Below are 114,818 nucleotides of genomic sequence, written 5' to 3'. Positions count from 1 at the left end.
CCGCGCCGAGTCGCAGGTGACCACGTGGCTGCACCGAATCGTCGTCAACGCGTGCCTCGACCGCATCCGGCGCAAGCAGGCGCGTCCCACCGTTCCCCTGCCCGAGGCCGGCTTCAACGAGCCGGCCTCACCGCGCGACTCGATGTCCGAGAAGGAGACGAGCCTGCTCGTGCGCGAGGCGCTGGAGCAGCTGCCCGAGGAGCAACGCGCGCCGATCCTGCTCGTCGACGTCGAGGGCTACTCCGTGGCCGAGACGGCGAAGATGCTCGGCATCGCGGAGGGCACGGTCAAGAGCCGCTGCGCGCGAGGAAGGGGCAAACTCGCGAAGGTTCTGGGGCACCTGCGGAACCCGGATGCGAATGCGAACGTCCCAACTCACGAAAGCAAACGCAGGAGCGCCACTTCGGACGGGTCCCGGAGTGCCGGGCGAGCCGACCGCTCGCCGGGGAACGGGGAGGCACGATGACGGACGAGAGTCGGGAGGTCGGCGGGACCGTCGGTCCGCCTTGGTCTGTCGACGTGCTGGCCGACCTCCACGCCGGCGTGCTGGACGAACACGAGGCGGCACGGCTTTGGCCGCGGGTGCAGGCGGACCCCGAAGCGCGCGCGATCGTCGAAGCCCTCGAGGCGACCACGGCCGACCTGGCGGCTCTGGCTCACGAGCCGGCGCCGCCGATGCCGGCCGAGTTCGCCGCGCGGATCGACCAGGCGCTCGCCGCGGAAGCCGCGTCCCGGCAGGCCGCCCCCTTTCCGTCATCCGGCTCCGCTCCGGCACCGGCATCGGTTGAGCCCGGCGTGGCGCCCGTGGTGGGCCTCGCGGCAGCACGGCGGCGGCGGAACAAGCGGCTCGGCTGGGGCGCGGGGATCCTGACGGCGGCCGCGGCGGCGATCGTCGCGATCGCCGTGACGGTGCCCGGCCCGGCCCAGGAAACCGGTACCGGCGTGGCCGCTCCCGCGCCGGTGGGACCGTCGGTGGGCAGCGACGGCAGCGGGGCCGAAGCGTTGCTGGGCGGAGCCATGGGCGTACGCGACTTCGGGCCGCTTCAGGACGAGCAGCGCCTCGACGCGTGTGTCAGCGCGGCCGGTCTGGACCCGGACGTGCGGCCGGAGGGCATCCGGCCGGTGACCGTCGACGGCAAGCCGGGCGTGCTCGTCATCTACACGACGGGTCAGCTCGCGCAGTTCCGCCTGGTGGCCTTCGGGGCCGACTGCGGGCCGGGTCACGCCGACAAGCTGTTCGACAAGGTCGTCGGCAAGAAATAACCGCTGGTCGGGACGGGCGAGTAGCGGCCGTCACCGTCGGGAACACCGCCACCTACGATCGTGTTGAGACCAGAGCACAGGTCACTACGAGCGGAGGTTCACGGGTGGCTGCCGAGGAAATCAGGAACCTGATCATCGTCGGGTCGGGTCCCGCCGGTTACACGGCCGCGGTCTACGCGGCTCGCGCGCAGCTCGAACCGTTGGTGTTCGAGGGCACGCAGTTCGGTGGTGCGCTGATGACGACCACGGAGGTCGAGAACTTCCCCGGCTTCCGCGACGGCATCCAGGGCCCGGACCTGATGGAAGAGATGCGCAAGCAGGCCGAGCGTTTCGGCGCCGAGCTGCGCGCGGAGGACGTCGAGTCGCTGGAGCTGACGGGCGACGTCAAGTACGTGGTCGCGAACGGCAAGCGGTATGGCGCGCGCGCGGTCGTCCTCGCGATGGGCGCTGCGGCGCGCTATCTGAACGTGCCCGGTGAGCAGGACCTGCTCGGCCGCGGTGTGTCGGCCTGTGCGACCTGTGACGGCTTCTTCTTCCGCGACCACGACATCGCAGTGGCCGGCGGTGGTGACTCCGCGATGGAGGAGGCGACCTTCCTGACGAAGTTCGCCAAGTCCGTCACGATCGTGCACCGCCGTGACGAGTTCCGCGCGTCCAAGATCATGCTCGAGCGCGCCCGCGCGAACGACAAGATCAAGTGGCAGCTGAACTCCCAGATCACCGGGGTGGAAGGCGACGGCACCGTCAAGGGTCTGAAGGTCACGGACACCAAGACCGGCGACGAGAAGACACTGGACGTCACCGGTTTCTTCGTCGCGATCGGCCACGACCCGCGCAGCGCTCTCGTGCGCGGCCAGGTCGACCTCGACGAGGACGGCTACGTGGTGACGCAGGGGCGCACGTCCTACACGAACGTGCCGGGCGTCTTCGCGGCCGGTGACCTCGTGGACCGCACCTACCGTCAGGCCATCACGGCGGCGGGTTCCGGGTGCAGCGCTGCCATCGACGCGGAACGATGGCTGGCGGAGCACGGCGACGAGAACGCCCACGAGGCGTCCGAGCTGGTCGGCGGCGGCTACGGCGCCGGCACCCACTGACTTTTCGATACCGACCACCCGAAGGAGAAACCATGGGCAACAACACCGTCAAGGTGACCGACAAGTCGTTCGTGGACGACGTCCTGACCAGCGAGAAGCCGGTCCTCGTCGACTTCTGGGCGACCTGGTGCGGGCCTTGTAAGATGGTCGCCCCGGTACTCGAGGAGATCGCGGCCGAGAACGGCGAGAAGCTGACCGTCGCGAAGCTCGACATCGACGAGAACCCGAACACGGCGCGTGACTACCAGGTGATGTCCATCCCGACCCTGATCCTGTTCCAGGGTGGCAAGCCGGTGAAGCAGATCGTCGGCGCGAAGCCGAAGGCGGCTCTGCTGTCCGACCTGAAGGACGTCCTCTGATCGAGGCCGCGCTGTCCAGCTGCTGAGAACCCGGGCCTGCGAGAATCGCCTCGCGGGCCCGGGTTCTCGCACGTTCGGGCGAAGTGTCCGTGGCCATGATCACGCAGGTGCACGGGCGTGTCCGTCCTGCGGCGGCTTGCGCTCTCGCGGGGCACACCAACCGGGCCTGCGCGCTCACCGAGAGTTCACAGGGCACAATAGGTGCCTGGGCTTACCACCCACACAGGTTTTCTGTTTTCGCATCGAGCCGGTTTCGGTGCCCTAGGAAGAGCGAGGAGTGCATGCGGGTACTCCGCCGCGGTGACGCCGGTCCGGACGTCGCCGAGATCAGGTCGATCCTTGCCGGGATGGACCTGCTCCCGCCGGTGGCGGGGACCGAGCAGTACGGCACCTTCGACGCCGCCGTCGAGCACGCCGTGCGGGCCTTCCAGCAGCGTCGTGGGCTGATCACCGATGGGGTGGTCGGCCCCGCCACGTTCCAGGCGATGAAAGGCGCGAGCTTCCACCTGGGGAGCCGTCCGCTGCAGTACATGCTGTCCTCGCCCGTCCAGGGCGACGACGTCTTCGCGCTGCAGGAGCGCCTCACCGAGCTCGGCTTCGACGCCGGCCGCCCCGACGGCTACTTCGGCCCCCAGACCGAACGCGCCCTGCGCACCTTCCAGCGCGACATGCGCCTCGAGCCCGACGGCATCTGCGGCCCGGCCACCATCCGCGAGCTGCACCGGCTTTCGTCGCCCCGCGCCCGCGGCGGCCGCCCCGTCTTCCTGCGCGAACAGGAACAGGTCCGCCAGGCCGGCCCCCGCCTGCGCGGCAAGCGCATCGTCATCGACCCCGGCCACGGCGGCGAAGACCTCGGCGTGGTCGCCGGCGGCCTGCGCGAAGCCGACATCGCCTGGGACCTCGCCCGGCGGCTGGAAGGCCGCATGCAGGCCACCGGCATGGAAGCCCTGATCTCGCGCGGCCCCAACCACAGCCCCACGGACTTCGAACGCGCCCGCTTCGCCAACGACGCCGGCGCGGACCTGTTCCTGTCGCTCCACAGCGACAGCAACCCCAGCCCCCGCGCCCAGGGCATCGCCAGCTTCCACTTCGGCACCGGCAACGGCACGACCTCGACGGTCGGCGAACTCCTCGCGGGCTTCATCCAGCGCGAGGTCGTGGCCCGCACGGGTCTGCGCGACTGCCGCACCCACTACAAGACGTGGGAAATCTTCACCCGCACGCGCTGCCCCGCCGTCCGCGTCGAGATCGGCTACCTCACCAACCCGGACGACAGCCGCAAACTCGCCGACCCCGCCTTCCGCGACATCGTCGCCGAGGGCATCCTCATCGCCGTCAAACGCCTGTACCTGCTGGGCGAAGGCGACCAACCCACGGGCACCTTCACCTTCGCCGACGTGCTGGCGCACGAGCTGGCCAAGGCTGAGTAGGTCCGTTTTCTGCTTCACAACCCCCGCATCTTCGCGACGTGAGCCGGGCCCTCCTTCCCGAGGCCCGGCTCACGTCTTTCCTTGCCACTCCGTCGGCAACGGCGGGATCTGGCGCTCGAACGCATCCGCCACCGACCCCCGCGCAGCCCGCTGTTACGAAGGCGGGCCGTCCGACCTCAACGCCGCCCGAACCGTGTTCCGCGCGATCCCCAACCGCCGCGCGATCCCCAACCGCCGGGCAACCTCCTTGATCGGCACGCCCTCAGCCCGAGGCGTATCTCCGCCCAGTCTGTTCGACACCCTCCTGCCCCAGAGAGGGTCAACTTTCGGAGGCCTCGCGGGCTCAGTCTTCACGAGTCGTCGGCACCCCTGGCCTCCCGTTCTCGATCCACAACCCATGACTCCCGTCGACTCGGTCGCTACTCGCCCTTTTCTCAACCACAACTCGTGATTCCCACTGGCTCGGTCGTCTCCCGTTGCCCTCGACCGCTGGCCGCTGGCCTCGCAAACGCCTTCCGACCTCGGGCCGTTGGCCCCGGGCCAGTCGCGTGGTCGCCGCTCGCCGCTCTGGTCACCGGTTCCAGCAGCCGGCACCGACGGCTTGCGTCGGCCGCGTGCCGCCGACCCGAGGCTGCCGGCCAGTTCTAGCCACCCGCCAGGACCCAGCCGCCGAGCCCCGATCTCCGGCTGAGTTCTGAACTACTACGACGGCGCCGTCACCGGTTGCGGCGAGTCGCGCCGGCGCGACGATGCTGATCGGCACGCCCGCGATGTGGTGGCTCGCGCTGCCGATTACCAACCACTGATCGCGGCTTTCCTCGGCTCGCCACGAATCACCGAGGTGTGGGCTACCAAGCCAAGTTCCGATCGCTGGTCGCCGATCGCTGCCCGGCCAGTGGACTCAGCTCTCCGGACTCAGCCCCGGTCACCACCACCGGCCACGACCTCGGACGACAGAAGCCCTATCGCTTTCCACCGTCCAGGCCGCCGAGCTCTTGCGGCCGACCACGGGCGTCGGCCGCGATCGCTGCGGGCTGGGCACCGGTTCGCCGGGCAATCCCACCGATTTCTGCAACCAAGCCACTGTCGGGCCGACGCTGGGCACGTACTCTGCAGCGCCGGGCGTCGCCACCAAGGACTACACCCACTCACTACTGCGCCCAGGCGCAAGCCCTGCCATCGGACTAGTTCCCGCTCAACAGCCGGTGCACTGGGTCCGGCTTCCGTTCACCAGCCCTGAACTCTCGCCAATCCTCGATGCTCAGCAGTGCACCAATCGCAGACCGTCCGCTGCCGGGCCGCACCACTCATCGCCGAGGCCGGTCGCCGCTGGACAGAGACCCGAGCCTGGTTCCGACCGCTGCCGGGCCGCTCCACTCGTCGCCGAGGCCGGTCGCCGCTGGGCAGAGACCCGGGCCTGGTTCCGACCGCTGCCCAGCGAGCTTCGATCAGCACTCGTTGGTCGATGGTCGCGCAGGCCGATCCGCTGATCGGCGCCCAGTGCATGCCGAGGCCTTGCCGAGAGACCGGCTCCCCAGGTTTGTAGGTACGTACCTTGATCGCTGGCCGTTGCGCGCGGGTTGCCAACTCACACCGTCGCAGTCGACGGCTCCACGGGCCGCGAGGAGTCAGCCGTCAGAATGGGTCAGCGCCGTTCGGCAGCCCCTGGCTTGGTGCCGCAGTTCCACAGCCCCTGCGTTGGTGCCGCCGTTGGGCCCCGGTCGGCGCCTTTCGCACTCGAAGTCGCCAAAGTCAGGTCATCCGGGAGCGGCCGAACGTCGCCGCCTCATGCCGCCGATCCGCTGCCGCTCCAGCCGAGGGCGCGCAGCCCACTTGAAGCTCATCGCCGATCCCGAGCTCTACCCACCACACCCAACCCGACCAACCCACCGCCACCGCAGCCTCGCGCCCCCGCGTCCGCCCAGCTCCGCTCCCGGCCGTAGCACCTTCGGTGGGCTTACCCACAACCACTCTGGGTAGTCACTCACATCCATCGCAACCAGCCGCACTCAAGGCGTGACCCACCGCCCACCGTTGGCGCCCTGTGCACAACTGCGGCCCGAACCTCACCCCAAGCGGTGCACGGACCAACCCGGCTGGAGTAGTCCACCGCCAACCCCGCAACCGGAGCCACGCAACCGCTTCGACCGCCCCAGCCGACCGCCACAACCCATTGCGCCCGCCCCACCGGGGACACACCACACCTTGGGGCAGCCCCCGCCCTCCTCGGGGGGCGTCCCCAGATCCAGTCTACTCATCCACAGGTTTTCCACGGCGTCTATCAGGGATCTGTGGATAACTCGGGGTTTCTTCCACAGTTGTGCACAGCTGGGAAAATCGGGTATTTCGGGCTGGGTAACACCGTGGTAAGCGGGCGTCGCGAAGATCTTTCGGGGGGTGTGTCGAAGGGGTGGGGTCGGTGGCGACGTTCGGGGTGACCGGACAAGGAGGGCTGCCATGGGTGGCACGAAGTTGACCTCGGACGATGCGGTGCGTACGGCAACCGGGCGAGGGTTCGGCGAGTGGGGTGAGGTGCTCGACGCGTGGGGAGCGCGTGGTCAGGGCCACGGGCAGATCGTCGGCCGGCTCGTCGAGGAGCACCGGTTGGGCAATTGGTGGGCACAGACAGTGACCGTCGAGTACGAGCGGTCCCGGGGATTGCGGCCGCGCAACGGGGGTCGGGACGGGCTGTTCACGGTGAATGCGAGCCGGACGATCAAGGCGAGTGTCGACGATGTCTACAAAACCGTGGCCGAGCCGGCCGCGAGGGAAGAGTGGCTCGACAGCGATCAGCTCACAATCAGAACGACGCAACGGAACAAGTCGGCGCGGTTCGACTGGGGCGACGGGACTACGCGGGTCAACGTCGGGTTTGTCGACAAAGGCACGAAGACTCAGATCGCCCTGGCGCACGAGCGCATTGTCGACGAAGAGACAGCCAACGACCTCAAGGCCTACTGGCGCGACAGCCTCACCAAGCTCAAGAAGCAGCTCGAGAGCAGCTGATCAGGCCCGCCCGAGACTCGGCTCCGCGGTCGTGATCGTCACCTGGCCGAGCAGCCGCTCCAACGCCGCCTCGACGTCTTCCTTCCAGGTGATCGCCGAACGCAGCTCCAGCCGCAGCCGCGGCCACTTCGAGTGCGGCCGCACCGTCTTGAAGCCGACGCTCTGCAGGAAAGCCGCCGGCAGCACGCACGTATGCTGGCCCATCGGGTCTACCTCGTCGGGCACGGCGTCGCCGAAAGCCTCGATGGCGCGGACGCCGCGTTTGGTCAGGTCCTTCGCCACGGCCTGCACGAGCATCCGGCCGAGGCCGCCGCCGCGGAACTCCGGCAGGACCTGGAACGCGGTGAGCAGCACGGCGTCGGCGCTGGGCGGCGACGTGGGGAAGGCCAAGGAGCGCGGCACGGCGTTCGGCGGCGCGTACAGCACGAAGCCGACCGGCAGCGTGTCGCTGTAGACGATGCGGCCGCAGGAGCCCCACTCCAGCAGCACGCTGGAGACCCAGGCTTCCTTCTCGACCTCGGTGGAGCCGAACTCCTCTGCCTGGGCCTTGAGGTGCGGCGCGAGCTCCCAGTAGACGCACCGACGGCAGCTCTTGGGCAGGTCTTCGAGGTTGTCGAGTGTGACGCCCACCACGCGACGTGACACCTGAACCTCCCCGAATCCCTCACGCCCGGCATCCGTTCCCCGCAAGAGCGCAGGAACGACCGGAAGAGCCACTCGAAGAATAGGACGATGTGATGAGCGCCGGAAGAGCGGGGACCAGGAAGAGGCCCTGGTTACACTCGATGGATCTACCCGCAGGTACCACCGAGCCCTCAGGTGTGTCGATGACCGAGAACCGCCCCGTCAAGCCGCAAGCCGGCCGCCACAATCTCGACCCTCACCTCGACCGGTACGCAGCGCGCACCGCCGGGATGACCGCTTCGGAGATCCGGGCCCTCTTCGCGGTGGCGAGCCGGCCCGAGGTCGTGTCGCTCGCCGGAGGCATGCCGAACCTCGCCGCGCTGCCGCTGGACACGCTGTCGGCGCAGGTGGCGGAGATCATCGCCGACGAAGGTCTCGTGGCACTGCAGTACGGGTCGGCCCACGGCATCCCCACGCTGCGCGACCAGATCTGCGAAATCATGGCTCTCGAGGGCATCAAGGCGCACCCGGACGACGTCGTCGTCACCGTCGGTTCGCAGATGGGCCTCGACATGGTCACTCGCCTGTTCTGCGATCCCGGTGACATCGTGATCGCCGAAGGCCCTTCGTACGTCGGCGCGCTCGGCTCGTTCGCGGCGTACCAGGCGAAGGTCGTGCACGTCGCGATGGACGACCAAGGGCTCGTGCCCGACGGGCTGCGCGAGGCGCTGCGACAGGCCGAGAAGACGGGCCGGCGCGTCAAGTTCCTTTACACCATCCCGAATTTCCACAACCCCGCCGGCGTCACGCTCGCTGTGGAACGCCGTGCGGAGATCGTGGAGATCTGCCGCGAGCACGGTGTGCTGATCGTCGAGGACAACCCGTACGGGCTGCTCGGCTTCGACGGCCAGACCTACCCGGCGCTGCGCTCGCTCGACCCCGACAACGTCGTGTACCTCGGCTCGTTCTCGAAGACGTTCGCCTCCGGCCTGCGCGTCGGCTGGGTGCTCGCGCCGCACGCCGTGCGCGAAAAGCTTGTGCTGGCGGCGGAATCCGCGACGCTGTGCCCGCCCACGTTCAACCAGATGATCGTCTCGCGCTACCTCGCGACGCACGATTGGAAGGGCCAGATCAAGAAGTTCCGCGAGAACTACCGCGAGCGCCGCGACGCGATGATCTCGGCGCTGAACCAGTACCTGCCGCCGGGCTGCTCGTGGACGATGCCCGAAGGCGGCTTCTACGTGTGGGTCACTGTGCCGGAAGGTGTTGATACCAAAGCGATGTTGCCGCGTGCGGTCACCGCGCGCGTGGCATACGCGTCGGGTACCGGTTTCTACGCCGACGGTTACGGCTCGCGCCAGATGCGCCTGTCGTACTGCTACCCGACGCCCGAACGGATCCGCGAAGGCGTGCGCCGGCTCGCGGCGGTGCTGGAGTCCGAAATGGATCTCAGCCGCACCTTCGGTAGCGTGAAGGCACGCACCATCTCGGGGCCCGAAACCCCGTCGCCGGACACGGTCTGACCGGTCCGCAGCAAAACCTAAGGAGTTCCCACGGTGGTCGACCGTACCGTTGCCGTGCTCGCAGGCGGGCTTTCCCACGAACGCGACGTCTCCCTCCGTTCGGGCCGCCGGCTTTCGGCCGCGCTGCGCTCCGAGGGGCTGACGGTGGAGGAGTGGGACACCGACGCCGGGCTGCTCGAGCGCCTGCGTACGCAGCGTCCTGACGCGGTCGTCGTTGCGCTGCACGGCGGTGAAGGTGAGAACGGCTCGGTGCAGACGGTGCTGGAAATGCTCGACGTGCCTTTCGTCGGCACGAGCTCGCAGGGCTGCCGTCGCGCGTGGGACAAGCCGACCGCGAAGGCATTCGTGCAGCAGGCCGGTTTCTCGACGCCGGACTGGATTGTGTTGCCCCACAGCACTTTCCGTGAACTCGGTGCGCAGTCGGTGCTCGACGCGATGGTGGAGCGCCTCGGCCTGCCGATGATCCTCAAGCCGGACCAGGGCGGCTCGGCGCTCGGCACGCAGGTCGTGCGCGAGGCGTCGGAACTGCCTGCGGCGATGGTCGGCTGCTTCGCGTACGGCGACACAGTGCTGGCGGAACGCTTCATCGACGGGGTCGAGGTGGCCGTGACCGTCATCGAAGGCGAGCACGGCGCCGAGGCGCTGCCGGCCGTCGAGATCGTGCCGGAGAGCGGCGTCTACGACTACACCGCCCGCTACACGGCCGGCCTCACCGACTTCTTCACGCCGGCGCGCATTTCCGAAGACGCGGCGAAGGCCGTCGGCGAGCTGGCCGTGGCGGCGCACCGCTGGCTCGGGCTGCGCGACATCTCGCGCACCGACGCGGTGATCACCGCCGACGGCACGGTGCACTTCCTCGAAGTGAACCTGTCGCCGGGTCTCACGGAGACGTCGACGGTGCCGATGGCCGTTGAGGCGGCAGGGAAGTCACTCGGGGCAGTGTTCGCCGATCTCGTGGCGCGGGCCGTCGCGCGCTGATCACCGCGCTCGATAGAGATCGCGCAGCAACGCGATTTCGGCGCCGTGGTGCAGCACTTCCTGGTTGACCCACCACACAATCTCGAGGAACGGCTCGTCGGGATCACTGCCGTGGGGATAGGTGCACAGGCCCACGGTGTCGAGTGCTGCGTCGTCGACGCTCAGCAAAGCTTTCCGCCACGCGGCCGCGCCGATCTGGAACGCGGCGGTCGCGGTTGCGGCGTCGCCGGTGTCCGCGTAGTCGTCGCGGGTCAGCCTGTGGCTGCCTGACGTGTGGTCGGCGCGCTGGATCAGCATTTCGCTCAGGTGGCTCAGCCGCCACGCGATCGTCGTGACGGGCGGCGGCGACGGGTGGGGGTGAGGTGCCGAGTCGCGGCCCCACTCGCCGCGGCCGGCGAGGAACGTCGCGCGCGGCCCCGGTCCATCGGAGCGCCGCCGAACCGACCAACAGCCCGGCGTCGGCTCCCATCGGAACTCGTCGTCGGTCATCGGTTCAAGGGAGACGGGAGTTCCGTCGCCGCTGTCGACCGCCGGCCCGTCGAGCCGATCGACGAGTCGCTTGCACGCGAAGTCGAACTGACTCAGTAGCGGAGCCAAGCGCGGAGGGATCACGGAACGCTCCTTCGGGAGAGCTGGTTCCGCCAACTCTCCCGGATTCCGCGCCGCACGACCGCCGATTTTCCCCGCGCCCGCAGCGGCCACCCAGAGTGCCGGTCACCGTCCCGGTGAGCAATCATCACCGTGACGAAACGACCCGGGGTGATCCCTAGTCGGTTTCCTCTGTCCGATTCGCCGTTTTTTCGTTCGAGTTCGCGTCGATGAGCGAGACGATGCGTTCAAGGTCGTCGACCGAGCCGAACTCGAGGACGATGCGGCCCTTGCGGCGACCGAGGTCGACTTTCACACGCGTGTCGAAACGATCGGAGAGGCGGTTGGCCAACTCCTGCAGACCCGGTGCCTGAATCGGCTTGCGGGGAGCGGCCTTCGGCTTCGCCGGCTTTTCGCTCTTCTTCAGCGTGACGGCTTCCTCGGTGGCGCGCACCGACATGCCCTCCGCGACGATCCGAGCCGCCAGCTCTTCCTGGCTCTCCGGATCTTCGAGCGACAGCAACGCCCGCGCGTGTCCGGCCGAAAGCACGCCCGCGGCCACGCGGCGCTGCACGGCCAGCGGCAGCTTGAGGAGGCGGATCGTGTTGGTGATGACCGGGCGGCTGCGGCCGATGCGGCTGGCGAGCTCTTCGTGCGTCACCGCGAACTCGTCGAGCAGCTGCTGGTACGCGGCCGCCTCTTCGAGCGGGTTCAGCTGGACGCGGTGGATGTTCTCCAGCAGCGCGTCGCGAAGCATGGACTCATCGGCGGTCTGCCGGACGATCGCGGGGATCGCCTCGAGCTCCGCCTGCTGCGACGCCCGCAAGCGCCGCTCGCCCATGACGAGCTCGTACTCGCCGTCGCCCAATTCGCGGACGACGATGGGCTGCATGAGCCCGAACTCGCGGATGGAGTGTTCGAGTTCGGCGAGCGCTTCTTCGTCGAAGACCTGGCGGGGCTGCTTCGGATTCGGCTTGACGGCGCTGACCGGGATCTCCCGGTAGACCGCGCCGGCGACCTCGCCGCTGACGGGAGTCGCCGCGCCGTTGGCCGCGAACCAGCCCTTCTCTTCACGCGCCACTTTGTCCGCGGGCGTGCCACCTTCGACGGCGGAGGGGACCGGGCCGGCCGTGGTGGCCGGCCCGGTCGGGATCAAGGCCGCGAGCCCTCGCCCCAGCCCTCCTCTGCGCTCAGTCATGCGGTACTGCTCCTTCCTTCGGTCGCGCCACGTTCCGCGATCTCCTTGGCGGCGTCGAGGTAGCTCATGGCGCCACGTGAACCCGGGTCGTAGGAGAGCACGGTCTGACCGTAGCCAGGCGCCTCCGAGACCTTCACACTGCGCGGGATGACGGTCTTCAGGACAGTGTCGCCGAAGTGGTTGCGGACCTCGTTCGTGACCTGGTCCGCGAGCTTGGTGCGACCGTCGTACATCGTCAGCAGGATCGTCGAGACGCGAAGCTCGCGGTTGAGGTGCTGCTGCACGAGCTCGATGTTGCTCAGCAGCTGCCCCAGACCTTCCAGCGCGTAGTACTCGCACTGGATCGGGATGAGCACCTCCTGCGCGGCCACCATCGCGTTGACGGTGAGGAGGCCGAGCGACGGCGGGCAGTCAATGAAGACGTAGTCGACGCCGATCTGGTCGAGGATCTCGGACGAGAGCGCCTCCTTGAGCCGCGTCTCGCGGCTGGCCATGGAGACGAGCTCGATCTCCGCGCCGGCGAGGTCGATCGTCGCGGGCACGCAGAACAGATTCGACGACTGCTCGCTGACAGCGGCCGCCTCGGCGAGTGACACCTCGCCGATGAGCACCTCATAGATCGACGGCGTGCCCGAGCGGTGGTCGATGTCGAGCGCGGTGCTGGCGTTGCCCTGGGGGTCGAGGTCGATCACCAGAGTCTTGAGCCCGTGCACGGCAAGTGCGGCGGCCAGGTTGACGGTGCTCGTTGTCTTGCCGACGCCGCCCTTCTGATTGGCGACCGTCAGCACCCGGCGACGGGTCGGGCGGGGGAGCATGCCCTCCTTCGGGTGCAGGACGCTCGCGGCGCGGACGGCTTCTTCGGCGATCGGCGTCCAGCCCAAGTCGTGGCCGGTGCTCGCAGGGTCGGACGGGCGGGGATTCACCGGTCTCGACACCTCCTCTTGATAGAAGACTCGTTGGCGTTCGGACCGCGGTGTTTCACGTGGAACGTCGCGGCCGCACTCGTACGCTTAGCTCCGCCTGCCGCGTGGCCGGGACGGCTTCGGTGGCAGGCGGCGGATCATTACGACCGTGCTGGGGACCTCGAGCACTGCCTTCCCACACTCGGCGAGTTCTGGATCGGCACCGCCGGCCTTCCGCACAGCCACGCGGTCCCGCTCGATTTCCTCTCCCGCACTGGCCCCCTTAAGCGCAACCAGACGACCTTCGGGGCGAACCAGTGGAAGACACCAGCCCGCTAGGCGAGCGAGAGGAGCAACAGCGCGAGCAGTGACGACGTCAGCGCCACCCAGCTGCTCACGCACAGACCGCTCCTCGGCGCGTCCACGCACGATGGTGATCGGGAGTTCCAGCTTCTCGGCGACCTCGGCCAGCCAGTCGACCCGGCGGGCCATGGGTTCGAGGAGAACGATAGCGAGGTCCGGTCGGGCGATCGCCAGCGGCACACCCGGAAGCCCAGCCCCCGACCCGACGTCCACCACGCGCGCCCCGTCGGGAATCTGCTCCCCGATCACAGCCGAGTTCAGCACGTGGCGCTCCCACAACCGCTCCACTTCACGCGGCCCGATCAGCCCCCGCTCGACCCCATGAGTAGCCAGCAACTCGACGTACCCAGCCGCCCGATCCACCCGCTCCCCGAACACCTCCGCCGCCGCGGTCCGCACCATCGCGGTGGCGCCCTCCAAGCTCACGAAACCCACTCCTCGGTCCGCGCGTTTCACGTGAAACGCGCTCGTTCGATTGTCCCCGATGCCGAGCCCAAATCGAGCCGACAGACCGCAACTGTGGACAACTCCACTCAGGGAGCCGAGTGTCCACAGCCGTGTTCCACGTGAAACCACGACGACGGGTGGCGCTCAGCGGGATGCGCCGTTTCACGTGAAACGCCACAGTTGTAATTCGTTCCAACAAGCCTCGGAGGTTCGGTCCACCCGAAGGATCAGGTCGAGGTGCACCAGACCGATCGGATCCGGCAACTCGTGCGGCACCGGAGCGGGGCGGCATCGGCGGGCGCCGAAAGGTGCCGCCGAGAAGCAGACATGGGAGCGATCGGGCAGGTGAACCGACAGGGGCCCGCCGGCCCACCAGCGGACCGACTGGCAGTCGAGCGAACACGCCGCCGCACGAGGCGACCGGCCGACCGATCCACGGACAGGGGAGTGGGCGAGCGCGGCAGCAGGTTCGGAATACAAGCGGGCAAGCATGGAGGAGCGGCCGGAAAGACGCCTGCGCGGACACGCTTGCGAGCTGACGGACGAGCCGGGGAGCACGAAGGCGAGCCCGGATTCGAAGATCATGGGCCACCCTTCTTGCGCCCTCAGCCCGCCGCTTTCGCTTCGGTGCGCAAGCCGAGCGCCGTGCTCGCCGCAAGGTTTGGCGAGCACGGCGCGGGAGGGCGGTCGTGACGCTGGTTCTGGAGCGGCGATCTGCTGGGTCGAGCGGCGGTTCGCGGATGAGCCAGGGCACTCGGGCGCAGGACCTTCGAGTAGTCCGAGCGCGCGGCGGTGGATGAGCGCAGAGCAGCGGGCGAGTGGGGCCGGTGGATGAGTGCCGGGTCGCGGTCGGGCATCCGCGGTAGCAGCCGCCTTGCGCGGGGCACGTCCGGGCAATCGCGCGGCCACGCCGGCGGACGACCACCGCCCGAGACAAGGCCGGGCGAGCAAAGCGGTCGTTGAGGTGCGGGTCGTTGCGAGTGCGAGACCGCGGATCCGAGCTGTCGAGCAGCAGGCGACCGGGCGCCTCGATGAGCCGCATTGCCTGGCGCGGACTCCGTCGCCTCAACGGCCGATGCCGAGCGACACCGGCGGGTTCGGACGAGCTGACTGCGTGAGGGCTTTTGTGAATACAGGTCTCGCGGTGACCGCCCGCCCGACCGGATTTGTCTGAACTGACCCGGCCGGCCTACGCAGGCGGACACACGGCACCCGCGCCACTTCGAGCACACCGGCCGGATGGAAGGCAGCGGCGCCGCGGGCAGCGGTCCGCTGGGGTCGGATCCGCGTGCAGCGGGAGCATCCGAGAGACCCGCTAGGCAGCGGGACGAGTGGCAGGTTCCAGCGAGTGCGGGCTGAGGCGAGTTCAGTCGGGACCAGAAAGTCATGGAGACGTGCGCCGGGCAGCGCGTGCGGTCGGCAAGGACAACGCCGGAACGAGCACGGGCAGCTTGGCCGGGCAGCTTGGGCGGGCGCAGTCTCGGTGGATGCGGAGTCGCCGTGGAGACCTGCGGGTGGCCGAGCGGACTTCTCCGCGTGTGCGTGGGGCGGTGAGGCAGCCCAGCGCCTCAGCGGGCGGGGCGCGCGACCGTGAGAGCGTGTCCTGGCATGTGGTGAAGCGGGCGTGCGCGGCAGCAGCGTGCGGAGCACGGCGACAAGTACGAAAGCCGAGCCGGGACACGGCCGCAGGGCGGCTCGTGTAAGGAGCCGCTCCGGACGCGGCGGTGAGGCCGCCAGGTGCGGGAGCCGGCGGGCTTGCGACCGTCGAGGACGGGCCCGGCACGTGATGATGCGATGAGCGCGGCAGCAGCGTGCGGCACGGCGGTAAGCGTGGAAGCCGAGCCGGCGCACGGCCGCAAGGGATGGTTTGGGAGCCGGTCCGGGGCACCGGCGGTGAGGCAGTCCAGCGCGGGAGCCGACGGGGGGAGCGACCGTGGAGAGCGCGTCCTGGCATGTGATGAAGCGATGCGCACTGCGGCTGCGTGCGGGGCACGACAGCAGGGCCGGGGCGCGGCAGCAAGCCGAGCCGAGGCACGGCGGCAAGGCGACCGGTGCGAGGAGCCCGCCCGGTGCAACGCGGTGAGGCCGCCCAACGCAAGAGCCGACGACGTGCACAGCACGGCGGAACGAGCAAGAGGAGACAAAGAAGCGGCCCACCGGAAGTCCGGCGGGCCGCTTCTGCTCAGTGCTTCGCAATACTCAGTGATGCGTCCAGATCACCGCATCAAGCCGTGACGGCCGCAAGGATGGGGTCCAGGAGGCTCAGCCCTCCGGGAAGATCACCACGCGGCGCTTCGGGTCTTCGCCCTCGCTTTCGCTCGTGACGCCGTCCACGGTGGCGACCGCGTCGTGCACGACTTTGCGTTCGAAGGGGCTCATGGGCTGCAAGCGGACGCGCTCGCCGCTGGACAGGACGGACTCGGCGGTGGAGCGGCCGAGTTCGCGGAGCTCTTCGCGGCGGTCGGCACGCCAGCCGGCGATGTCGAGCATGAGGCGGCTGCGGGAGCCCGTCTCCTGCTGGACGGCGAGGCGGGTGAGTTCCTGCAGGGCCTCGAGCACGGTGCCGCGGGGGCCGACGAGCTTTTCGAGGTCCTCGCCGCCGTCGATGCTGATGATGGCGCGGCCGGCTTCGACGTCGAGGTCGATGTCGCCGTCGTAGTCGAGCAGGTCGAGCAGGCGCTCGAGGTAGTCGCCGGCGATGTCGCCTTCCTGCACGAGCAGGTCGTCGCCGCCCTGCTTCTCGTCGGCGGCCTCAGCGGGGGCACCCGCGGCGGGTGCGGCCGAGGCCGTGGTCTCTTCGTCCTGATCGGCGTCGATCGTGTCGACCGTCTCCGACATCATTCGTCTCCTCTCCGAACCGGACGCGTCAGCGACGCTTCCGGCCCGACTTCCTGGTCGAGTCCTTGAGGAGCCCCGGAACCCCGGTTCCGTTCTCCTTGTTCGATCCGTTCTGGGCCGGCTGCTGCGCCGGCTTCGACGGGGTCGCGTTGGTGTCCGGCTCGGACGGCGTGGACTGCGCGGCAGCCTCGGACGAGGCGTTCTTCTTGCTCTCCACGCCACCCGAGGAAGACGGAGACTTCGTCTGCGCGAAACCGTGCGCCGAACCCGCCTTGGTCACCTTGCCCTGCTGGCCACCGTTGCCGGATGGGTTGTTCTTCTTCTGCTGCACAGGCTTCTGCCCGACCTTCGGAGCCGTCGGCTTCTGCCCGGGCTTCGGTCCGAGCGACGCTCGCTTCTCCGCGGCCTCCGCCTTGCGCGCGGCCTCTTCCTTGTCGATGCGCGTGTACACGAGCCGCTGCTGCATCAGCGTCCAGCCGTTGTTCGCCAGCCAGTAGAAGAGCAGGCCGAGCGGGAACAGGGCACCGAACACGAGCACGCCGAGCGGGAAGATGTACATCGTCAGCTTGTTCATGATCGCGGTCTGCGAGGTGGCCGACGCGGCGTTCTGCCGGGCTACGGAGTGCCGCGCGGTGAGGTGCGTGGCGATGGACGCGATGATCATCAAGGGCAGCGCGACCGGGAGCACGTTCCAGTGGAACCCAGGAGCCGCGACACTGCCGCTGACCACCCCGACGCCGTTGTAGACCGCTTCACCCAGGTTGACGCCGAAGAGCTTCGCGGTGACGTACGACTGGACATCGTGCTGGTTGAAGAAGTAGTTCTCCGTCTTCACGCCACCGCCGGGCGGCAGGATCGTGAACGCGCGCAGCACGTGGTTCAGACCGATGAACACCGGGATCTGAAGAATCATCGGCAGGCAGCTGCCCAGCGGGTTGACGCCGTGCTCGCGCTGGAGCTTCTGCATCTCCTGCGCCTGGCGCTGCTTGTCGTTCGCGTACTTCTTCTGGAGCTTCTTCATCTCCGGCGCGAAGTCTTGCATCTTCTTCATCGACCGGACCTGGTTCACGAACGGCTTGAACATGATGCCGCGGACCGTGAACGTCAGGAAGATGATCGCGAGGATCCAGGAAATCGCCGATGCTTCCCCGAACGCGAACCCGAATACCTTGTGCCAACACCACAAGATGAAGGACACGGGGTAGTAGATGAAATCGAGCACTGAGCTACTCCTCGATCGGTGTTTCAGGCAGGTGGTGGCGCCACGAGAACTTCTCGGGTACCGGATCGCGGCCCGGCGGTGTCCACGGGCCGCACCGCCCCAGCCGGCGCAGCGCGAGGTAGGAGCCGCGGCCGGCACCGTGCCGGGTCAGGGCTTCGACTGCGTACGCGCTGCAGCTCGGGTAGAAGCGGCAGGCCGGCGGCAGGAAAGGCGAGATCGCCTTGCGATAGAACTTGATGGGGAGGAGCAGCACCCACGCGACTGGCCCGGGGCGGCGCGGGGCCGTCTCCCCGGTGACTTCGGTGCCGCCGTGGGTGTGCTCGGGAGTGGCTTGCATAGCCGTTACACCGCTGATCCGTGGTCGGGGGCCGCGTCCTGCTGACGCGGTTGCCGGGGAGCACCTTCCCCGGCGGTGCGGCGGGACGAGGTGAGTCCGAGCCGGCGCAACGCCGCGTCGAGATCGGCGCCGAGCTCCGCGCTCGAAGCGGACGCCGCCGGAGGTAATGCCCGTACGACCAACGAGCTGCCCGGGGGCAGTGTTCCGAGCCGGGCCGAAACGAGATGACGCAGTTGCCGGGTCACTCGGTGGCGCACCACCGAGTTCCCGACGGCCTTGCTCACCACAAAACCCGCCCTGACCGCATCGGGTGCGGCCGCGGACGGGTCCGTGGTCAACGCGTGGACGACGAGGCGACGCCTGCCTGCCCGGGAGCCCCGGCGGAGAACGACCCGGAAGTCTTCACTCCGCCGTAGACGTGCGGCTGCGGGCAGCACGGCGCGCCTCGACGAGCCGGATCAGGCGGACAGCGCGGCGCGGCCCTTGCGACGACGAGCCCCCAAGATGGCCCGGCCGGCACGGGTCCGCATGCGGAGGCGGAAACCGTGGGTCCGCGCGCGTCGGCGGTTGTTCGGCTGGAAGGTGCGCTTACCCTTGCTCACTGCTACTCCTGTGTCTCGGCCGTCGGGCGACGGATTTTCGGCCGTCTACCGGCATGTCGTGCGGTCGCACGGCAGTCTCTGGTGTCTCCTACCAACGTGTGGCCTCGTCACGACGAGCGACGACATACGTGGGCACGCGAAACGCACCCGTCGCTTACGGGAGACCTTACGAGGGTACGCACCCCGGTCGGGAGCCGTGTAGGCACCCCCTCCGCCACGCTCGGCGACCGGGCCGTGACCTCGCCTTCGCCCACGCCGGGGCACCGAATGGCAACACGCCGTACACCGTGAAATGCTTGCGCGCAATGATGCCTTGTGGCAGCGGGCGAGGCTTGTTAGCGTGCCTCTTCCGGGTCGCCCGGTCTCGAGGCGCGCGGCGGTATCGCCACCGGGGTGTGGAGGCGCCCACGGCGAACGCCGAGCCCGCAGGTGGCGTGGCTGCGGGCAGCCGTACATTAGTGCACAGCTGTGGACAACTATGTGGATATTCGCTGTGCCCACGCGCAGGTCGGTCCAAGATGACGTCCAGGGGAGAGTTTCGCGGGCGTGCTTGGGGTGATTCCGCCGTTCACGCCGACGAGGGGAGGGGAGCCAGACAGGTGTCCGAGCACCAGCACAATCTGGGCGTCATCTGGGAGCAGGTGGTACGGGAGCTGTCCGACGGCACCCTCTCGCCGCAGCAACGAGCCTGGATGCGGGTGACGAGGCCCATCGGCCTGCTCGATGGCACCGCCCTGCTGGCTGCCCCCAGTGACTTCGCGAAGGAAGCGATCGAACGCGCGCTGCGGGGCGCGATCACCGACGCCCTCTCCCGCCGGCTCGGCCGCGCCGTGTCGCTCGCCGTGAAGGTCGACAGCGCCGAGGCCATCGCGCCCGCGCCGCGCTACGTGCCCTCACCACCTCGGGTGGAAAACGGGCACCCCGACAACGGCCGTGTCGACAACGGGCACCTGGAACCCGGTCACCTCGACCCCACGCACGTGGAGAACGGCCGGCCCGACAACGGGCGTCTTGAGAACGGCCGCCTCGACAACGGTTCCGTCGCGCAGCAGCGTCCGCCGATCGACGGCGCCTCCATGGCCGCCGCGCGCGCCGCCCGGCCCGAGCCGCCGCGCCAGCGCCCGGTGCCGCAGCCGGCCCCGCTCGAGGAGTCCGACGACCCGAACGAAGAAGTGGACGAGGAAGGCGAAGCGCTCGCCGCCGTCCACGAGATCTGGCCGACGTTCTCCGGCCAGCCGATCGCCGGGCAGCCCTACACCGCGCCCGCGCAGCCGCAGACGTCGAAGACGAAGCTCAACGAGAAGTACACCTTCGACACGTTCGTGATCGGCGCGTCCAACCGGTTCGCCCACGCGGCCGCGGTGGCCGTGGCCGAGGCGCCGGCCCGCGCGTACAACCCGCTGTTCATCTGGGGTGAGTCCGGGCTCGGCAAGACGCACCTGCTGCACGCCGTGGGCCACTACGCGCAACGGCTGTTCCCCGGCATGCGCGTGCGCTACGTCTCGACCGAAGAGTTCACCAACGACTTCATCAACTCGCTGCGAGACGACCGCAAGGTCGCCTTCCAGCGGCGCTACCGCGACATCGACATCCTGCTCGTCGACGACATCCAGTTCCTGGAAGGCAAAGAAGGTACGCAGGAAGAGTTCTTCCACACCTTCAACACCCTCCACAACGCGAACAAGCAGATCGTCGTCAGCTCCGACCGCCCGCCCAAGCGCCTCGAGACGCTGGAGGACCGGCTGCGGACGCGGTTCGAGTGGGGCCTGATCACCGACATCCAGCCGCCCGAGCTCGAAACCCGCATCGCCATCCTGCGCAAGAAGGCCGCGCAGGACCGGCTGGCGGTGCCGGGCGAAGTACTGGAGTTCATCGCCTCGCGAGTGGAGGCGAACATCCGCGAGCTCGAGGGCGCGCTGATCCGCGTGACCGCGTTCGCGTCGCTCAACCAGCAGGCCGTGGACGTCGGGCTCGCCGAGATCGTGCTGCGCGACCTGATCCCCGACTCACACGCACCGGAGATCACCGCGCCGACGATCATGGGCGTCACCGCGGAGTTCTTCGACGTCACGCTCGACGACCTCTGCGGGCCCGGCAAGACGAAGGCACTCGCCACGGCGCGCCAGATCGCGATGTACCTGTGCCGCGAGCTCACCGACATGTCGCTGCCGAAGATCGGGCAGACGTTCGGCGGCCGCGACCACACGACCGTGATGCACGCGGACAAGAAGATCCGCAAGGAGATGGCCGAGCGCCGGCGCATCTACGACCAGGTGCAGGAGCTCACGTCGCGGATCAAGCAGCGGGCTCGGCAGTAGCTTCGGAGCTTCAAGGAGGGCGTCGCCTACGGGCGGCGCCCTCCTTTTCCATGGGCGGCGTGAGGACGTAACTCACGACGGCGCTCAGCGAGGCCCGCGGTCCGGAACTGAGGCCCGCTGTCCGTCCACAGAGACTCGTCCACGCCGCACCCCGCACGCTCGCCCCAGACCCCCGCGAGCCCGGTTTCCCCTACCACACAACACCTTCCACAACGCCCCGGGTCCAACGTGGACGAAGCACCCGTGCACAGGCGAAGCAGCGAAGAAAGCGGCGTGTGCCGTCGCCCACGTACGCACGCGTACGCAACCATCCCCAAACCCATTGATACACAAGGAGTTTTCCCCACCCTGTGCGCAGTTTGTGCACAACTCCAGCAGATCCCCCAGCTGCGGCGACGCCGAATCGGTCCACATCCCGCCCACACGGAATCCACAGACTTTCCACAGGGCTGTCCACGGGGATTCCACAGGTTGCCCACACGTGATCCACAACGGGAGCCCGTCACTCTCCAGGGCGATTCGGGCCGGTTTCCACACCCACAGAACCTGGGTACAACTCCCCTCACACCTGGGGACAACCATGGGGACAACCGGCCCGAGATGTGGATGGATCGCGGCCGGGACGAAACCATCCACGGATCGCCCGAACCATCCACCGATCCACCACCAGGACTCTCCACACCCCGCCGCGCCCTCCGACCTGGGCGAACGAGCTCTGTCCACACAACCCACAGCCCCTATTACTGCTACTGCTCTTAGATCTTTTGAAAGAAAGAACAAAACAAAAACAGGCGATGGACGAAGTTGGGGACAAGCCGTCGAGCCTGTCTCCTTGTCGACAAAGTCAAGGGGAGGCCGAGGTGACGGGACCCCCGGCGACGGCCTAACGTGGATGCCTGCACCTGGTCCGTTCCTGTGCGCCGATCCCGGCACGCCGAAACGGGCCGGCCCGGTGGGGACTCGGTCGCGGCGTACTCGGCGCAGTACTCGTGAACCGCCAGCCGCCGACCCTTCACGAGCCGAGGGGCTCGGCTGTCGAAAGGATGCGCGCATGAAGATCCGTGTCGAGCGCGACGGGCTTGCCGACGCCGTCGCCTGGGTGGCCAGGAGCCTCCCGTCCCGGCCTCCGGTGCCGGTGCTGGGCGGTGTGCTGCTCGACGCGGGTGCGGACGGGGAGTCCGACGCGCTCACGGTGTCCGGGTTCGACTACGAGGTCTCCGCCACGGTGGGCGTCCCCGCGACGATCGCCGACGGTGGCCGCCTCCTGGTCTCCGGCCGCCTCCTCGCCGACATCACCAAGGCGCTGCCCGCGCAGCCGGTGGAGATCTCCGTCGACGGCGCCCGCGCCACCATCACGTGCGGCAGCGCGCGCTTCTCCCTGCCGACCATGCCCGTCGAGGACTACCCGCAGCTGCCGTCCCAGCCCGCCTTCGCGGGTGAGCTCACCGGCGACACGTTCGGCCAGGCCGTGACCCAGGTCGTCACCGCCGCCGGCAAGGACGACACGCTCCCGATGCTCACCGGCATGCGGCTGGAGATCTCGGGCGAGACCCTCACGCTCGTGGCCACCGACCGCTTCCGCCTCGCCATGCGCGAGTTCACGTGGAAGCCGGCCGAGGGCCTGGCCGACGCCGCGGTGCTCGTGCCCGCGCGCACGCTCGCCGAAGCCGCGAAGACGCTCGGCGGCGCCGGCAGCACCGTGCGCCTCGCGCTCGCCAGCGGCGAAGGTCTGCTCGGCCTCTCGGGCAACGGCCGCTACACCACCACCCGCCTGCTCGACGCGGAGTTCCCGCCCTACCGGCAGCTGCTGCCGGCGACCCACACGTCTCGTGCCGTGATCGAGGTGTCGGCGCTCGCCGAGTCGATCAAGCGCGTTTCCCTGGTCGCCGAGCGGGGTACGCAGGTGCGGTTGGAGTTCGCCGACGGGTCACTGCGGCTGTCCGCCGGCGGTGACGACGAGGGCAGCGCCGAGGAAGAGCTGCAGGTCGACTACGAGGGCGAACCGGTCACCATCGCCTTCAACCCCGGCTACCTCGTCGACGGGCTCGGCGCGCTGCACAGCGACCGCGCGGAACTCACCTTCACCACCCCCAACCGGCCGGCGCTCATCAAGCCCGCCGACGCCGAGGGCAACGTCGTCCCCGGTTATCTCTACCTGCTGATGCCGGTCCGGCTCCCGGGCTGACCGGCGCGTCACAACCGCGGATTTTCGTTCCTACCTAAGGGGATCTCATGGTTCAGCTCGGTCTCGTGGGCCTGGGCAAGATGGGCTTCAACATGCGCGAGCGGCTGCGCGCCGCCGGGCACGAGGTCGTGGGCTACGACCGCAACCCGGCCGTCACCGACTCCGAGTCGCTCGCCGATCTGGTGTCCAAACTGGACGCACCGCGCATCGTCTGGATCATGGTCCCCGCCGGCGAGCCGACGCGGCAGACCGTGGTGGAGCTCAGCCAGTCGCTGTCCGAGGGCGACCTCGTGATCGACGGCGGGAACTCGAAGTTCACCGACGACAAGCTGAACGCGGATCTGCTGGCGGCCAAGGGCATCGGCTACCTCGACTGCGGTGTCTCCGGTGGCGTGTGGGGCAAGGACAACGGCTACGGCCTCATGGTCGGCGGCGCCGGCTCCGACGTCGCCCGTGCGATGCCGATCTTCGACACGCTGCGTCCGGAAGGCCCGCGTGAAGAAGGCTTCTCGCACGCCGGCGAGGTCGGCGCCGGCCACTACGCGAAGATGATCCACAACGGCATCGAGTACGGCATCATGCAGGCCTACGCCGAGGGCTTCGAGCTGCTCGAGGCCGCGCACGTCGTGAAGAACGTGCCCGAGGTGATCAAGGGCTGGCAGCGCGGCACGGTCGTGCGCTCCTGGCTGCTCGACCTGCTGGTGCGCGCGCTGGAGGAGGACCCGGAGCTCGACGACCTCGAGGGTTACGTCGAAGACTCGGGCGAGGGCCGGTGGACGCTGGAGGAGGCCGTGAACAACGCGGTGCCGGCGCCGGTGCTCTCGGCCGCGCTGTTCGCCCGGTTCTCCTCGCGGCAGAAGGACTCCGCCGCGATGCGCGCCGTCGCCGCGCTGCGCAACCAGTTCGGTGGCCACGCTGTGAAGAAGGCCGGGAGCTAGCCTCCCTCCGCTCGTGTATCTGCGACATCTCCAGGTCACCGACTTCCGGTCCTGGCCGCAAGCCGACCTCGCCCTCGAACCGGGCCCGGCCGTGCTCGTCGGTCAGAACGGCCGGGGGAAGACGAACCTGCTCGAAGCGATCGGCTACGTCGCGACCCTGAGTTCCCACCGGGTCGCGACGGACGCCCCGCTGATCCGGCACGGGTGCGAGCGCGCGCTCGTGCGCGTCGCCGTGGTCAACGACGACCGCGAGCTCACCGTCGAGCTCGAGATCACGGCGGGACGAGCCAACCGCGCTCGTGTGAACCGAGGCGCGGTCGGCAAACCGCGTGACGTGCTCGGGATCCTGCGCACGGTGCTGTTCTCCCCGGAGGACCTGGCGCTCGTGCGCGGGGATCCGAGCGAGCGCCGCCGGTTCATGGACGAGCTGCTGGTGCTGCGCGCACCTCGGTACGCGGGCGTGCGCGCGGACTACGAGAAGGTGCTCAAGCAGCGCAACGCCCTGCTCAAGACCGCGGGCAAGCACCGCACCGGCAAGGAGGACCCGTACGCGCTCTCGACGCTCGACGTCTGGGACGACCACCTGTCGGTGGCCGGCGCCCAGCTGCTGGCGGCGCGGCTGAACCTCATCGCCGACCTCGGGCCGTACACGGCGGAGGCCTACCTGGGCGTTGCGCCGGACTCGCGGCCGGCGTCGATCGCGTACAAGTCGTCGCTCGGCGAAGCGCTGCCACCGGGCTACGGCGTGGCCGGTGGCGAGCGGGCGGACGCGGAAGTGCTGCGCGAGCTGCTGCTCAAGGCGCTGGCCGACGTCCGGCGCAACGAGCTGGAGCGCGGCATCAGCCTCGTCGGCCCGCACCGCGACGAGCTGGAGCTGATCCTGGGCGAGGCGCCGGCGAAGGGGTACGCAAGCCACGGCGAATCGTGGTCGTTCGCGCTGGCCCTGCGGCTCGGCAGCTACGAGCTCCTGCGTGGCGAAGCGGGCGAACCGGTGCTGCTGCTGGATGATGTGTTTGCCGAGCTCGACCGCAAACGGCGGGCGCGGCTCGCGGAGGTCGCCGCGGGTGCCGAGCAGGTGCTCATCACGGCGGCGGTGGACGAGGACGTGCCGTCGGAGCTGGCCGGGAGCCGGTTCGTGGTGGCGGATGGCGAGGTCAATCGTGCCTGAGTCCTCGGCCCCAAGATCAAGTCGGCCACGGCGGGTGACCGCGGTCACAGAAGTTACCCACCGATCTGGGGACAAACCTGTGGACAGTGTGGATAAACCCGTGAACCGGTTATCGCCGCGCGTGACGAAACGGCCTGATGAGGGCCTTGACACCCCCCAAACGGGCAATCACCCACGTGGGACGCGTGATTCCGGTACCGAGCGTGATGTGTCCGCTGGGCCGAACGGGAAGCCCTCCGGACGGGACTTGGCGCACGCCGCGCTCGAGGCCGCGAAGGCCAAGGCGAAGGAACGCGGTGCTCCGCCGAACCTGCGCCGCGGCCGGATCACTGGCGGCGGGGGCCAGAACCCGCGCCGTCGTCGCTGGTCAGGGCCCGGAGCCGACGCGCGCGACCCGCAGCCGCTCGGCCGGCTCGTCTCGCGGCTGGTCTCCGACAGCGGCTGGCAGGACACGATGACCAACGCGCGCGTGTTCGGGCAGTGGGCCCGGCTCGTGGGCGAGGACGTCGCCGAACACGCTCAGCCGGTGAGCCTCAAGGACGGCGAGCTGACCGTCCGCGCGAGCTCCACGGCGTGGGCCACGCAGCTGCGGCTGCTGCAGAGCAAGCTCATCGCGAAGATCGCCGCGGGGGTCGGCAACGGCGTCGTGAAGCGCATGCGGATCCAGGGTCCGACGGCGCCGAGCTGGCGGAAAGGACCACGGGTCGTGCCGGGTCGCGGGCCTCGTGACACGTACGGCTGACTCCGGTTGCGCGTCGGCGGGTGAGTTCCCCGAGAACCGCTTGACAACCCGCGAGCTACGACCTGACTCGCCTTCGAGCGATTTCGCGGCTCTGTGACGCAGTGAGGGGTGTCCTTGCCGCATGTCAGCACGCGCGGGCAAGTACACTGGAGGAGTAGCGAGCGTCCGCTCGGGCGAGACGAGGAGAAACAACGCCGGTGACCGAGAACAAGAGCGAGTACAACGCGTCGTCCATCACCGTGCTCGAAGGCCTCGAAGCGGTCCGCAAGCGCCCCGGTATGTACATCGGTTCCACCGGTGAGCGCGGTCTCCACCACCTGGTCCAGGAGGTCGTGGACAACTCCGTGGACGAGGCGATGGCCGGCTTCGCCACCAGGGTCGAGGTTACTCTCCTCGCCGACGGCGGGGTACGAGTCGTCGACGACGGACGCGGCATCCCCGTGGACATGCACCCCAAGGAGAAGAAGCCGACCCTCGAGGTCGTGCTCACCATCCTGCACGCGGGCGGCAAGTTCGACAGCGACTCCTACGCGGTGTCCGGCGGCCTGCACGGCGTCGGCGTCTCGGTGGTGAACGCGCTGTCGACGAAGCTGCTCGCGGAGATCAAGGTCGGCGGCCGCAGCTGGCGTCAGCTCTACACGGACCAGGTCGCCGGCCCGCTGGAGGACCTCGGCCCCGCCGAGGACACCGGCACCACGATCACCTTCTGGGCCGACTCGAACATCTTCGAGACCACCACGTACAACTTCGAGACGATCTCGCGTCGCCTGCAGGAGATGGCCTTCCTCAACAAGGGCCTCACCCTGTCGCTGCGCGACGAGCGCGTGGCCGACGAGGAGACCGAAGCGGACGCGGAGGGCAAGCAGGCCCGCGTCAAGGAGAAGGTCTACTGCTACCCCGGCGGGCTCGAGGACTTCGTCCGTCACATCAACGGCAGCAAGGACCCGATCCACGAGAGCGTGATCTCCTTCGACGCGAAGGGCGTCGGCCTCGAGGTCGAGGTCGCGATGCAGTGGAACAACGGGTTCACGCCGTCGGTGTACACGTTCGCGAACACGATCAACACCCACGAGGGCGGCACTCACGAAGAGGGCTTCCGCGCGGCGCTCACGCGCGTGGTCAACGCGTACGCGCGCGAGAAGAAGCTGCTCAAGGAGAAGGACGCGAACCTCACTGGCGATGACGTGCGCGAGGGTCTCGCCGCGATCGTCTCGATCAAGCTGTCCGAGCCGCAGTTCGAGGGTCAGACGAAGACGAAGCTGGGCAACAGCGAAGCGAAGACGTTCGTGCAGCAGCAGTCGAACGAGTGGCTGGGCGACTGGTTCGAGCGCAACCCCAACGAGGCGAAGACGATCATCAACAAGTCGATCTCCTCGGCGCAGGCGCGCATGGCCGCCCGCAAGGCGCGGGACCTGGTGCGCCGCAAGGGCGCGTTGGAGATCGGCGGCCTGCCGGGCAAGCTCAAGGACTGCCGCTCCAACGACCCGGGCGAGTGTGAGCTCTACATCGTGGAGGGTGACTCGGCCGGCGGCTCGGCCAAGGAAGGCCGCGACTCGATGTACCAGGCGATCTTGCCCATCCGGGGCAAGATCATCAATGTGGAGAAGGCGCGCATCGACCGCGTGCTCAAGAACACCGAGGTCCAGTCGCTGATCACGGCGCTGGGCACCGGCATCCACGACGACTTCGACCTCTCGAAGCTGCGCTACCACAAGATCGTGCTGATGGCCGACGCCGACGTCGACGGCCAGCACATCACCACGCTGCTGCTCACCCTGCTGTTCCGCTTCATGAGCCCGCTGATCGAGCACGGCCACGTGTTCCTTTCGCGGCCGCCGCTGTACAAGATCAAGTGGCCGCGGCAGGACCCGGAGTACGCGTACTCCGACAAGGAGCGCGACGCCGTGATCCAGGCGGGTGTCGAGGCCGGCCGCCGGCTGCCGAAGGACGACGCGATCCAGCGCTACAAGGGTCTCGGCGAGATGAACGCCGAAGAGCTGTGGGAGACCACGATGGACCCGGCCAACCGCCTGCTGGGCCAGGTCACCCTCGACGACGCCGCGCAGGCCGACGACCTGTTCTCCGTTCTCATGGGCGAGGATGTGGAGGCCCGGCGCTCGTTCATCACGCGTAACGCCAAGGACGTGCGCTTCCTGGACGTGTAGTCGTCCGCCTTCCCCCGACTGCCCTGACCTTTCCCCGAGAAGGAACCCATGACGGAAACCTTGCCGCCGGAACACGACCGCATCGAGCCGGTCGACATCCAGCAGGAGATGCAGCGTTCCTACATCGACTACGCCATGAGCGTGATCGTGGCGCGGGCGCTGCCGGATGTGCGCGACGGTCTCAAGCCGGTGCACCGGCGCGTGCTCTACTCGATGTTCGACTCCGGTTTCCGGCCGGACCGCGGGTACAACAAGTGCTCCCGCGTCGTCGGCGACGTCATGGGCAACTACCACCCGCACGGTGACTCGGCGATCTACGACGCCCTCGTGCGCCTGGCCCAGCCGTGGTCGATGCGCTATCCGCTCATCGACGGGCAGGGCAACTTCGGTTCGCCGGGCAACGACCCCGCCGCCGCCATGCGGTACACGGAGTCGCGCCTCGCGCCGCTGGCGATGCAGATGCTGGCGGACATCGAAGAGGACACCGTCGACTTCCGCGACAACTACGACGGCCGCACGCAAGAGCCCAACGTGCTGCCGGCGCGGTTCCCGAACCTGCTGGTCAACGGCAGTTCCGGCATCGCGGTCGGCATGGCGACCAACATCCCGCCGCACAACCTACGCGAGGTTGCGGACGGCGTCGTGTGGGCGCTGGAGAACTACGAGGCGTCCGACGACGAGCTGCTGGCCGCGCTGCTCACGCGCATCAAGGGCCCGGACTTCCCGACCAAGGCGATGATCCTCGGCACCTCCGGGATCGAGGACGCGTACCGTACGGGCCGCGGTTCCGTGCGCATGCGTGCGGTCGTCGAGGTGGAGGAGGACGCGAAGGGGCGCACCACGCTCGTCGTGTCCGAGCTGCCGTACCAGGTGAACCCGGACAACCTCGTCGAGAACATCGCGCACCTGGTGCGCGACGGCAAGCTCACGGGCATCGCCGACATCGCCGACGAGTCCAACAGCCGCTCCGGCATGCGGATCGTGGTCACGCTCAAGCGCGACGCCGTGGCGAAGGTGGTACTGAACAACCTGTTCAAGCACACCCAGCTGCAGCAGAACTTCGGCGTGAACATGCTGGCGATCGTCGACGACGTGCCGCGCACCCTGCGGCTCGACCAGATGATCCGGCACTACGTGAAGCACCAGGTCGAGGTCATCGTCCGACGGACCAAGTTCCGCCTGCAGAAGGCCGAGGAGCGCGCGCACATCTTGCGCGGTCTGGTCAAGGCGCTGGATCTGCTCGACGAGGTCATCGCTCTGATCCGCCGTTCGCCCTCGGCCGACGAGGCGCGGCCGGCGCTGATGGAACTGCTGGACGTCGACGAGATCCAGGCCACGGCCATCCTCGACATGCAGCTGCGCCGGCTGGCCGCTCTGGAGCGGCAGCGCATCATCGACACGTTGGCCGACATCGAGCTGGAGATCGCGGACCTCAAGGACATCCTCGAGAAGCCGGAGCGCCAGCGTTCGATCATCCGCGACGAGCTCATGGAGATCGTCGACAAGTACGGCGACGACCGGCGCACGAAGATCATCCCGTTCGACGGCGAGGTGTCGGTCGAGGACCTCATCGCGGTCGAAGACGTGGTGGTCACCATCACGCGCACCGGCTACGCGAAGCGCACGAAGACCGACCTGTACCGCTCGCAGAAGCGCGGCGGCAAGGGCGTGCAGGGCGCCACGCTGAAGCAGGACGACATCGTGCAGCACTTCTTCGTGTGCTCCACGCACGACTGGATCCTGTTCTTCACGAACAAGGGCCGCGTCTACCGAACCAAGGCGTACGACCTGCCCGAGGCCAACCGCAACGCGCGCGGCCAGCACGTGGCCAACCTGATGGCGTTCCAGCCCGACGAGCAGATCGCCCAGGTCATCGAGATCCCGAACTACGAGGTGGCGCCGTACCTGGTGCTGGCCACGCAGAAGGGGCTCGTGAAGAAGACCAAGCTCACCGACTTCGACTCCAACCGCGCGGGCGGCCTCATCGCCGTCAACCTGCGGGAAGGCGACGAGCTGGTGGGCGCCGTGCTGGCGGCGGCGGAGGACGACCTGCTGCTCGTGTCGGCCGGCGGCCAGTCGATCCGCTTCCACGCGACCGACGAGGCGCTGCGCCCGATGGGCCGCGCGACGTCCGGTGTGCTCGGCATGCGGTTCAACGACGGTGACGAACTGCTCGGCATCAGCGTGGTCAAGCCCGACAAGTTCCTGCTGGTCGCGACCGACGGCGCGTACGCCAAGCGCACGCCGATCGAGGACTACCCGGTGCAGGGCCGCGGCGGGAAGGGTGTGCTGACCATCCAGCACGACACGAAACGTGGGAGGCTGGTGGGAGCACTCATCGTCGACGAGGACGACGAGCTGTTCGCCATCACCTCGAGCGGCGGGGTCATCCGCACGCCGGCGCGCGACGTGCGCAAGGCCGGTCGCCAGACCAAGGGCGTGCGGCTGATGAATCTGGCGGACGGCACAACTCTTCTCGCGGTCGCACGCAACGCGGACGAGGGTTCGGACGTCGCCAATGGTGGCGAGGACTCCGCGGAGACCACGGACGCTTCGGATACTTCGGAAGCTTCGGTGGACGAGGCTGTGGAGACCCCCGCCGTCGACGGCGAGGTGACCACCGCGCCCGAGGAAAGCACGGAAGAAGACGGCACGGCGCCGGAGCAGTGAGCGGCGCCCCACGCACGGGTAAGGACTGACTCTTCGTGACACCATCCGAGAAGGCAGACGGCACGTCGTCGAGCCCACCCTGGCAGCGCACCGCCAAGGACGGCGGCGGCGATTCGGAGGCGACGGTCTCGACCGGGATCGCCACCGAAGATGTGGTCTACTCGGATCATGAGCAGGACGGACCGCGCGTGAGCGAGAGCGACTACCCCGCGGTGAGCGGCACGGCCGCGCCCCGGCTCTTCGGAGCCGAGGGCGCGCCCCCGGCCGCCGCCGACGTCCCCCCGGCCGGCCGCACCCGTCCCACCCCGAGCGCCCTGCGCCGCCCGGGCCGCGGCCCGCGCCGCGCGTCGCTGCAGATCAAGCGCTTCGACCCCTGGTCGGTGCTGAAGCTGTCGCTCGTCCTGGGCGTCGCGATGTTCTTCGTGTGGCTGGTCGCCGTCGGCGTGCTGTACACGGTCCTCGACGGCATGGGCGTCTGGGACAAACTGAACGGCACCTACTCGTCCCTGGTCGGCGGCGAGGGCGCCAACGCGTCCACCGAGCCCCTCATCAGCGCCGGCCGCGTGTTCGGCGTCGCCGCCATCCTGGGCGCGATCAACATCGTGCTGGTCTCCGCCCTGGCCACAGTGAGCGCCTTCATCTACAACGTGTCGGCCGACCTGGCAGGCGGCCTCGAAGTCACCCTGTCGGAAAGGGAGTAACCCGGTTGCAGGGCCCCTCCGGGGGTCCTGTAAAGTTCCCTTCGTTCGACGGGCCCATAGCTCAGGTGGTTAGAGCGCTTCGCTGATAACGAAGAGGTCCCAGGTTCAAGTCCTGGTGGGCCCACCCGGTTAGCCCGGTCATGTTTGCGGAATACGCAAACTGTGACCGGGCGGTGTTGTATCTGGGGGCCGAGCCCCCAGACCCCCACGGTGCGATCGGTGACCATTGGCTGCCTGGGTGAGTGTTCGCGCGGCTGACTCTCGGTGTTTGTTCGTTACCGAATTACGACGTGGTCGGGTTCGACATGCGCGGCGCGGGTTACCGCGACAAGGTCGACTGTGAGTGGCAGGACGGCCCGGCCGTGCGCCGAAGATCAGTTTCTACGGCGTCTCCTACGGCAACGTCATTGGCACCGTGTACCGGTCGATGCTCGACCGCCGCGTCGACCGGATGTGGCTGGATTCCGTGATGCCGCCGGTGATGGACCTGTCCGCCATGGACGGTTCGATCGACGCGGTCGCGGAGAAGGGGTTCGGCCGGTTCGTCACGTGGCCGGCCCAACACGATGCGGAATACCACTTCGGCACGACCGCGGATGCCGGTGCTTGACCGCCAGTGGGGCACCGGCCGGTGCGCGCCGGGTCTTCAGTTTCGACGTGAATCCCCGTGGGCTGAACAGCGTGCGGTACAACGCGAGGTTCTGCAGCGAGGGGACCGGTGGCCGCGATTTCGAGCAGGCGTGGGCGAAGTGCAGGCGCACCAGCGCGAGTACCCGGCGACGGGCGGCAAGTTCGAGATCGCCGCTTTCTGTGGTGGGTGGCCGTTTCCGACGCGGCCGACACGCAGAAGGCGGTCGGTGGCTCGCGGCTGACTGTCCTGGATGGACGGCACGCGTCGCTGGACAAGATTCCGTGTGCGGCCAAGGCGCGTTGACTTCTTCCACACTGGTGCTCGCGGCACCGCAAGCCGTGGCCGCGACCGTGGATTTCGCGGGCAGCCTCAACGTCGACGGGTGCTCGGGGCCGCTGGTGCGGATGCAGACGTCGGCGGACGACGACAAAGCCTTCGTGCTGACCAATGGCCATTGCTACGAAGGCTCGGGGCCGTGCACTGGCCGCCGTCGCGGTTGCTGGTGTCGTGGATGCCAATGACGTCGCCGGTCGCGGTGTCGACCACGGGCGAGCCCGACGACCCCGGCCCGGTCTGGCACGCCGACGTGTAGCGCGCGACCGAGGACCGGCAGGCGTGGGCCTGGCACCGGCTGAGGCCGCGGTTCGTGGTGACCCACGGGCGTCGCGACCGGGCAGCCAGGCCTGGTGGAGTCGGGCGCCGTCGGGGGCGCGAGGCTCGCCGGACGCAAGTCAGCCCTGCCGGGAAGAGAAGGCCGGCAGGGCTGACATGTCTGCGATCGGCGCGCGCACGGTCGCCTCTCGGCGAAAGGCACGACGCGGCTCCAGCCGAACGGTATTCCGCGAAGGCAAAGGTGTGAGCCCGGGGGACACGTTGGGCGCACCGACCAATGTGTTCAACGGCGCGCCGGCCGGAGGTATTCCGTTCGGCGTGTGACGCGGGCCGCCGGTGGTTCCACGTGGAACCAGGCCCTGGAACCGCCGGATCCGGCGCTCGGAGCGTGCAGTAGCATCGTGGGGTACGGAAGCAAGCTGGAAAAGGGGGCTTCAGATGAAGAAGCTGTTGGCACTCGCAGTCGTCGCGGGCGGCGTTCTGTTCGTCGTCAAGCGCAACAAGGCTGCCAAGGCCGAGGCCGACCTCTGGCGCCAGGCGACCGCCCCAACGGGCCCGGTCTCCGCGAACGGCAGCACCCCGGCCAAGGCCGCGGACGCTTCCCGCAACTGACTCACCGCGCGGGTGGCCCACGGGCGCCCGTGCCCGGGGCTGTAGCTCAATTGGTAGAGCACCGCCTTTGCAAGGCGGGGGTCAGGGGTTCGATTCCCCTCAGCTCCACTCGCTAAAACCTCCAATGGGGGCCAGGTCAGAGGGTGTTTACTCCGATCTGGCCCCCATTGCGTTAGGCGGTCGTTCCACCCGCCGTGTCCCCTGCGTGCCCCTCGCCTCGTCGACGGGCGAGTTTCGGCCTTCTTCCCCTGCGAACCTGCCGCGCCTGCTCGGTGTTGCGGCTCATCGCGTCGGCGATCGTGTGGTCACGTTCGCGCCGTGCGCGCTGGTACCGCATGGCAGCCCGGGTGGTCGAGTGGCCCATGCGGGCCATCAGCTCCCGCGTCGTTGCGCCGCCCTCGGCCGCGAGCTCGTTGCCGCTGTGGCGCAGGTCGTGGAAGTGCACGGCGTCGGGCATTCCCGCGTCGACTCGTGCCTCGACCTGCAGCCTCCGGAAGTTGTGGCGGCGCAGCCGGCCACCCTGCGGACCGACAAACATCAGGCCGTCCCAACCGGCATCTTCGGCGTCCTCGCGGGGCCGGCGGTCGTGAGCTTCGTGCTGCTGGTGCTCCTACTGCGGTTCTGTCCGACGAGGCGCTCGGCGTTGGCAGCGTTGCTGCGACCTTCCTCGATCACCGCGATTCTGCTCGTGCTCGCCGGGTTCCTGATCGACCGGGCCGGCCAGGAGCTCGTGGGCGCGATCGTCGAGCCGCTCGGCCTGCTGATCGCCTCGGCCACGTGCACGCGAACTCGCGCCAGGTCGGCGTCTCGGCGGCGCTGGATGGAACCGGAATTGATCTGGATCCTCGATGCGGTCACGAACCGTCGCGCGCTCGTGGCCAGGCATTCCAGCCGTCAGCACGCCGGAAGCACGGATCAGGCGGTCAGGTGTTCCTGTGCCTTGCCAAAACGACGGGAGCCGCCGGTGTCCGGTGGGACGACAGCGGTTCCCGTCGCTCTGGCATGGCGAGACTTACCGGTCGATCGCAGTTGCCTTGTGCCGGGTGGGGGTCGGAGTGGCTCGGGGTTCGCCGCAGTGGGCGCAGGTGATCGTGCGCCGGGCCTGGCGAGGTGCCACGACGCCCCGCGATGAGGCCGGCAACATCTGGATGGCCACGTGCACAAGGCAGGTGGCGGCGCCGCAGTGCACACAGACCCCGACGGCCGGTTCGTTCATGCCTTGTGTCGCGCAGTCAATGCAGATCATGGTTCTCCTTGAAAACGGCGGGAGAAGACACGATAAGCAGGTCTCCGTCGGATAACGATGTTCTCGTTCGGGACCGGTGCGACATCACATCGCCGGTGCCGTCGGCGAGGCCGAGCACGCGATGCGGTCGAGCGGGGTCATGCGGCCGCCGCCGCGTGCCCCTCTCGTGCCCGTTGGATGAGGGATCCACGGGGAACAGTGGCTGAAACAGCAGGTGGGAGTCTCTTCGAGGTGTCTGCTGGCGACGCCCATACTGCGAACGGACCTTTGCGAGGCGGGGGCCAGGGGTTCGATTCCCCTCAGCTCCACGTCACTCGGGGCGAGTTGTGTTGGCGGAACGCGCCAACCGGCTCGCTCCATCGTGTTTCCGGGGCTACGCCCCCCGGACCCCCACGGTGGTCACCTCGGTCAGTGACCCCCGAATCGGCGGAATTCGAGCAGACAGCGTTGCGAAGTCAGGTCCGTGACGGTGTCCAGCGTCAAGCCGTGGGCCGAGGCGAGGGCGCGGAACTCGTCGAGGTGGCGTTCGCGGCCGCCGAAGATGGTGAGCATGGCGAGGGCGCTTTCGGTGTTCGCTTGGTGGCCGGTGACGGGTTCGACGACGAGGATGCGGCCCGTCGAGCCGGCGGCTTCGGTGCAGCGGGCCAGAATCCGGTGGGCGTGGACGTCGTCCCAGTCGTGGAGGATGTCGACGAGCAGGTAGGCGTCGGCGCCGGGTGGGAGTGGGTCGAAGAAGCTGCCGGCGGTGACCTGGGCGGGCAGGGAATGGGCGGCGAAGGTGCGGCGGGCGTCGGCGGCGGTCGGGGCCAGGTCGAGCAGGTGGCCGCGTAGCGCGGGGTTCGCGGTGAGGATGGCGGCGAGGATGTCGCCCCGGCCGCCGCCGACGTCGACGATCGTCGAGAACCGCGACCAGTCGTAGCCGGCGACGATCTGCGGGATTTGCTCGCGGATGCGGAGAGTCATCTGGCGGTCGAAGGATTCCCGCAGGTGCTCGGCCTCGGCGAGATCGGCCCAGAAGTCCTGGCCGTAGCGACGCGGGTAGGCGGCTTCGCCCGTGGTGATGCTGTGGGCGAGCTCGACGAACGCCAACTCGGCGCGCCCACCGGCGGTATTCAGGTTCAAGAGGGTTTCGGTGAAGTCGTCGCGGAGGTTTTCGCCGTACGCGGTGGTGCGGTGGCCGGCGGGGGTGCGCTCGAGGACGCCGAGCGTCGTGAGGTGATCGAGCAGGAGACCGAGCGCGACGGGGTTCACTCCGAGCTCGGCGGCGAGTTCGGATGCCGGCGCGGGGATGCGCAGGCGCGCGGGCAGGCCGAGGGTCACGGCGACGCGCAGCCCCATCGGCGTCGCGAGTCCGGCCAGGCGGCGCAGGGAGTTCGTATCGTCGTGGGTCACGAAGATCTACTTTGCCCGGCTGGTCAACCGAAAAAGGAGAGCCGATTGCGTCCCCACGTGCTGCTGAGCGTCGCGACGAGTGTCGACGGGGCGATCGACGACACGACGCCCGACCGGCTGCTGCTGTCCAATGCCGAGGACTTCGACCGCGTCGACCAGGTGCGCGCGGAGTCCGACGCCATCCTGATCGGCGCGGGCACGATCCGCGCCGACAACCCGCGGCTGCTGGTCAACAGCGAGGAGCGCCGGGCCGAGCGGGTGCGCCGGCAAGCCCGAGTATCCGCTGAAGGTGACCGTGACGGCGTCGGGTGACGTTGACCCGGAGTGGAAGTTTTGGCACCACGGCGGGGAAAAGCTCGTCTTCACCACCGAATCCGGCGCCCCGACCGCGCGCGAACGGCTCGGTCAGCTCCCCGAAGTCGTCGCTCTCGGGCCGCAGGTGGACTTCGGCGCGCTGCTCGACGACCTCGGCAGCCGCGGCGTCCGGCGGCTCATGGTCGAGGGCGGCGGCCAGATCCACACCGCGTTCCTCTCGCAGAGCCTGGCCGACGAGATCCACCTCGCCATCGCGCCGCTCGTGGTCGGCGCCGCCGCCGCGCCGCGGTTCCTGCTGCCCGCGCGGTACCCGGGCGCGCGGATGAAACTGCTGGACACGCGCGCGATCGGCGACGTCGTGCTGATCCGCTACGCGCCCAAGGCCGGCTGAAAGGTCGCGCGCAGAGCGTCTTCGAGCGGGGTGTCGCCGCGCCAGGCGACGGCGGCGTCGGGGCGGAGCAGCACGGCCGGCAACGCGGTGTCTGCCTTGGCGCGCACCAGGTTCACGCGCTCGGCCCAGCCGGCCGGCAGCTCGATGTCGCCGGTGAAATCGAGCAAGAGGGCGCGTCCGCCGCGCAGGAGCTCGGCCACGCGGGTCGGTCCGTCGGCGGTCACGAGGTCCAGATCGGGCAGCCGCGCGGGATCGTCCAAACCGGACATCATTCCGGCGAGGTAGCGGTTGGTGTCGGGCAGGCGCATGAGGTCGGTGAAGATCTCGCTCAGCGCGAGCAGGTCGGGGTCCGGGTTCGGCACGGCGAGAACGCGTTGGGCCGACGTGTGGTGCAGCACGCGCGCGGCCTTCGGGTGGCGTTCGGTTTGGTAGGTGTCGAGGAGGCCGTCGGTGGCTCCTCGCAACGTCGCGGCGAGCTTCCAACCGAGGTTGAACGCGTCCTGCACACCGAGGTTGAGTCCCTGCCCGCCGAGCGGCCCGTGGATGTGGGCGGCGTCGCCGGCGAAGAGGACGCGACCGTGGCGGTAGTTTTCGAGCTGGCGGGTGGCGTCGCTGAAGCGGGAGATCGTGCGGACTTCGGCCAGTGTGGTGGGTTCGCCGTAGATCGCGGTGAGTGCCTGCTGCACGGCTTCCGCGGTCATCGGCGGCTCGGTCTCGTCGGGTTTGCCGTAGGTGAAGCGGTAGTGGTCGCCGCCGGTCGGCACGAGCATGCCCCAGTGGTCGGCGGTGGTCCTGGTCATCGTGCTCATGTGGCCGGCCTGCGCGGGCACCAGCTCGGAGACGGCCGACAGGCGCACGTCGGAGAGCACGGCTCGATACGTGCCGGGCCGGCCGGGGAACGGCAGGTCCAACAGCTTGCGCACGGTGCTGTGCGCGCCGTCGCAGGCGACGACGTACCGGGCGCGCAGGTCCCGGTCGGTGGTCACGGTGACGCCGGTGTCGTCGGCGTGGATCGCGGTGACGTCCTCTCCGCGCAGCACGCGCGCGCCGCGGGCGATCGCCGCTGCCTCCAGCACTTCCTCGACCTTCCACTGTGGAATGCCGATCGGGTGGGGCTGCCTGGTCTGCCAAGGCGTGCAGTCGAGCGGCACCGGTAGCCCGGCGAAGTGCCCGCCGACGGCGGCGCGTTCGAACTGCCGCTCGACGATCGCGTCGAGCAGGCCTCGCGCGTCGAGCAGCTCGGCGGTGCGCGGCTGGATCGTGCCGCCCTTCGTCTGCTCGATGCGTTCGGACAGCTTTTCCACCACCACGACCTCGGCGCCACCGAGGGCCAGCTCGTGCGCCAGCGTCAAACCAGTCGGGCCCGCTCCGACCACGATCACGTCCATGAAGTGCTCCTCAGTGCAGAAGTATACTGAGTGCAATATAGCCCCGAGTGCATCACCGCGGTAGCCTGTTTTCGTGGACGAGCAGACCGGCCTACGGGAGCGGAAGAAGCAACGCACGCGTGAGGCGATCTCGAACGCCGCCCTCGAGCTGTTCTTCGAGCACGGCTTCGACCAGGTGTCGATCTCGCAGGTCGCGGAGGCCGCGGAGGTGTCGCGGCGGACGTTGTTCGCCTACTTCCAGGGGAAGGACGACCTCGTCCTGCACCGCATCGCCGACCACGAGCACGAGAGCGCGCGCGTGGTCCGGGCGCATCGCGAAGCCCCGCTTCCCGCGCTGCGTGAGCATTTCCTCGACGGCCTGCGCCGCCACGACCCGATCACCGGGCTCTGCGACCTTCCGCAGGTGCTGGCGTTGTACCGGCTGATCATGGGCACGCCGACGCTGTTGCCGAGCATGTTGCGGTTCCGGGAAAGCGGGGAGCTGGCGCTGGCGGCCGAGCTCGGCGAGTCACCGGACCTGTCGCCGCTGACCGCGCGCCTGGCGGCCGCGCAGATCGCGTCCGTGCAGTGGCGGCTGTCGGTGGAGAACCACTACCGCATGGCGAACGGCGTCTCCGCGACCGAGGCGTACCCGGAGGCGGTCGCGGCGGCCGAACTGGGCTTCGACCTGCTGGCGAACGGCCTGGGGACGCTCGGTAAGCGCTAGCCCTGGCGGATCCACAGGTCGTGCGGAGTGGGGCCCGGCTGGAATCCGCACGACGTCGCCAACGCGGCGGCCTCGGCGAACGCGTGGCCGACGAGTTCGGGTGCGTGGGCGTCGCTGCCGAAGGACAGGATCCGGCTCCCTTCGGCGGCCCACCAGAGAAGCACGTCTCGCGGCAGGGGGACTTTCGTGTTCAGCTCCAGTGCTCGTCCGCTGCCGGCCAACGCGCGCAGGACGGTGCGGAACTCCTCCTCGAAGTCCGCGGCGACGAAGGGTTTCTCCGAAGGCCAGGTGCGCAGCGCGTAGTCGATGTGGGCCAGGATCTCGAAATCGGCCGTCGACTCGACCAGGCCCAGCACCTCGCCCAGGTAGGCGCGCAGCGTCGCGTCAGCCGGGCGGTCCGCGATCACGCTCAGCTCGTAGTGGTGCGACCCCTCCGGCAGCGAGTGCACCGACCCCAGCACCCGCTGGAAGCGGTGCGCCGTCAGCAACGCGTCTGCCTCCGGCCGGTGCCAATGCGGCTCACTCAGCTCCACGCCCAACAGGATCGGCAGATCCGGGAACCGCTCGCGGCACTCCTGCACGCACGCGAGGTAACCCTCGACGTCGAGGGCCGGCGGCTCCAGTACGCCGTCGGTCCGCAGCCGCACGCGGAAGTGATCAGGCAGGTACGGCCGGATCGGCTCCGGGATGAGCCACGGCGTGAGGTCGGCGTGCTCCGTGAACGCCACCGACGGCAGCCCGAGCGCGAGCGCGCGCCGGCACGACTGGACCATCGACCCGGTGACGGTGTCCCACGACCACTCGGTGTGGACGTGGCTGTCCTGCGGCAGCACGCCCCCACACTACGAGTTGGCCCGCAGCACCGAAATCGCGCGAACGGTGGCGTAGCCGCGCCATTCGAGCGACGCCGCGGGGGAGAAACTGCCGAAGTCAACCGTCCAGCCGCCGTCTTCGAGCTGCTGGGATTCGAGGCGCTCGAGCTCGGCGGCGACCGCGGCCGGGTCGAGCACCTTGCGCGACGGGCCGGGGATCGGCGAGAAGTCCAGCGGCCGCAGGACCTCGTCCTCGCCGCCGCCGGCGACGTGGAGGATGCCGTTGGCCGGCAGGAACTTGCCGAGGTGGTCGAGGAGCTCGTCGGCCTCAGGGCGGGTGGCGTGCGCGGCGTCGAGGAACCGGATGGCGAACGACAGCTCGATCGCGTGCGGCTGCTCTTCGACCCGGGCGATGGCGTCCAGGCAGGTCGACACGGCCGCGGTGAGCCACGGGTGTTCCGCCACGGCTTTGTCGTGCGCCGCGACGCGCAACGCCGTCGACGCGACGAAAGCCGTGCTCTGCAGCGAGAACTTCGCCGGGTCCGCGTCCGTCCAAAAAGGAGCGCTGCCGGTGCGGTCCGCGACGGGGAACGCGAACGGCAACCCGCCACCCGGCAGCGACACGGCCTCCAGCCAGTCGCACAGCTCCAGCGACAGCGGCGTGGTTTTCGGCGCGATGTCCTCGAACACCTCCAACGCGTGCAGCGCCCCGCCGGGCTGGCTCTCCGGCGCGCGCAGGTCGGGCTCCAGCCCCCAGCCGTAGCCGCCGTCGGCGTTGCGGTACCCCGCGACGGCCGAGAGCACGGCCTCCGCAGCACCTTCACCTTCGCCGAACAGCAGCTCGAACCGGCGGCGGTCGAGCACCCGCCCGTGCGTGGCGAGGAAGGATGCGGCAGCAGCGAGGTTCACAGTCATACGACCACCGTCGCACGCTCCCGCGCGCGCGTCTTGAACAGTTCGGACACGGCCAGCAGCTCGGCCGACTTGTCCACAATCGACCCCTCCGCGCCGAAGTTGTCCACAGATTTCGGCGACACCAATTTTTGGCCCCTCACCTCGATATAATGGGACTGGGGACGCCCCCCGTGGAGGGCGGGGGCGTGTCGTGCCGGGCCGAGGTGTGCGCGGGCTGTGCGGCGGTCGGGGTCGTGGGGGCGGCGGCGGGCTTGGAGAACGCCCGGTCAGGGCCAGAGGCGTTCGCGGGTCCAGGTGTCGTCGGCGGCGCGGAGGTAGCGGAGGCGGAGGTGGCGGCGGTCGTGGGAGGCTTGCCAGAACTCGACCGTCGTGGGGGTGACGAGGTAGCGCGTCCAGGTTTTGGGGGCGGTGTGGGGGTTTTCGGCGACCCAGTGGGTGGCGGCGTCGGCGGCTTCGGTGAGTTTGGCGGGGTCCGGGAGGGGCTCGGACTGGTGGCCGATGAAGGCCTCGACGCGGGAGGCCGGTGGGCGGGCCAGGAAGTCTTCCGCCGAGATCTCCGGGGCGGCCGGGGCGACGGTGCCGCGGACGCGGACCTGGCGGCCGCGGCCGGGCCAGAAGAAGGTGAGAGCCGCGTGGGGGTTGGCGCCCAACTGGTGGCCCTTGGGGCTTTCCGAGCTGGTGGCGATGGCCCAGGCGGACGGGGCGACGTCCTTGAGGATCACGACGCGGGCGTCGGGAACGCCCTCGGAGTCCACTGTGGACAGGGTGACGGCGTGGGGAGCGAGGACGTGTTCGGCGGCTTCCGTGAGCCACTCGAGGAACAGGTCTTCCGGGGTTTCCGGGGCCGCGTCCGGGTCGAAGGACGGGAGTTCTTCGGGGAAGGATTGCCAGCCGCGTAGGGAAACCATGTCACTGACCGTACGGTGGGCGGCCCGGTGGTGGGTAGTGCGGCGGCTGGGGACCGGGTGGGCCGGCGGCCGGGGGTGGCGGGATCTGGGGGCGCCAGCCCTGTGGGATCTGTTGGCCGGGGAAGCCGCCGGGGCCGGGGTCGCCGGTGGTGGGACCGGTCGTGCCGGCGGTGGGATCAATCGGGCCGGGGACCGAACCGGGATCGCTGGACGTGGGGCCAGGGGCGCCATACTCAGCCTTGCCAGGGGTGTTGGCGTCGTAACCAGCCGTGCCGGGGCCGGCGTTGCAGCCGGCCTGCGGGGCCTGCCACTGCGCTTCCCCCTGCAGGTACTGATCCGGCGTGAACACCCGAACCCCCTGACCGTGACAACCGACCGCCCGGCGCCCATCGTCGCACGCCGGGCGGCCGGAGCGGTCAACCGGCGGTGACGGTGCCGGTGGCCGGGACCCCGCGGGTCCGGCGGAGCAAGTCGGTCAGTGCCCAGTGGCCGCCGCCGGTGAAGGCGAGCAGGAGGAAGGCCCAGGCGAAGATGGCGGCCTGCTCGCCGCCGTTCTCGATGGGGAGCACGGCCTTGCCGAAGTGCACGGTGAAGTACGCGAAAGCCATGGAGCCGGAGCAGATCACGGCAGCGACGCGCGTGCCGATGCCGAGCGTCACGGCTGCGCCGCCGACGAGCTGGATCAGCGCGGCCCACCAGCCGGGCCACGTGCCGACGGCCGCGGCGTGGTGGCCCCAGAGGCCGAACACGGTCGAAGCACCGTGGCAGAAGAACAGGAAACCGCACGGCCTCTGTCGAAGAGTTTCACGGCTGTCGTCTCCCTGGCAGTCGGAAAATACGTGACTGCCAGGGTAGGTAGCCAACCCTCAACTATCACCACAGTGAGTGAAAGATCCCTTACTCGCTGGAACTCGAACCTTTCGCTCTTCACTCTCGTGTGACTGGACATGATTGACTGTGCGCGCTATGCGACGAATCCTCGCTCTCGCGCCCGCCCTGGCGTTGCTCGCCGGCTGCAGCGTGTCGACCCCCATTGCGGGCACCGCGCAGCCCGCGCCGCCGCCGACGACCACCAAGCACGCGGCTGAGCCCGGCCTGCCGCCCGATCCGCAGCCGGCTCGGGAAGCGAAGTGCCCGTACCTCTCGGCCGAGACGGTGCAGGACGCGAACGGCCAACACGTGACGACCGTACGCGTCTCCGACGACGAGCCGCACCCGTCGTGCTTCTTCTACCGCCCCGACGGCGGGCTCCAGGTCACCGTGCAGGTGTACGTGGGCACGAAGGACGTCGCGACGAAACTGGTCAACCGCGCCGCGCCCGTCGACACCTCGAACCCCGCTTCGGACCCCGCCGGGTGGAAAGGCGGCTACCAGCCGGCCGGTGACGGAGTGGTGTACGCGGTCTCGAAGGGGGGAGCCGCGGTCATCGTGACGAGTAACCAACAGCAGAGCATCAAAGCACGCACAGTGGCCAAGAAGGCTATCGCGGCCCTGAAGCTCTGAGTAGTGGCCTCCGCACGGGTGAGTGAAGTTGATCTTGTATTACCCTGTGCGGCACGCGCAGGCCCTGGAGCACTCGCGCGGGCGGGTGCCCGTCCGGCACCAGAAGCACTTCGCCATCTCTACGACAAGGACAAGATTCGTGGCTGACACCCTCAAGGAAATCCTGCTCGACTCCAGCCGTCGCCCGTCGGTCGTGACCGACCTCGAGGGCCTCGTGGACGCCGAGGTGTCCGACAAGGGCGGGGTCTCCGGCGCCGTCGTGAAGACCGGCTTCGCCGCTGTCAAGAAGATCAAGCCGGGCATCATCCCCTCGGCTGTCGACACCCTGCTGGACGACTTCGCCGGGGCCCTCGAGCCGTTCTACGGCGACTACAAGGCCAAGGGCGGCAACGACTTCGGTGCCTACCTGACCAGCCGCTCCGACGAGGCGTCCGACGCTCTGCTGGGTGTCACGGACAGCCGCGCCGACCGCAGCAGCCGCGACAGCATCAAGAAGGTCTACTCGAAGCTGCGCCCGAACGGCAAGAAGAACGTCGAGGAGGCCCTTCCCCGCCTCGGCCAGCTGATCGACAAGCACGCCGCGATGGCCTGATCAGCCTCAGTAGCACCTGATCAGCCTCAGTAGCAACGGAAGAGGGCCCCGGGACGGCGATCCCGGGGCCCTCTTCGCGTCTGGTTCAGTTCTTCTTCTCGGCGGCCGGAGTGCTGGGCGCCTTGCCGTTGCTCGCCGGAGACGGCTTGGTCTCCGAAGCGGGCTTCGCCGGGGGAGCCGGCGGGGTGGCCTTCGGCGGCGCCGGGGCGACCGGCGGCTCCTGCTGGCGCGACTTCAGCACCACGGCCGTGCCGACGGCGACGGCACCCAGGCCGAGCAGCCACGGCAAGCGGCGGCGCTTGCGCGTGCCCTTGGCCGCCGACTTCGCCTCGACCAGCGCGGCGCGGAAGTCCTTCTTCGCGGCCTTGAAGTCCTTCTTGCCCCGGCGCTTCGACTCACCGGCGGACTTCGCGGCCTTGATCGCGGCCTTCTTCGCCTTGCGACCGGGCTTCTTCAGCTCGGCGATGCGCGCGAGGGCCTCCTTGCGAGCCGCGGCCGAGCTCTTCTTGAGCTCCTTGCGCGTCAGCTCGGTCTTCTTCGCGAGCTTCTTGCGTGCCCGGCGGCTCTGCTTGGCGAACTCCTCGGCGCCGGCTTCCGCGGCCTTCGCTGCCGAAGCCGCCCCCGCCTTGCCCGCTTCGGTGGCTCGCTTGCGCAGGCCGACCGCGCCGGACTTCACCGACTCGCCCACCGAATCTGCGGCCCGGGTCATGGCCTTCACCTCACCAATCGTTTTGATATCGCTCTGTTGCCCGTAACCTATCGTGCCCTTTTTCGCGGCGTGACGCTGTGTCTTCCCCCATTGGGAACCGGTGAAACCTCGGGAAATGCCCATCTTCCTGCGGTCCTGCGTTCGGGTTGCCCCGTGGCGAGCCCCCTGAACCCCCCAAATGTGGGAGGGGATGGCACGATGGCGACGTGACTGAAAGCGCCCGCAAGGCCACCCTGCACACCAATCAGGGTGACATCCACGTGAACCTGCTCCCCGACCACGCGCCGAAGACGGTCGCGAACTTCGTGGGGCTGGCCGACGGCTCCAAGGAGTACACGCAGCCGAACGCGCAGGGCACGAACTCCGGCCCGTTCTACGACGGCTCGATCTTCCACCGGGTCATCGACGGCTTCATGATCCAGGGCGGCGACCCGACCGGCACCGGTCGCGGCGGCCCCGGCTACAAGTTCGGCGACGAGTTCCACCCCGAACTGCAGTTCAACAAGCCCTACCTGCTGGCGATGGCGAACGCGGGGCCCGGCACCAACGGCTCGCAGTTCTTCGTCACCGTCGCGCCGACGACCCACCTGAACTTCAAGCACACGATCTTCGGCGAGGTGGCGGACCAGGAGTCCCGCAACGTCGTCGACGCGATCGCGCGCGCGGCGACCGGACCGGCGGACCGCCCGCTGTCCGACATCGTCATCGAGAAGGTCACCATCGAGGCCTAGGGCCGTCTCGGGGGGATTTCGGTAGGTTGGAGTCATCGTGAACCAACCGCCGAATCCCCCCGCGTACCCTTCGCAGGCCGCGCGCCCCGGTTGCTGGTGGCATCCCAACCGCCCGACCGGCCTGAGCTGTGCGCGCTGCGGGCGGCCGGCTTGCCCCGACTGCCTCCGGGAAGCCCCCGTCGGCTTCCAGTGCACCGACTGCGTGCACGCCGGCTCGCAGCAGACGCGGCAACAGCACCGCGATTACCAGAACTCCGGCATGGGCACACGCACGATCGCGGGAGCCCGGCCGACGAACTCCGTCGTCGTCACGAGCACGTTGCTAGCGGTCAACGTGCTGATCTACCTGATCACCGCGTTGCAGGCGAAGAGCCTCGACAACAGCAGCGCACCGATCGATCTCGCCGGCGCCATGCAGCCCGCCATCACCCTCGTCGGTGGTGAGTGGTGGCGCATCTTCACGTCGGGCTTCGTGCACTTCGGGATCATCCACATCGCCGCGAACATGTTCTCGCTGTGGATGATGGGCCGGGCGCTGGAGCAGGTCTTCGGCAAAGGCCGGTACACGGCGCTCTACTTCGTGTCGTTGCTCGGCGCCTCGACGGCCGTACTCCTGTTCGACAACCCGTTGCAGATCTCCGGCGGCGCCTCGGGCGCGTTGTTCGGCCTGATGGGCTGCTACGCCGTGATCGTGGTGAAGCTCAAGCTCAACCCGTCGGGGTTGCTGATCACGCTTGCGATCAACGCCTACATCACGTTCTCGATCCCCGGCATCTCGATCCTCGCCCACGTAGGTGGGCTCATCACTGGTGCGCTCGTGGCCGTCGCCCTGCTGTACGCGCCGGAGCGCGACCGCGTGCGCTGGCAGGTGATCGGCGTGTCGATCATCGTGGTGGCGCTGATCGGCCTCACGGTCTATCGCACCGCCGCCCTCTCGTCGCTGCTGGCCTAGAACCAGGAAGACGGCGCCGAAAAGCCGCTAAAGAGCGCCACGCAGGGCGGTGAGCGCGTCAAGGACGTCGCGCGGGTCTTCGCCGAGGTCGACGCGGCCGAAGATGTAGAGCTCGTCGTCGTGTTCCAGCTCGAGTGTCACGCCGTCGCGGCCCAGGCGGCGGGTGGTGCGCAGCTGGATACCGGTCCGGTCCCACGGCAGGCGGTGCGTGCCGCCGAGCGTGCGGGCGACCAGGCCTTCGGCATCGACGGATAGCCGCGGGCGCACCACGCTCCAGTGCACCGCGAACGCCCCGATCGCCACGGTGGCGAGCCCCATCAGGACCGCGCCCTTGCCGTCGCCGAAGATCCCGTCGAGCACCGCGCCGGCGAGCAGCAGGACCGTGACCAGCCAGGCCACTACCACAAGGGCCGAACGGGGGGCCCACGAGGTGGGGTAGTTATCCACAGAGGTTATCCACACTGGGGATGAGTCACACCGGTGTAATTCGGTGTCAAGCCGCCATCCAGAGTAATGATCAGCGCCAGCGCATAGTCATGAGCAGGCCGACGATCATCGCCGCGAACCCGATGCCGAAGTTCCAGTTCCCGAGAGAGGTCAGGAACGAAATCTTGTCGCCGGCGATGTAGTTCACGATGAGCCACAGCAGCCCGAGGAGCATGAGGCCGAACATGACGATCTTGTAGAACAGGTTTGACGGGCCCGCGGCCTTGACCTTCACCGGCGTCCGGCGATCAACGGGCGGGGTGTACGCGGTCTTCTTGCGGACCTTGGACTTCGGCATCGTGTTCCTCGCGTGCGGTTCTGGCTCTGGCTGGTGGCGGTGCCTGTTCGCGGGCATCCCGCTCGTCGGGTTGCGCAACCAGCGCCACGTGAACACGTTAACGTAAACGACGGCTCCAGAGCACCGGGCGGGAGCGGTCGGATTTCCGGACTGTGACAATAGCGCCACCGGCAGTTCCACCGGCGGTGTGAGAGGAGCTTGCGTGACGACGCAGGATTGGCCGGGTGAAGACGACCGCCGCCGCCCCTCGGGAGGGCCCGACGGCCAGCGGCGACGCCAGCCGCCGCCCGGTGCCGATGGCGCCGCGAGACCACGCAGGCAGCCCCGGGAGGACCCCACGCGGAGAGTGCCGCCGCCTTCGCGCCGCGTCGCGGGTGATCCGGCGCGCAGGCAGGACGACCAGCGCAGATCACCCGAACAGAGCAGGCAGCCGCGTCCCACTCAGCAGTACGGCACCGAGCCGGGGCGCTCGACGCCGGACGTCGGCGGCTCCCGACGGGGGCCGGGCGCGCCGGGAGAACGCGGCCGTCGCGCGAGCGCCCAAGGCGACTCGGCCCGGAGCGGTGGCGCGGGTGCCGAAGGGCCTGGGACCCCACCCCGCGGCACCGAGCGCCTGAACCTCCCGCCGCGCGCCGAGGGAACCCCGTCGCAAGGCACCCAGCGCATGGGCACGCCGCCGCGGGGTACCGGGAGGATGACGCAGCCGCGCCGCGACCCGCGGATGCCCCGGCCCGTCGTGGCCGACCAGCCGACGGAGGTCTTCGCCGCCGTCGAGGCCGGTGGCACCACCGCGGTGAAGGAGAAGCCCGAGCCCGCGCCGCTGGGCAAGAGCGGCGTCGCGATCCGCACGGCCGGGGAAATCCTCATCACGCTCGGCCTGGTCGTGCTGCTGTTCATGGTCTACGAGGTCTACGTGACCGACCTGTTCTCGGCGGAGAAGCAGTCGGCGGCGAGCGATCAGCTCCAGGGCGACTGGGCCCAGGACCGCACGCTGCACCCGGGCCTCGTCGACGGCAAGGCGTTCGCGCGCATCCACATCCCGGAGTTCGGCGCCGACTTCAACTTCACGATCCAGGAGGGCACGGGCGAAGACTCGCTCGCCATCGGCCCTGGTCACTACAAGGGCACGGCGCTGCCCGGCGAGCCCGGCAACTTCGGTGTCGCCGGCCACCGCGTGGGCAAGGGTGCACCCTTCAACGACCTGGACAACCTGAGCTCGTGCGACCAGATCGTGATCGAGACGCAGACCGACTTCTACATCTACAAGGTCCTGCCCTACGACGACGAGATGTCCGGCTGGAGCAGCGGCAAGGGCGCGCAGCCGAAGTGCAAGGGCGTCTCGACGCTGCGCAACCCGAGCATCGCCGGCGGCGGCGCGTACGACCAGACGTTCGGCCGCAAGGTCGTGCTCCCGAGCCAGGGCGACGCCGTGAACCCGGTGCCGTACAAGCCGGCCGACACGTTGCCGAAGGCGCAGGAAGCGTCGCTGCTCACGCTCACCACGTGCCACCCGCAGTTCTCCGCGAAGCAGCGGCTGATCATCACGTCGGTGCTCACGCAGCAGGTGCCGAAGTCGCAGGTCTCCGACTACGGGAAGCTGCTGACCGAGATCGGCGGTGCTTCCTGATGTACGCGTGGATCTGGCGGCGTCTGCCGGGACCGTTCGCGGCGAAGCTGACGATCGCCGTCGTGCTGGTGCTCGGCATCATCGCCCTGCTGATGTTCGTGGTGTTCCCGTGGCTCGACCCGCTGCTGCCGTTCAACGAAGTGTCGGTGGACAACTGAGGCACACCCGCTTCGGCGTCTTCCTCGTCTCCGGCCGGTTCCCGGGGCAGGAGGACGCCGAAGTGCTGCTCAGGACCGTGCGCGCGGCCGAGGCCGCCGAGGCGGCGGGCTTCGACGACGTCTGGCTCGCCGAGCACCACTTCCTGCCCTACGGCGTGTGCCCGTCGGCGATCACGCTCGCCGCGCACGTCCTCGGGCGCACGTCCCGGATCGCCGTCGGTACGGCCGTGAGCGTGCTGTCGACGACGCACCCGGTGGCGCTCGCGGAGCAGTGGTCGATGCTTGACGCGGTGTCCGGCGGCCGGCTGCGCCTCGGCGTCGGGCGCGGCGGGCCGTGGCAGGACCTGGAGGTGTTCGGCACCGGGCTCGAGCGGTACGAGAGCGGTTTCGAGGAGTCGCTGGACGTGCTGCTCCGCGCGGCTTCGGGCACCGCGTCCGCAGCTGGTGAGCAGTTCACCTTCCGCGACGTGCCGCTGGTGCCGGCGCCGCGGCGGAAGCCGGAAGTGGTCGTGGCGGCCGGCGGGCCGAAGTCCGACGCCGTGCGCCTGGCCGCGGAACGGGGGCTGCCGATGCTGCTCGGGCTGCACGCCGGTGACGACGAGAAGGCCGCGACGGTCGCGGCGTACGGCCGGCCCGAAGCACACGTGTCGACGGTGCTGTGCCAGGTGGGCGAGAGCCGCTCGGCGGCGGCCGATGTGGTGCGGAAGTCGTTGCCCGGCTGGCTTTCCGACGGGCTCGGCGCGCACGTGACCGTGGACGGCCGGCCCGGTCCGTCGCGCGATCCGCACGAGTACACCGAGCACCTGTGCGAGATCCACCCCGTCGGGGATCCCGGGTATTGCGTGGCGACGCTGGAAACGAGCCTCCGGCGCACCGGCGCCGCCCACGTGATCATGTTCGTGGAAGCGTCCGGTACGCCGGAGGGCACAGAGGAGAACATCGCGCGGATCGGCGCCGAGGTGCTGCCCGCGCTCAGGGTTTCAAAAGCAGGGCTTAACAGTCACGCAGCTCCGGGCTCTGGTTGAGCAGCTGCCCGCGCACCGACACGAACGCGCGGTAGCGGTCACCATCCAGTTCGGACGTCCGGAACACCGCCACCCGGTGGCAGTTCTGGAAAGCGAGCTTCACGCCGAAGTGGCGCTCGAGCCCGCCGCGGATGGCGTCGGAGGCCAGCGCGCGCAGCAGCTGCCCGCGGGCGGCCTCGCTCGGCGGCGGCGTCTCGTTGTCGGCGAAGCCATCCGGCGTGCCGTCGGCCTCGGCGATCACGCCCGTGATCACTTCCCACGCATACGGCAGCGACTCCCGCACGCAGGCCACGAACTCGGCGTCGGAGACCTCCCCGCGCTCGGCCTTTTCCAGCAGCGCGGGCGATACGTCCAGAGACAAGACAACCTCCATGGTGAGTGGTTCCCCCTCCTTGGCTACTCGCCCGGCTGAGGGCGCCACAAGAGAAAACGGTATTCATCACCACTTCGGTGGATCACTCCCACCGGAACAGCCGCACGGCCAGCGCCGTCCCGCCCAGTGCGAACGCGGCCAGAGCGACGAACTGCAGCGGCTGAACGCCCGCGCCGACCCACGCGTCCTGCAGTGGCTGCGTGCCCGGCGGCACGTACGCGCCGATCCGCTGGATCACCTCGGGCAGCAGCGGCCGCGGCAGGTACACGCCGCCGAGGAACATGATCGGGAAGAACGCGATCATCGCGAGCGCGGCCGCTGCCTTCGCTGTGCGGGCGATCGAAGCCGCGATGAGGCCGAGCGCGAACACCGAGACCAGGCCCAGCAGCAGCGTCACGACGTAGGTCAGCGGGTGGCGCGGCAGCGGCACGTCGAACGCGACGCGCGCGGTCACCAGCATCAGCCCGACGCCCGCGAGCGCCACTACCGCGTGCAGCACCACCTGCGCCAGCAGCAGGAACGCGGGTGGCACGGGCGTGGTCGCGAGCCGGCGTAGCACGCCCTGCTCGCGGTAGCTCGCGACGGCCGCGGGGATCGACTGCAGGCCCAGCATCGCCAGTGCGACGACCACGAGCGATGGGACCCACAGGTCGATGAAGCGGTAACCGCCGGTCACCTCGCTCGGTTTGCTCATGCCCGGGATCGAGCCGACGCCGGCCAGCACCGCGGTCGGCAGCAGGATCCCGAACACCGCCCACATCGGCGTGCGGACGAAGAGTTTCGCCTCGGTGGCGAGGAGTTTGGTGAAGGTGTGCACGGTCAGCTCCGTCCGGTGAGGGTGACGAACGCGTCGTCCAAAGTGGATTTCCCCGTGGTGGCACGGAGTTCGGCTGGGGTGCCGGTGGCGACGATCCGGCCGGCGTCGAACACGGCGACGCGGTCGCAGAGGCGCTCGGCCTCGTCCATGAAGTGCGTGACGAGCACGACGGTCACGCCGGCGTCGCGCACCCCGGTCACGAGCTGCCAGGTGTCGCGGCGCGAATGCGGGTCGAGGCCGGTGGTGAGCTCGTCGAGGATCGCGATCTCGGGATTGCCGACCAGCGCGAGCGCGATCGACAGCCGCTGCCGCAGGCCGCCGGAAAGCTTGCCGAACGCAGTGGTCCGGTGTTCTTCCAGCCGCAGCCGCCGCAGCAGCACCCCGACGTCGGCCGGGTGCGGGTAGAACGCCGCGAACAGCTCCAGTGCCTCGGTCACCCGCAGCTTTTCGGGCAGTCGCGAGTCCTGCAGCTGCACGCCGACGCTCTGGTGCAGCCGGGCCGCGTCCTTCGCGGGATCCAGGCCCAGCACGGAAATGGCGCCGGAGTCGGGTCGGCGCAGACCCTGGAGGCATTCGACGGTGGTGGTCTTGCCGGCGCCGTTGGTGCCGAGGATGCCGAAGATCTCGCCGCGCTCGACGGTGAACGAAACACCGTCGACCGCGACCCGCTTGCCGTAGGTTTTCCGGAGCTCGGTGGCTTCGATGAGTGGCATGCGGGAAACGCTAAAAGCGCGCGGCGTCCGGCAGAATGATGCTGAAACCACAGCTCAGGTGGGGTTTCGCTGACGTGGGGGTGGGGCTGGGCCCACCCTCGTAGTGGAGCTTCGGCCAGTGCGTTCCGCTGTCCGGCTCGGTCAGACTGCGGGAAAGGGGGTGCGGCGAATGGAATCCGTGCGGCGAGCGTTCGTCCTCGCCGGACTCGCGCTGCTGAGCTGGGCCGACGCGCTCGTGGAGCTGCTCGCCTTTCTGCTGCTCTGCGTCGGGCTCGTGTTCTTCTTCACCCCGGCGATCGACTGGGCACGCGGCCGCTCGGCACGCACCCGGGAGCTCGTCGGCCGGTGGTGCGAGATCGAGGTCGCGACGCCGTACCGGCCGGCGCCGGCGGAGCCGGAACGCGAGCGCGACGGCTGGTACCGCGACGGCAACCAGCTCTACAAACGCGCGTGGTGGATCCGCTGGAACCGACGTTTCACGTGGATCATGGAGGATCGGGCGACGAGCCGTGAGCTCGGGTGGCAGGTGCTCAACCCACCGTTCGCGCTGGTCACGGCGTTGCTCTCCGTGGTGGTCGGGCGCCGCGCACTGCGCTGGTACGGCCGGTGGACCCGCCACTGGCTCGGGCCGCACCCGGCCGCCGACCCGGCCCGCAAGTGGTGGCTGCACCGCCACCTCGAGTCGGTGGGCCACCAGTTCGGCCTCCTCGCGCTGGCGTGTGTGTGCCTGGTCTTCTCGGTGTGGCAGCTGGTGCTGATCATCGGCGCGGCCCCGATGATCGCGTCCCTCGTGGTGGGCAGCCGGACGATCACGGACACGCTCCGGCGCGAGGCGGGGAACTGGACCGGCGTGCGCATCGACCGGCCGTACCTGCCGGCGCCCGGGCTGCCGGTGCCGCGCGCCGACGGGCTCTACCAGTTCGGCAAGCAGTTGTACGACGAGCCGTGGTGGCCGTTGCAGCGCGCCCGCACACAGTGGGTCCTGCGCGACCGGGCCACCTGGCGCGACCTCGCCGGCGGTGCGCTGATTCCCTTGGTCTCGCTGGTGCTGACGCTGCCGACGATCGTGTTGCTCGGCTGGGGGCTGACCGGGCTGGCGACCCTGTGGGTGTGGCGGCCGTTCGTGACGGCTTCGGACCAGCCGGTCCAGTGGTACCCGCTGCCCGAGGTGTCGACGCACCTCGGCGCACTCGCGCAGATGCCCCTGGTGCTCGTGCTGCTGGTCGCGGGTCTGGCGCCGACGACGTGGCTGGCCCGGCAGCAGGCCCGCTTCGCGCGCGTGTGGCTCGGGCCCACGGAGGCCACGCGGCTGGCGCAGCGCGTGGCGCGACTGGACCAGTCGCGCACCGACGTCACCGTGGCCCAGGCCGCGGAGCTGCGCCGCATCGAGCGCGACCTGCACGACGGCATCCAGTCGCGACTCGTGGCCATGGGCCTGAAGCTCGGCGCGGTCGAGGCGCTGATCGACAGCGATCCCGAAGCGGCGAAGCGGCTGGCGGCCGAGCTGCGGACCGCGTCGGCCGAAGCGTTGACGGAGCTGCGGCTGCTCGTGCGCGGCATCCACCCGCCGGTGCTGTCCGAACGCGGTCTCGTCGACGCCGTGCGCGCGGTCGCGCTCGATAGCCCGCTGAAGGTCGAGGTGACGGCCGACGTGCCCGGTCGCGTCGAGCAGCCGGCGGAGGCGTGCGCGTACTTCGCCGTGTGCGAGCTGCTCGGCAACGCGGCGAAACACGGTGAGGCGAAACGGGTTTCGGTCTCGCTGGCGTATTCCGACGGCGTGCTGCGCGTGGTCGTGACCGACGACGGCAGCGGCGGCGCCGAAGCCGCGCGCGGCTCGGGACTTCGCGGAATCGAGCGCAGGCTGGGGGCTTTCGACGGTACGTTGAGCCTGACCAGCCCACCGGGCGGACCGACCGAGGCGATCCTGGAGGTGCCGTGCCAGACAGTTCCGGAACCGGCCCCGGAAGCAGCGGCCCCGGCACCAGCCGCCCCAGAACCGTCATCGCCGAAGACCAGTACCTCCTCCGAGACGGCCTGACACACCTGCTCACCGCGCACGGCTTCGACGTCGTCGCCGCGGTCGGCTCCGGCCCCGAACTCGCCGCGGCACTGCGGGAACACCGGCCGGACGTGTCCGTTGTGGACGTTCGCATGCCCCCGACGAACACCGACGAAGGTCTGCAGGTGGCGCTCACGGCCCGCCAGGAGATGCCCGGCTTGCCAATTCTCGTGCTGTCGCAACACGTCGAGCAGCTCTACGCGCGCGAGCTGCTCGCCGACGGCACCGGCGCCGTCGGTTACCTGCTCAAGGACCGCGTGTTCAACGCCGAGCAGTTCGTCGACGCCGTGCGCCGCGTCGCGGCCGGCGGCACGGCCATGGATCCCGAGGTGATCGCGAAACTGGTCGCGGGCAACGCTTCCGACCCGCTCGCGGCCCTGACCCCGCGCGAACGCGAGGTGCTGGAGCTCATGGCCGAAGGCTGCTCCAACGCCGCGATTGCCGCGCGCCTGCACTTCAGCGAGGGCGCCGTCGGCAAGCACACTGCCAACCTCTTCGCGAAGCTCGGCATCGCCGCGTCCGACGACACCAACCGCCGCGTGCTGGCCGTGCTCGCCTACCTCGGTGCCGGCTAGTCCCTTGAAACGCTAGTCCCTCGAGACGCGGATCATCTCGCCGCGCTCCACGACCTTGATCCGCTCCCGGCCGTGCGGCTCGCCCAGCGACTTCTCGTGCGCGTCGAGCTTGCCCCAGCCTTCCCAGGTGGTGAACGGAATCCCGCGCCCGGCGAGGAAGTCGAGGATCGCGTCGGGGGAGTCGTGCTTCGGCGACGTGAGAGTGTCGGCGTCGGCCAGCAGGCTCGCGACGGTCTCCGCCGCGTCGCCCTTCGTGTGGCCGATGAGGCCGATCGGCCCGCGTTTGATCCAGCCGGTGACGTAGACGCCGGGCAGCTGGTTCTCGTCGAGGTCCAGCACTCGCCCGGCCTGGTTCGGCACGACGCCCGCGACGTGGTCGAACGGGACCTCCGGCAGGTGGGACGAGAGGTAACCGACCGCGCGGTACACGGCCTGCACGTCCCAGTCGTGGAACTCGCCGGTGCCGCGCACGCCGCCCTCACCGTCGTACTCGGTCCGCTCGGTGCGCAGGCCGGTCACGCGGCCGTCCTTGCCGAGCACCTCGGCCGGCGAGTGGAAGAAGTGCAGGTGCAGCCGCTTGGGGCGCGTGCCCTCGTCGCGGATCGCCCACTCCTGCAACGTTTTCACGACCATGTCGATCTGTTTCGACGCCCGCAGCGCCGTGATGCTGGCCTCGTCGAACTCCATGTCCTCGGGGTGCACGATCACCTCGACGTTCGGCGAGTGGTCGAGCTCGCGCAGCTCCAGCGGCGTGAACTTCGCCTGCGCCGGGCCGCGGCGCCCGAACACGTGCACGTCGGTGACGGGGCTGGCCTTCAGGCCTTCGTAGACGTTGGCCGGGATGTCGGTGGTGAGCAGCTCGTCGGCCGTCTTCGCGAGGATGCGGGCGACGTCGAGCGCCACGTTGCCGACGCCGAGCACTGCGACGGACTTCGCGGCCAGTGGCCAGGCCCGGGGCACGTCGGGGTGACCGTCGTACCAGCTCACGAAGTCGGCGGCGCCGTGACTGCCGTCGAGGTCGGCGCCCGGGATGTCCAGCCGCCGGTCAGCCATCGCGCCGGTGGAGAAGATCACGGCGTCGTAGAACTCGCGCAGCTCGTCGAGCTTCAGGTCGGTGCCGTAGTCGACGTTGCCGAGCAGGCGGATGTTCGGGCGGTCGAGCACCTTGTGCAGGGCGGTGACGATGCCCTTGATCCGCGGGTGGTCGGGCGCGACGCCGTAGCGGATCAACCCGAACGGCGCGGGCATGCGCTCGAACAGGTCGACCTGCACCTCGGCGTCGGACTTGTCCAGGATGTCGGCGGCGTAGATACCGGCGGGGCCGGCGCCCACGACCGCTACGCGAAGGGATCGGCTCACGGCACCCACGGTAAGTTAGGGCTACCTAACTTTCACTGTGATCTGGCGTACGGTCCAGCAACTGAGACGCACGGTGCCGGTCGTTTACTGATCCGACCACAGTCACGGCCGATGGCTTGCGTAGTGACGGTTACGTCTCGCTCGGGGGGCGGCCTACTTTTGGCCGCATCAGTAAAGTGGCCGCATGCGCGTACTCGTCGTCGACAACTACGACAGCTTCGTCTACAACCTGGTGCAGTACCTGGCGCAGCTCGGCGCCGAGTGCACGGTGTGGCGCAACGACGTGGTCGACCTCGAGCGGGTGCCCGAGTTCGACGCCGTGCTCGTGTCGCCCGGCCCGGGCACGCCCGAGCGCGCCGGCCAGAGCATCGAGGTCATCGCGAAGTGTGCCGAGACGCGCACGCCGATGCTGGGCGTCTGCCTCGGCCACCAGGCCCTCGGTGTCCACTTCGGCGCGACGGTGGACCGCGCGCCCGAGCTGTTGCACGGCAAGACGAGCCAGGTCCGCCACGAGGGCAAGGGCGTGCTCGCCGGCCTGCCAGACGGGTTCACCGCCACCCGCTACCACTCGCTGACCGTGCTGCCCGAGACGATCCGCGACGAGATCTTCGAGGTCACCGGCCGCACCGAATCAGGTGTGGTCATGGGCATGCGTCACCGCGAGCTGCCGCTGGAGGGCGTGCAGTTCCACCCCGAGTCCGTGCTCACCGAAGGCGGGCATCGGATGCTGGCCACGTGGCTGGCCTCGACCGGCCACCCGGTCGACCCGAAGAAGGTCGACGAGCTGGAACGCGCCACGAAGGAGCTGCAGAAGGCCGCCGCTGCGTGACCACCCCGCTGATCCGGCTCACCGGAGTCGGTAAGCGGTACGGCGGCGGCGAGCTGGTGCTCGACGGCGTCGACCTGACCGTGCCCGCCGCGTGTGTGGTCGGGATCCTCGGCGCGAACGGTTCCGGGAAGTCCACGCTGCTGCGGATCCTGGCGGGCGTTTCGCGCGCGAGTCTCGGCACGGTCGAGGGCACGCCGTCGATCGGCTACCTGCCCGACCGGTTCCCCGGCGGGCAGCGGCTGAGCGCGAAGTCGTACCTGCGGCACATGGCGCGCATGCGCGGACTTGCCGACTTGTCGACGATCGACCCGCTGCTGGAGCGGCTCGCGCTGGTCGGCGGGCCAGACGCGCAGCTGCGCACGCTCTCGAAAGGCAACGCGCAGAAGGTCGGCCTCGCGCAGGCGGTGCTGCCGCGGCCCGACCTGCTGATCCTCGATGAACCGTGGTCGGGTCTCGACGTCGGCACCCACGCGGTGCTCGGCGAGCTGGTGGCCGAGACGCGGGCGCGCGGCGCGAGCGTGGTGTTCACCGACCACCGGCCGGCCGTCGTGCGCGAGAACGCCGACGCCGTCTACCGCATCGAAGGCGGCCGGCTCAGGACCGTCGACGGGATGACCGAACCCGCCACGCGGATCGTGCTCGCGGGCACCGGCACCGACTGGACCGCCGAACCCGGTGTGCGCCACGCGATCGCCGAGGGCCCGCACGTGGTGCTGACCGTCGACGCGACGAGCGCCGACGCGGTGCTGTTGCGGGCGCTCTCAGGCGGCTGGTCCGTGCGGGAGGTGGCGCCGTGCTCGCCGTGAGCCGCTACTACCTCGCGCTCCTGGGCCTTTCGCAGCGCTACCTGCCGGCGTTGCTGGCCTACCTCGCGCTGTCGGTGATCCTCTACTCCGACCCGCACTCGCCGGTGCTGCCGCTCTACGGCGTGAGCAGCGGCGCGCTGGTCGTCCTCGGCTGCTGGCTCACGATCGCGGTGCTCGACATCGAGGATCCGGTGCAGCGGCTCGTCACGCTCAGCCACGCGCGCAGCCGCCTGCGCACCATCGGCGGCGCGGTGCTGGCGGTGTTCGGCTGCCTGGTGGTGCTGACCGTGATCACGATCGTGTGGTCGGCGATCAGGACGTGGCAGCTGAACTGGGACGCGTTCGGCGTCGGCCTGCTGAGCCTGCCGGCGAGCGGGCTGCTCGGGATCGCGATCGGCCTGCCGTGCTCGCGCCTGCTCGTCGGGCGCATCGGCTGGACGGTGCTCGCGGCCGTGCTCGTGCTCGGCCTGGTCCTGCTGGGCAAGTGGGTGCCGCTGGTCCACCCGCTGATCACGGCGCTCACCAACGACGCGCCCTACGGCGGCCCGCTCGTCCTCGCCTTGGTCACGTCGGTGGTCGCGCTGGGCGTGAGCGCCGGCGTCGTCGGGTGGCTGGCGGGTCGGCGGGCCTGAGCTCGGAGCGATTGAGTGCACTTCGACACAAATCTGCAAATTGCACATAGCAATTTCTTGTTCGGATCTTCCCGAGATCACCCTGAGCACGCTAATGTCTTGCCTTCACCCACGCGGGTGGCACCGGCCAGCAGCACACACTGCTGCGGAGAGAGCCCGCGGCGTCGGGAAACGCTCCGGCGCCGCGGGTGGGTCTACCGGTCCACCGGCATTCGTCGGCTGCACGACGCGCCCGTGCCGACGGCGGATGCCGGTGCCCGGTCGACACGATCGCACGCGTTGCCAATCCGGTTAAAAGTAGGCGGGTGCGCGACTGAGCGTTACCGCGCGCCGTAAGAGTTCCCGCCGTGACTGTGGTCGGAGGGGCAACAATCGGCAGAGCAGTTGCAAATTGCAGTCAGCAATGCAGGTAGGCGGTCTTCCTCCGCGGCAGCGCGTCGGTTACCCTCGCGCCGTCTGTTCACCCGTGAGGGGAGAGTCGTGACGGCTGGGATCGCCGCGATCACCGTGGCCGGCTCGGGTGACGAGCTGCACCAGCTCGCCTCCTGGCTGCGTTCCGAGGACGAGCTCCGCGACCGCGTCCGGCTGGCCGAGAGATCCGTGTCGGACGACGCGGCGGGTGACGCCGTGGTCGTGATGGTGAGCAGCCGCTCCGTCGGCACGCTGTGCCGCTCGCTGTTCGGCTGGCTGCGCAAGGGCCGCGGCGACGAACGCGTGCTGCTCAAGCTGAAGCGCTCCGGGGCCGTCGAAGAACTCGACGTCGACTGCGGTTCGGGCAGCGACGTCGACGCGGTGCTCGCGAGCGTCCGCGGCTTTCTCGACCAGGACTGAGGAACTTCCGGAGAAAGCACAGGGCCCGCACGGAAAACCGTGCGGGCCCTGTCGCGTTTCAGCCGGTGATCAAGGATTTCCGGGCGGATGGATGCCGATACCACCGCCGCCGGGGCTGCCCGACGTCGACGGCGTACCACCGTCATCCTGCTCCAGGATCGTCAGCGTGACGTTCTGCGTCGGCGAGATCGTCTGGCCGGCGTCCGGGTTGGTCCGGAGGACCGTGCCCGGCTGGCCGGCGCCGAAGTGCACTGACTGGACGGTGATCTTGCCCGACCAGCCCATCTGCTGCAGCGTCGTCGTCGCCTGGTCCTCGGTCTGTCCCGTCAGGTCCGGCATCGTGAAGCTCTGCGGGCCCCTGGAAACCGACAGCGTGATCGTCGACCCCGGCGCGACCGAGCCGCCGTTCGGCTGCTGGGTCACGACCTGGTTCTTCGGCTCATTCGAGTCCACGTCGTTGCGCTTCACTTGGAAGCCGAGGCCCTCGAGCTTCTGCTTCGCGGCGGTGAAGTCGGTGCCGGTCGTGTCCGGCACCTGCTTGAGCTGCAGATCGCCGCCGACGGTGATGTTCACCTTCGTGCCCTGGGGCGCCGTCGAGTTCGGGGTCGGGTCCTGCGAGATGATCTTGCCGACGTCGTCCGGGTTGTCGACCGTCTTGTTCGAGACGTTGCCCAGCTGCAGGTGAGCCTGACCCAGAAGCGGGCCGGCCTGGTCCTGGGTCTTGCCGGTCAGGTCCGGCACGGTGGTCTGGTTGGGCCTGGCACCCACGTACAGCTGGATCTGCGTGGTCGTGGCCACGTTCTGGCCGACGTCCGGGTCGATCGAGATGACCTTGTCGACCTGGTCGTCACTGCAGGTGAGGCCCTTGGGGTTGGTGCTGGGGTCCGACGCGCCGCACACCACGTTCTTGTTCGGCGCGAACGACGAGAAGCCCGCCGTCTGCAGCTCCGTCTTCGCGAGAGACGCCTGGTGGCCCACCAGGTTCGGGATCGTCGCGGTGGTGGCCTCGGAGCGGAACGAGCCGTTGAGCCACATGATCAGCAGGATCACGCCGGCCACGATCAGCGCGGCGACGACCGCCAAGATCGTGCGGTTGCGGCGCTTGGCCTTCGGGTCCTCGTCCGGCTCCTCGGCGTACTCCTCGTAGCGCTGGGGCTGCCGGCGGTCCTGGTTCATCACCTGGGTTCGCTCGTCCTCCGACATCACCATCGGAGCGGACGGGCGCTGGCCCGAGAGCGTGCGCACGAGGTCCGAGCGCATCTCGGCGGCCGACTGGTACCGGTTGGCCGGGCCCTTCGCCAGCGCCTTGAGCACCACGGCGTCGAGCTCCGGCGTCACCGCCGGGTTCACCGACGACGGCGGGTTCGGGTCCTCCCGCACGTGCTGGTACGCCACGGCCACCGGCGAGTCACCCGTGAACGGGGGCTCGCCGGTGATGAGCTCGTAGAGCACGCAGCCGGCCGCGTACACGTCGGAACGCGCGTCGACGGCTTCACCGCGCGCCTGCTCCGGCGAGAGGTACTGCGCGGTGCCGATCACGGCGGCCGTCTGCGTCATCGCCGACTGGCCGTCGTGCATCGCGCGGGCGATGCCGAAGTCCATCACCTTGACGGCGCCGTTCTTCGTGATCATCACGTTGGCGGGTTTCACGTCGCGGTGCACGATGCCGTGGCGGTGGGAGAAGTCCAGCGCCGCGCAGACGTCGGCCATGACCTCCATGGCCCGCTTCTGCGACATCGGGCCCTCGGTCTTGACGATGTCGCGAAGCGTCCGGCCCTCGACGTACTCCATGACGATGTACGGCAGGTTCCCGAAATCGGTGTTGGCCTCACCGGTGTCGTAGACCGCCACGATCGCGGGGTGGTTGAGGGCGGCCGCGTTCTGCGCCTCGCGGCGGAAGCGTTCCTGGAACTGGGGGTCGCGGGCGAGGTCAGCACGCAGGACCTTGATCGCGACTTCCCGGCCGAGACGCACGTCGAGTCCGTGATGGACCTCGGACATGCCTCCGTAGCCGAGCGTCTCGCCCAGCTCGTACCGATTGGAGAGCAGTCTGGGTGTGCTCATCTCTGTGTGCCGTTCCATTCCGTCCAAGGTGTGGTCATGATGCCTTGCAGGCCCTGCTTCTCGCTCGCACCCGGTTCGGTGGGTCCGCCTGCGGTCGGTCCTGTGGGTCGGCCGGTTGGCTCGACCGGCGCCGGTCTGCCTGTGTCCACGCTTCTCGGTGTCTGTCCGTTGCCGGGGCCCACCACTTTGGCTATGACGAACGCCGCTGCCACGATCACGGCGACCACGATCACCGCGAGCAGCACCCACCAGCCCCACTGGCTCTTCCGCCGCGGCACGGGCGGATGCACGGGGTGCACCGAACCCGGCGACAGCGGCGGGAACCCGGGGTTGGAACCAGGACCGATGGGCACGTGGGGGAGCTCGCCGGCCTGCGGCATCCCGGGGGGCGGCGACGGCGGGACCTGGCCCGCCGCGTAGGCGGCGTTGACCAGGCCGAGCGGCGTCGGCAGGGGGTGCCCGGCGCGGACGGCCGCGACCGCGGCGGCGAACTCGCCGCCACTCGCGTAGCGCTGCCGGGGGTCCTTGACCAGCGTGGCCTCGATGACCGCGCGCGCACCCGGGGGCACGTCGGGCGGCAGCGGCGGTGGCAGGTCGCGGATGTGCATCATGGCGACGCTCACCGCGTTCTCCGAGAGGAACGGCCGGTGGCCCGAGAGGCATTCGTAGCCGCACACGGCGAGCGAGTACACGTCGCTGGCCGGCTCGGCGTCGTGGCCCAGCGCCTGCTCGGGAGCGATGTAGTGGGCCGTGCCCATGACCATGCCGGACCGCGTCACCGGGGCGGCGTGCGCGGCCTTGGCCACGCCGAAGTCGGTGATCTTCACCTGGCCGGCCGGCGTCACGAGGATGTTGCCCGGCTTCACGTCGCGGTGCACCAGGCCCTGCTCGTGCGCGGCCTGCAGCGCGGTGCCCGCCTGCTCCAGTAGGTCGAGGGTGTAGTCGGCCGAGAGGCGCCCGTGCTTGGCGAGGATGCCCGCGAGCGGGTCGCCCTCCACGAACTCCATGACCAGATACGCGATGGGCAGCGCGTCTTCCTCTTTACCGCCCTCGGTTCCGGCGAACGTCTCGCCGTAATCGTGCACCGCCGCGATCCCGGCGTGGTTGAGCGACGCCGTCATCCGCGCCTCGGTCCGGAACCGGTGCAGGAACTCGGCATCGCCGGAGAGCTCGGCCTTCAGCACCTTCACCGCGACGACCCGGTCGAGCCGGGTGTCGCTCGCCTGCCAGACCTCGCCCATCCCGCCGACGGCGATTCGGGTCGTCAGCTTGTAGCGCTCGGCCAGCAGCTGACCCGAGGACAGCATCGGCTATCCACCCCCGAGACGCGCGGCGATGGCGGCGCGGCCGATCTCGGCGGCGACGGAGCCACCGGTCGCGGCGAGCCCGCGGTTGCCACCGTTCTCGACGATGACCGACACGGCGATCTGCGGGTTGTCCGAGGGCGCGAACGCGGTGTACCACGCGTGCGGCGGGGTGTTCTTCGAGTCGGTGCCGTGCTCCGCGGTGCCGGTCTTCGAAGCGATCTTCAGCGCGGGATTCTTGCCCTTGCCCGCGGTGAAGCCCTCCGACGCGATCATCATCTGCGTGAGGATCTGGTCGTTCGCCGGCGAGAGCGCCGGCGTGCCGGTGAGCTGCTCCGGGTCGGTGTCCTCGATCGTCGAGAGGTCCGGCGCCAGGATCGACTGCACGAGCTCCGGCTTCATGGCCATGCCGCCGTTGGCGACGGTCGCGGCGAGCAGGCAGTCCTGCAGCGGCGTGAGCCGCACGTCGCGCTGGCCGATCCCGCTCTGGTAAAGCGCGCCCTGCGAGTCGAGCGCGCCGACGGTGGACGGCGCCACCTTCATCGGCACGGTGAGGTCGGTCTGGCCGATGCCGAAGTTGGCGGCCGTCGCCTTCATCTTGTCGGCGCCGAGCTGGCCCGCGAACGTCGCGAACGGCACGTTGCACGAGTGCGCCAGCGCGTCCTTGAACGTGTTGCCGGGACAGGTCTCACCGGCGTAGTTCTCGAGCGTGGTGTTGGTGCCCGGCAGCTTCACGTTCGGCGCGGTGTTGATCACGGTGTCGGGGCCGATGCCGGCCTCGAGCGCGGCCGACGCGGTGACCAGCTTGAACGTGGAACCCGGTGGATAGGTCTCCGAGATCGCCCGGTTCAGCATCGGGTTCTTCGGGTCCTTGGAGTAATTGGCCCAGGCGGTGTTCTGGTCCTTGCCGTGCGACGCCAGCGTGTTCGGGTCGTACGACGGCGTGGACACCATCGCGAGGATGCGGCCCGTCTTCGGCTCCATCGCCACCACGGCGCCGGTGTAGCCGTGCTGGGTCATCAGGTCGTACGCGGCCTTCTGCACCTTCGGGTCGATCGTGAGCTTCACGTTGCCGCCGCGCGGGTCGCGCCCGGTGACCATGTCCGAGAGGCGGCGCACGAACAGCCGCGGGTCGGAGCCGTTGAGCACGTCGTCCTCGGCGCGCTCGAGGCCGCCGGCGCCGTAGTTGATCGAGTAGAACCCGGTGACGGGCGCGTACATCGGGCCGTCGGTGTAGGTGCGCGTGAACTTGAACTTGTCGCTGGAGGCCTTCACGCCGGCCAGCACCACGCCGTCGGGCGTGACGATCTGCCCGCGCTGGCGCGAGTACTCGTCGTAGAGCACGCGCTGGTTGCGCGAGTCCGTGCGGTAGTCGTCGGCCTTCACGACCTGGATGTAGGTGTCGTTCGCGAGCAGCAGGACGATCATCACGAGCATCGCCATGCCGACCTTGCGCAGGGGAGTGTTCACGCGGTCCTCCCGTCACCGTTGGGGCTGCCGCCGGCCGGCGGGCGCTGCACCAGCACGGTGTGCGCCTCGGCGATCGGGGCCTGGGGCTGCTGCGGTTTCGCGCGCTTCGCCGGCTTGCGCGCGGCGTCGGAGATGCGCAGCAGCAGGGCGACGAGGATGTAGTTCGCGAGCAGCGACGAACCACCCTGGGACAGGAACGGCGCCGTGATACCGGTTTCCGGGATCAGCGCCGTGACGCCGCCGACGACCACGAAGATCTGCATCACCATCGTGAAAGCGAGCCCACCGCCGAGCAGCTTGCCGAACGTGTCGCGCACGGCCAGCGCGCTGCGCATGCCACGCATCGCGATCAGCAGGTACAGCATCAGCACGGCGGCCAGGCCGATGAAGCCCAGCTCCTCGCCGATCGACGCGGTGATGAAGTCGGTGCTCGCCGCGGGCACGATGTCCGGCCGGCCCGCGCCGAGGCCGGTGCCGCCGACCCCGCCCGTGCCGAGGCCGAACAGGCCCTGCGCGAGCTGGTAGGAGCCACCGAGTTCGTCGTAGCGCGGGCCGAGCGGGTTGAGCCAGTTCTCCACGCGCTGCTGCACGTGCGTGAAGAGGTTGTAGGCGATGATGCAGCCGCCGATGAAGAACGTGAGCCCGACGACGACCCAGATCACGCGCTCGGTCGCGACGTAGAGCATCACCAGGATGATGCTGAAGTACAGCAGCGACGTGCCGAGGTCCTTCTCGAACACCAGGATGCCGATGCTCGCCGCGGCCGCGATGAGGATCGGGCCCAGGTCGCGAGCGCGCGGCAGCTCCACGCCGAGGACCTTCTTGCCCGCCACCATGAACAAGTCGCGTTTGGACACCAGGAACGACGCGAAGAAGATCATCAGCAGGATCTTCGCGAACTCACCGGGCTGGATCGAGAAGAACGGCAGCTTGAGCCAGACCTTCGCGCCGTTGACCTCGGACAGGCTCGACGGCAGCACCGCGGGCAGCGCCAGCGCGGCGATGCCGATCAGACCGAACGTGTAGCCGTAGCGCGTGAGGGTGCGGTGGTCGTTGACCACGACCAGCACGACCACGAACAGCGCCAGCGAGATGACCGTGAACAGCACCTGCTTGGTCACTTCGGGGCTGTACTCGCTGCCCCTCTGCGCGGCTTGCTCGGCTTCGGCCAGGTCGAGCCGGTGGATCATCACCAGCCCGATGCCGTTCAGCAGCGCGACGCACGGCAGCAGCACCGGGTCGGCGTACGGCGCCCAGCGGCGCACGGCGAGGTGCGCTGCCGTCAGGACACCGAGGTAGGCGAGGCCGAGCCACAGGATCGAGAGCGTGAGCTCCTGCTCCTGGTTGGCCTCCACGAGCACGAGCGCGAGGGTGACGATGAACGCGGCGAACGCCAGCAGCAACAGCTCGGTGCCCCGGCGCTTGGGCAGCTCCCGGGGCGGATTGGTCGCGAACTGGGCCGACAACGGGTCGGCCAGGGGCTGACCCATCAGTTACCGCCTCCTGTCGGCGCCGTACTCGACGCCGAGCAGTCCCTCCCCGCAGGCTGATTCGCCGACGAAGACGCGCCGCTCGAAGGCGGCGGAACAGCGCTGCTCGACGACGCCGGCGGACCGCCGGGAGCCGTCGGCACGCCGGAAGTGGTCCCGGGGGTGGCCGGCGGGCAGTCGGACAGCTGCTTGCGCAGGCGCAGGAAGTCGTCGATGTACGTGCGGGCGTCGTCGAGGCTCTCGCGCTTCACACCGTTCTGCACGGCGATGCGCGCGTCCTCCTGCAGGGCCGGCACGCGCAGCTTGTCGGTGCACAGCGTCCCCGGCGGGCACGAGCCCTGCTCGAAGGAGTGCAACTGGATGCCGAGGATGCTGCCCGGCACCCCGCGGTAGATCACGACCTCCTGGTCGGGACCCTCGCCCACGTAGTACTGGCTGAGCACGAAGTAGCGGGTCGCGATCGCGGCCGCGGCCAGCACGATCAGCACCACGACGGCGCCGACGAGCCAGCGGAACCGCTTGCGGCGCTTGGCCTTCGGGTCCTCCTCGAACGCCTGCGGCTCGGGCCGCGGCTGAGGGGGCGGCTGCGTGAGCGCCCGGGCCCGCGCGGCCGGCGAGTCGCCCTGGTGCTGCTCGTCGCTGCCGTCGCCGGCGGCGCCGCCCACGATCGGGGCGTCGTCACCGAAGTCGACGTCGACCACGTCGGCAATGATCACGGTGACGTTGTCCGTGCCGCCGCCCTTGAGGGCGAGCTCGATCATCCGGTCCGCGCAGTCCTGCGGGTCCGGGATGCGGATGGCCTCGGACATCGTCTCGTCGGAGACCATGCCGGACAGGCCGTCGGAACAGATGAGGTACCGGTCACCGGGACGCGCTTCGCGCACGGTGAGGCTCGGCTCGACCTCGTGCCCGGTGAGCGCCTTGAGCAGCAGCGAACGCTGCGGGTGCACCGCGGCCTCCTCGGCCGTGATGCGGCCCTGCTCGAGCAGCTCGTTGACGAAGCTGTCGTCGCGGGTGATCTGCGCGAACTGGCCGCCGCGCAACAGGTACGCGCGGGAGTCGCCGACGTGCACGAGCCCCAGGCGGTTGCCCGCGAAGAGCACGGCGGTGAGCGTGGTGCCCATGCCGTCGAGATCGGGATCCTGGGAGACGAGCTCGGCGATGGCCGCGTTGCCGTTGGTCACGGCCTCGCGGAGCTGACCGAGCAGGTCGTCGCCCGGCTCGTCGTCGTCGAGCGGGGCGAGTGAGGCGATGACGACCTTGCTGGCCACCTCACCGGCCGCGTGGCCGCCCATACCGTCGGCGAGCGCGAGGAGGCGAGGGCCGGCGTACACAGAGTCCTGGTTGTTCGAACGAACCAGGCCCCGGTCGCTGCGGGCCGCGTAGCGGAGGACGAGAGTCATGGGCGAAGCTCGATCACCGTCTTGCCGATCCGGATGGGGACTCCGAGCGGGACCCGGAGGGGTGCAGTGACCTTAGCCCGGTCGAGGTAGGTCCCGTTCGTCGAGCCCAGATCTTCCACGTACCAGTCCTCCCCGCGCAGGGCGATACGGGCGTGGCGGGTCGACGCGTAGTCGTCGTCGAGCACCAGCGTCGAGTCGTCGGCGCGGCCGATCAGGATCGGCCGGCCGTCGAGCGCGATGCGGGTACCCGCCAGCGCCCCATGGGTCACCAGGAGCTGCTGCGGGGCCTTGCTGCCCCGCGGCTTCTTCTCCTTGTTCCGCCGGAACGAGGGCACCTGCACCCGCAGGCCGGACGCGGCGTAGAGATCAGAACGGACGACCCGCAGGGCGGCGAACACGAAGAGCCAGAGCAGCACGAGAAAGCCCACTCTGGTGAGTTGAACGACCAGCTCTGGCACTTGTTGTGTCCGCTCCCGACTCTGCCTGCAAGCCGCGGCGCGCGCGCACCGCGGATCCCCCCGCACGACAATTCTGCGGGAACCCCGTCACCGGCCTCTGGTCAGCCCTGGGTTCGGAACACCAACGAAGAGTGACCCACCCGGATGACGTCCCCGTCGGCCAGCTGCCACGTCTGCACCGGAGTCCCGTTCACGGTCGTGCCGTTGGTGGACCCGATGTCGGCGAGCGTGGCGCTCTGGCCGTCCCAGGTGATCTCCAGGTGCCGGCGCGACACCCCCGTGTCGGGCAGGCGGAAGTCGGCGTCCTGGCCGCGGCCCACGACGTTCCCGCCCTGCTTCAGCGAGTACGTCCGGTTCGAGCCGTCGTCCAGCTGCAGGCTCGCCGCGAGCGCGCGGCCGGCCGCGGGAGCGGGCTGGCCGTAGCCGGGCTGCTGCTGGGCGTACGGGTCGGCCGGGGCCTGGCCGTAACCGGGCTGCTGCTGACCGTACGGGTCCGCCGCCGGCGCCTGGCCGTAGCCGCCGCCCTGCTGGGGCTGGCCGTACTGGTCGTAGCCGCCCTGCTGGGGCTGGCCGTAGCCCTGGTCGTAACCGCCCTGCTGGCCGTAGCCGCCACCCTGCTGCGGCTGGCCGTACTGGTCGTAGCCGCCCTGCTGGGGCTGGCCGTAACCCTGGTCGTAACCACCCTGCTGGTAGCCCTGGTCGTACCCGGGCTGCTGGCCACCCTGGTCGTAGCCGGGCTGAGCGGCACCGCCGCCCTGCTGGGGCTGGCCGTACTGGTCGTAGCCGGGCTGCTGGCCGTAACCCTGCTGCTCGTAACCGCCCTGCTGGCCATAGCCCTGGTCGTACCCGGGCTGCTGGCCACCCTGCTGTCCGTAGCCGTACTGGCCCTGCTGGCCGTACGGGTCACCCTGGTCGTATTGGCCGTATCCGGGGGGCTGGCTCATTGCTGGGTCTCCTGCGTTGCTGGGTCGTGCCGACCGTGACGAGCCACCGGGTCCACTCGCGTGGGCGTCGGGATCGACGGACGAACGGGTCTTGAACTGTCCAGTATGCAGCGCCTCGTTGCGCTCGAGTGATACGACGACGTCACCATAGGTCTCCCAGCCGTGCTCGGCGAGGTGTTCGCCCACAGCTCGTGCGAGAACCGCAGTGACCCGCTGCTCGTCACCGGCCATCCGATCGTGGTCAGCCTGCCCCAAGGACACGATGTAGTGATTCGGGGCGAGCTGCCGACCTCCTGCCAGCTCACGAACGTTTTCCTCGCCTTCCCGCTCGAGCGCCACCGCCACTTCCTGTGTGACGACGTTGCCACCGAACATGCGCGCGAAGGTGTTCCCCACGAGGTTCTCGAGACGCCTGTCGAAGCGCTCTACCCGACCCACCTGGGGTGACCTCCTCGCACGTGTGCTTCCGCACCGATCCTATCCGGGAGAGGAAGCCTCGACACGACCCCCGCTGAAACCTGTGAAAACCCCCTGCTACGCTTTGCTGGCTGTCAGAGAGAAGCAACTCGGGCGAGTGGCGGAATGGCAGACGCGCACGGTTCAGGTCCGTGTGTCCGAAAGGACGTGAGGGTTCAACTCCCTCCTCGCCCACTTTGGTCGAAGCCCTCAGCCGCTAGCGCGACTGGGGGCTTCTCCCGTTTGTCGGTCGTCATGTCTCCCGGGGGGCCGAGCCCCCCGGACCCCCCACGGTGCCACTGGTGGCGCTTCCTGCATGGGAGCCACCCGAACCGCCACGGTGCGGTTGGTGAGCGACCCAGCGTGGTCCAGACCCATAGTGCTGAGCTGCGGTTATGAGGTTTGTCATGGGTTGGGCGTGGGGGATTCACGCTGGCTTGGTGAGGTATGGGTCTGGGGGGCTGGGCGCGGGGGCGGCCACGGTGGGGGCATGGGTAGGGAAGCGGTTGTCGAGGTGGATGGGCTGAGGGTCGAGTACGGGTCCTTTGTCGCGGTTCACGGGTTGAGTTTCACGGTGCGGGCCGGTGAGGTCTTCGGGTTGCTGGGGACGAACGGTGCGGGCAAGACGTCGACGATGGATGTGCTGGAGGGGTATCGGCGACCATCGGCCGGCAGTGTGCGGGTGTTCGGGGTGGATCCGGCCAGTGAGCGCGAGGAGGTGGCGCCGCGGGTGGGGATCATGTTGCAGGAGGCCGGGTTCTTCGACGATCTGACGGTGGTCGAATCCATTCGGGCGTGGCGGAGGTTCACGGCGGATGCGATGACGGTCGACGAGGCCGTCGAGTTGGTGGATCTGGGGAAGGTCGCGGGTACGCGGGTCGGGAAGCTGTCGGGTGGGGAGAGGCGGCGGCTGGATCTGGCGTTGGCGGTGCTGGGGCGGCCGGAGTTGTTGTTCCTGGACGAGCCGACGACAGGGCTGGACCCGCAGGCGCGGCGGCGGACGTGGCACGTGCTGGAGAACATGGTCGCGGGCGGCATGGCGATCCTGCTGACCACGCACTACATGGAAGAGGCGCAGTACCTCGCGAACCGCGTGGCGATCATGGACCGCGGGCGGATCATGCGGCACGGGTCCGTGGACGAGGTGATCGGCGCGGACCACGGGTCGACGGTCACGTTCGTCAGTGAGGTGGCGGTGCCGGTCGAGCTGGCCGGGGTGTCGGAGGACGGGCGCCACTACGAGCTGAGCAGCACAGATCCACAGGCGGACCTGCACCGGCTGCTCGACTGGGCCGGCCGCGCCGGGGCGCGGATCTCGGACCTCGAGGTCCGGCGCAACTCGCTCGAAGACGTTTTCCTCAAGGTGGCCGACGAGGCCGCCCTCGCCACCACCGCGAAGGAGCGCTGATGACCGCCATCGCCCCCGCGTCCGCCGGACCTCGTCGTTCACTTGGCTTCTGGCGCTACACCTGGTCGCAATTCCTGTTGTCGCAGAAGGTGCACTGGCGCGATCTCGGATTCGCGCTCACCGGTGTGCTCATTCCGCTCGGGCTCGGCATCGGATTGCCGGCGAGCCAGCACGGCAAGGGCGCCATCGCCGGCGTCGACGGCGGGGTCTACCTGCTGCCCGGGATGATGGGATTCGTCCTCGTCTGGATCGTCTACAACGTGGTGAACTCGGCGACCAGCCGACGCGGAAAACTGATTTACAAACGCCTTCGCGGCACGCCATTGCCGGACACCGCCATCATGACCGGCGAAGCGATGAGCGGATCGGTCACGAGCATCGCGCAAGTGGTCGTCCTGCTCGTTTTCGGGCTGACGTACCTGGGTGCGCCCGCGCCGGCCAACCCGCTGTTGCTGCTGGTCGGCGTGGTGCTGGGGGCGTTCACGTTCGCGTTGCTGGCGATCGGGGTGTCGGGTCTGCTGCCCACGAGTGAGGTGTCCACGTGGATCGTGACGCCATTCCTGTTCCTCATGATGTTCGCGTCCGGGATCGTTTTCCCGCTGTCCGAAATGCCGCACTTCCTTCAGGTGCCGGTGCAGTACCTGCCGTCGAGTTCGGTCGTGGAAATCCTGCGCACCGCGTATCTCGGCCGCGACTTCGCGTCGAATCCGGCGACGGCGCAGCTGCCGCACCAGGTCGGATTCCTGGAGTCGTTCAGGGTGTGCGTTATGCCCCTGGGACTACTGTGTGCCTGGATCGGCGTTTCCCTCGGCCTGGGCAAGCGCTTCTTCAAGTGGGACCCGAAGCGGTCGGGCTGAGCAGGAGGAGACGTGGACCGGTGGAACCCCGGGACACTGGGCCGCGTCGTCGCGCTGCTGATCCTCGGGACCACCGCCGCGTTCACCGTCGAGGCGTTTTTTCTGTGGCTGAGCACCCACCCCCCGGTGCTCGACGTGCTCTTCGCGGTGCTGGCCGGCGCGGGTGTGCTGGCCGGCACCGGGCGCATCGTCTGGGCGGTCGTGCGCCGCTCAGCCGCCCGCGGCGAGCACCTGGTGGACGTGGCGATCGCCACGAGCCTGGCGTTCGCGCTGCTGCTGGCCTTCGGGCCGGCGTGGCTGGCGCTGCCTTCGCTGGTCGCCGGTGTCTCCGCGATCAGCCTCACGGGGCTCAAGCGCTGGATCTTCCCGCTGGTCGTACTCGTCGTCACGGCGGCGCTTGCTCTGTTGATGCAGGTGCCGGCCTACGCGGTGGCCGAGGTGCTGCTGCGGTCGCTGGTGACGATCGTGGTGCTGGCGGGAATGGGGCTGCTCGTGACCTACGCGGCCGAGGTCCACGCCAACCGTGACGAGCTGGCCCGTATGGCCGTGGTCGAGGAGCGGCTGCGCTTCGCCCGTGACCTGCACGACGTGCTCGGCCGTGGCCTGTCGGTGGTGCGCCTGAAGGCCGAGCTGGGCGTGCGGCTGATGGACACCGACCACGAAGCCGCCCGTGCGCAGCTGGTGCAGATCGCGGAGCTGGCCGGCGGGTCCGTGACCGAGCTGCGCAAGGTGATCGCCGGCTACCGCCAACCGAGCCTGGCCGAGGAGCTGCGCGGCACGTCGTCGATCCTCAGCCTCGCCGGTGTCCGCGTGGTCGCCGATCCGGTGCCCGAGGGACTGCCCGGACCCGTCGCGGAGGCGATCGGCTCGGCCATCCGCGAAGGCGGCACCAACATCCTGCGGCACAGCGCCGCCGAGAACTGCCGCGTCGAGTTCGTGCGGGACCCCTCGTGCGTGCTCGTGCGGATCCGCAACGACCGTCCGCACGCCGGCGGCACCCGGGCCGGCCACGGCCTCACCGGCCTGGCCGAGCGGCTGGCCGCCGTGCGCGGCACGCTGGAGCACCGCGAGGTCGACGGCGATTTCGTGCTCACCGCCCGCGTGCCCCTTGACCTGCCGAGGAAGAGCTCATGACCTTGCGGATCGTGCTGGCCGAGGACCACGCCCTGCTGCGCGAATCGCTGCGCACGGTGTTCAGCCTCGCCGAGGACATCGACGTCGTGGAAGCTGTGGACAACGGCGCCGACGCGCTGGAGGCCATCCGCCGCGAGCGCCCAGACGGCGCCATGGTGGACATCGACATGCCGCGGATGTCCGGGCTCGAGGTGGCCGAGGCCGTGCGCGCCGAGGGGCTGGACTGCGGGCTGCTCGTGGTCACCAGCTACGGCAAACCCGGCTATCTGCACCGCGCGATGCGGGCCGGCGTGCGTGGATTCGTCACCAAGAACATCTCGCCCGACGACCTGATCACCGCCGTGCGCAAGGTCTGCACAGGCGGTCGACACGTGGACCCGGAGATCGCCGCCGACGCGCTGGCCGTCGGGGAGACGCCGTTGACCGAGCGGGAGCTGGACGTGCTGCGGCTGTCCGGCGCGGGGCTGCGACCCGCCGAAATCGGCGCGCGGCTGTCGCTGGCCGAGGGCACGGTGCGTAACTACCTGTCGAGCGCGCTGACCAAGCTGCAGGTGGACAACCGCGTGGCCGCGTACCGCGTCGCCGAGGAGGCAGGATGGCTGTGACCGACCTGCTGAAGCTGTACCAGGACCTCCACGCGAACCCCGAACTGGCCGGCGCGGAGAAGCGGACGGCGGACGTACTCGCTCGCGAGCTGACCGCGCTGGGGTTCACCGTGCGTAGCGGAATCGGCGGAAACGGTGTGGTCGCGGCGTTCGAAAACGGCGACGGACCGACGGTAGCGGTGCGAACCGAGCTGGACGCGTTGCCGCTCGCCGAGCGCACGGGATTGCCGTACGCGGCTGACGGTCCCGCCATGCACGCCTGCGGCCACGACCTGCATCTGACCGCCGTGGTCGGCGCCGCTCGCGAGCTCGTGGCGACGCGCGCGGAGTGGCGCGGCCGGGTCGTGGTGCTCGGGCAGCCGGCCGAGGAGACGCTGGAAGGCGCGCTCGCGATGGTGGCCGACGGGGTGCACGACGTGTTCGGTGCGCCCGACGCGTTGCTGGCCCAGCACGCGGTGCCCGGACCGGTCGGCCGGGTGGGCCATTCGCCGGGGCAGATCACCGCGCCGTGCGCCGAGCTGGCGATCACCGTCCACGGCCGGGGCGGGCACGCGGCCGTGCCGCACCTCGCCGTGGACCCTGTCGTGCTGGCCGCGCACCTCGTGGTGCGCCTGCAGTCGGTGGTCGCGCGGGAGACGAACCCGGCCGATCCTGTCGTGGTCACCGTCGGCTCGGTGCACGCGGGCGACGCGGCGAACGTGATCCCGGACCGCGTGGAGCTCGGGGTGAGCGTGCGCGCGGCGAGCGATGGGGCGCTGGCCCGGGCGCTGGCCGCGATCGGGCGCGTGTGCCGAGCCGAGGCCGCCGCGTCCGGCGCGCCCGTGGAGCCCGAGGTCGTGACGGTGCGCTCGGCGCCGGCGACCACCAACGACCGGCAGCTCGTGCTGGCCGTGCGGGCGGCGCACCTGTCAGGGCTGGGGGCGGACCGCGTCGGCTGGACGCCGCCCGTGGCCGCGGCCGAAGACTTCGGCCACCTGGCCGCTCTGCCGGACGGCAGGACCGTGCCGCTGTGCTACTGGACGCTCGGCGTCGGCACGCGCGGCACCAACCACTCACCTGACTTCGCTCCGGAGCCGGCCGCTCTCACGGACGGGTGGCGGGCTCTCGTCCTCGCCGCCCGGGCCGTACTCGCTGTAGCCGAGGAGTAGTCACTCCGGCACCCATAGTTGATCTACCTTAAGGGAACCCTAGGAGAAACCTAAGATAGCTGTCAGCTAACTACTCCAGACGGGTGACATGTGTGATTTACCCTCCACTTGCATACCGGGTTGGGTTTAGCGTTCCCCCTGTGCGAATCGCTCAACGCGAATAGCACGAAACTGGGGAATCAAAAGCCTGGGGGGGCTTGCGTGATGAGAACTGTCATGGTTGCCGCTATCGTAGTTGTGTCCGTTTTATCCGGTATTTCCGCTGCTGAGGCCAGCGTCCCGGCGCCCCCGAGATGCGTGCCCGGCACGCAGTTCGCGTACGTCGGCTTCGAGCTGGCGAAATGGGATTACGTCGGTGGCGACGGCGGGGAATACCTGTACCGGTACAGCTTCAACGGCTGGAATCAGGGCACTGTCACCTGCAAACCCAAGGCGTGAATTCCATTCACAGTTACCAATCCGGCCAGAAGTAGGCGGATGCCAGCGCAACGTCACTGCGTGCGGTGACAGGTTCCGCCGTGGCTGTGGCCGGATTGGTAACCAGCAGCACAGTTACACCTTCGAAGGGAGGTGAAGGGAATGCAGGAAAACACGACCGCCGTGGACGCGGTGGAGGAGCTGCAGGTCGAGGAGCTGGTGGAAACCACCGCGGCCGGCACCGCCTTCTGCATCGGCAGCGCGGGCTGCCCGTCCAGCGCCGGCACGGCGTCCAGCTTCGGCTGAGCAGTCCCACACAACTGATCCACAAACCTGAGGAGACCCGAGATGAACGAGTTCGACAACCAGGTCGAGCAGGCGTTCGCCGAGGACATCACGGTGGAGGAGCTCGGCGAGGTCGCCGGCGCCGGTACCACCAACACCGGCGGCACCATCAGCTCCACCACCTGCCCGGCGTGCATCGGCACCGCCTTCAGCTGGTCCTGAGAGGAAAACGGTCATGGAGACGCAGGAAACGCAGGACTTCACCGAGGAACTGACCGTCGAAGAGCTGTCCGACGCCACCGGCGCCGGCTGGTGCGTCGGGTCGGCCGGCACGTTCGGCTGCCCGTCGAGCGCCGGCAGCTACGGCACCGTCAGCTCGCACTGACGCACTGAACTGAGCAGGGAGGAAAAGAAATGAACGAGGAAATCTTCGAGCCGGCCACGACCGAGCTCACCATCGAGCAGCTCTCCGACGCGCAGGCCGGCAGCTTCTGCCTCGGCAGCGTGGGCACCGCGGGGTGCCCGAGCTCGGCGGGCACGGTCGGCACCGCGAGCTCGAGCTGACAATCCCCCAGGACATCCGCGGCGAAACGAACCTCTGAAGGGAGGTTGTCATGGAGAACGTTACCACGCAGGCCCCGCAGGTCGAGGAGCTCGTGATCGAGGAGCTCACCGAGGCCGGTGCCAGCAACTGCTTCGGAACGGCGGGCAGCATCGGCTGCCCGGTGTGCTTCGGCACGTACGGCTGTGCCACCTGAGCCACCAGATTCCAGGTGAGCTAGGTCAGCTATTCCACCCACACCGCGTGGTCGCCGTCGAAAAATGATTCATGAAATGGCGGCGACCACGCGGTGCGGGAAAACACGTGCTTGGGAAAGGACTGGGGGATGTCGGAAATCGTCCAGCGGTTGTGGCGGCACTTCGCCCGCCTGGAGTCGTTCGGAATGCAGGCTCCGGATTTCTTCGCCGAGCTGGTGGAACAGACGCCGGTGGTGCGCTTCGACGGAATGTGGGTCATTTCCGGCTACGAGCTGGTGACCCGCCTGTGCACCCACCCCGGCTTCCCCATGGCGGCCCCCGTCTTCACCGACGTGGTCCACCGAGATAACCCACAGTTTGTTCGCTTCTTCGGCAGCACCATGTCGGTGCGGGCCGCCGAGGAGCACACGCGGCTACGCGGTGTGCTCACCGGGGCGTTTTCCGGCCGCCGGCTGGCCGGGCTGCGCGACCGCATCGACGACGTGGTGGCCGATCTGCTGGCCGAACCCCTGCGTCGCGGCGAGGCGGAGTTCGTCTCCGAGCTGGCGACGCCGCTGCCGGCCGCCGTGACCGCGGTGCTGCTGGGCGTGCCGACCGCCGACCGCGACTTAGTCACGGCGCGGGCCACCGGGATGATGAGCCAGCTCGCCGCCGGTTTCCTCACCGAGTCGCACCCCGAGGCGGGGACCCCGATCACCGCCGCCGAGTTCGCCGAGCTGCGCGACTACGTCGCCGGGCTGCTGGCCCGGCGCCGCGCCGAGCCGGCCGAAGACCTGATCGGGCACCTAGCCCAGTCGCAGGGGGCGGGCAAGCTCACCGCCGACGAAGCCGTGGACATGGTGCTGCTGCTGTTCATGACCGGGCTCGACACCGTCACGGCCGCGCTGGCCAACACGCTCGTCGTTCTCTCCGAGAAGCCCGACGTCGCCGCGGCCCTGGCCGCCGACCCGCAGTGCGGAGACCGCGTGTTCGCCGAAGCCATCCGACTGCGCACGCCGGTCGCGTTCGGCTCGCGCCAGGTCGCGCACGACCTGTCCGTCGGCAAGCTGAACTTCAAGGCTGGCGACACCGTGATCCTCGCCTTCGCCGCGGCGAACCTCGACCCGCGCAAGTTCGACGCGCCGCTCGAGTTCCGCTGGGACCGGCCGATGACCGGCAACGTCGCCTTCGGCCACGGCAGTTACTACTGCCTCGGCAGCGCGCTCGCCGCGATGTCCGCGCAGTCGCTGCTGACCGCGGTGCACGACCGGCTGCCGACCCCGAGCCGTCCGCTGGCCGAGCTGCCGTGGCGCGCGTCGCTGGCTTTTCCGACGCCGCGCGTGCTGCCGGTGACCTTCGCGCCCGCGCTGGCGGAAAGCGGTGCCCGGTGAGCACGCGCTACCGGTCGCGCGCCGGAGCCGAGTTCCGCCAGGTCGAAGAGTCCGACTGTGGCGCGGCCTGCCTCGGCATCCTGCTCGCCGGGTTCGGCAAATACCTGTCGTGGCCGGTCCTTTCGCAGGCCTGCGGCGGTGGCCGCGACGGCATCAGCGCCGCGACGCTCGCCCGGCGCGGCCAGCAGTTCGGGCTGACGGTGAGCGCCAAGCGCGTGCGGCTGTCCGGCGGGGAGGCCGACGTCGCCACGCTGCGCGGGCTGGCCGCGCCCGGCGTGGTCTTCGTGGACAACCGGCACTTCGCGGTGCTGGGACGCGTCGGCCGCGGTGGCAAGGTGCGGCTGCACGACCCCGCGGCCGGGCGGCACACGCTGTCGATCGACGAGTTCCGCGAGCGGTTTTCGGGGCTGTACCTGGGTTTCCGGCCGGGGGCCGGGTTCGAGCCGAGTGGCGCGCCGCAGCGGGTGCTGCCGCGCGCGCTGCGTTGGCTCGGCGCCGGGCTGCCGGTGGTTCTCGGCGCCGTGGTGGCCGGGGTGGTCACGGCCGGGCTGACCGTGGTGGCCGCGCTGCTGGCGCGATCGCTGGTCACGGCGACGGCCGGGCCCCGGGCGACGTGGTGGCTGGCCGCGGTGGCCGTGGGTGTCGCGCTCGCGGGCTGGGCGCAGCAGCGGCTGGTTTCGGCCGCGTTGCTGCGCACCTCGGTGAAGCGCTCGACCGAACTGGTCGGGCACCTGCTTCGGTTGCCCGGCAGCTACTTCCACCGTCGCTTCACGGGCGGCGTCGCGGCGCGGGTGCAGATCGCCGACACGATCGCGCAGCAGCTGACCACGGTGGTACTGCCGGTCGCGGTGAGCCTGGCCGCCGTCGTCGGGCTGCTCGCGGTGCTGGCCGTGCTCGCCCCGCCGGCCGCGGCGCTGCTGGCCGGGAGCACGCTGCTCACCGCGTTGGTCGTGCGGTTCGGGCGGCGGGCCGGGACCGAGCGGCAGTCGGCGTTGATGGTCGAACAGTCGGCGCGCGACGGGCTTTCGCTCAACGTGCTGTCGGCCATCGACACGGTGAAGGCCGAGGGCAGCGGGCGCCAGGCGTTCGGGCGCTGGTCTTCGGCGCAGCGCAAGGTGCTGGCCGCGCAACGGCGGGCGGCGCTGGGCGAGCACGGGATCGGGCTGGCCGTCACAGCGCTGCACGCGCTGGGGTACGCCGCCTGTCTCGCGCTGACCGCGCTGGTCGCGCCCGGCGAGGTGATCACCGTGGCCGTGCTGGCCGCGGTGTGGCAGCTGCACGCGGGTGGGCTCGTCACGGGACTGCACCGGATCGGCGGCCTGCGCAGCAGCTTCGCCGCGTACGACGACGTGGCCGGCGCCGAGACCGATCCGTCCGATGTGGACGAACCCGTCGCCGTCGGCCCGGGCCGGGTCACCGTGCGCGGACTGCGTTACGGCTACGACACCAACGCCGAGCCGCTGCTGGTTTCACTCGACCTCGACGTGCCGCCGGGCGGCCGGATGACGCTGGTCGGCCCGAGCGGCTGCGGCAAGTCGACGCTGGCGAAGCTGCTGGCCGGGCTCGTGCGGCCGTGGTCGGGCGTGGCTCTGGTCGACGGGCGGCGCAGCGCGGACCTGCCGCCGTCGGTGCGGCCGTTCCTGGTCGGGTACGTGCCGCAGCGCCCGGCGTTCTTCGAGGGCACCGTGCGCGAGAACCTGGAACTCGGCACCGCGCTGCCGGACGACGCCATCGCCGCCGCCCTCGACGACGCCCAGCTCACCGAGATGATCGAGCTGCGCGGCGGCATCGACGCGGCGCAGGTCAGCCAGCAGGCCCGCAACTTTTCCGGTGGCGAACGCCAGCGGCTCGCCTTGGCCCGTGCGCTCGCCCGCAACCCGCGCGTCCTCGTGCTCGACGAGGCGACCAGCGCGGTCGAAACCGCTTTGGCCGCCCGCATCGACGCCGCTTTGCGCGCCCGCGGCACCACCACGGTCGTCGTGGCCCACCGCCTCTCCGAAGTCCGCGGCGACGACACGGTCGTGCTGCTCGACCACGGCGCCGTGCGCGTCTACGGCACCCACGATGACCTGCTCGCCCACTCCCGCGGCTACCGCGACATCGCGGAGGTGGCCGGATGACCACCACCTTGCCCACTGAGAAAAGCCGCTCGTGGTTCGAGGAAACGGGCGCGACGGCGGCGTCCCTGCGCCACGCCGTCGCCGGCCGGATCAAGCCCGAAGCGGCCGGGCCGCAGGGTATCGACGACAATGCTGCCGTTCCTTCGCCGGCCACCGCCGTCCAGAAGAAGGTTGAGCCGGAGCCCGCCTTGCCTCGCAAGGCCACCGCCGTCCTGCCCCACGAAGGCAGCACCGGTCGCCACCTCCTGTCCTTCGCGATGCGCGGCCAACGGGCCCGGCTCGTGGTGAGTGCCGTGCTCGGGTTGCTGGCGACCGTGTTCGGGTTCGTCGTGCCGCTGGCCGGGATGGTGCTGGCGATCGCGATCGCCGCGAACAACCGCGCCGCCGTGCCGTACCTGGCCGGCGCGTTGGTCGGGCTGCTCGCGTTGCAGCTGCTGACCACGGCGGTCGTGGAACGCGGGCTGCTGACCTTGACCGACGGGGCGCAGGACCGCCTCGAGTCGGCGATCTGGCAACGCCTGTTGAGCCTGCCCGCGACGTTCTTCCGCGACTATCCGCTGCGTCGCCTCATGGGCTTCTCCGGCGGGGTCGGCCAGCTGCGCGGACTGCTCGGCAGCGGCGGCCTCACGGCGGCGTTGCACGCGGTGTTCGCGCTGGTGGCGATCGCGTTGCTGGCGCTGCTGGACCCGTGGCTGGCCGTCGCGGCGGTCGGGATTTTCGGGCTCGTGCTCGGGGCGATGCTGTGGCTTTCCGTGCGCCAGCAGCGGCACGACACCGAGGTTCTGTCGGCCGTCGACGACGTGCAGGCGGCCGTGTACCCGGCGATGCTCGGCATCGACGACGTGCGCGCGTTCGGCGCTCAGTCCTATGTGGTCGGTCGCTGGAGCAAGGCGTTCCGCTCGCAGAAGCGGTCCGACGACGCCGGGCTCAGGTACGCCGAAATCGCCAGTGCGCTCGCCGTGGCCTGCTACCCGGCGCTGCTCGCGGTGCTGCTGCCGATGGCGTCGGGCCTGGGGTTCACCGGGCAGTGGACCGTGGTGATGGTCGCGATGACACTCAACCTCACCGCCACCCGGCTGCAGAGCGCGCTCGTCGGCCTGTTCGCCATCGGCCTGGTGCACGCCCGCCTCGCGCCGGTGCTGACCACGCGGCCCGAAACGCCGGCGCACCCGACCCCGCTGCCGGCCGCGCGGGGGGCGGTGGAGCTGTGCGACGTGAGCTTCCGCTACCCCGGCCAGACCTGTGACCTGCTCACGGACATCTCCCTGCGCATCGAGCCGGGGGAGTTCGTGGCCCTGATCGGCGCGTCGGGCGCGGGCAAGTCGACCCTGCTGCGCCTCATGCTCGGCCTCGACCGGACCGAGCGCGGCAGCGTGCTGCTCGACGGCGTGGACGTGAACACCTGCGACGTCGACGAGCTGCGCACGCGGATCGGTTACGTCGCACAGGACGCGACGCTCATGCGCGGCACGCTCGCCGAGGTCATCTGCGGCGCGGCGGCCGAGGTGGATCTCGACCTCGCGCAGCACGCTGCCGAGCAGGCCCAGCTCGGTGAGGTCGTAAAAGCCTTGCCGATGGGCCTGCACACACAGGTCACCGATGGCGAGAGCGGCCTGTCCGGCGGCCAGGTGCAACGCCTGCTGCTGGCCCGAGCCCTCGCCAAACGGCCCGCCGTGCTGCTGCTCGACGAGGCCACGAGCGCGCTCGACGCCGCCGCGCAGGAGCGAGTGCGGCGCGCGGTCGACGACCTGCGGCTGACCCGGGTGGTGGTGGCCCACCGGCTCTCCACCATCCGCTCGGCCGACCGGATCGCCGTGCTGGAGCACGGACGCATCGCCGACCTCGGCACCTTTGCCGAGCTGTCCGGCCATTCGACGGCTTTCGCCCGGCTGGTGGGCAGCGCCCGCCGGCTCGACTGAGGGGACAACCATGACCAAGAGCATCAATCGCATCACGAGGTTCAACCGGTCGCTGCGGGTGCTGACCGTGCCCGGCGACGCGGTGTACCTCACGAGCGAGCGCACCACGCAGACCCGGCTGGCCGGCGCGCTCGTCGAGCAGCTGGCTCCGCTGCTGGTCGACGGGCAGCACAGCCGCGAAAGCATCAAGCAGGCGCTGGCGGAAGCCGACCCGGCGCGCATCGACGTGGCGCTGGACCGCTTGCGCCGCAGCGGGTACGTCGTGGAGGTGGACCCGGAGGTCGACCCGCGCGTCGGCGGCTACTGGGAAGCGTCCGGTGTGGACGGTGACGACGCCGTGCGCCGCCTGGCCGGTGCGGACGTGCGGGTGCTCACCGCCGGCGACGTCGACGCGGCCGGGTTCACCGCGGCGCTGGCGGCGCTCGGCACCGGCGTCACGACGGATCCCGAGGCGCCGGCCGGGTTCACCGTCGTCCTCACCGACGACTACCTGCGCCCCGAGCTCGCCGAGTGGGGCACGAAGTTCCACGCGGCCGGCACGCCGTGGCTGCCGGTGAAGCCGGTCGGCAGCATGATCTGGGTCGGCCCGGTCTTCGAGCCCGGCGTGACCGGCTGCTACGAATGCCTGCGCGTGCGGCTGTCCAACAAGAACGTGCTGGCCAGCTACCTGCGCCAGCGCGGGGTGCTCGACAGCCCGGCGCTGGTCAACTCCGTGACCGGCACCGGCGTCACGAAGGAGCTGGCCTACCGCCTCGCCGCGCTGCACGTGGGCAAGTGGCTCACCGGCGCGTTCGCCGCGGGCCGGGCCGCGATGCCGCAGCCGCCGGGCGGGGTGGCCGCCCAGTACGGCACGCCGTGGCAGTCGGAGGTCATCACGCTCGACACGGTCAGCCTCACGCAGGAGCACCACCCGTTCCAGCGCCGGCCGCAGTGCCCGCTGTGCGGGGAGCCGGACCTGCAGGCCGACCGCATGGCGGCGCCGGTGCGGCTCGAGCCGCGTCCGCGCATGGCGAGCAGCGACGGTGGTTACCGTTCGAGTCCGCCGGAACAGTTCGTGGCGCGCTACGAGCACCTGATCAGCCCCGTCACAGGCCCGATCAGCAACCTTGTGAAGGTGCCGCTGGAGGTCGAGGGCCTGCACACCTACACCGCGGGCCAGAACTTCGCGATTCCCATGGCCAACGCCAACGACCTGCGTGCCGGCCTGCGCAGCTGCAGCGCGGGCAAGGGCATGAGCGACGCACAGGCCAAGGCGTCGGCCGTCGGCGAGGCGATCGAGCGCTACTCGGGGCTGTTCCACGGAGACGAGGCCCGCCGCACCGCGCGGCTGGCCGACCTGGACCCGGCCGAGGTCATCCACCCCAACGACCTCCACCTCTACAGCGACGACCAGTTCCGCGACCGCAAGGCGTGGAACTCGCGCCCGTCGCACTTCCACTGGGTCGCCGACGATCTCGACCCGCAGGCCGAGATCGAGTGGTCGCCGGTGTGGTCGCTGACCGAGCAGCGCACCAAGCTGTTCCCGACCTCAGGCCTGTATTTCGCTTACCACAACCCGAAAACCCCGTTTCAGGCCGGCGCGAACTCCAACGGCTGCGCGGCGGGCACGAGCCTCGAGGACGCGATCCTGCAGGGCTTCATGGAGCTGGTGGAGCGCGACACCGTGGCGATGTGGTGGTACCACCGCCTGCGCCGGCCCGCGATCGACCTGTCGACGTTCGACGTGCCGTACTTCGCGCAGTGGCAGCAGCGCTACGACGAGCTGCAGCGCGACACCTGGGTGCTGGACCTGACCAACGATCTGGGCATTCCGTCCGTGGCAGCGGTTTCCGTGCGCCGCGACAAACCCGCGCAGGACATCCTGTTCGCCCTCGGCGCGCACTTCGACGTGGAGGTCGCGATCGGGCGGGCGCTGTCGGAGATGAACCAGTTCCTGCCGGCCGTGATCGGGATGAAGGCCGACGGTTCGGGTTCCTACGCCTACAACGACCCGGACCAGCTGCACTGGTGGCGCAACGCGACGGTGGAGAACCAGCCGTACGTGCTCCCGGCCGAAGGCGCCTTGCGCACCCGGGCCGACTTCGAGCGTTACGAAAGCGCCGACGTGCGCGAAGACGTGCTGCGTGCCGAGCGTTCCGTGGCCGAGCGCGGGATGGAAATGCTGGTGCTGGACCAGACGCGGGTGGACATCGGCCTGCCCGTGGTGCGCGTGCTGGTGCCGGGGATGCGGCACTTCTGGCCCCGCTTCGCGCCCGGCCGGCTCTTCGACGTGCCGCGCGAACTGGGCTGGATCGATGAAACGCCGTCCGAAGCCGACCTCAACCCGATTGCGATGTTCCTATGACCACGCTCGAACGCACCGCCGAGTACACCGTCACCTTCCGCCGCGACGTCGCCGTGCTGACCAAGGACGACCAGGTCCTGCTCGGCCTGGCCGACCGCGCGGGGTACCGCCTGCGCGGCGTCGGCGCCCCGATGCTGGCGGCCCTGGAGCAGGTCCGCGCCGGGCTGCACACCGAAGAAGAGCTGGCTGCGGAGCACCCGGCCTCGCCGGTCGCGACCGTGCTGACGAAGGTGGAACCCTTCCTGGCCACGGGTTTCCGCCTGCGTGGCGAGCGTGTGGCCGTGCTGGAGCGCACCGGCGTGACCGGGCTGCGGCCCGAGGTGGCCGAGCTGGCCGGCGCGTGGCTGCGGCTGGGCAAGTTCAGCCTGCTGCGCCGTCGCGGCGGTGAGCTGGTGATCGAGTCGCCGCTGAGCAAGTACCGCGCGGTGCTGCTCGACGCGGGCCTGGCGGGCGCGGTGGCCGCGCTCGCTGTGGCGCGGCCAACGTCGGAAGTGGACACCGAGTGGTGGCCGGTGCTGGCCGCGCTGGCGGGTGCCGGCTTCCTCGACGTCGGTGCCGAAGGCGAGTTCCCCGTCGACTCCGATGACGTGCTGCGCCAGTGGGACGTGCACGACCTGTACTTCCACAGCCGCAGCCGCATCGGGCGCACCGACGAGGCGTTCGGCGGCCGGTTCCCCTACGTCGGCGAGATCGAGCCGCTGCCCGCGGTGGCGCCGGCGCCGGAAGGCCCGCGTACGGAGCTGTTCCGTCCGTCCTTCGACACCGTGCGCGCCGCTGACCAGGGGCTGCAGGAGACGATCGAGGCCCGCCAGTCCATCCGCGCCTACGGCGAGGAGCCCATCACCGCCGAGCAGCTGGGCGAGTTCCTCTACCGCACGGCGCGCGTGCGCGGCACCTACGGCCCGCGGCCCGAGGCGCGGATGCCGTACGAGGGTTCGAGCCGCCCGTACCCCTGCGGTGGCGCGGGGTACGAGCTCGAGCTGTACGTCACCGTCCGCCGGTGCAAGGGGCTCGAGCCCGGCATCTACCACTACGACGCCGGCGACCACGTGCTGCGGCTGATCAACACCGAGGCCAAAGCGCGCGACGAGCTGCTTCGCGTGGCGACGCTCTCGACCGGCGGCCAGGCCGTGCCCGACGTGCTGGTCACCATGACGTCGCGCTTTCAGCGGCTAGCGTGGAAGTACCAGTCGATCGCGTACGCGGTGACGCTCAAGCACGCCGGCGCGCTGTACCAGACCATGTACCTGGTGGCGACCGCGATGGGCCTGGCCGGCTGCGGCCTCGGCAGCGGCGACGCCGACGCGGCGGCGCGCGCGTTCGGGCTGGACTACCTGAAGGAGTCGTCGGTCGGCGAGTTCATCCTGGGCAGTGCGCCGGGCGAGCTGCCCGCCCCGGTGAGCGGCGACGGCGCGCTCGACTGGCGGGCCGGTAACGACCCGGGCTGGCAGGCCGAGTCGCTCGCCGCGCGGAGGCGGTGAGGTCGTGTCCGAGCTGCTCGTCTCCCGGATCTGCGGCCTGCCCGCCGGCGTGCTCGACGGTCTGCGTGCCCCGGAGACCGTCGCCCTCCTTGAGGAGGCCGAGTCCGCCGCCGCGCGCAAAACCGCGCTGGCGGAACCGGTTTGCGAGGCGTTGCACGCCGTGATCGGCCGCGACGAGCTGTCGCGCGAGCAGCGGCGCGGGCTGATCCGGCTTCGTCGGAGCGTGTTCAACGAGCGCTCCGACGAAGCCGGCGTCAGGCTCGCGCGGGAAGTGCTGTCCGCCGAGGAGGCGGACCGGCTCGGCGAGTGGCACCAGCTGCTGGTACACGAGCGTGAGCTGCTGGAGAAGGCGGCGCGGGCACTCGGCGCCGAGCTGGCTTCGGCGCAGCACGCCGTGGCTTCGGCCCTGCGCAGCCGGCCCGTGCTGGCCGGGCTGGCGCTGGCGAGCCCCGAGTTCGTCACGGCGTTCACCGAACGCGCTGAGCTGGGCAAACCCGGAGGCCGGCTGAGCCGCAGCGCGGTGTCGTACCTGGTGCGGACCACGTTGAAGCCGAGCCCGTTCGGCGCGTTGACGACCGTCGGCGTCGGGGACTTCGGCGGCGCAGTCGACCCTGGCGCGGGGTGCCGGCTGGTGAGTTCCTCGCGGGTCGCCGCGCGGCTCGCGTATGCGGCGCTGGAGGACGACCCGATCGTGGTGCCCAATGTGGACGCTCGCCTGGTCGGCACGGAGTGGCTGGCCGCGCTGCCCGCGCACCTGATGCGCCACGGCGTGTACTTCCGCGAGGACGAGGTCACCGCGCTGGCCGGGCCGGTGCCGCTCGACCCGCGGCCGCGGCGGCTGCGTGAGCTGGCCGCGGAGCTGGGCTGCGCCGTCGACGACGTGCGCCGGCTCGTGGACCAGGGATTGCTGCTGGTGAGCCCGCCGTGGCGGCTCGACGAACCCCGGCACTTCACCGCCTGGGGACGTCCTTCGCTGGCCGAAGCCGAGAAGGTCGTGGCCGGCAGCGCGGACGGCAGGCGCCGGGCCGACGCCGTGCTCGCGTTGCGCGGCCGGCTGCGGACCGTGCTGGCGGAACGCGATCCGGCGCGCGCCCGCTGGCTCGACGGGCTGGGGCTGGTGCACGAAACCGTCGCGCACGGCCCGGAGCCGGAGACCGCGCCGCCCGTGTGGGTGGCGGGGGAGCTCGACCGGCTCGACGGCCTGCTGGGCGCCACCGCGCGGCCGCGCGCGGGGTACTACGACCTCGTCCGGTTTTTCCTGCACCACTACGGCAACGGCGGCGTCGCCGACCTGGCCGAGTTCGCGTTCCGCGCGGTGCGGGACCTGGACCCGATGCTGTGGCTGTCGCGCTGCGCCGTGCCCGAACCCGACGTACGCGACATCGTCGGGCCGAGCATCGGTCGTCCGGCGCACTCGGTGTTCTGGCAGGTCGCGGGTGATTCGCTGGTGGTCAACCAGGTGCACCCGGGTTACCTCGGCGCCGTCTCGCGCTGGGCCGGCGTGCCTGGCCTGGCCGCGCGGGTCGAGGCGGCGGTGACTTCGTTGCACGAGAAGCGTTTCCCCGGTTGCGCGGTGTACCAGGTGACCGCGCACGCCGACTGGACGGACACGCAGCGGCCGGCCGTGCGTTCGGCGCCGTGGCTGTCGTGGGGTGCCGAACGTCCGTCGGCCGGGCCGGGTGGCGTGTCGATCGACGGGTTCCGTGTGCGCCACGACCTGGCCACGGGGACGTTGGAGGTGCTCGACCCGGCCGGGCGGTCGGCCGCGTTGAGCTACCTCGGCGCCGTGCCCGCGCACCTGCTGCGCGGGGTGCCGCGGGTGCTGCAGCTGCTGTCGGATCCGTGGCTGTCGCTGGGCCCGTGGGCTCCGGTGCCGGGCGCGGGCTTCCGCGAGCGCGTGACCGACGGGCGGTTGGTGCTGCGCCGCGCCCGCTGGACGCTGCCGGCGTCGGCGCTGCCCGCCGTCGCCGGCGGACCCGATGTGGACTTCCTCCGCGCCGGCCGGATGTTCCTGGCCGAGCACGGTTTGCCCGAGCAGGTGTTCGTCCGCGGTCTGGCCGCGGGCGGCGTGCCGCAGGGGAAACCGCAGTGGCTCAGCTTCGCCCACCCCCTTGCGGCGTGGACGGCGTTGAAAGGCCTGGCCGGCGCGGAGGAGCTCGAACTCACGGAGGCCCTGCCCGCGGCCGGGGCGAGCGTCGGGCGCGTGACCGAGTTCCTGACGGTGGTGACCCATGCTTGAGACCTTGCTGTGGCCCGACTGGCGTTACTGGCGCGTGTACGTCCCGGACCTGCCGTCCGTGACGCGGCTGCTGAACGAGGTGGTGCGGCCGGTGGTCACTGAACATCCGCTGCGCCGTTGGTTTTTCCTGCAGTACATGGACATGTCGGGCCTCCAGCTGCGCGTTCGGGTTCAGGCGCAGCCGGATGCCGGTGCCGTGGTCGAAGCCGACTTGGACCGCCGCTTCGCCGAACGCGGCACGGAGGTCGTGAAGCGCTGGTACGAACCGGAGCTGGCGAAGTTCCGCGGCCCCGACGGCGTCGAGTTCGCCGAGCGCGTGGCCCACCTGGGCAGCGACACCGCGCTGCAGCTGCTCCCCGGCCGCGCTTCCACCCACCGCATCACGCAGGCCGCGGCCCACACCGCCGCGATTGTCGAGGGCCTGCCGGCCGACCAGCGGGTGAGCTTCCTGCACCAGTACGCCTGGTACTGGTCGGGCCGCGGCGCGCGCACGGTCGCCTGGCGCCCGGCCGCGGCCACCGCCCGCCCGGACGACCCGGCCGCGGTGCGCCAGGCGGGCCGGCTGTTGGAGAACGTGACGCGCGAACTGGCCACCGACCGCGTCGGCAAGCCCCTGCGCCGCTACGCCGAGCGCTTTTGGACGGAGTACCGCGAATCGGCACGGCGAGTTTCGCCTTACCGCGCGGCGTTCCAGCACGTCCACCTGATGAACAACCGACTCGGCGCAGTTCCCGGAGAGGAGGCCCAAATCGCGCGGTTGTTGTGGGTGCAGCGATTGCATAGCATCGGTAATTGATCGGGTAATCCGATAAACAACAGTTGGGGAGAAATACCATGGACTCAGGCTCCAGCGGCGTTGCCGGCGGCATCGGCGACCCGGACGACGATCACCCGAACCCCGTCGGCGACGCCGTGGTCAGCGGTGTGCGCTCCGTCCTCGATAAACTCGGCCCGGCGGGCAAGAAAGCCGCCGACCAGCTGCCGAAGAAAAAGGACAAGTAAAGCCGCGATTATTCCGGCGAACGTGACCGCGCGCCGCGAGGCGAAATACGCGTAAAAAAGCGGTCACGCACTGACCCGCCACCGGCAGGGGCGCGGAGAGCGATCCTGGCTGTCGCTCTCCGCGCCGGTCGGCCGGCTATTTCGTCCGCGCCGCGATCCAATCCGCGATCACGTCCACCCGCGATGTCGTTTCGACGGTCGTGTGGGGGCAGTCCGGGCCGGTCGTCTCCACGGAGATGAGCTGACCGCCGCTGCCGGACGGGACGAAGTAGGGCGCTCCGGAGTCGTAGACGCACGCGCTGGTGGTGGGCGAGGGCGCGACGCCGCGGACGCCGACGGTGGTGCTGGCCACGGAGGCGATCTGCACGGTGCCCTGCTGCAATTTCGAGGACGGCACAGGGTTCTTCGCCGTGTGGCTGCCCCAACCCGCCAGGGTGAGGCGCTGGCCCGCGGCCGGGATCAGGCGGTTCACGGTCAGCGGCGTGATGTTCGGGACCGCGCTGTCGAGCTGCACGAGGGCGACATCGTTCTCCGCGGATTGCAGCACCTGCGTGGCCTTGCGGGTGACGCCCGCTTCCTTCGCTTCGTCGACCAGGCCGAGCGTGACGGTGGTCGGGTACGGCACCGGGCCGGACACGCGGTTGCGCTGCGCGTCGTGGAAGCAGTGGCCGGTCGTGAGGATCCACGTGGGCGCGACGAGGGAGCCCGAGCAGAAGCTCGTGTACGTGCTTCCGTCCGGGCGCGGGATGCTCGCCATGGTCAGCTTGGCCGTGAAGCCGTACTGGCCCGGGGCCACGTCGGACCCGTCGGCGACGGCCAACGCCGGGCCGGCGGTGAGGAGGGGCAGGAGGGCTGCTGCGGTGAGTGCGGCGCGGACGCGCATTCTTTCCCTTCGTCGGGCCACCGGCAGGGCGCCGATGATCGACCCTCAACGCTATCCAGCTACTTCCTGGTCAGGAATTCCCTTGTCGGGCGAAAGAAAACGGGCCCCGCGACCTGTGCGCGGAGCCCGTCTTCTGGTATCTGGGCGTCAGTGGGTCTGCGACAGCACCCAGTCGGCGACCACGTCGACGCGCGAGGCCGTCTCCTGCTGGTCGTGGGGGCAGTCGGGGCCTTCCGACTCGACCGCCACGATCCGGCCGGCGCGGCCCGAAGCCACGAAGTACGGTGCGCCCGAGTCGTAGAGGCAGGCGCTGGTATCCGCGGCCGGCGCGACGCCGTGTACGCCGAGGGTGGTGGCCGCGACCTCGCCGACCGCCACGGTGCCCTGCTGCAGCTTCATCGACGGCGCCGCGTCCACCGAGCTCAGCGCGCCCCAGCCGGCGAGGGTGAGCTTCTGCCCGACCGTCGGCTCGGAGCGGCTCACCTTGAGCGGTGTGATCCCGCGAACCGGCTTGTCGAGCTTCGCGAGCGCGATGTCGCCTGCGCCGGCCTGGACCACGTCGGTGACCTGGCGCGTCACGCCGAGCCTGCTGCGCTGCACGGTGGTGCCGAGCAGCACCGAAGTCGGGTACGGCACCGGGCCGGAGATCGGGTTGCGGTTCACGTCGTGGAAGCAGTGGCCGGCGGTGAGGATCCACTGCGGCGCGACGAGCGCGCCCGAGCAACCGCTGTCGTAATGCGTGCCGTCGGGCCGCGGGATGTTCGTCATCGTGAGCTTCGCGGCGAACTCGAACCGGCCCTGCGGCACGTCGGATCCGTTGGCGACGGCCGAAGCGGGCACGGCGCCGGCCAGCGCGGCCCCGAGCGTGAGCAGAGCCGCGGAAACAATCGCGCGAACGCGCATGTCACTTTCCCCCTGGTCAGTGGCACCGGTCCCGGCCGGTGATCGGCGCAGCTTAGCGATGACCGGGGTTCACTCGAAAGAGTTCGGGCAACCGGGCTGCCCGTGGAGTCGGCCCGGTTGCCCGGAGGTTCAGTTCACGCCGACGAGGTCGACGACGAAGATCAGCGTCTCGTTCGGCTTGATCACGCCGCCCGCGCCACGCTCGCCGTACGCGAGGTGCGGCGGGATCACCAGCTGGCGACGGCCGCCGATCTTCATGCCGGCCACTCCCTGGTCCCAGCCGGGGATGACCTGGCCGGCGCCGAGCGCGAAGCGCAGCGGCTCGCCGCGGTCCCAGGACGCGTCGAACTGGCCACCGGTGGAGTGCGAGACGCCGACGTAGTGGACCGTCACTGCATTGCCCGGCTGGGCCTCCGCGCCGTCACCGACGGTGAGATCGGTGATCTCCAGTTCGGCGGGAGGGGGTCCGTCCGGGCGGTCGATTTCGGGCTTTTCCAAGGTCATGGCGCTCACCGTACCCAGCGGCTTCGCACTGCGCCGATCGGACTAGGCCCAAAGAGGGGTTAAACGCGAATAGTCTTCACACTTCATCTACCCGTCGGTAGCGTGCGCTGGGTCACCCCTGGGGGAACCTCGTGGACGGGAGCTCCGGCATGCGACGACGCATCCGCACCCTGGCTGTTTCGGCCCTGGCCGTTGTCGCGGCGGGACTCGTGACAGCGGTCGGCGGCGCGCCACCCGCCTCGGCGGCCTTGCCCGGCAACAACTACTGCGCCGGCCAGTGCAACGACATCCTCCCGCCGGGGGAGAACGGCGGCGCGACGCTGGCGGAGATCCTTGGCAACAAGGCGTTCGGCACGCAGCCCGCGCACGCCGACGACCAGCTCGGCAAGTACGCCGACCTCGCCGGCGGCTACAAAACGCTGACCACCGACACCATCGGCAAGTTCTTCAACGACTCCTCCTTCGGCGTCCCCGTCGACCAGGTCGCGAGCACGCTGCAGCCCCGCTCCGACGTCACGATCACCCGTGACAAGGCCACCGGCGTCCCGCACATCCAGGGCACCACGCGCTCGGGCACCGAGTTCGGCGCCGGCTACGCGGCCGCGCAGGATCGCTTGTGGCTCATGGACATCATGCGCCGCGTCGGCCGCGGCCAGCTGACCTCATACGCAGGCGGCGCGCCTGCGAACCGCGAGCTCGAGCAGTCGTTCTTCGCCGCCGCGCCCTACACCGAGGACGAGCTGCAGCAGCAGATCGAGGCGACCGCCGCCAGCGGCCCGCGCGGCAGGCAGGGCCTCGCCGACTCCCAGGCCTACGTCGACGGGATCAACAAGTACATCACCGACTCCCACAACGGCCGGTACTTCCCGGGCGAGTACGTGCTCACCGGCCACGTCGACGCGATCACCAACGCCGGCACCATCGAGCCGTTCAAGCTCACCGACCTCGTGGTGCTCGCGTCCGTGGTCGGCGCGCAGTTCGGCGCCGGCGGCGGTGGTGAGGTGCAGAACGCGATCGCGAAGCTCGCGCTGCAGGAGAAGTACGGCGTGGCCAAGGGCGAGCAGGTCTGGCAGACCCTGCGCTCGGCTGACGATCCCGAAGCCGTGAAGACGCTGCACGACGGCCAGACCTTCGACTACGGCATGACCCCGGCCGATCCGCAAGGCCTGGCCTTGCCGGACAAGGGTTCCGTCACGCCGCAGCAGCTCGTCTACGACCAGTCCGGCTCCGCGGCCACCGACTCGCCCGCGAAGGTCGACGTCAAGGCGCCGGCGGACCAGCAGGCGGCGAAAGGCATGTTCGACAACGGCGTGCTGCCCGGCGACATGCTGAGCGACAAGCACGGCATGTCCAACGCGCTCGTCGTCTCGGGTTCGAAGACCGCCAGTGGCCACCCGGTCGCCGTGTTCGGCCCGCAGACCGGGTACTTCGCGCCACAGCTGCTCCTGCTGCAGGAACTTCAGGGCCCGGGCATCAGCGCGCGCGGCGCGTCGTTCGCCGGCATCTCGATGTACGTGCTGCTCGGCCGCGGTCAGGACTACTCGTGGAGCGCCACGACGTCGGCGCAGGACATCATCGACACGTTCGCGCTCCCGCTGTGCGATCCGAGCGGCAAGCCGGCCACGAAGGACTCGAACTACTACGTCTACCAGGGCCAGTGCCTGCCGATGGACACCGTGGAGCGCAAGAACTCCTGGTCGCCGACGGTGGCCGACGGCACCGCCGCCGGTTCGTACACGCTGCGCAGCTACCGCACGAAGTACGGCCCGGTCGTCAGCCGCGCGACGATCGGCGGCAAGCCGGTGGCGTACGCGTCGCTGCGGTCCTCGTACTTCCACGAGGTCGATTCGCTCATCGGCTTCCAGGAGTTCAACGACCCCGACTTCATCCACTCCGCGGCCGACTTCCAGCGGGCCGCGAGCGACGTGAACTTCACCTTCAACTGGTTCTACGCCGACTCGAAGGACGTCGCCTACTTCAACTCCGGCGCCAACCCCGTCCGAAATTCCACTGTGGACCCGATGATGCCGGTGTGGGGCGACAAGGGTTACGACTGGCAGGGCTGGAACCCCGACGGCAACAAGGCGAACTACACACCGGCCTCGCAGCACCCGCAGTCGGTCAACCAGGACTACTACGTCAGCTGGAACAACGCGCAGGCCAAGGGCTACGCCTCAGGCGGCGCCGACAAGTCGGCCGTGCACCGCGCCGACCTGCTCGATACGCGCGTGAAGGCGCTCATCAACAGCGGTACCAAGGTGACGCGCGTGAACCTCGCGCAGGCCATGGAAGACGCCGCGCTCGCCGACCTACGGGCCGAGGAGGTCTTGCCGCTCCTGCTGCAGGTACTCGACAAGACGCCGCTCACCGGCGCGGCGGCCGACGCCGAGGCGAAGCTGAAGACGTGGCTGCAGCATGGTCACCAGCGCGTGGAGTCGGCGCCGGGCAGCAAGGCGTACAACGATGCCGACGCGATCCGGATCATGGACGCGTGGTGGCCGCTGCTCGTCACCGCGGAGTTCAAGCCCGCCCTGGGCGACGACGCGTTCACCGCGATGACGAACGTGCTGCAGGTCAACGAAAGCCCGTCCGGGTTCCAGAACGAGCTGCCGGGCAAGCACGTCGGCCAGCCACACCAGGGTTCGTCGTACCAGCACGGCTGGTGGGGCTACGTCAGCAAGGACATCCGCACGGTGCTGGGCCAGCCCGTCGCCGGTCCGCTGGGCAGCACGTTCTGCGGTGGCGGCGACCTCACCGCCTGCCGCACCGCGCTGGTCGACTCCCTCACGGCGGCCGCGGCGCAGCCGGCCAGCACCGTGTACCCGGGTGACGCCGACTGCTCGGCCGGCGACCAGTGGTGCGCCGACACCGTGATCCAGCGGCCGCTCGGCGGCATCACGCACGACAAGATCAGCACCCAGAACCGGCCGACGTTCCAGCAGGTCGTGGAGTACCCGGCGCACCGCGGCGACAACGTCAGCAACCTCGCCGCGGGCAAACCGGTGAGCGCCACGAGCGCCGAGACGGGCTTGTACAACTCGCCCGCGTCGAACGCCGTGGACGCCAACGCGAAGACACGGTGGGCCAGCGACTGGAGTGACAACCAGTCGATCACCGTCGACCTCGGTTCGGTGCAGCAGGTCGCGCGCGTGGTGCTGTCGTGGGAAGCCGCATACGCGAAGGGCTACAAGGTGCAGCTCTCGGTCGACGGCGAGAACTGGCGTGACGCGGCCGTGGTGACCGACGGCAACGGCGGCGCGGACAACGTGTCGTTCACCCCGGCGGACGCCCGGTTCGTCCGGATGCAGGGCGTGCAGCGGGGGACCGGTTACGGCTACTCGCTGTACGAGTTCGAGGTGTACGCGCACTGAAAGACGTGGTCGGCTCGCCGGCGCGGGTGAGCCGACCGCCACATCACGGCTGCGAGGCCGTGGGCGCCATTGCCGATCCGGCCAAAAGTAGGCGCGTCCCCCGGGGCATAACGGAAGCCTGCGACGCAGGGCATAGCGCCGTGGCTGTGGCCGGATCGGCAACGGTGATACAGCTACGGTGTCGCTATGGACGAATGGACACCGCGCACGATCGCGATCGCGGCCGGGCGGCCCCACGGCCCCGGCGAGCCCCTGAACACTCCGATCGTGGCCACGAGCACGTTCGAAGCCGGCGGTGACTCCGTCTACGCGCGTTCCGACGGCACCGAGACCTGGCACGCGCTCGAAGAGGCCGTCGGTGCCCTGGAAGGCGGCCGCGCCACCACCTTCGGCTCCGGCGTCGCGACCCTGTCGGCCGTGCTCGACACACTGCCGGTCGGCTCGACGGTGGCGGTCCCGACGTTCAGCTACGCCGTCACGCGCGGCGCGATGCACCACGCGGAGAAGATGGGCCGGATCAGCGTCACCGAGCTCGACCCCACCGACACGCAGGCGTGGCTCGACTGCGACGCCGACCTACTCTGGCTCGAGTCGCCGACGAACCCGACGCTCGAAGTGATGGAGATCGAGACCATCGCGCGCGGCAGCCGCGGCCGGGTCGTCGTGGACAACACCTTCGCGACACCGCTGCACCAGCAGCCGCTGAAGCTGGGCGCGGACATCGTGGTGCACAGCGCGACGAAGCTCATCGGCGGTCACAGCGACCTGCTGCTGGGCATCACTGTCGCGGCCGACGAGAGCATCGCGGCCGAGCTGCGCGGCGCGCGTACGCGCATCGGCTCGACGCCGGGCGCGCTCGAAGCGTGGCTCGCGTTGCGCGGCCTGCGCACGATGCCGGTGCGGCTTGCGGAGCAGACGAAAACGGCGTCGCTGCTGGCTTCCCGCTTGGCGGAACACCCGGCCGTCACCAAGGTGCGTTACCCCGGTTTCGGGATGATGGTGTCGTTCGAGCTGGCCACGGCCGAAGCCGCCGACAAGGTGTGTTCCACCGTCCGGCTGATCCGCGCGGCGACGAGCCTCGGCGGCGTGGAAAGCCTGGTGGAGCGGCGTGCGTGGCTGCCGGGTGAGGAGCGCGTACCCGCCGGTTTGCTGCGCTTCAGCGTCGGCCTGGAGGACCCCGAAGACCTCTGGCGCGACCTCGTTACCGCACTGGGCTGAATTCGGTCAACAATTCACGGAGCTTCGCCGGCGGGCCGGAAACTGTTACAGTAAAGGCACGGTTCCGCCGGCTTTCGTGTGTCTGAGCGCGGTGTTGAGCCACTTCATCGCCGGGGCCCGCGGGTTCGTTACCTCGGTTTACGGTGCTTTTAATCACCGTCGAAAACGTTTCGTGTTCGCCCTCTTTCTCCGGCAAGATCAGCGGACGCGGTGGGGGTCACCGCTCTTTCTTCCAGGGAGAACAACACGTGAAGAAGACCCTGGGCAGACTCGCGGGCGCTGTGCTCGCGGGCGCCCTGATCAGCCTCGCCGTCACGCCGACCGCCCTCGCGGACGACGAGCCCGGCACCACACCGACCACGTCCGAGGTCTCGACTCCGCCCACTTCGGACACTCCGGTCACCGACGTGCCGCCCGCGTCGGACACGCCGTCGTCGGACGCTCCCTCGTCGTCCGAGGCACCGTCCTCTTCGGACACTCCGCCCACCACGGGCGGGCAGCCGACCGACACAAGCCAGCCGGGCAACCCGGGCAACACCGGTGAGCCGAGCGACTCCGCGACCCCGACCACGTCGGGCTCGGAAGAGACCTCCACGCCGGAGGAGCCGCCGTACGAGGACGACATCGCGTATGGCATCGACTTCGACGGCAACCAGGGCCTGTTCGTGATCGCTTGCGCCGCGGGCGAGCCGACCAACGTGTCCTCGAGCGACTTCGACCTGATCGAAGGCCCGCACCAGGACGAGACCGACGGCCGCTACTGGGGCTGGCTCGTGCAGCGCCACGACGGCGTGTCCTTCGACGCCGGCAACGTGACCGCGACCTGGACCTGCGGCGGCGACCAGACCGGCGACCAGCCGGTGCCGCCGGCGGGTGGCGCGGGCGCGGGCTCCGCGGGCACGACCAACGGTGACGGCACCTCGCAGGTCAAGTACGCGCCCAAGGGTGGCGTCGAGACCGGCTTCGGCGGCATGGCCGCTTGATGGCGAATACTGCGCCGATCGTTACCAATCCGACCACAGCCACGGCCGGATGGCTTCGCAGTAACGGTTACGTGCCGCGCGGGGGCCGGCCTACATTTGGCCGGATTGGTAAGTGCGGGCAGGGCGTCGCGATCGCGGGCGCCCTGCTCCTTTCCCTGACGCTGAGCGGTTGCGGGTCGGACGCCCCGGCGACCGCCGCGAAGCCCGCACCGGTGAGCAAGCCGGTGCCGGTGACCAAACCGTTCACCGGGCTGAGGCCGACCTCGGTGGAGATCCCGAAGATCGGCGCGAAGTCGTCGCTGATCACCGTGCTGCCCAACAAGGACGGGCAGATCTCGGTGCCGTCGGTGAAGACGCCGATGCAGGCCGCGTGGTACCGCCTTTCGCCCGTGCCGGGTGAGGTCGGCCCGGCGATCGTGCTGGGGCACGTCGACGGCAACCACCAGCCGGGCATCTTCTACAAGCTCAAGGACGTCAACCCCGGCGACGAGGTCGACATCGAGCGCAGCGACGGCAAGAAGCTGAAGTTCGTGGTGGACCACAAGGACGAGGTCCCCAAGGACACCTTCCCCACGCAGGCGGTCTTCGGCAACACCGACAAGCCGCAATTGCGGCTGATCACGTGCGGTGGGGTGTTCGACCACGCCGAGCACAGCTACAAGGACAACATCGTCGTGTACGCGAACCTCGTCTCCTGAGCGTTCCCGAACGCGATCACGCAGCCCGGCGCCACCAACGGCCGGGCTGCGGTCGTTTTCCTGCTGGATTCAGAGCAACGGCGTGAGCAGCGCGCGCTGCTCTTCCGGCACGTACTCCGCGTAGTTGTCATACAGCGCTCGCCGCGCCAGCCGCGCCGCCAGTTCCCCGTCGGCCGCGCGCACGGCTTCCAGCACCTCGGCGTGGTGGCCCAGCCACGACTGCATCAACGCCGAACGGTCGCGGGCATGCGAGAGTTTGTCCTCGATCAGCTCCAGCACCACTCCGCGCACGACCTCGGCGCTCACCACCAGCAGCGGGTTTCGGGACGCGCGGGCGATCGTCTCGTGGAACGCCACGTCGGCCCGGCTGAACTGCGCGAACCCCTCTTCGGCGCCGGCGCGCATGGCCGCGAGCGCGGTGTCCAAAGCGGACAGATCGGCTTCGGTGCGCAGCTGCGCGGCCAGCAGGTGGGCCGAACCGTCGAGCACCATCCGGAACTGCAGCAGCTCCGCCAGCCCCACGTGGTCGGCGCGGGCGAGCCGGTGCATCGAGCGGTGCAACGCCGCCGGTGACGCGGCCAGCACCTCGGGGCCGCGCGGGTCACCGGGCCGCGACCGGATCAGCTCGGCGGCCTGCAGCACGCGCAACGCTTCCCGCACCGTCGAGCGGCCGACGCCGAACTGCGTCATGAGCTCGCGTTCGCCGGGCAGGCGCTCGCCGGGTTTGAGGCGGCCGCTGACCACGGCCTCCTCGATCTGCTCCACGATCCGCTCGTACGCGCGGACCGGGGCCACCGGTTCGAACTTCATCCCTTGACCTCGGCGTCGTCTGGTGCCAACCTCAGGCTACTGGTCAGACCAGTGTACTTGCTTGAAGGCCGCTTCAGGAGGCTGAATGAGAGCCCGGCTCCACCTCGCGGCGCTCGCGGTGCTGCTCGCGGCGTCCGCCTGCTCGGCCGGCTCCAGCGCGAGCGTGTCGAGCGGTCCCGACACGCTGTCGGTGGGCTTCACGGCCGAACCGGCGAACTTCGACTTCACCCACGCCGACGGTGCCGCCATCCCGCAGGCCTTGCTGTACAACGTCTACGAGGGCCTGGTAAAGCTCGACGCGCAGGGCCGGATCGTGCCGCTGCTCGCCAAGTCGTGGACCGTGAGCCCCGACCGCAAGACGTATGACTTCCAGCTGCAGCCCGGCGTGAAGTTCAGCAACGGCGCGCCGTTCACCGCGTCGGACGTGAAGTTCTCGCTGCTGCGCGTGAAGACCGACTGGACGATCTCGATCAAGTCCGCCATGAACGTGGTCGACCACGTGGACGTCGTCTCACCCGACCACGCGCGCGTGGTGCTCTCGAAACCCAGCAATGGCTGGCTGTTCAGCCTCACCAGCCGCCTCGGCGCGATGTTCAGCCCGACCGGCGTGGCCGACCTGGCGAACAAGCCGGTGGGCACCGGACCGTACGAGGTGGCGTCGCGCCGGCGCGGGGATTCCATCGTGCTCAAGGAGAACCCGGCGTACTGGGGCCGCAAACCCGCGTACTCCACGGTGGTGCTCAAGTACATCGCCGACCCGACCGCGCTCAACAACGCCCTGCTCAGCAACGGCATCGACGTGATCTCCTCACTCACCTCGGCCGACTCGATCCCGCAGTTCCAGGGCGACGACCGGTTCACCGTGCTGCAGGGCACCACCAACAGCGAGGTCACGCTCGCGTTCAACAACCAGCGCGCACCGCTGACCGACCCGCGCGTGCGCCAGGCACTGACGTACGCGATCGACCGCAAAGCCGTGCTGGATCTGGTGTTCAACGGCCGGGGCACGCTGATCGGCAGCATGGTCCCGCCCACGGACCCGTGGTACGAGGACCTTTCCGGCGTGTACCCGTACGACCCGGCGAAGGCGAAGCAGCTACTCGCGGAAGCCGGCGTGAAGAACCTCAACCTGCGGCTGCGGATTCCGAACCTGCCGTATGCCGTGTCGGCCGCGCAGGTGGTGCAGTCGCAGCTGGCCGACGTCGGCGTGCGGACCACGATCGAGCCGCTCGACTTCCCGGCCGTGTGGCTCAAGCAGGTGTTCACCGACCACGACTACGACCTGTCGATCATCCAGCACGTGGAGGCCCGCGACATCACGACGTTCGGGAAACCCACGTACTACTGGGGTTACGACAGCCCGCGCGTGCAGCAGCTGCTGGCCGAGGCCGACAGCGGCACGCCGCAGCAGCAGGTCGCGGACATGAAACAGGCGGCGCGCCAGCTCGACACCGACGCGGCGGCCGACTGGTTGTTCCTGTACCCCAACGTGATCGTGGCGAAGAACAAGGTCACGGGGTTCGCGAAGAACCAGGTCAGCGAGTCGTTCGACCTCACGGGACTGAGGCCGGCATGACCGTGAAGGTGCTCCGGCGCGTGGCGATCCTCGTGGTCAGCCTCTTCGTCGCGTCGATCGTGGTGTTCCTGTTCATGGCCGTGCTGCCGGGTGATCCGGCGCAGGTCGCGCTCGGCGTCAACGCGACGCCGGAGCTGTTGGCGAAGACGCGCGCGGAGTTCGGCATCGACCGCTCGCTCGTCACGCAGTACGTCAGCTGGATCGGCGGCGTGCTGCACGGAGACTTCGGCCGCTCGTACGTCACGCGTGAAGCCATCGGGCCGCAGCTGCTCGACCGGCTCGGCGTGACGTTGTGGGTGGTCGGCGCGAGCATGGTGGTGGCGCTGGTGATCGCGGTGCCGGTGGGGATGTTCGCGGCCGTGCGGCACCGCAAGCCCAGTGGGGTCACGATTTCCGGGCTGTCGCAGATCGGCGTGGCGATCCCCGCGTTCCTCGCCGGGATCATCCTGGTGCAGATCTTCGCGGTGCAGCTGCGCTGGCTGCCCAGCGGCGGGTGGACGCCGCCGGACCAGGACGCGGGGCAGTTCGTGCGCGGGCTGATCCTGCCGGCGTTGTCACTCGGGTTGGTGCAGGGCGCGGTGCTCACGCGCTACGTCCGCTCGGCCGTGCTCGACACACTGGGCCAGGACTACCTGCGCACGGCTCGGTCGAAGGGCTTGTTGCCGGCGCAGGCGTTGCGGCGCCACGGGTTGCGCAACGCGTCGGTGCCCGTCGTGACGGTGCTCGGCCTGCAGCTCGCGACGCTGCTGATCGGCGCGGTCGTGGTCGAGCGCGTGTTCGTGTTGCCTGGTCTCGGCAGCATGCTGCTCGACGCCGTGTCGTCGCGCGATCTGCTGACGGTGCAGGGAATCGTGCTGGTGCTCGTGGCAGGGGTGCTGCTGGTGAACTTCGTCGTGGACGTGCTCTACACGGTGCTCGACCCGAGATTGCGGGGTTCGTGATGACCACGCTCACTCCGGTGCGAAACCGCAGCCTCACGCTCGGCGCGGTGCTGGTGGCGCTCGTGGTGCTGGCCGCGCTGGTGTCGTTCGTGTGGACGCCGTACGACCCGGTGCAGGTCAACGCGGCCGACAAGCTGCTGGGCTTGTCGGCCGAGCACCTGTTCGGCACCGACAAGTTCGGCCGCGACGTGTTCAGCCAGATCATGGTCGGCGCGCGCACCACGCTGTACGTCGGTGTGGTGGCGGTCGGCATCGCCGCGGTGATCGGTACGCCGCTGGGGGTGCTGGCGGGGCTGGCGCCGCGGTGGCTGGGCGAGTTCGTGATGCGCGTGAACGACCTCGTGCTCGCGTTTCCCGCGCTGCTGCTGGCGATCATGTTCGGCGCGGTGTTCGGCGCCGACACGCTCACGGCGATGATCGCGATCGGCATCGCGACCGCCCCGTCGTTCGCGCGGATCGCGCGGTCGGGGACGTTGCAGGTGGGCAGCAGCGAGTTCGTGCTCGCGGCGCGCGCGGCCGGGCGCTCGCGTGTGAACATCGCCGCGCGCCACGTGCTGCCGAACATCTCGGGCCTGCTGATCGTGCAGTCTTCGGTGTCGTTCGCGATCGCCGTGCTGGCCGAGGCGGCGCTGTCGTTCCTCGGCTTCGGCACGCGGCCGCCGACGCCGTCGTGGGGCCGGATGCTGCAGGAGTCGCAGGAGCTGCTGACCATCCACCCGCGGCTCGCGCTGGTGCCGGGCGTCGCGATCGCGGTGGCGGTGCTCGGGTTCAACCTGCTGGGCGACGGGCTGCGCGACCGGCTCGACCCGCGATTGGCGGCCCGCGCATGACTCTCACAGTGGACGGTCTGCGGGTCGCTGGCCTGGTGCGGGATGTGTCGTTCTCGATCGGCGCGGGCGAACGCGTCGGGCTGATCGGCGAGTCGGGGTCGGGGAAGTCGCTCACGGCGTTGTCGATCATGGGCCTGCTGCCGGACGAGCTGCGGGCGACGGGTTCGGTGCGGCTGAACGATCGCGAGCTGCTGGGCGCGTCCGAACGCGAGCTGTCGCGGTTGCGCGGCAACGGGTTGTCGATGGTGTTCCAGGAGCCGATGACGGCGCTGAACCCGGCGATGCGCGTGGGCCGGCAGGTGACGGAGCCGTTCCGCGTGCACGGCCGGCGGGGGCGTTCGGCGGAGGAGCTGCTGGCGGCGGTCGGCCTGCCGGGCACCGCTCGGGCGTATCCGCACCAGCTTTCGGGCGGGCAGCGGCAGCGGGTGGTGCTGGCGATGGCGCTGGCCAACGAGCCGTCGCTGCTGATCTGCGACGAACCGACGACGGCGCTGGACGTGACGGTGCAGGCGCAGATCCTGTCGTTGATCAAGAGTTCGTTGTCTGCTGAGGCCGCGTTGCTGTTCATCACGCACGACCTGGCGGTGGTGGCGTCGGTGTGCGAGCGGGTGCTGGTGATGCTGGACGGGGAGATCGTGGAGCGCGGGTCGACGCGGTCGGTGCTGACGGCGCCGCAGCATGCTTACACGAAGGCGTTACTGGCAGCTTCCGACCTGACCGCTGTGGGGGGGTCCAGGGGGGCTCGTCCCCCGGCTGGGGTCCGGGGCTCGGCCCCGGAGGATGGAGCATCTCGATGATCGAAGTCCGTGGCCTGCATCGGAAGTACGCGCGCCGGGATGTCCACGCACTACGCGGCGTGAGCTTCGACGTCGAGGCCGGGCAACGGTTCGGGATCGTCGGCGAGTCGGGGTCGGGCAAGTCCACGCTGGTGCGCCTGCTGGCGGCGCTGGACCGGCCGACGTCGGGCACGGTCTCGTTCGACGGGCGGCGGATCGACAACCTGCCGGAGCGGAAGCTGGGGTTCCTGCGGTCGTCGATGCAGATCGTGTTCCAGGACCCGATGGGTTCGCTCGACCCGCGGATGCGGGTGCGGGACATCATTTCCGAGCCGTTGGGCCGACGTTCGCCGGAGCGGGTGGCCTCGCTGCTGGAAGCCGTCGGCCTGCCCGCCGACGCCGCTTCGCGCTACCCGCACCAGTTCTCCGGTGGCCAGCGTCAGCGCATCTCCATCGCCCGCGCGCTGGCGCCGAACCCGAGTGTGCTGCTGGCCGACGAGCCGGTGAGCGCCCTCGACGTCGCCGTGCGCGCCCAGATCCTCGACCTGCTGGCGCGTCTGGTGGCGGAGTTCTCGCTGACGCTCGTTTTCGTCTCGCACGACCTCGGCGTGGTGCGGCACGTGTGCGACCGCGTCGCCGTGATGCGGCGCGGAGAGATCGTGGAGATCGGCGCCGTCGAGGAGGTCTACGAAACGCCGCAGCACGAGTACACCCGGGAACTACTGGCCGCCGCGCCCGACCTGCGCGCCGAGCTGGCCCGGCTGAGTGGAGGGCTGACTGGAGGGCTGATTGGAGGACTCAGTGGAGGGAGTGCGGAGGATGCCTGACTGCCCCGAGGGACTGCCGATCGGCTCCGGTTGGATATCTACTTCGGACACTTCGGACGTGGTTTTCCCCTATGACGGCAGTGTGATCGGTTCTGCTCCGGTCGGCACTCCTGCCCTGGCGACGCGCGCGATCGACGAGGCGGTGGCTGTCGCGCGGGAGGTCGCGGCTCTTCCTTCGCGGACGCGCCGGCAGCTGCTGAACGACGTGGCCGCTGCTTTGCGCTCACGCAGTGCCGAGTTCGAAGCGTTGCTGGTCCTGGAAACCGGAAAACCGCTGGTCGACTGCCGGGTCGAGGTCGCGCGCACGATCGTCACGTGGGAAGCCGCGGCCGAAGAGGTGTCCCGCCTGCACGGCGAGACGGTGCCCCTGGACCTGCTCCCGTCGGGCGACGGCCTTGTCGGCTTCTGGAAACGCAAGCCGATCGGCGTCGTCGTCGGGATCGCCGGCTTCAACTACCCGGTGCTGCTGGCGTCGCACAAAATCGCGCCGGCCATCGCGGCCGGCTGTCCGGTGGTCGTGAAGCCCGCGCCGCAGACGCCCTTGGCCACGTTGTGGCTGGTCCACCTCGTCCGCTCGCTGGCGCCCATCCCGGCCATGGTGCAACTGGTCACGGGCGACGCCTCGGTCGGTTCCGCCCTGGTCACCGACCGCCGCGTGGGCGCGGTGTCGTTCACGGGCTCGGCCGCCGTCGGCCACCAGATCGCCCGCGACGCCGCTCCGACCAAGACCCTGTTGGAGCTGGGCTCGAATGCGGCTCTGGTTGTCGCTGAAGACGCAGACCTCGACGCGGCGGCCGACGCTGTGTTGAGGGGCGGCTTCTACGCCTCGGGCCAGGCGTGCATCTCGGTGCAGCGAGTCCTGGTCGTCTCTTCGGTGGCCTCGGAATTCACGGCTCGCGTGCTCGCTCGCCTGTCCGAGGTCGTCGTCGGCGACCCGCGCTCGGAGGCCACCCGCGTGTCCAAGCTGATCGACCCCCGCTCCACCGACCGCGTCGTCGAGTGGGTCGACAAAGCGACCGCCGCCGGAGCGCGGCTGCTGGCCGGTGGCTCTCTGCGTGACGGCGCCCTGGAACCGACCGTCTTGGCCGATGTCCCCGACGGCGTCGAATGCTGGGACGAAGAAATCTTCGGCCCCGTCGTCTGCCTCCGCGCGGTGTCCGATGTGGACTCCGCCTTCGCGGCCGTGAACGCCTCCCGCTACGGCCTCCACGCCAGCGTCTACAGCCGCTCCCTCAGCACCGCCTTCCGCGCCCTCGACGAGCTCGACGTCGGCGGCGTGGTCGTGAACGAAGTCCCCGGCTTCCGCTCCGACACCATGCCCTACGGCGGCGTCAAGGACTCCGGCATCGGCCGCGAAGGCCCCCGCTTCGCCGTGGAAGAACTGACCGTGACGAGAATGGCGGTGCTACGCCCGTGAACTACGAAAACCTCTTCCGCCTGGATGGCCGCCGTATCGTGGTGCTCGGCGGCGGAAGCGGCATCGGCCGCGAAGCCGCGCGGGCGCTGGCCGCGCACGGTGCGCACGTGATCTGCGCGGACCGCGACGTTCCTGCCGCACGGGAGACCCGCGTGGCCGAGGTGTACGGGATCGATCTCCTTCAACCGGGTGCGGTCGAGCGCGCGGCCGAGGAACTGGGTGAGCTCGACGCGGTCGTGCTCACGGCCGGCGTGAACGTGCGCAAGCGCCTCCTCGACTACACCCGCGAGGAGTTCGACCGCGTCGTCGAGCTGAACCTCGGCGTCGCGTTCGAGGTGGTGCGGGCGTTCGGCGGGCCGATGGTCGCGCGCGGCCGGGGCAGCATCATCGGGTTCTCCTCGATCCGCGGCACCACCGTCGAGCCGGGCCAAGGCCCTTACTCCGCGACGAAAGCCGGCCTCGTACAGCTCTTCCGCACCGCCGCCGCGGAGTTCGGGCCGTCGGGCGTCCGCGTGAACGCCATCGCGCCGGGCGTCGTCGAGACCCCGCTCACCGCGCAGATCAAGCAGAACCCCAGCTGGTACGACGCCTACGCCACCAAGGGCGCCCTCGGCCGCTGGGCGCGCGCCGACGAGCTGGCCGGCGCCGTGGTGTACCTCGCTTCGGACGCTTCGACGTTCGTCACGGGCTCCGTGCTCGCCGTCGACGGGGGCTGGACCGCCGTCGACGGGCGTTTCGAACCACCCGCTTCGTGAATCGGAGGTAACGATGGAGCTGACCGACCTGACCGCGGTGGACCTGGTCGCGGGCTACCGCGCAGGCACGGTGTCGCCCGTCGAGGCGACCGAAGCCGTCCTCACCCGCATCGAAGCGCGCGAGCCGCAGCTGCACGCCCTGTACGCGTACGACGCAGCTTCAGCGCGCTCTGCCGCGAAGCAGTCCGAAGCCCGCTGGCACGCCGGCGAGCCGCTGGGCCCGATCGACGGCGTTCCCTTGACGCTGAAGGAAAACATCGCAACCCGCGGCACTCCCGTGCCGCTCGGCACCGCCGCCACCACCCTCACCCCGGCCGCCACCGACGCTCCCGCCGCCGCGCGCGTCCGCGAGTCCGGCGTCGTGCTGCTCGCCAAGACGACCATGCCCGACTACGGCATGCTCACCTCCGGCCTCTCCAGCTTCCACACCGCGACCCGCAACCCGTGGGATCTCTCGCGCACCCCCGGCGGCTCCAGCGCGGGCGCCGCGGCGGCCGCCGCCGCGGGCTACGGACCCCTCCACGTCGGCACCGACATCGGCGGTTCCATCCGCCTCCCCGCCGGCTGGTGCGGCCTCGTCGGCCTGAAGCCGAGCTTCGGCCGGGTGCCGGTGGACCCGCCGTTCCTCGGCCGCGTCGCGGGCCCGCTGACCAGGACCGTCGCCGACACCGCGCTGCTGATGGGCGTCCTGTCCGCCCCCGACGCCCGCGACCACCTCAGCCTCCCACCGGCCACCCTCGACTGGACCGCGCTGGAGTCTTCGTTGCGCGGCCTCCGCGTCGGCCTCCACCTCGACCCCGGCGTCGGCCTCCCCGTCGACCCGCAGATCACCGCCGCCGTCACCGCCGCCGCAACCCTCTTCGAAACCGCGGGCGCCGACGTCTCCCCGGTCGACCCCTTCCTCACCCGCGAACTTCTCGACGGCCTCGACGTCTTCTGGCGCGTCCGCGCCTGGTCCGACCTGCTCGCGCTGCCCGAGGACCGCCGCGCCCGTGTCCTGCCCTACATCGCCACCTGGGCGTCGTCGGCCGCTTCCGTGTCCGCTCTCGACACCTACCGCGGCTTCGCCTGCATCGACCGCATGAGCACCGCCGCCATCCAGGCCACCTCGGCCTACGACGTCGTCCTCTCCCCGGTCTGCGCCGTCTCCGCCCCGGCCTTCGACGCCGCGTCCCCCACCAACGACCCCGCGCGCCCCTTCGAGCACATCCCCTTCACGGTGCCCTACAACATGTCCGGTCAGCCCGCAGTCGCCCTCAACTGCGGCTACACCACCGACGGCATCCCGATCGGCCTGCAGATCGCGGGCCCCCGCTTCGCCGACCTGGCCGTCCTGCGCGCGGCCGCGGCGTACGAACAGCTGCGCCCGGAGCAGCGCCCCTGGCCGATCGGCTGAGGACCGTCCGTCCCACGTGGGACTCAGCTGCCGACCGCCTCCGCCAGCGCCAGCACCCGCTGCGCTTCCTCCACATGCAGGTTCTCGATCATCCGCCCGTCCACCGTCACCACGCCCCGGCCGGCCGAGCGGGCCTCGTCGAAGGCGGCGATGACCCGGCGGGCGTGGTCGACCTCCGCGGGGGACGGGGCGAAGATCCGGTTGCACGGCTCCAGCTGCGACGGGTGGATGAGCGTCTTGCCGTCGAAGCCGAAGTCGCGGCCCTGGCGGCATTCGGCTTCGAAGCCCGGGCCGTCCTTCACGTCGTTGTAGACGCCGTCGAGGATGACCTTGCCCGTCGCACGGGCGGCGAGGACGGCCGTCGACAACGCGGAAAGCAGCGGCCAGCGGCCCGGGATGAAGGCGGCGTGCAGCTCCTTCGCCAGGTCGTTCGTGCCCATCACCAGCACCGTCAGCCGCGACGACGCGGCGGCGATCTCCTCGGCGTGCAGGATCGCGACGGGCGTCTCCAGCATCGCCCAGATCTTCGTCTCCTCGGGTGCGCCGCCGAGCTCCAGGGCGCGCTCGATGTTGTGCACCTCGCCCGCCGAGTTCACCTTCGGCACGACCACGGCGGCGGGGCCGGCGGACGCGGCGGCGCGCAGGTCGGCGTCGTGCCACTCGGTGTCGAGGCCGTTGACGCGGATGGCCACCTCGCGCGTTCCGTAGCTCCCCAGCGCGGCGCACACCCGCTCGCGCGCGGCTTTCTTCGCATCCGGCGCGACGGCGTCCTCGAGATCGAGGACGAGCGCGTCGGCCGGCAGGGTCTTGGCCTTCTCGAGCGCGCGTTCGTTGGCGCCCGGCATGTAGAGCACCGATCGGCGGGGCCGGATCTGCGTCATGCTCGCTCCTCACGCGACAGAACTCGACGGGACCAGACAGGAATCGACGGTCGCCAAACCCTAATCCGGGCCGGTGTGACACCGCTGCGGCGAAGGTCACCGCCAACCGGGTGACCCCCTCCCACCTGCGACGTCCACAGTGGAACACGGCGCGGTTGCGCCGAATGGCGTAACGCGCTCGACTCTTGCCATGGTCGAGTTCCGGGCCGCGGGTAGTCGTTCGTAGGCGGTCCGTAACGCCACTCACCTCCGGCTCACTCGGTTGGCCGCACGGTCGGGCTGAAGTCCGATGACCGCCTACCGACCGGTCACCGACCGCTGAGCGCCGCCGATCGCAGCCACTCGTGCAACGTGAAGACCCCGTGCCGCCGCACTGGTACTCAAGTCATGTGCCCGTTTCACAAGGCACGCAGGGGTACAGGTTGTTGAAGGAGGCGGAACTCGTGGCGGCTACACCTCAGAACACCGAGCGCTCGACGGTCGCCGGTGGCGCGAAGCGCAGCCGGTCGATGCCGAGCCGGGTGGTGCCGCCGATCGAGCTCCCGGCGAGCGTCGACGAACTGGCGCGCAAGGCCGCGGCCCTTCTGGGCTGGAACGGCATTGTGCTGCCCGAGGCGACCCTGCTCGGCCGCAAGGTCAGCATCGTCGCCCGGCTTCGCACCGACGTGCACGCGGAGCGGATCGCGATGGGTGTCGGTCCCGTCGCCGATCGCGCCACCGTCGACACCTGGACCTGGCCAGAGCTGGCTGCGACCGCACCCGCGCCGGCCGCCGAGATCATCGGCGTCCTCGCGGTCGCACGGCACTGGCGGACCGCGATGGCCTCCGCGGTTCCGTTCGCACGTTACGGCGAGGCCGCGATGGTTCTCCCATCGCCTGCCGTACTGACGGAAGACTACGTGGCGAACTGCCTGCCGCGCGCTCGCGCGTACGGGCTCGCCATCGCCGCCGCCGACCCCCACGCCCAGGTCGACCTCGACCTCGAGGGCCGCACCGAGCGCATCCTCCTCGCCGAGGACCCCGTGTCGCGCTGGGTCAACGAAATGGCCTACGACCAGCTGCTGCGCACTGCCGAAGTCCCCGCCGACGTCGACTGACCGACCTGCGCGGGCTTCGCGACCGGACTACCGTCGGAATCATGCGAGTCGTCATTGCCGGTGGACACGGTCAGATCGCCCTTCGTCTCGAGAAGCTCCTGTCCGAGCGGGGTGATCAGCCCGTCGGGATCGTGCGCAACCCCGATCACGAAGGCGACCTGCTGGCCGCCGGAGCGGTGACCGTGGTGCTCGACCTGGAGCAGTCCGATGTGGACGCCGTCGCCGAGGTGCTCCGCGGGGCCGACGCGGCGGTGTTCGCCGCGGGCGCCGGGCCGGGTAGTGGCGAGGCGCGCAAGGACACCGTCGACCGCGCGGCCGCCGCGCTGTTCGCCGAGGCGGCCCAGAGTGCGGGCGTCCGCCGGTTCATCCAGATCGGCTCCATGGGTGCCGACACCCCCGACGCGCCGGACCTCGACCCGGTATTCCGCGCCTACCTGTACGCGAAGGCCGCCGCGGAGGAAGACTTGAAGGCCCGCGACCTCGACTGGACGATCCTGCGTCCCGGCGCGCTGACCAACGATTCCGGCACCGGCAACGTCAAGATCGCCCCCAAAACCGGCCGCGCCGCCGTGCCGCGGGAGGACGTCGCCGCCGTGGTCCTCGCCCTGCTCGACGCGCCGGCCACCGCGCGGCGCACGCTGGAGCTGATCTCGGGTGAGGACACGATCGCAGACGCGATCTCGGCGCTCTGACCTGCACCTCTAGGATTGGATCCGTACCCACCGGACCACAGAGATGGGGAATCCTTCCTTGCGGGACATCGCGGTTTTCAGCGGTAGCGCTCATCCCGAACTGGCGGCGGAGATCTGCACCCACCTCGGGGTGCCGCTGCTCCCGGTACAAGTCGAACGCTTCGCCAACGACTGCCTCCAGGTGCAGCTGCAGGCCAACTGCCGCGAGCGGGACGTCTTCATCATCCAGCCGCTGGTGAAGCCGGTGCAGGAGCACCTGGTGGAGCTGCTGCTGATGCTCGACGCGGCGCGCGGTGCGTCGGCGGCCCGCATCTCCGTAGTGATGCCGCACTACGCGTACGCGCGCTCGGACAAGAAGGACGCGCCGCGCATCTCCATCGGCGGCCGGCTCGTGGCCGACCTCATGGTCACCGCCGGCGCCGACCGCGTGCTCGCGATGACGCTGCACTCGCCGCAGGTCCACGGGTTCTTCTCGGTGCCCGTCGACCACCTGCACGCGCTGCACGAGCTGGCCCGGCACTTTCGCCAGTACGACCTGTCCAACGCCACCGTCGTCTCGCCCGACCTGGGCAACGCGAAGGAAGCGGCGCACTTCGCGCGGCTGCTCGGCGCGCGTGTCGCGTCGGGCACGAAGCAGCGCTACGCCGACGACCGCGTGGAGATCACGTCGGTGATCGGCGACATCACCGGCCGCGACGTGATCGTGCTCGACGACGAGATCGCCCGCGGCAGCACCGTGCTGGAGCTGCTCGACCGCCTGCGAGAGCTGAAGCCGCGCACGATCCGCGTCGCCTGTACCCACGGGTTGTTCGCCGACAAGGCGATCGACCGGATCGGCAGCCAGGAAGACGTGCTGGAGATCGTCTGCACGAACACGGTGCCGGTCGCGGTCGAGGAGCGCAGCGAGAAGCTGAAGATCCTGTCGATCGCGCCGGCGATGGCCGAGGCGATGCGGCGGATCCACAACGGCGAGTCGGTCAGCTCGCTGTTCGAACCGATCTGATCAACCCGGTTTGATCGGGCCGGTTTGATCGGGCCGGTTTGATCAGATCGAGCCGAGCACCCGGTCCAGGTACGTGTTGGTGAACGTGCCGGCCGGGTCACACTCCTTGCGCACGCGCACGAAATCGTCGAAGTGCGGGTAGCGCGTGCGCAGGGTGTGGGCGTCGAGGTCGTGCATCTTGCCCCAGTGCGGGCGGCCGCCGACCTGCGCGACGATCGCCTCGAAGCCCGAGAAGTACTCGCGGTAGGGCATGCCGACGAACTGGTGGATGGCGATGTAGGCCGAGTCGCGGCCGTTCGCCGTCGAAAGCCAGATGTCGTCGGCCGCGGCCACGCGCACCTCGACGGGGAACATCACCGGGTTCTCGAGCCGCGGCACGAGCGCGCGCAGCTCGGCGAGCACGCCGAGCAGTGATTCACGTGGAACCGCGTATTCGGACTCCACGAACCGCACACCGCGGTGCGTCACGAACACGCGGTGCGAGAGGTCGCTGTACTCGCGCGCCGAGAGCACCTGCGCGGCGAACCCGCCGAGCGGCTGCACGAGCTTCGGCACCGCGCGGCCGAGCCGGCAGATGCCGCCGAACGCGACGTTCTCCGTGAGCTCGTAGTCGACGAACTGGCGCAGCTTCGACAGCGGCTTGCGAACAGTGCCCAGCGGCTGCCGGTTGTTGCGCTTGACCAGGGCGTTCTTACCGTAGGGGAACCAGTAGAACTCGAAGTGGTCGCACGCGGCGGCGAACTCGTCGAAGCCTTCGAGCACCTGCTCCAGCGGCTCGGGCCGTTCCTGCGCGGTCAACACGAACGAGGGTTCACACTGCAGGGTGACGGTGGTGATCACGCCGAGGGCTCCGAGCCCGACGCGGGCAGCGTTGAACAGGTCTGGGCGCTCGTCGGCGGAGCAGGTGACGACGGAGCCGTCGGCTAGCACGAGCTGCAGCCCGACTATCTGAGCCGAGATGCCGCCGAAGCGCGCACCGGTGCCGTGGGTGCCGGTGGAAATCGCGCCGGCGATGGTCTGTGCGTCGATGTCGCCGAGGTTCGTCATGGCCAGGCCGAGGCCGTCGAGTTCGGTGTTGAGCTGCTTGATCGTGGTTCCGGCGCGCACGGTCACGCGGTGGGTTTCGAGGTCGGCTGTCTCGATGCCGGTCCAGCGCGTGAGGTCGAGCGCGTCGCTTTCGGCGACGGCGATGGCCGTGAAGGAGTGGCCGCTGCCCCACGGCCGCACGCGGCGGCCGGCGTCGGCGATGCCGCTCACGACGCCGGCGACCTCCGCCGTGCTGCGGGGCCGGTGCACCCGTTGCGGGGAGGCCTTGGCGGTGCCGGCCCAGTTGCTCCACGGAGTCATCGCGCACCTTGTCGTCGCTGAGCTGAGTGTCCTTACGGTAATTGGTGGAACAGTAAGTGAATGAGATTCGCGTTTCAAGCGTTGTTGTCGTACCGTAAGTCCGTGACCACCTCTCCGAACGGCTACGACCTCGCGACGAAGGACCTCGACCCGCCCTTCGCGATCGTCGACCTGGACGCGTTCGACGCGAACGCCGACGACCTCCTGCGTCGTGCCGCCGGCAAGCCGATCCGGGTGGTCAGCAAGTCGGTCCGGTGCCGCTACCTGCTGGAACGCGTGCTCGCGCGCGACGGCTTCGAGGGCCTGATGTGCTACTCGCTCGCCGAGGCCGTGTGGCACGTGGAGCAGGGCACCACGCGCGACATCGTCGTGGCCTACCCGACGGCCGACCACGAGGCCCTGCGCCGCCTCGCCGCGTCGGACGAAGCGCGCGCGGCCATCACGATCATGATGGATTCCACCGAGCACCTGAACCTCGTCGACGCCGCTCTCGGCCACGGCCACCCGGACATCCGCGTGTGCCTCGAGTTGGATGCGTCGTGGCGCCCGCTGCCAGGCGTCCACGTCGGCACGCGGCGCTCGCCGGTGTTCACCGTGAAACAAGCCGTGTCCTTCGCCCGCGAAATCGCCGCGCGGCCGGGCTTCGTGCTGAAAGGCCTGATGGCGTACGAAGGCCAGATCGCCGGCCTCGGCGACGCGGCCGGCAGCGGCGTGTCCAACTCCGTGATCGGCTGGATGCAGCGCCGCTCGGCCGCCGAGATCTCGCGCCGCCGCGGCGCCGTCGTCCGCGCAGTGCGCGACATCGCCGACCTCGAATTCGTCAACGGCGGCGGCACCGGCAGCATCGAAACTACCGGCGCGGAACCCGCCGTCACCGAAATCGCCGCCGGCTCAGGCCTCGTCGCCCCCACGCTCTTCGACGGCTACTCCCGCTTCCACCCGCGCCCCGCCGCGCTCTTCGCGCTGCCCGTCGTCCGCCGCCCGGCCCGCGACGTCGCCACCCTGTTCGCCGGCGGCTACATCGCCTCGGGCCCCGCGGGCGCCTCGCGCGTCCCCTCGCCCTACCTCCCGGCCGGTCTGAAACTCCTCGGCTTCGAAGGCGCCGGCGAGGTCCAAACCCCCGTCACCGGCCCCGCCGCCCGCGCCTTGCGGCTAGGCGACCGCGTCTGGCTGCGCCACGCCAAAGCCGGCGAACTCGCCGAACGCTTCGACGCCTACCACCTCCTGCGCGGCGACCAACTGGACCGCACGGTGCCGACTTACCGCGGGGAACACAAGAACTTCGGCTGAGGCACCACCACGACCTGGAACTCGCCCAGATCCTCGAGGCGCACGGGGTCGGGTGCGAGCGCGTCGAATCGAGGGCGCCGGGGCGGGTGGTGTACGAGGACCAAGGTGGGTCGCGCGGTGTGCCAGGCGCCTGGTGCGGCGGCGTGGTTCAAGGTCGGAGCGGAGGAGTTCGTCGCGCGGGTGCGGGGGTACCAACGGGGGACGCCCCGATCCCATTCTACCGGCGGGAAGTCGCCCGGAGACCTCAACGGCCGAGTTGTCCACAACGGACACAAGTTGTGGACAACTCCTGTGGACAAACCGAAAAGCTTGCGCCTCCCCCAGGGGGAGCAGGCACGCTGGTCTCTGTGGAAGACGATGAAGTTCTCTCGATCGGCGAGTTGGCCCGGCGGGCCAGATTGTCGGTCAAGGCGGTCCGCTACTACTCCGACGTCGGGTTGGTTCCCACGGCCGGCCGGGATTCGGCCGGGCGTCGGCGGTACAGCGCGGATGCCGTGGGGCGCCTCGGAGTGGTTCGGACCTTGCGGGCGCTCGGGGTCGGGTTGAAGACCATTCGAGCCGTCGTCGGGCGAGAAGCAAAGCTGAGCGACGTCGCGGCCGGCGAGGCTGAGGCGATCGAAGCGTGGATCAAGGTGCTCCAGGTGCGGCGCGCGGTTCTGCTGGCCGTCGCGCGCAATGGAGTTGGGTGGGAGGAGGTCGAGATGGTGCACGAACTGGCCGCGATGTCGGCACAAGAGCGGCGGAACCTGATCAAGAAGTTCCTCGAGGCGGTCTTCGGCGGGTTGGACGCGCGGCTGGCGGGCATCGAACGCACTCTCACGCCCGAGCTCCCCGACGATCCCACCCCCGAACAGGTCGACGCGTGGGTCGAACTCGGCGAGCTCACCCAAGACCCGGAGTTCCGCACCGCACTCCGCGACTTGGCCGCCGCACAGCCCCGCACCCCAACGCCGGTCCGAGACGTCATCGCCGAAGTCGCCGGAATCAACCTCGAAGCAGACCCCCAAGGACCAGACGGCGCCGAAGCCCTCCACCACATCGACCCGACCCCGGCAGACCTGGCCCGCATCAACCAAGCCAAAGACCCCCGCCGGGACCGCTACCTCCGGCTACTGGCCACCATCAACGGCTGGGCCACACCAACTCCGCTCAGCCCAGCCCTCGAGTGGTTTGAAAAAGCCACCCGCCATCACTCGCCGAACTTGCTCGCCAAGTAACCCTTCACCACGTGCTTCGCCTCCGCCACGATCCGCTCGTCGCCCTGCGGGTCACGCCGGAACGCCAGCTTCAGCAGCGCGTCCGCGGTCTCGTTGGCGATGGCGATGGCGAACCGGAGCTCATCCGCCGGCCGGTCGACCTGCACCCGCAGGATGTCCACCAGCGAATCGACGATCACGGAGTTGTTGTCGCGCTCCTCGTCGAGGAGCTGGACGTCGATGACGTCGCCGAAGTGGACCTTGGAGAAGCCCGGGACCTCGCGGTGCATCCGCAGGTAGATGTCCAGCACGGAGTCGACGATGTTCCACCAGTGCTCGGGATTGAGCTCCTTCAGCCGCTCGTTCACGGCGGCCACGAAGCGCTCGAGGTTGCGCTGCGTCAGCGCCTGGACGACGGCTCGTTTGTCGGGGAAGAACTGGTACAGCGAGCCCACCGCGACGTTCGCGCGTTTGGCGATCAGCGTGGTCGTCAACGCGTCGTAGCCGAGCTCGTCGATGAGCTGTGCGCTGGCGTCGAGCATCTGCTCCACGCGCTTGGCGCTGCGCTGCTGCACGGGCTTGCGCCGCAGCGGAGTGGTCTCCGCCTGGGTCTCCGACACTGTCGTTCCTCGGTCTTTCTCGCTGTTCTTGCGCTCCCCGTTCCGCCGGCAGCGGCGGAACCACTCGTCTGATCTGGGACTTTAGCGCCCTTGCGGGCTTCCCCCTGGACGAGTGACGACCTAGCATATGAGAACTTTTCACGTTCACCCGACCGGGTGGCCGGATGAGAAAGGTGTGTTCCGCCGGTGGACTATCCGACCTTCCCGCCTGAATTCCTGTGGGGTGTCTCGACCTCGGCGTTCCAGATCGAAGGCGCCACGGCCGAAGCCGGCCGTGGACCGTCCATCTGGGACACCTTCACCGCGACCGACGGCAAGATCGCCCGCGGTGAGGACGCCAAGGTAGCGGCGGACCACTACCACCGCTACTCCGAAGACATCGCCCTGATGGCGGAACTCGGTGTGGGCGCCTACCGGATGTCCATCGCCTGGCCGCGCATCCAGGCCACCGGCACCGGCAAGCCGAACGCCGAAGGCCTCGCCTTCTACGACAAGCTCATCGACGACGTGTGCGCCGCCGGCATCGCGCCCGCCGTCACCCTGTACCACTGGGACACGCCCCAAGCGCTCGAAGACGCGGGCGGCTGGCTCAACCGCGACACCGCGCACCACTTCGCCGAGTACGCCGCCATCCTCGGCGAGCGCTTCGCCGACCGGGTGAAGCTGTGGATCCCGCTCAACGAGCCCATGGTCATGTCGATCTACGGCTACGGCATCGGCGAATACGCGCCCGGCCAGTTCCTCCTGCTCGACGCGCTCCCGACCGCCCACCACCAGAACCTCGCCCACGGCCTCGCCACCCAGGCGCTGCGGGCCACGGGCGCCGAGAGCATCGGCACGGCCAACAACCACTCGCCCATCTGGCCCGCCGACGAAGACGAGGAAACCGAAGCCGCCAAGACCTGGCTCGACGCCCTCCTCAACCGCACGTTCGCCGATCCGGTCCTGCTCGGCACCTACCCCGAGCAGATCCACCCGCACCTTCCCGAGGGCTTCGAAAAAGATCTGCCCACCATTCACCAGCCGCTCGACTTCTACGGCGTCAACTACTACGAGCCCCAGGGCGTCGCGGCACCCGGCGAGGGGAATCCCCTTCCGTTCGAGCTGCGCCCGGTCGAGGGTTACCCGGTGACCACCAACGACTCGCCGATCGTGCCCCAGGGCCTGCGCGAGCTGCTGGTTTCGTTCCAGGACCGCTACCGCGAGCACCTCCCACCCGTGTACATCACGGAAAACGGTTGCAGCTTCGCCGACGCACCCGATGAACACGGCCAGGTTCACGACCCCGAACGCATCGACTTCCTCGACGGCCACCTCCAGGCCCTGCGCGAGGCGATGAACGCCGGCGTCGACGTGCGCGGCTACTTCGTCTGGTCCCTGCTCGACAACTTCGAATGGTCCAAGGGCTACGCACCCCGCTTCGGGCTCGTGCACGTGGACTACGAGACTCAGCGCCGCAC

Annotated in this window: 112 protein-coding genes and 3 tRNA genes (2 of these 115 cut by a window edge); 74 read left to right on the top strand and 41 right to left on the bottom strand. The window is 69.8% G+C overall.

Annotation, left to right across the window (positions count from 1 at the left end):
* The 6 genes from sigM to AB0383_RS01680 all read left to right on the top strand — a co-directional run.
* On the top strand, positions 1-466 hold the 3' portion of the coding sequence (gene sigM, locus AB0383_RS01705) for an RNA polymerase sigma factor SigM (protein ID WP_366184471.1). The gene continues 197 nt to the left of window position 1, outside the view; the window shows 466 of its 663 coding nt (coding positions 198-663); its start codon lies beyond the left edge, outside the window; it ends in the stop codon at positions 464-466.
* Positions 463-1,263 carry a hypothetical protein gene (locus tag AB0383_RS01700; protein ID WP_366184469.1) on the top strand — a complete coding sequence of 267 codons (801 nt, stop codon included), beginning with the start codon at positions 463-465 and terminating at the stop codon, positions 1,261-1,263. The genes sigM and AB0383_RS01700 overlap by 4 nt, the downstream gene beginning before the upstream one ends.
* Positions 1,264-1,367: 104 nt before the next feature.
* Positions 1,368-2,360, top strand: coding sequence for a thioredoxin-disulfide reductase (gene trxB, locus AB0383_RS01695; protein WP_366184467.1), 993 nt, complete (start codon positions 1,368-1,370; stop codon positions 2,358-2,360).
* A 32-nt stretch (positions 2,361-2,392) separates the two neighbouring features.
* Entirely contained in the window at positions 2,393-2,719 is a 327-nt protein-coding gene (gene trxA / locus AB0383_RS01690; protein WP_220240252.1) for a thioredoxin, read from the top strand.
* 281 nt (positions 2,720-3,000) lie between these two features.
* Positions 3,001-4,149: an N-acetylmuramoyl-L-alanine amidase gene (locus AB0383_RS01685; protein ID WP_360609046.1), complete on the top strand. Its 1,149-nt coding sequence runs from the start codon at positions 3,001-3,003 to the stop codon at positions 4,147-4,149.
* A 2,457-nt stretch (positions 4,150-6,606) separates the two neighbouring features.
* The gene (locus AB0383_RS01680; protein WP_366184464.1) at positions 6,607-7,155 is read left to right on the top strand and encodes a hypothetical protein; all 549 of its coding nucleotides are present in this window, start codon (positions 6,607-6,609) and stop codon (positions 7,153-7,155) included.
* On the opposite strand, the gene AB0383_RS01675 is transcribed toward AB0383_RS01680, so the two are convergent.
* Positions 7,156-7,800, bottom strand: a complete 645-nt coding sequence (locus AB0383_RS01675; RefSeq protein WP_364169065.1) for a GNAT family N-acetyltransferase — start codon at positions 7,798-7,800, stop codon at positions 7,156-7,158. It lies immediately after the preceding gene.
* A gap of 182 nt (positions 7,801-7,982) precedes the next feature.
* On the opposite strand from AB0383_RS01675, the gene AB0383_RS01670 reads away from it, so the two are divergent.
* Positions 7,983-9,302: a PLP-dependent aminotransferase family protein gene (locus tag AB0383_RS01670; RefSeq protein WP_366184462.1), complete on the top strand. Its 1,320-nt coding sequence runs from the start codon at positions 7,983-7,985 to the stop codon at positions 9,300-9,302.
* 33 nt (positions 9,303-9,335) lie between these two features.
* The gene (locus AB0383_RS01665; protein WP_366184460.1) at positions 9,336-10,280 is read left to right on the top strand and encodes a D-alanine--D-alanine ligase; all 945 of its coding nucleotides are present in this window, start codon (positions 9,336-9,338) and stop codon (positions 10,278-10,280) included.
* On the opposite strand, the gene AB0383_RS01660 is transcribed toward AB0383_RS01665, so the two are convergent.
* The 10 genes from AB0383_RS01660 to rpmH form a co-directional block, all read right to left on the bottom strand.
* On the bottom strand, positions 10,281-10,892 hold the full coding sequence (locus AB0383_RS01660; protein WP_366184458.1) for a DinB family protein: 612 nt from the start codon (positions 10,890-10,892) through the stop codon (positions 10,281-10,283). It lies immediately after the preceding gene.
* 154 nt (positions 10,893-11,046) lie between these two features.
* Positions 11,047-12,066 (bottom strand): ParB/RepB/Spo0J family partition protein, encoded by a 1,020-nt coding sequence (locus tag AB0383_RS01655; RefSeq protein WP_366184456.1) that lies wholly within the window; start codon positions 12,064-12,066, stop codon positions 11,047-11,049.
* Entirely contained in the window at positions 12,063-12,989 is a 927-nt protein-coding gene (locus AB0383_RS01650) for a ParA family protein (protein WP_366184454.1), read from the bottom strand. Before AB0383_RS01650 ends, AB0383_RS01655 begins: the two co-directional genes overlap by 4 nt.
* 87 nt (positions 12,990-13,076) lie before the next feature.
* The gene (rsmG, locus tag AB0383_RS01645; protein WP_364169048.1) at positions 13,077-13,757 is read right to left on the bottom strand and encodes a 16S rRNA (guanine(527)-N(7))-methyltransferase RsmG; all 681 of its coding nucleotides are present in this window, start codon (positions 13,755-13,757) and stop codon (positions 13,077-13,079) included.
* A gap of 183 nt (positions 13,758-13,940) precedes the next feature.
* Positions 13,941-14,363: a hypothetical protein gene (locus AB0383_RS01640; protein WP_366184451.1), complete on the bottom strand. Its 423-nt coding sequence runs from the start codon at positions 14,361-14,363 to the stop codon at positions 13,941-13,943.
* A 1,677-nt stretch (positions 14,364-16,040) separates the two neighbouring features.
* Positions 16,041-16,616 (bottom strand): R3H domain-containing nucleic acid-binding protein, encoded by a 576-nt coding sequence (locus AB0383_RS01635; protein ID WP_220245400.1) that lies wholly within the window; start codon positions 16,614-16,616, stop codon positions 16,041-16,043.
* A 28-nt stretch (positions 16,617-16,644) separates the two neighbouring features.
* Entirely contained in the window at positions 16,645-17,838 is a 1,194-nt protein-coding gene (gene yidC / locus AB0383_RS01630; protein WP_364169042.1) for a membrane protein insertase YidC, read from the bottom strand.
* A 4-nt stretch (positions 17,839-17,842) separates the two neighbouring features.
* On the bottom strand, positions 17,843-18,175 hold the full coding sequence (gene yidD / locus AB0383_RS01625) for a membrane protein insertion efficiency factor YidD (RefSeq protein WP_364053925.1): 333 nt from the start codon (positions 18,173-18,175) through the stop codon (positions 17,843-17,845).
* Between the two features lie 5 nt (positions 18,176-18,180).
* Positions 18,181-18,612, bottom strand: coding sequence for a ribonuclease P protein component (rnpA, locus tag AB0383_RS01620; protein ID WP_366184448.1), 432 nt, complete (start codon positions 18,610-18,612; stop codon positions 18,181-18,183).
* Between the two features lie 21 nt (positions 18,613-18,633).
* Complete coding sequence (gene rpmH / locus AB0383_RS01615; protein ID WP_285971341.1) at positions 18,634-18,777, bottom strand: 50S ribosomal protein L34; 144 nt, start codon at positions 18,775-18,777, stop codon at positions 18,634-18,636.
* 599 nt (positions 18,778-19,376) lie between these two features.
* Here rpmH and dnaA point away from each other — a divergent pair.
* The 12 genes from dnaA (at position 19,377) to AB0383_RS01555 (ending at position 33,627) form a co-directional block, all read left to right on the top strand.
* Complete coding sequence (gene dnaA / locus AB0383_RS01610) at positions 19,377-21,095, top strand: chromosomal replication initiator protein DnaA (protein ID WP_364169039.1); 1,719 nt, start codon at positions 19,377-19,379, stop codon at positions 21,093-21,095.
* A gap of 1,051 nt (positions 21,096-22,146) precedes the next feature.
* Complete coding sequence (gene dnaN, locus AB0383_RS01605) at positions 22,147-23,280, top strand: DNA polymerase III subunit beta (RefSeq protein WP_220245406.1); 1,134 nt, start codon at positions 22,147-22,149, stop codon at positions 23,278-23,280.
* Positions 23,281-23,327: 47 nt separating this feature from the next.
* Positions 23,328-24,218: a phosphogluconate dehydrogenase (NAD(+)-dependent, decarboxylating) gene (gene gnd / locus AB0383_RS01600; RefSeq protein WP_364169035.1), complete on the top strand. Its 891-nt coding sequence runs from the start codon at positions 23,328-23,330 to the stop codon at positions 24,216-24,218.
* Positions 24,219-24,231: 13 nt separating this feature from the next.
* The gene (recF, locus tag AB0383_RS01595) at positions 24,232-25,386 is read left to right on the top strand and encodes a DNA replication/repair protein RecF (RefSeq protein WP_366184444.1); all 1,155 of its coding nucleotides are present in this window, start codon (positions 24,232-24,234) and stop codon (positions 25,384-25,386) included.
* Between the two features lie 208 nt (positions 25,387-25,594).
* On the top strand, positions 25,595-26,128 hold the full coding sequence (locus AB0383_RS01590; protein WP_366184442.1) for a DciA family protein: 534 nt from the start codon (positions 25,595-25,597) through the stop codon (positions 26,126-26,128).
* A 197-nt stretch (positions 26,129-26,325) separates the two neighbouring features.
* Positions 26,326-28,293, top strand: a complete 1,968-nt coding sequence (gyrB, locus tag AB0383_RS01585) for a DNA topoisomerase (ATP-hydrolyzing) subunit B (RefSeq protein WP_366184440.1) — start codon at positions 26,326-26,328, stop codon at positions 28,291-28,293.
* 48 nt (positions 28,294-28,341) lie between these two features.
* The gene (gene gyrA, locus AB0383_RS01580; RefSeq protein ID WP_366184438.1) at positions 28,342-30,963 is read left to right on the top strand and encodes a DNA gyrase subunit A; all 2,622 of its coding nucleotides are present in this window, start codon (positions 28,342-28,344) and stop codon (positions 30,961-30,963) included.
* 35 nt (positions 30,964-30,998) lie between these two features.
* Entirely contained in the window at positions 30,999-31,664 is a 666-nt protein-coding gene (locus tag AB0383_RS01575; RefSeq protein ID WP_366184436.1) for a DUF3566 domain-containing protein, read from the top strand.
* A gap of 50 nt (positions 31,665-31,714) precedes the next feature.
* Positions 31,715-31,788, top strand: a tRNA-Ile gene (locus tag AB0383_RS01570).
* Between the two features lie 219 nt (positions 31,789-32,007).
* Complete coding sequence (locus tag AB0383_RS01565; protein ID WP_366184434.1) at positions 32,008-32,274, top strand: hypothetical protein; 267 nt, start codon at positions 32,008-32,010, stop codon at positions 32,272-32,274.
* 1,071 nt (positions 32,275-33,345) lie between these two features.
* On the top strand, positions 33,346-33,519 hold the full coding sequence (locus AB0383_RS01560; protein ID WP_220245417.1) for a DLW-39 family protein: 174 nt from the start codon (positions 33,346-33,348) through the stop codon (positions 33,517-33,519).
* A gap of 35 nt (positions 33,520-33,554) precedes the next feature.
* A tRNA-Ala gene (locus AB0383_RS01555) sits at positions 33,555-33,627 on the top strand.
* Between the two features lie 64 nt (positions 33,628-33,691).
* Here the strand turns inward: AB0383_RS01555 and AB0383_RS01550 are convergent.
* The 3 genes from AB0383_RS01550 to AB0383_RS01540 all read right to left on the bottom strand — a co-directional run bounded on the left by AB0383_RS01550 (position 33,692) and on the right by AB0383_RS01540 (position 36,157).
* On the bottom strand, positions 33,692-34,057 hold the full coding sequence (locus AB0383_RS01550) for a tyrosine-type recombinase/integrase (RefSeq protein ID WP_366184431.1): 366 nt from the start codon (positions 34,055-34,057) through the stop codon (positions 33,692-33,694).
* A gap of 474 nt (positions 34,058-34,531) precedes the next feature.
* Positions 34,532-34,765, bottom strand: coding sequence for a DUF2180 family protein (locus AB0383_RS01545; RefSeq protein WP_366184429.1), 234 nt, complete (start codon positions 34,763-34,765; stop codon positions 34,532-34,534).
* 408 nt (positions 34,766-35,173) lie between these two features.
* Positions 35,174-36,157, bottom strand: a complete 984-nt coding sequence (locus tag AB0383_RS01540) for a methyltransferase (RefSeq protein WP_366184427.1) — start codon at positions 36,155-36,157, stop codon at positions 35,174-35,176.
* 45 nt (positions 36,158-36,202) lie between these two features.
* Between AB0383_RS01540 and AB0383_RS01535 the strand changes: the two genes are divergently transcribed.
* Together AB0383_RS01535 and AB0383_RS01530 are read left to right on the top strand one after the other, a co-directional pair.
* The gene (locus AB0383_RS01535; protein WP_366184425.1) at positions 36,203-36,469 is read left to right on the top strand and encodes a dihydrofolate reductase family protein; all 267 of its coding nucleotides are present in this window, start codon (positions 36,203-36,205) and stop codon (positions 36,467-36,469) included.
* Positions 36,447-36,863, top strand: a complete 417-nt coding sequence (locus tag AB0383_RS01530) for a dihydrofolate reductase family protein (RefSeq protein WP_366184424.1) — start codon at positions 36,447-36,449, stop codon at positions 36,861-36,863. The genes AB0383_RS01535 and AB0383_RS01530 overlap by 23 nt, the downstream gene beginning before the upstream one ends.
* On the opposite strand, the gene AB0383_RS01525 is transcribed toward AB0383_RS01530, so the two are convergent.
* The gene (locus AB0383_RS01525; protein WP_364174166.1) at positions 36,842-38,251 is read right to left on the bottom strand and encodes an FAD-dependent oxidoreductase; all 1,410 of its coding nucleotides are present in this window, start codon (positions 38,249-38,251) and stop codon (positions 36,842-36,844) included. The genes AB0383_RS01530 and AB0383_RS01525 overlap by 22 nt on opposite strands.
* A gap of 73 nt (positions 38,252-38,324) precedes the next feature.
* Here AB0383_RS01525 and AB0383_RS01520 point away from each other — a divergent pair, with 73 nt between their 5' ends.
* Complete coding sequence (locus tag AB0383_RS01520; protein ID WP_364174164.1) at positions 38,325-38,957, top strand: TetR family transcriptional regulator; 633 nt, start codon at positions 38,325-38,327, stop codon at positions 38,955-38,957.
* Here the strand turns inward: AB0383_RS01520 and AB0383_RS01515 are convergent.
* The 5 genes from AB0383_RS01515 to AB0383_RS01495 form a co-directional block, all read right to left on the bottom strand.
* Positions 38,954-39,790 carry a PHP domain-containing protein gene (locus tag AB0383_RS01515; RefSeq protein WP_364174161.1) on the bottom strand — a complete coding sequence of 279 codons (837 nt, stop codon included), beginning with the start codon at positions 39,788-39,790 and terminating at the stop codon, positions 38,954-38,956. The genes AB0383_RS01520 and AB0383_RS01515 overlap by 4 nt on opposite strands.
* Before the next feature lie 9 nt (positions 39,791-39,799).
* Positions 39,800-40,684: a hypothetical protein gene (locus AB0383_RS01510; protein WP_364174158.1), complete on the bottom strand. Its 885-nt coding sequence runs from the start codon at positions 40,682-40,684 to the stop codon at positions 39,800-39,802.
* A complete protein-coding gene (locus AB0383_RS01505; protein WP_364174155.1) occupies positions 40,681-40,806 on the bottom strand; it encodes a hypothetical protein in 126 nt (41 codons plus the stop codon). Before AB0383_RS01505 ends, AB0383_RS01510 begins: the two co-directional genes overlap by 4 nt.
* 144 nt (positions 40,807-40,950) lie before the next feature.
* Positions 40,951-41,592 carry a pyridoxal 5'-phosphate synthase gene (locus AB0383_RS01500; RefSeq protein ID WP_364174153.1) on the bottom strand — a complete coding sequence of 214 codons (642 nt, stop codon included), beginning with the start codon at positions 41,590-41,592 and terminating at the stop codon, positions 40,951-40,953.
* A gap of 416 nt (positions 41,593-42,008) precedes the next feature.
* Complete coding sequence (locus AB0383_RS01495; RefSeq protein ID WP_364174231.1) at positions 42,009-42,368, bottom strand: DoxX family protein; 360 nt, start codon at positions 42,366-42,368, stop codon at positions 42,009-42,011.
* Positions 42,369-42,558: 190 nt separating this feature from the next.
* Between AB0383_RS01495 and AB0383_RS01490 the strand changes: the two genes are divergently transcribed.
* Together AB0383_RS01490 and AB0383_RS01485 are read left to right on the top strand one after the other, a co-directional pair.
* The gene (locus AB0383_RS01490; RefSeq protein ID WP_364174150.1) at positions 42,559-43,095 is read left to right on the top strand and encodes a DUF2020 domain-containing protein; all 537 of its coding nucleotides are present in this window, start codon (positions 42,559-42,561) and stop codon (positions 43,093-43,095) included.
* Positions 43,096-43,234: 139 nt separating this feature from the next.
* The gene (locus tag AB0383_RS01485) at positions 43,235-43,687 is read left to right on the top strand and encodes a hypothetical protein (RefSeq protein WP_364174148.1); all 453 of its coding nucleotides are present in this window, start codon (positions 43,235-43,237) and stop codon (positions 43,685-43,687) included.
* An 85-nt stretch (positions 43,688-43,772) separates the two neighbouring features.
* Here AB0383_RS01485 and AB0383_RS01480 read toward each other — a convergent pair whose 3' ends face one another.
* A complete protein-coding gene (locus tag AB0383_RS01480; protein WP_364174145.1) occupies positions 43,773-44,396 on the bottom strand; it encodes a hypothetical protein in 624 nt (207 codons plus the stop codon).
* 206 nt (positions 44,397-44,602) lie between these two features.
* On the opposite strand from AB0383_RS01480, the gene AB0383_RS01475 reads away from it, so the two are divergent.
* Entirely contained in the window at positions 44,603-45,127 is a 525-nt protein-coding gene (locus AB0383_RS01475; RefSeq protein ID WP_354865696.1) for a peptidylprolyl isomerase, read from the top strand.
* 259 nt (positions 45,128-45,386) lie between these two features.
* Positions 45,387-46,079, top strand: coding sequence for a rhomboid family intramembrane serine protease (locus AB0383_RS01470; RefSeq protein ID WP_364174142.1), 693 nt, complete (start codon positions 45,387-45,389; stop codon positions 46,077-46,079).
* A 27-nt stretch (positions 46,080-46,106) separates the two neighbouring features.
* Here AB0383_RS01470 and AB0383_RS01465 read toward each other — a convergent pair whose 3' ends face one another.
* On the bottom strand, positions 46,107-46,478 hold the full coding sequence (locus AB0383_RS01465) for a PH domain-containing protein (RefSeq protein WP_364174140.1): 372 nt from the start codon (positions 46,476-46,478) through the stop codon (positions 46,107-46,109).
* Positions 46,479-46,596: 118 nt separating this feature from the next.
* Positions 46,597-46,863 carry a cell division protein CrgA gene (crgA, locus tag AB0383_RS01460; protein ID WP_220245435.1) on the bottom strand — a complete coding sequence of 89 codons (267 nt, stop codon included), beginning with the start codon at positions 46,861-46,863 and terminating at the stop codon, positions 46,597-46,599.
* A 694-nt stretch (positions 46,864-47,557) separates the two neighbouring features.
* On the opposite strand from crgA, the gene AB0383_RS01455 reads away from it, so the two are divergent.
* Genes AB0383_RS01455 through AB0383_RS01445 form a run of 3 tightly spaced genes read left to right on the top strand, consistent with a single transcriptional unit; the run spans position 47,558 to position 49,673 of the window.
* Positions 47,558-48,490 carry a class E sortase gene (locus tag AB0383_RS01455; protein WP_364174137.1) on the top strand — a complete coding sequence of 311 codons (933 nt, stop codon included), beginning with the start codon at positions 47,558-47,560 and terminating at the stop codon, positions 48,488-48,490.
* Positions 48,490-48,648: a hypothetical protein gene (locus AB0383_RS01450; RefSeq protein WP_364174134.1), complete on the top strand. Its 159-nt coding sequence runs from the start codon at positions 48,490-48,492 to the stop codon at positions 48,646-48,648. Before AB0383_RS01455 ends, AB0383_RS01450 begins: the two co-directional genes overlap by 1 nt.
* Positions 48,645-49,673, top strand: a complete 1,029-nt coding sequence (locus AB0383_RS01445; protein ID WP_364174229.1) for an LLM class flavin-dependent oxidoreductase — start codon at positions 48,645-48,647, stop codon at positions 49,671-49,673. The genes AB0383_RS01450 and AB0383_RS01445 overlap by 4 nt, the downstream gene beginning before the upstream one ends.
* On the opposite strand, the gene AB0383_RS01440 is transcribed toward AB0383_RS01445, so the two are convergent.
* The 3 genes from AB0383_RS01440 to AB0383_RS01430 form a co-directional block, all read right to left on the bottom strand.
* A complete protein-coding gene (locus AB0383_RS01440) occupies positions 49,642-50,034 on the bottom strand; it encodes an SCO5389 family protein (protein WP_366184417.1) in 393 nt (130 codons plus the stop codon). The genes AB0383_RS01445 and AB0383_RS01440 overlap by 32 nt on opposite strands.
* Before the next feature lie 94 nt (positions 50,035-50,128).
* Positions 50,129-50,863: an ABC transporter permease gene (locus AB0383_RS01435; protein ID WP_366184415.1), complete on the bottom strand. Its 735-nt coding sequence runs from the start codon at positions 50,861-50,863 to the stop codon at positions 50,129-50,131.
* A 2-nt stretch (positions 50,864-50,865) separates the two neighbouring features.
* Positions 50,866-51,576, bottom strand: a complete 711-nt coding sequence (locus tag AB0383_RS01430; RefSeq protein ID WP_366184413.1) for an ABC transporter ATP-binding protein — start codon at positions 51,574-51,576, stop codon at positions 50,866-50,868.
* 160 nt (positions 51,577-51,736) lie between these two features.
* Here AB0383_RS01430 and AB0383_RS01425 point away from each other — a divergent pair, with 160 nt between their 5' ends.
* Positions 51,737-53,614, top strand: coding sequence for a histidine kinase (locus AB0383_RS01425; protein WP_366184411.1), 1,878 nt, complete (start codon positions 51,737-51,739; stop codon positions 53,612-53,614).
* Entirely contained in the window at positions 53,611-54,210 is a 600-nt protein-coding gene (locus tag AB0383_RS01420) for a response regulator transcription factor (protein ID WP_366184877.1), read from the top strand. Before AB0383_RS01425 ends, AB0383_RS01420 begins: the two co-directional genes overlap by 4 nt.
* A gap of 12 nt (positions 54,211-54,222) precedes the next feature.
* Here AB0383_RS01420 and AB0383_RS01415 read toward each other — a convergent pair whose 3' ends face one another.
* Entirely contained in the window at positions 54,223-55,542 is a 1,320-nt protein-coding gene (locus tag AB0383_RS01415; RefSeq protein ID WP_366184875.1) for an FAD-dependent oxidoreductase, read from the bottom strand.
* Positions 55,543-55,753: 211 nt separating this feature from the next.
* Here AB0383_RS01415 and AB0383_RS01410 point away from each other — a divergent pair, with 211 nt between their 5' ends.
* The 4 genes from AB0383_RS01410 to AB0383_RS01395 all read left to right on the top strand — a co-directional run bounded on the left by AB0383_RS01410 (position 55,754) and on the right by AB0383_RS01395 (position 58,667).
* Entirely contained in the window at positions 55,754-56,398 is a 645-nt protein-coding gene (locus AB0383_RS01410) for an aminodeoxychorismate/anthranilate synthase component II (protein WP_366184409.1), read from the top strand.
* A gap of 8 nt (positions 56,399-56,406) precedes the next feature.
* On the top strand, positions 56,407-57,204 hold the full coding sequence (locus AB0383_RS01405; RefSeq protein WP_366184873.1) for an ABC transporter ATP-binding protein: 798 nt from the start codon (positions 56,407-56,409) through the stop codon (positions 57,202-57,204).
* Entirely contained in the window at positions 57,192-57,836 is a 645-nt protein-coding gene (locus AB0383_RS01400) for a hypothetical protein (RefSeq protein ID WP_364174119.1), read from the top strand. The genes AB0383_RS01405 and AB0383_RS01400 overlap by 13 nt, the downstream gene beginning before the upstream one ends.
* A 480-nt stretch (positions 57,837-58,316) precedes the next feature.
* Positions 58,317-58,667 carry a hypothetical protein gene (locus AB0383_RS01395; protein ID WP_364174116.1) on the top strand — a complete coding sequence of 117 codons (351 nt, stop codon included), beginning with the start codon at positions 58,317-58,319 and terminating at the stop codon, positions 58,665-58,667.
* A 69-nt stretch (positions 58,668-58,736) separates the two neighbouring features.
* On the opposite strand, the gene pknB is transcribed toward AB0383_RS01395, so the two are convergent.
* The 7 genes from pknB to AB0383_RS01360 form a co-directional block, all read right to left on the bottom strand.
* Positions 58,737-60,731, bottom strand: coding sequence for a Stk1 family PASTA domain-containing Ser/Thr kinase (pknB, locus tag AB0383_RS01390; RefSeq protein WP_364174114.1), 1,995 nt, complete (start codon positions 60,729-60,731; stop codon positions 58,737-58,739).
* A complete protein-coding gene (locus tag AB0383_RS01385) occupies positions 60,728-62,038 on the bottom strand; it encodes a serine/threonine-protein kinase (protein WP_364174111.1) in 1,311 nt (436 codons plus the stop codon). Before AB0383_RS01385 ends, pknB begins: the two co-directional genes overlap by 4 nt.
* Positions 62,039-62,041: 3 nt before the next feature.
* A complete protein-coding gene (locus tag AB0383_RS01380) occupies positions 62,042-63,505 on the bottom strand; it encodes a penicillin-binding transpeptidase domain-containing protein (RefSeq protein WP_364174108.1) in 1,464 nt (487 codons plus the stop codon).
* Positions 63,502-64,995: an FtsW/RodA/SpoVE family cell cycle protein gene (locus AB0383_RS01375; RefSeq protein WP_364174106.1), complete on the bottom strand. Its 1,494-nt coding sequence runs from the start codon at positions 64,993-64,995 to the stop codon at positions 63,502-63,504. Before AB0383_RS01375 ends, AB0383_RS01380 begins: the two co-directional genes overlap by 4 nt.
* Positions 64,995-66,398 carry a PP2C family serine/threonine-protein phosphatase gene (locus AB0383_RS01370; protein WP_364174103.1) on the bottom strand — a complete coding sequence of 468 codons (1,404 nt, stop codon included), beginning with the start codon at positions 66,396-66,398 and terminating at the stop codon, positions 64,995-64,997. Before AB0383_RS01370 ends, AB0383_RS01375 begins: the two co-directional genes overlap by 1 nt.
* A complete protein-coding gene (locus AB0383_RS01365) occupies positions 66,395-66,856 on the bottom strand; it encodes an FHA domain-containing protein (protein WP_037718919.1) in 462 nt (153 codons plus the stop codon). Before AB0383_RS01365 ends, AB0383_RS01370 begins: the two co-directional genes overlap by 4 nt.
* 101 nt (positions 66,857-66,957) lie before the next feature.
* Positions 66,958-68,238: a DUF3662 and FHA domain-containing protein gene (locus tag AB0383_RS01360; protein ID WP_364174100.1), complete on the bottom strand. Its 1,281-nt coding sequence runs from the start codon at positions 68,236-68,238 to the stop codon at positions 66,958-66,960.
* Between the two features lie 130 nt (positions 68,239-68,368).
* Here AB0383_RS01360 and AB0383_RS01355 point away from each other — a divergent pair.
* From AB0383_RS01355 to AB0383_RS01260, 20 genes are all read left to right on the top strand, one after another.
* Positions 68,369-68,451, top strand: a tRNA-Leu gene (locus AB0383_RS01355).
* A 295-nt stretch (positions 68,452-68,746) separates the two neighbouring features.
* A complete protein-coding gene (locus tag AB0383_RS01350) occupies positions 68,747-69,664 on the top strand; it encodes an ABC transporter ATP-binding protein (protein WP_364174097.1) in 918 nt (305 codons plus the stop codon).
* Positions 69,664-70,521: an ABC transporter permease gene (locus tag AB0383_RS01345; RefSeq protein ID WP_364174094.1), complete on the top strand. Its 858-nt coding sequence runs from the start codon at positions 69,664-69,666 to the stop codon at positions 70,519-70,521. The genes AB0383_RS01350 and AB0383_RS01345 overlap by 1 nt, the downstream gene beginning before the upstream one ends.
* A gap of 12 nt (positions 70,522-70,533) precedes the next feature.
* Entirely contained in the window at positions 70,534-71,655 is a 1,122-nt protein-coding gene (locus tag AB0383_RS01340) for a histidine kinase (protein WP_364174091.1), read from the top strand.
* The gene (locus AB0383_RS01335) at positions 71,652-72,260 is read left to right on the top strand and encodes a response regulator transcription factor (protein WP_360584499.1); all 609 of its coding nucleotides are present in this window, start codon (positions 71,652-71,654) and stop codon (positions 72,258-72,260) included. The genes AB0383_RS01340 and AB0383_RS01335 overlap by 4 nt, the downstream gene beginning before the upstream one ends.
* Positions 72,251-73,408, top strand: coding sequence for an amidohydrolase (locus AB0383_RS01330; protein WP_364174088.1), 1,158 nt, complete (start codon positions 72,251-72,253; stop codon positions 73,406-73,408). Before AB0383_RS01335 ends, AB0383_RS01330 begins: the two co-directional genes overlap by 10 nt.
* A gap of 297 nt (positions 73,409-73,705) precedes the next feature.
* Entirely contained in the window at positions 73,706-73,846 is a 141-nt protein-coding gene (locus AB0383_RS01325) for a hypothetical protein (protein WP_364174085.1), read from the top strand.
* A gap of 141 nt (positions 73,847-73,987) precedes the next feature.
* Positions 73,988-74,131: a thiocillin family RiPP gene (locus AB0383_RS01320; RefSeq protein ID WP_220245456.1), complete on the top strand. Its 144-nt coding sequence runs from the start codon at positions 73,988-73,990 to the stop codon at positions 74,129-74,131.
* Between the two features lie 42 nt (positions 74,132-74,173).
* Entirely contained in the window at positions 74,174-74,332 is a 159-nt protein-coding gene (locus AB0383_RS01315; RefSeq protein WP_285971290.1) for a RiPP peptide, read from the top strand.
* 13 nt (positions 74,333-74,345) lie between these two features.
* Complete coding sequence (locus tag AB0383_RS01310; RefSeq protein ID WP_220245458.1) at positions 74,346-74,495, top strand: thiocillin family RiPP; 150 nt, start codon at positions 74,346-74,348, stop codon at positions 74,493-74,495.
* A 29-nt stretch (positions 74,496-74,524) separates the two neighbouring features.
* Entirely contained in the window at positions 74,525-74,674 is a 150-nt protein-coding gene (locus tag AB0383_RS01305; protein ID WP_220245459.1) for a thiocillin family RiPP, read from the top strand.
* Between the two features lie 50 nt (positions 74,675-74,724).
* The gene (locus AB0383_RS01300; RefSeq protein WP_158688140.1) at positions 74,725-74,868 is read left to right on the top strand and encodes a hypothetical protein; all 144 of its coding nucleotides are present in this window, start codon (positions 74,725-74,727) and stop codon (positions 74,866-74,868) included.
* Between the two features lie 129 nt (positions 74,869-74,997).
* Complete coding sequence (locus AB0383_RS01295) at positions 74,998-76,239, top strand: cytochrome P450 (protein ID WP_364174081.1); 1,242 nt, start codon at positions 74,998-75,000, stop codon at positions 76,237-76,239.
* Positions 76,236-78,359, top strand: coding sequence for an ATP-binding cassette domain-containing protein (locus tag AB0383_RS01290; protein ID WP_364174078.1), 2,124 nt, complete (start codon positions 76,236-76,238; stop codon positions 78,357-78,359). The genes AB0383_RS01295 and AB0383_RS01290 overlap by 4 nt, the downstream gene beginning before the upstream one ends.
* A complete protein-coding gene (locus tag AB0383_RS01285; RefSeq protein WP_364174075.1) occupies positions 78,356-80,278 on the top strand; it encodes an ATP-binding cassette domain-containing protein in 1,923 nt (640 codons plus the stop codon). The genes AB0383_RS01290 and AB0383_RS01285 overlap by 4 nt, the downstream gene beginning before the upstream one ends.
* Positions 80,279-80,288: 10 nt before the next feature.
* On the top strand, positions 80,289-82,622 hold the full coding sequence (locus tag AB0383_RS01280; protein ID WP_364174072.1) for a TOMM precursor leader peptide-binding protein: 2,334 nt from the start codon (positions 80,289-80,291) through the stop codon (positions 82,620-82,622).
* Positions 82,619-84,103, top strand: coding sequence for a SagB family peptide dehydrogenase (locus AB0383_RS01275; RefSeq protein ID WP_364174069.1), 1,485 nt, complete (start codon positions 82,619-82,621; stop codon positions 84,101-84,103). The genes AB0383_RS01280 and AB0383_RS01275 overlap by 4 nt, the downstream gene beginning before the upstream one ends.
* Before the next feature lie 4 nt (positions 84,104-84,107).
* Positions 84,108-86,342 (top strand): hypothetical protein, encoded by a 2,235-nt coding sequence (locus tag AB0383_RS01270; protein ID WP_364174067.1) that lies wholly within the window; start codon positions 84,108-84,110, stop codon positions 86,340-86,342.
* Positions 86,335-87,138 (top strand): thiopeptide-type bacteriocin biosynthesis protein, encoded by an 804-nt coding sequence (locus tag AB0383_RS01265; RefSeq protein WP_366184397.1) that lies wholly within the window; start codon positions 86,335-86,337, stop codon positions 87,136-87,138. The genes AB0383_RS01270 and AB0383_RS01265 overlap by 8 nt, the downstream gene beginning before the upstream one ends.
* A gap of 38 nt (positions 87,139-87,176) precedes the next feature.
* Entirely contained in the window at positions 87,177-87,344 is a 168-nt protein-coding gene (locus tag AB0383_RS01260; protein ID WP_220245467.1) for a hypothetical protein, read from the top strand.
* A 136-nt stretch (positions 87,345-87,480) separates the two neighbouring features.
* On the opposite strand, the gene AB0383_RS01255 is transcribed toward AB0383_RS01260, so the two are convergent.
* From AB0383_RS01255 to AB0383_RS01245, 3 genes are all read right to left on the bottom strand, one after another.
* Positions 87,481-88,227: a trypsin-like serine protease gene (locus AB0383_RS01255; protein ID WP_366184394.1), complete on the bottom strand. Its 747-nt coding sequence runs from the start codon at positions 88,225-88,227 to the stop codon at positions 87,481-87,483.
* A 147-nt stretch (positions 88,228-88,374) separates the two neighbouring features.
* Positions 88,375-89,130 carry a trypsin-like serine protease gene (locus AB0383_RS01250; RefSeq protein ID WP_366184392.1) on the bottom strand — a complete coding sequence of 252 codons (756 nt, stop codon included), beginning with the start codon at positions 89,128-89,130 and terminating at the stop codon, positions 88,375-88,377.
* 129 nt (positions 89,131-89,259) lie between these two features.
* Complete coding sequence (locus AB0383_RS01245; protein WP_366184390.1) at positions 89,260-89,634, bottom strand: FKBP-type peptidyl-prolyl cis-trans isomerase; 375 nt, start codon at positions 89,632-89,634, stop codon at positions 89,260-89,262.
* 149 nt (positions 89,635-89,783) lie between these two features.
* Between AB0383_RS01245 and AB0383_RS01240 the strand changes: the two genes are divergently transcribed.
* The 4 genes from AB0383_RS01240 (at position 89,784) to AB0383_RS01225 (ending at position 95,904) form a co-directional block, all read left to right on the top strand.
* Positions 89,784-93,005 carry a penicillin acylase family protein gene (locus AB0383_RS01240; protein WP_366184388.1) on the top strand — a complete coding sequence of 1,074 codons (3,222 nt, stop codon included), beginning with the start codon at positions 89,784-89,786 and terminating at the stop codon, positions 93,003-93,005.
* Between the two features lie 186 nt (positions 93,006-93,191).
* Positions 93,192-94,223 carry a PLP-dependent transferase gene (locus AB0383_RS01235; protein WP_366184386.1) on the top strand — a complete coding sequence of 344 codons (1,032 nt, stop codon included), beginning with the start codon at positions 93,192-93,194 and terminating at the stop codon, positions 94,221-94,223.
* 248 nt (positions 94,224-94,471) lie between these two features.
* Positions 94,472-95,206, top strand: coding sequence for a hypothetical protein (locus tag AB0383_RS01230; protein ID WP_366184384.1), 735 nt, complete (start codon positions 94,472-94,474; stop codon positions 95,204-95,206).
* Positions 95,207-95,310: 104 nt separating this feature from the next.
* A complete protein-coding gene (locus tag AB0383_RS01225) occupies positions 95,311-95,904 on the top strand; it encodes a class F sortase (protein ID WP_220247274.1) in 594 nt (197 codons plus the stop codon).
* 69 nt (positions 95,905-95,973) lie between these two features.
* On the opposite strand, the gene AB0383_RS01220 is transcribed toward AB0383_RS01225, so the two are convergent.
* Entirely contained in the window at positions 95,974-96,714 is a 741-nt protein-coding gene (locus tag AB0383_RS01220) for a FadR/GntR family transcriptional regulator (protein WP_364174043.1), read from the bottom strand.
* 85 nt (positions 96,715-96,799) lie between these two features.
* On the opposite strand from AB0383_RS01220, the gene AB0383_RS01215 reads away from it, so the two are divergent.
* Genes AB0383_RS01215 through AB0383_RS01180 form a run of 8 tightly spaced genes read left to right on the top strand, consistent with a single transcriptional unit; the run spans position 96,800 to position 105,232 of the window.
* The gene (locus tag AB0383_RS01215) at positions 96,800-98,290 is read left to right on the top strand and encodes an ABC transporter substrate-binding protein (protein ID WP_366184381.1); all 1,491 of its coding nucleotides are present in this window, start codon (positions 96,800-96,802) and stop codon (positions 98,288-98,290) included.
* Positions 98,287-99,231: an ABC transporter permease gene (locus AB0383_RS01210; protein WP_366184379.1), complete on the top strand. Its 945-nt coding sequence runs from the start codon at positions 98,287-98,289 to the stop codon at positions 99,229-99,231. The genes AB0383_RS01215 and AB0383_RS01210 overlap by 4 nt, the downstream gene beginning before the upstream one ends.
* A gap of 17 nt (positions 99,232-99,248) precedes the next feature.
* On the top strand, positions 99,249-100,061 hold the full coding sequence (locus AB0383_RS01205; protein ID WP_366184377.1) for an ABC transporter permease: 813 nt from the start codon (positions 99,249-99,251) through the stop codon (positions 100,059-100,061).
* Entirely contained in the window at positions 100,058-100,858 is an 801-nt protein-coding gene (locus AB0383_RS01200; RefSeq protein WP_366184375.1) for an ABC transporter ATP-binding protein, read from the top strand. The genes AB0383_RS01205 and AB0383_RS01200 overlap by 4 nt, the downstream gene beginning before the upstream one ends.
* On the top strand, positions 100,855-101,664 hold the full coding sequence (locus AB0383_RS01195) for an ATP-binding cassette domain-containing protein (RefSeq protein WP_366184373.1): 810 nt from the start codon (positions 100,855-100,857) through the stop codon (positions 101,662-101,664). Before AB0383_RS01200 ends, AB0383_RS01195 begins: the two co-directional genes overlap by 4 nt.
* The gene (locus AB0383_RS01190) at positions 101,657-103,081 is read left to right on the top strand and encodes an aldehyde dehydrogenase family protein (RefSeq protein ID WP_366184371.1); all 1,425 of its coding nucleotides are present in this window, start codon (positions 101,657-101,659) and stop codon (positions 103,079-103,081) included. The genes AB0383_RS01195 and AB0383_RS01190 overlap by 8 nt, the downstream gene beginning before the upstream one ends.
* Positions 103,078-103,836, top strand: a complete 759-nt coding sequence (locus tag AB0383_RS01185; protein ID WP_366184369.1) for an SDR family NAD(P)-dependent oxidoreductase — start codon at positions 103,078-103,080, stop codon at positions 103,834-103,836. The genes AB0383_RS01190 and AB0383_RS01185 overlap by 4 nt, the downstream gene beginning before the upstream one ends.
* Before the next feature lie 13 nt (positions 103,837-103,849).
* Positions 103,850-105,232 carry an amidase gene (locus AB0383_RS01180; protein ID WP_366184367.1) on the top strand — a complete coding sequence of 461 codons (1,383 nt, stop codon included), beginning with the start codon at positions 103,850-103,852 and terminating at the stop codon, positions 105,230-105,232.
* A 23-nt stretch (positions 105,233-105,255) separates the two neighbouring features.
* On the opposite strand, the gene AB0383_RS01175 is transcribed toward AB0383_RS01180, so the two are convergent.
* Entirely contained in the window at positions 105,256-106,113 is an 858-nt protein-coding gene (locus tag AB0383_RS01175) for a CoA ester lyase (protein ID WP_366184365.1), read from the bottom strand.
* A 443-nt stretch (positions 106,114-106,556) separates the two neighbouring features.
* On the opposite strand from AB0383_RS01175, the gene AB0383_RS01170 reads away from it, so the two are divergent.
* From AB0383_RS01170 to AB0383_RS01160, 3 genes are read left to right on the top strand one after another with little or no spacing between them, the layout of a single operon-like run.
* Positions 106,557-107,210 (top strand): hypothetical protein, encoded by a 654-nt coding sequence (locus AB0383_RS01170; RefSeq protein WP_364174016.1) that lies wholly within the window; start codon positions 106,557-106,559, stop codon positions 107,208-107,210.
* A gap of 41 nt (positions 107,211-107,251) precedes the next feature.
* Positions 107,252-107,902, top strand: coding sequence for an NAD(P)H-binding protein (locus tag AB0383_RS01165; protein WP_364174013.1), 651 nt, complete (start codon positions 107,252-107,254; stop codon positions 107,900-107,902).
* A 43-nt stretch (positions 107,903-107,945) separates the two neighbouring features.
* Positions 107,946-108,905: a ribose-phosphate pyrophosphokinase gene (locus AB0383_RS01160; protein ID WP_220245486.1), complete on the top strand. Its 960-nt coding sequence runs from the start codon at positions 107,946-107,948 to the stop codon at positions 108,903-108,905.
* A gap of 42 nt (positions 108,906-108,947) precedes the next feature.
* Here the strand turns inward: AB0383_RS01160 and AB0383_RS01155 are convergent, their stop codons facing one another.
* On the bottom strand, positions 108,948-110,252 hold the full coding sequence (locus AB0383_RS01155) for a D-arabinono-1,4-lactone oxidase (RefSeq protein WP_366184362.1): 1,305 nt from the start codon (positions 110,250-110,252) through the stop codon (positions 108,948-108,950).
* A gap of 102 nt (positions 110,253-110,354) precedes the next feature.
* On the opposite strand from AB0383_RS01155, the gene AB0383_RS01150 reads away from it, so the two are divergent.
* Positions 110,355-111,542, top strand: coding sequence for an amino acid deaminase/aldolase (locus tag AB0383_RS01150; protein ID WP_366184360.1), 1,188 nt, complete (start codon positions 110,355-110,357; stop codon positions 111,540-111,542).
* Positions 111,543-111,820: 278 nt separating this feature from the next.
* Complete coding sequence (locus tag AB0383_RS01145; protein ID WP_366184358.1) at positions 111,821-112,759, top strand: MerR family transcriptional regulator; 939 nt, start codon at positions 111,821-111,823, stop codon at positions 112,757-112,759.
* Here AB0383_RS01145 and AB0383_RS01140 read toward each other — a convergent pair.
* Complete coding sequence (locus AB0383_RS01140; RefSeq protein ID WP_220245489.1) at positions 112,732-113,358, bottom strand: TetR family transcriptional regulator; 627 nt, start codon at positions 113,356-113,358, stop codon at positions 112,732-112,734. The genes AB0383_RS01145 and AB0383_RS01140 overlap by 28 nt on opposite strands.
* Before the next feature lie 186 nt (positions 113,359-113,544).
* Between AB0383_RS01140 and AB0383_RS01135 the strand changes: the two genes are divergently transcribed.
* Positions 113,545-114,818 carry the 5' portion of a GH1 family beta-glucosidase gene (locus AB0383_RS01135; protein WP_366184356.1) on the top strand. Its footprint extends 49 nt past the window's final position, so 1,274 of the gene's 1,323 nt are visible here — the first part of the coding sequence; the start codon lies at positions 113,545-113,547; its stop codon lies beyond the right edge, outside the window.

The organism is Amycolatopsis sp. NPDC051373, from assembly GCF_040689465.1.
Classification (GTDB): Bacteria; Actinomycetota; Actinomycetes; order Mycobacteriales; family Pseudonocardiaceae; genus Amycolatopsis.
This window is presented reverse-complemented; position numbering and strand designations above follow the sequence as displayed.

Coding starts and splice junctions, on each gene's coding strand:
- AB0383_RS01195 (WP_366184373.1), top strand. CDS start 100,855: ATGATCGAAGTCCGTGGCCTGCATCGGAAGTACGCGCGCCGGGATGTC.
- AB0383_RS01180 (WP_366184367.1), top strand. CDS start 103,850: ATGGAGCTGACCGACCTGACCGCGGTGGACCTGGTCGCGGGCTACCGC.
- trxA (WP_220240252.1), top strand. CDS start 2,393: ATGGGCAACAACACCGTCAAGGTGACCGACAAGTCGTTCGTGGACGAC.
- AB0383_RS01370 (WP_364174103.1), bottom strand. CDS start 66,398: ATGACTCTCGTCCTCCGCTACGCGGCCCGCAGCGACCGGGGCCTGGTT.
- AB0383_RS01255 (WP_366184394.1), bottom strand. CDS start 88,227: ATGCGCGTCCGCGCCGCACTCACCGCAGCAGCCCTCCTGCCCCTCCTC.
- AB0383_RS01235 (WP_366184386.1), top strand. CDS start 93,192: ATGGACGAATGGACACCGCGCACGATCGCGATCGCGGCCGGGCGGCCC.
- AB0383_RS01190 (WP_366184371.1), top strand. CDS start 101,657: ATGCCTGACTGCCCCGAGGGACTGCCGATCGGCTCCGGTTGGATATCT.
- AB0383_RS01315 (WP_285971290.1), top strand. CDS start 74,174: ATGAACGAGTTCGACAACCAGGTCGAGCAGGCGTTCGCCGAGGACATC.
- AB0383_RS01265 (WP_366184397.1), top strand. CDS start 86,335: ATGCTTGAGACCTTGCTGTGGCCCGACTGGCGTTACTGGCGCGTGTAC.
- AB0383_RS01480 (WP_364174145.1), bottom strand. CDS start 44,396: ATGACCCGGGCCGCAGATTCGGTGGGCGAGTCGGTGAAGTCCGGCGCG.
- gyrA (WP_366184438.1), top strand. CDS start 28,342: ATGACGGAAACCTTGCCGCCGGAACACGACCGCATCGAGCCGGTCGAC.
- AB0383_RS01220 (WP_364174043.1), bottom strand. CDS start 96,714: ATGAAGTTCGAACCGGTGGCCCCGGTCCGCGCGTACGAGCGGATCGTG.
- AB0383_RS01350 (WP_364174097.1), top strand. CDS start 68,747: ATGGGTAGGGAAGCGGTTGTCGAGGTGGATGGGCTGAGGGTCGAGTAC.
- AB0383_RS01260 (WP_220245467.1), top strand. CDS start 87,177: ATGGACTCAGGCTCCAGCGGCGTTGCCGGCGGCATCGGCGACCCGGAC.
- AB0383_RS01525 (WP_364174166.1), bottom strand. CDS start 38,251: ATGGACGTGATCGTGGTCGGAGCGGGCCCGACTGGTTTGACGCTGGCG.
- AB0383_RS01160 (WP_220245486.1), top strand. CDS start 107,946: ATGGGGAATCCTTCCTTGCGGGACATCGCGGTTTTCAGCGGTAGCGCT.
- AB0383_RS01655 (WP_366184456.1), bottom strand. CDS start 12,066: ATGACTGAGCGCAGAGGAGGGCTGGGGCGAGGGCTCGCGGCCTTGATC.
- AB0383_RS01685 (WP_360609046.1), top strand. CDS start 3,001: ATGCGGGTACTCCGCCGCGGTGACGCCGGTCCGGACGTCGCCGAGATC.
- AB0383_RS01155 (WP_366184362.1), bottom strand. CDS start 110,252: ATGACTCCGTGGAGCAACTGGGCCGGCACCGCCAAGGCCTCCCCGCAA.
- pknB (WP_364174114.1), bottom strand. CDS start 60,731: ATGAGCACACCCAGACTGCTCTCCAATCGGTACGAGCTGGGCGAGACG.
- AB0383_RS01500 (WP_364174153.1), bottom strand. CDS start 41,592: ATGGTTTCCCTACGCGGCTGGCAATCCTTCCCCGAAGAACTCCCGTCC.
- AB0383_RS01280 (WP_364174072.1), top strand. CDS start 80,289: ATGACCAAGAGCATCAATCGCATCACGAGGTTCAACCGGTCGCTGCGG.
- gnd (WP_364169035.1), top strand. CDS start 23,328: ATGGTTCAGCTCGGTCTCGTGGGCCTGGGCAAGATGGGCTTCAACATG.
- AB0383_RS01670 (WP_366184462.1), top strand. CDS start 7,983: ATGACCGAGAACCGCCCCGTCAAGCCGCAAGCCGGCCGCCACAATCTC.
- AB0383_RS01245 (WP_366184390.1), bottom strand. CDS start 89,634: ATGACCTTGGAAAAGCCCGAAATCGACCGCCCGGACGGACCCCCTCCC.
- crgA (WP_220245435.1), bottom strand. CDS start 46,863: ATGCCGAAGTCCAAGGTCCGCAAGAAGACCGCGTACACCCCGCCCGTT.
- AB0383_RS01165 (WP_364174013.1), top strand. CDS start 107,252: ATGCGAGTCGTCATTGCCGGTGGACACGGTCAGATCGCCCTTCGTCTC.
- AB0383_RS01175 (WP_366184365.1), bottom strand. CDS start 106,113: ATGACGCAGATCCGGCCCCGCCGATCGGTGCTCTACATGCCGGGCGCC.
- AB0383_RS01385 (WP_364174111.1), bottom strand. CDS start 62,038: ATGCTGTCCTCGGGTCAGCTGCTGGCCGAGCGCTACAAGCTGACGACC.
- AB0383_RS01430 (WP_366184413.1), bottom strand. CDS start 51,576: ATGCCACTCATCGAAGCCACCGAGCTCCGGAAAACCTACGGCAAGCGG.
- AB0383_RS01410 (WP_366184409.1), top strand. CDS start 55,754: ATGCGCGTACTCGTCGTCGACAACTACGACAGCTTCGTCTACAACCTG.
- AB0383_RS01305 (WP_220245459.1), top strand. CDS start 74,525: ATGAACGAGGAAATCTTCGAGCCGGCCACGACCGAGCTCACCATCGAG.
- AB0383_RS01455 (WP_364174137.1), top strand. CDS start 47,558: ATGACGCAGCCGCGCCGCGACCCGCGGATGCCCCGGCCCGTCGTGGCC.
- AB0383_RS01470 (WP_364174142.1), top strand. CDS start 45,387: ATGGGCACACGCACGATCGCGGGAGCCCGGCCGACGAACTCCGTCGTC.
- AB0383_RS01375 (WP_364174106.1), bottom strand. CDS start 64,995: ATGGGTCAGCCCCTGGCCGACCCGTTGTCGGCCCAGTTCGCGACCAAT.
- AB0383_RS01275 (WP_364174069.1), top strand. CDS start 82,619: ATGACCACGCTCGAACGCACCGCCGAGTACACCGTCACCTTCCGCCGC.
- AB0383_RS01510 (WP_364174158.1), bottom strand. CDS start 40,684: ATGACTGTGAACCTCGCTGCTGCCGCATCCTTCCTCGCCACGCACGGG.
- AB0383_RS01215 (WP_366184381.1), top strand. CDS start 96,800: ATGAGAGCCCGGCTCCACCTCGCGGCGCTCGCGGTGCTGCTCGCGGCG.
- AB0383_RS01335 (WP_360584499.1), top strand. CDS start 71,652: ATGACCTTGCGGATCGTGCTGGCCGAGGACCACGCCCTGCTGCGCGAA.
- AB0383_RS01200 (WP_366184375.1), top strand. CDS start 100,058: ATGACTCTCACAGTGGACGGTCTGCGGGTCGCTGGCCTGGTGCGGGAT.
- AB0383_RS01330 (WP_364174088.1), top strand. CDS start 72,251: ATGGCTGTGACCGACCTGCTGAAGCTGTACCAGGACCTCCACGCGAAC.
- AB0383_RS01680 (WP_366184464.1), top strand. CDS start 6,607: ATGGGTGGCACGAAGTTGACCTCGGACGATGCGGTGCGTACGGCAACC.
- AB0383_RS01250 (WP_366184392.1), bottom strand. CDS start 89,130: ATGCGCGTTCGCGCGATTGTTTCCGCGGCTCTGCTCACGCTCGGGGCC.
- AB0383_RS01640 (WP_366184451.1), bottom strand. CDS start 14,363: ATGATCTTCGAATCCGGGCTCGCCTTCGTGCTCCCCGGCTCGTCCGTC.
- AB0383_RS01295 (WP_364174081.1), top strand. CDS start 74,998: ATGTCGGAAATCGTCCAGCGGTTGTGGCGGCACTTCGCCCGCCTGGAG.
- AB0383_RS01240 (WP_366184388.1), top strand. CDS start 89,784: ATGCGACGACGCATCCGCACCCTGGCTGTTTCGGCCCTGGCCGTTGTC.
- AB0383_RS01490 (WP_364174150.1), top strand. CDS start 42,559: ATGCGACGAATCCTCGCTCTCGCGCCCGCCCTGGCGTTGCTCGCCGGC.
- AB0383_RS01345 (WP_364174094.1), top strand. CDS start 69,664: ATGACCGCCATCGCCCCCGCGTCCGCCGGACCTCGTCGTTCACTTGGC.
- AB0383_RS01310 (WP_220245458.1), top strand. CDS start 74,346: ATGGAGACGCAGGAAACGCAGGACTTCACCGAGGAACTGACCGTCGAA.
- AB0383_RS01285 (WP_364174075.1), top strand. CDS start 78,356: ATGACCACCACCTTGCCCACTGAGAAAAGCCGCTCGTGGTTCGAGGAA.
- AB0383_RS01320 (WP_220245456.1), top strand. CDS start 73,988: ATGCAGGAAAACACGACCGCCGTGGACGCGGTGGAGGAGCTGCAGGTC.
- yidD (WP_364053925.1), bottom strand. CDS start 18,175: ATGCAAGCCACTCCCGAGCACACCCACGGCGGCACCGAAGTCACCGGG.
- AB0383_RS01210 (WP_366184379.1), top strand. CDS start 98,287: ATGACCGTGAAGGTGCTCCGGCGCGTGGCGATCCTCGTGGTCAGCCTC.
- dnaN (WP_220245406.1), top strand. CDS start 22,147: ATGAAGATCCGTGTCGAGCGCGACGGGCTTGCCGACGCCGTCGCCTGG.
- AB0383_RS01550 (WP_366184431.1), bottom strand. CDS start 34,057: ATGTTTGTCGGTCCGCAGGGTGGCCGGCTGCGCCGCCACAACTTCCGG.
- AB0383_RS01700 (WP_366184469.1), top strand. CDS start 463: ATGACGGACGAGAGTCGGGAGGTCGGCGGGACCGTCGGTCCGCCTTGG.
- AB0383_RS01635 (WP_220245400.1), bottom strand. CDS start 16,616: ATGTCGGAGACGGTCGACACGATCGACGCCGATCAGGACGAAGAGACC.
- AB0383_RS01450 (WP_364174134.1), top strand. CDS start 48,490: ATGTACGCGTGGATCTGGCGGCGTCTGCCGGGACCGTTCGCGGCGAAG.
- AB0383_RS01300 (WP_158688140.1), top strand. CDS start 74,725: ATGGAGAACGTTACCACGCAGGCCCCGCAGGTCGAGGAGCTCGTGATC.
- AB0383_RS01545 (WP_366184429.1), bottom strand. CDS start 34,765: ATGATCTGCATTGACTGCGCGACACAAGGCATGAACGAACCGGCCGTC.
- AB0383_RS01560 (WP_220245417.1), top strand. CDS start 33,346: ATGAAGAAGCTGTTGGCACTCGCAGTCGTCGCGGGCGGCGTTCTGTTC.